Here is a 90,678-nt window from a genome sequence, read left to right as displayed (position 1 = left end):
TGAAGACCTACCCCTTTCCCTCGCAGAAGTACCTTGAACACTTGCGGGCAGCCGAGGAGTTGGAGGCTGCGGATCGACCACGTGCGTTGAAGGGGGAGCCAGGCTCGCTGTTCGAGATCAGGCTGCAGCCCAAGGCGCTGCGTAATCGTGCAATACCGAGTCCGATGTGGGTGCACATCCATACGAACCGGCCGGTACACGCCCGCCACTTGGCAATGCTGGATGACGCAGCCTTCGCCGCTTGCCACGTCAAGTCCAATGAACAGCGCGGGCATAATCGGCAGTGGCAAGACGCCCGCGCTGCGATCGGCCACGACAACGTCGTAATCCACCGGGGCAAGCTCACTCCCGGGTTCTGCAAGTCCTTGTTGACTGACCGGGCCTAGATGTCGAAATGGTCCGGCCTGCTCGCCGCATGTTGTGGTCTCCAACCAGCTTGGCAGACCGAGGCGCGATCTGGGAGGTGCCCTGGCAGGGCGGGCAGTGGCTTGGATCGCAGGTGTGGCTGGGTTCTCGCGGTGGCGAGCATCGAGCGCGGTCTCGTTGGGTTCTCCGGGTCCTGCCCGACGCCCTGCCGACATTCAACGACGAGACGATCGAAGCAATTCGCGTGCCGGACGGGCGCTCCGTTCCGCTTCCCACCTGCCGTTAACCGAACCCCGCTTTGACGACTTTCGGTGAGTCTCGACATTTTTGTTAAATTTCGGACACAGGAAGGTCCCCGATAGAGACGCTTGGCAAGAGCAAATGGGGCCTCAAGTTTGTGATCGTCCCACCGGAGCCGAGTTCGATGCTCACCCATTCCGGATCAGGGTGCTTGCTGAAGGCGCGCGCGCTCATGATCGCTGCGCGAGGTCGTATGATCGCGATAGCTGTGCCCCGGCACGCAACAATTCGCTAGCGGCAGGCGCTATGCCGTGCCGCCGGTATGCGGACAGTGCATCGGCTTGGCCTGCCTGCTTCGCACTTTCCCATTGCGATGGGAGCGCTGAATATCCGCGCTACACAGGACATTTGTTCAGTGTGATGACGTGACGGCTATTAGCGCGCATCGGCTTACCGAAGACGTCGTCCCCGAAGCGAAAGGGTTGGTGCAGAAGCAGCTTCATCGGAAATGGCATGCCGCTTGCTACTCGTGCTTAGAGCGCATTGAACCACGAAGAAAGCACTACCGCACCATGGCTGGCACGCGAAGCTCTAAACGATCGACAAATGCGGCGCTGGTCGTCCTCGCTGAAGACCGGGACATCGTCCGGATTGGAGATTCGTCCTCGGAAGCCGCTTTGCAGAGGGAGTCCGATGTGGACACGCCAGATGATGCTCGCGCATTTGCCGTGTACCGGTTCGCATCAGCATGTCGATGGCCAAGAGGCTCCTCAACGTTTCGCCAGAGCCCACGTCGGCCGGAAATAGGCAAGTCCAGCCAATACGCTGAACCAGTTCAGCCACGCCGGTCTGCGGCGTGGAGACTCACAATTGCGACTCATATGCTTATCCCGCTTCCCGCTCCTGGCATTTCCGGTTGCCAAGAGTTTCACCCCGGGCACGAGCAGTGGGTGAATCCATGCCGGCTCCGGCGCCGTAGTCGCGGCAAGACGGATCGAGCCACTCGAAGGTGCCCTCATCCCTCACATCGACACTGTTCGGGTGAGAAAGATCTGGAGCCGCACCGTACCCATGCATCGGGTGCCGCGTCCCCTCATCCCTCACGTCGATGCCGTTCGGGTGAGAAAGATCTGGAGCTGGACCGTTCCCATGAATCGGGAGCCGCGTCCCCGCATCATCTCGCGCCCGGCACAGGACCCCAGCGCGGTAGTGCGCCAGCCCAGTCCAGTGCGGCAGTTTTTTCTAAAGGAGCAAGTTGAAATGACCGGTCAAAAGAAGGTGCCCTTCGTCACGTTTCTCACGCGTGTTCGCGATGATTCAGTCCCGGGGCCAAATCCATACCGCTGGGAAGAAAGGACATCCGACGACTACTTTGCCGGCAAGCGCGTCCTCCTGTTCTCGCTGCCTGGCGCTTTCACCCCGACCTGCTCGACCTACCAACTGCCAAATTTCGAAGATCTCTATGACGAATTTAAGAAGGAGGGGATTGACGCGATCTACTGCCTCTCCGTCAACGATGCCTTTGTCATGAATGCATGGGGGAAGTCCTTGGAGCTGCAGAAAGTCGAGTTGATCCCGGATGGGTCAGGCGAGTTCACGCGCAAAATGGGCATGCTGGTTGCCAAGGACAATCTGGGCTTCGGTATGCGTTCGTGGCGCTACGCGGCTCTGGTCAATAATGGTGTGGTGGAGCAGTGGTTTGAGGAGGAAGGTTTCTCCGACAACTGCGAGACCGACCCCTATGGCGTCTCATCCCCGCAGAACGTCCTTCAAACATTGAGGGCCGTTGCATGATCTGGTGCAGGATCGACCATGTGCAGCGGCGTTTTTGGGCGAGACCGTGCACGAAAGGCGAAACTCTAAGGCGCATCGTTTGAGGTCGATGTGACGCGTTAGAAGCCTCGACCTGCGAGAGATCCAGTTAGCCACGGCCAAGAGCTTCGTTGAAAATGAACTGACCATGAAATCATCGTTTGGCTTACTTCAGAAACAGTCTCTTGCAGCATCGCCTCAACTCATCGAGTCGATTCGCTTGCTGCAACTGACGCATGCCGAACTGCATCAATTCGTGGACCAGGAGCTCGAGAAGAATCCGCTTCTGGAGCCTGCGCCAAACGACGAGGGGCCTGGCGAAGTTGAAGGACCGAGCTGGGCTGGGTCCCCGGACCTGCCCAGGCAAGGGAAATCCCAGTCGAACGCGACCAACACCGCGCCGGGTGATCGTCCTGCCTTCGAGGAGTTTGTTGCCTTAGCCGAAACGTTGCACGACCATGTCGCTCGTCAGATCTCCCTCACTGCCTTCACACCGCACGAGCGGCTGATTGCTAATCAGCTTGCCGGTCATCTGGATGACACTGGCTACCTTCAGGTAAGTGCTTCGGACCTGGCTGGGAACCTAAACGTCGGGCTGGCCGATGTGGAACGAGTTCTGGGTATCTTGCAGCACCTCGATCCACCGGGAATTTTCGCACGAACGCTCAGCGAATGTCTTGAGATACAGTTGCGCGAACGAAACCGGTTTGACCCGGCGATGGCGGTTTTGGTTGCCAACCTTGAAATGCTTGCGCGACGCGATTTTCAGACACTGAAGCTGCGTTGCGGCGTCGATGAAGAGGATCTTCTCGACATGCTGCAGGAAATCCGTGCGCTCGACCCCAAGCCCGGAAACACATTCCAATCGGGGACGCCGGAATGCGTCATACCGGACGTCTGGGTTATGCCTGCGCACGGAGGTGGATGGCAGATCGAACTTGATCCGAACACGCTGCCCAAGGTGCTGATCAACCAGAGCTATGTCGCGGAGGTTTCAAGCCGAGCCGCCAAAAAATCGAAAGACATGACATTTCTCAACGAATGCTTGCAAAACGCGAACTGGTTAATCCGCAGCCTCGATCAGCGCGCAAAGACGATCCTGAAGGTTGCAACTGAAATCGTGCGCCAGCAGGATGCCTTTCTGCAATATGGCGTCGACTACCTACGCCCCCTCAATCTCAGGACGGTCGCTGACGCGATCAACATGCACGAGTCGACTGTAAGCCGGGTGACGTCGAACAAGTACATGGTTACCCCACGCGGGGTGTTCGAACTCAAGTATTTCTTCACTGTCGCGATCGCCTCCTGCGAAGGCGGTGACGCGCACTCCGCCGAAGCTGTTCGCCATCGGATCAAAGCGATGGTCGCCGAAGAATCGTTTGATAGCGTGCTTTCGGACGATGACATCGCTGACCGGCTCAAGGAATGCGGCATCGATCTCGCTCGCCGCACCGTCACCAAATATCGCGAGGCGATGAATATCCCCTCCTCCATACAGCGGCGCCGGGAAAAGCGCTTGTGGCGCAACGGCGATCAAAGCCTCAAGGACTCGTGACGAAAAGCGGCCCTTGAATCAGTGTGACGCGTTCTTCACATTCGCCGTCCTCCGGTCCGAAGCAACTGTCGAAATCGCTACATTCCCGGCAATTGGGCGCAGTGCATAGCGAAAACCCCTCGGCTTCACAGAGTTTGCGGTAAAAGTACTTCTTCCATTTCATGTTTTGGGTATTGCCAGCCGCCAGCATCGGAAAATGGATGGCAAGCAGGCGGTTGAGCTCGGCCCGATTGAGAAGACCAAGGTCCTGCCACAGATGGTCGTCGCCCATGGCGCGCCGGGCGACAATCTTAGCGAAGCGGGCGCTCGCCGGGTCCCCCGGCCGGGCATGCGCCAGCAGCAGGCCGCGCAGAAGTTCTTCCTCCATGCCCGGCTCAGGATCGCTGACGTCTTCCAAGGCGAAAGTTGCCATAGCGGTGGCGGACAAACTGCGGGGCAAGACCTCGCGCAGCTCGGCAAGGGAAAGGCCTGTTGACTCCGTCGCTGTCGCTTCGCCATCCTCGACCTCCTTGAGCGCACACGAGAGAACGCAGGCAAGGACATGTTCGTCGAACCCCTTCTCCGGCTCAATGGTGGGGTATTGGCCTGCGCGGACACATGCATCGTTATGGGCGGACATGGTCCCGTCTCCGTCGCAGGGCAGAAAGGCAATCCCGCCGGCCGCATCTTCACCCCTGCAGGGTGTCGCTGGGGTCGCTATAATCGCTCTTCCGCTGCAAAGATGTCATGGTCCGTCGTCCCACTGATGCGGCTCTCCCGTTCCGAAGCTGGGAAGGCATTGTCGCGAGAAGCAATGCGACGCTTCCCGAGCGCGTAGACCGGATCGTCCGGATACGGTGCTCCAGTCGGCTGTCGCTGGCCGAACCGTTCTGCCTCAAGCACCGCCGGTGGGATCTGCTCCTCGATCCAATCGTAGACAACGGTCCGTTCGGCGATCCGCCACTCCCCTTGCCTCTTTTGAAACAGATCGCAGTAGCGCCCGCATAGAAGCATCTGGCGTACTTCTCCGTCTTGGTCCGGTCCGCGTTGCAGCGCGGTGAAATAGCTCTCGACTGCGGCCTCTGCCGCGCTGATGAATTCGATCAGGATGTTCGTGATCTGATGGATGTTGCGCGGTCCGGTCTTGAAGACATCGAGCGCAAACCGAATGAAGCCCTCGGCCGGGCCGCGATACGGCCCGTGGCTGTCATGGGCGTCGGGCCAGTACGCGCTGCGCAGCATCGCCTCATCGGCGCGGTCTGTCCCGCGGCAATACCGATAGAGGCAGTCGCGGATCGCCTCGCGGTCGAGCAGTTCGACGATTTTCGCTTGGCCCGTCGGGTCTGTCGCAAATTCGGCGGTTCTGACGTGCTCCGGGACCTCTGTCTTCGGTTTGGGGGTGGCCTCCGAAGCGATTCGCGCAGCGGGTGGATCGTCGATTTCCAGCGCAAGTTCGGGGCAGGATCGCACTCCATCCGACGCAAGCAGTTGCTCCCCGTCCGCAACCTCAATGTCACCGGCGAGGATGTAACCCGCCTCATCCAGCTTGAAGACTGCCGGCGCTCGCGCCGCGCATTGCGCATGACCCTGACATCTGGCTTGGTGAACGATGATGCGCAAGGCGACCTCCAACGTCTGTGCCCGGCTCAGGCCGGGCTAGGTTTAGGCCCAGTCCAGGATCAGATTTTCTATCCCGAACAGTTGGCCGCCATGGGTGATGGGTGCCGTTCCCTCCTTGATCCGAAAGGGCGGCAGGCGCGCCAGCCACTCCTCCAGGCCAATGACAATTTCCCGCCGGGCGAGATGTGAGCCAAGGCAACGGTGGGGACCATAGCCAAAGGAGGCGTGGCGGATGCCTTCTCGCGTCAGATCGACCGTGTTGGGGGCTTCGAATTCCGCCGGGTCACGATTTGCAATCATCGTGGCGCAGGAAACAAAGTCCCCCTTGCGGATCGGCGCGCCTTCGAAGTCGATATCTTTCCGTGCCACGCGGATCATATGGACGCTCGGAAAGGCGCGCAGCAGTTCTTCGGCTGCGCGCACGATCCGGTCCGGTTCTTTTCGGAGCAATTCCTGATCTTCCAGGTTTCGCGCGAGATAGGCCAAGTCAAAGCCTATGGCTGTAGCGACCGTGTCGAGCCCCGCCACCAAAACGAGCACGCCAATGCCACGGATCTCCTCGTCTGTCAGCCCGCGGCCCTCGACCTGCGCCTGCACAATGAAGCTCATGAAATCGTCGGCGGGCTTTTTGCGGCGCATCGCCGCCAGCTCGTCCACGAACGCCACAATCGTCCGAGCCGCCGCCGGCCGTCTCACATCATCGCCGTGGAGCAGATCTTTCGCCCAGGCAACAAACGTCTCAAGACGGTGCTCCGGCAGTCCGATGAAGCGAAGGAAGATGCTGACTCCGAAAGGGTAGGCGAAATCCTTCATCGCGTCGCAGCTTGTGCCCGACGAGGCGATCCTCGTGATAAGCGTTATCGCTCGCTCGCGGATGGCGGGCTCCAGTTCCGTTACACGCTTCGGCGAAAAGAGCGGATTGAGCAATGAGCGAAAGACTGCATGGGAAGGGGGATCGAGTTCGAGCGGGATCGTCGGCCAGTCTTCGCCCAGCGCAGATGCGAAGATGTTGCGATGACTGGAAAAGTTTTCGGTCTCCTGCAGCACCCGGCGCTGATCTGCGGCGCGAGTGATGACCCAAGCACCCTGCCCGGTACGCGTGTTCCAGGGCGAATAAAAGATTCGCGGTCCGGCATGCACGCAAGCGACGGCTGCGTGCGGGTCGCCGTTGGGCGTCGGTGACATGCCTGGCGACGCAAAAAGGTTGAAGTCGCCCACCATTTCCGGCGGGACATGATCTGGAATCGGGTTGGTCGCCATCTGGTTCTCCTGCGTTCAGGCGTTTACGCGCTCGACTGAGATCGCAAGGCTGTTCGTCACCGCTGAGCTCCGCAACGCACTGCCGACATCGCCTCCGATGACAATATCGAGCAAATTGCGTGCCGAATAAGCGCACCATTGGCGCTGCTCATATCTGCGTTGTAGCGGCCCTTCTGAGGCTACCCTTGGTAGGAATTTCGACATTCATGACCGTTCCAGACACGACAAGGTTTGCGGAATAGAAAGCTAACGAGGAGCCGAGTCAAAGAGGCTAAGTATCGAATGAGGTCACCTGCGAGAGAGGGTGTAGGCTCGGCGGTAGCGAAGCCGCTCGCGAGCGCGCCCTCCACAAGCGCTGTAGCGAGCGAGCGGCTTCGCGTCGTCATCGACACTTCGCCGGTAAGGTCGGGTTGCTGACCCAACTGATTCGAAGGACGATCGATGACCGACGACATGGTGAACCGGCGCGCTCGTGGAGAAGGCTCCGGATCGCGATCTCTTGCGCGAGATGGATTGGATTGCCGTCGAGCGGCTGAGCGAGCCGGAGACGGGCCGCGATCGGCCGCGCCTATGGCAAGAACAAGGTCCACGTCCGCCGGCGCCGAGGCCATCGGGGCGCCGCAAATAGCTCACTGCCGAGATCGGCAGCCCCACATACTTCTGCGTCAGGATCACATCGGCCTGGCGATGGCGATCGCCTTGTCGGGCATCTGCTGCTAGCCGGAGAAATCCTCGACCGCCCTGGTCGCACCGGCAACCCAGCGGTTGACTGCTGTGTTGGTGCTCTTGGCAAGAATCTTAGCCGCGCTTCGCCGGTAGCGCGAACAGGATGCGCTAAGCGTTCTTTGATGATGCGGGCTGCCGTGTTCAGCTTTGCATCCGTCTGGGACGCTAGCTTTTCGGGCTTGGCATTAGACGCGAAGGGCCTTGCCGGCGAAGGTTAATTCGAGGATGCATTTGTGGAGGCCGTCCTCTGGAAACTTGACGGAGGGACCAATCGACTTCATTTCGACCAATTCCTCCCGCCCGCTGCCGTACAGGGCTGGGATGTTGGACAATTGACCGACAATATGCCCTTCCGCGGGCAGCTGATGCATTTGCCTACATTGGGCTGCTTTACCGCGGAGTTCCGGTTGTGGCTCATCGCAACGGGAGCAATGATGGCGATCCTCGCCAGGCGCGATGGCGCCCTCGGGAATGGCGCCTCCGATCGAGGCGATCCGCGGCGGGCCGCAAAAGACAGCTGTGCCCTCAATGGCCGCCTCGGCAGGCAGGCTGGTGGTCAGCAGAATCTAGAGTAGCGGCGCGGACGCCGACCGAAACGGAAATCAATATGCATCCGCCTCGCCTCAAGCGGCGGTTGAACGGGGAATGCGCGGCAGGTTCTCGGCCAGTAGCCGCCAGTCGTGGCGCTCGGGTTCGCCTTCCTTGCGCGTCCCGAAGAACTGGATGATCATCTTGCCGTTGGCGCCATAGGCTTCGAGTGACGTGACGTGACCGTCCCTGGTCGGCTTGCGCACGGCCCAAACCTCACGGATGTGGTGGGCCCTGAGATGCAGGTGGAAAGTCTCGTCGAGCACATTGATGCAAGGCCCGATCTGCTTGACCGACTTGATAGGGCCGGAATGAATCTGGATGCAGCCACGATTGCCGACGAAGCACATGATCGGCATCTCGTCCTCGGCCGCACGATGGAACATGGCGCCAACGGCAGCATTGTCGAGCAGCCAGGCGTAATCCTGGCCGACCATGCGCACCGCCTGGCGGCGGCTGAGGTTCAGGGCCTTCAGCATGCCGAAGAACTGGTGCACGTCGGTCAGCCGACTCCAGTGCTCCCGTAGGTCATCGACCGTAGCGGCTTGGTCCGGAATCCTTGCGTCATTTTCGGCTGACCTCCCCTTAACCGACACGATCGGCTCCTGGGTCGAGGATTGGAGCTCGTCTGTCAGTTTTTGATAGGCATAGAGGTTGGAGAACGGTCTCAGATGCACCTTGTGCACTGCCTCGCCTGCGGCGTCGAAGAATTGCAGGCTGCGGTGGATCTCCCCGCCATCGCGGGTCTCGACGGCAAAGCCATGTGCCCACAGGTTCGGGAAGATGCGCAAATCAATGTCATTGCCGAGCACCATGGCGTGATGCTTGCCGGTGAACACCTTATCGTAGATGCCTATCTTCTCATGCACGGCACTGGCATTGCGGGTCAGCGCCATCACCTCGCCAACCGCCTCGAGACCGGTTAGCACATCCTTAACGCGGGGCTCGATGCGCACCGTGCCAAAACCGCAATGTGCCGCGAAAAGCTCCGCTTCCGAAATGCCCATTTGGGCGGCGAGATCGCGTTCGCGGATTTTGGGGCTGTCTTCGCGTGCCCGCCGGATTCTCTCCGGCGACGGTTTCTCGCGCTGGTGCATGTCTTCACCCCTGCTTGCGCATACTATCGGTCGGGCGTCTTCGCCCTCGCCATAAAGAGCTCAAAAGTCGTGCCAATTGCTCGAAGCGTCTCGGAAACCCGGCTTACGAGCCAGTTCAGAGGGAACTCGAGCCCACCCCCCTGTGGCGGTCTCGACAAATCCGACAATACGTGTCGGTTGCCCAACGCCTTCGCGGCAACAGCCGAACCAGAATCGTCGCCGCGTTGGCCATGTCGCACTGTCCGGAAACGATTTTTCCCATTGGCACGGTCTATGCACGGTGATCCGCGAAGTGTCACGCACCGAGGAGAAGCGAGCGATGATTACGCTCACCGACAAGGCCGTTGCCGCCGTCAAGACCGCTCTTTCCGCCGCTAGTGAGCCGGCAGAAGGCTTTCGCATCATGGTCGAGGCCGGCGGCTGCTCCGGCTTCAAATACTCGATGGGCCTGGAGAGCGTCCCGCGCGAGGGCGACGCGATCATCGAGACAGATGGGATCAAGGTGTTCGTAGACGCCGGCACCCAGCCGCATGTAGCCGGCATGGCCGTCGACTTCGTCACGCGTCTCGAAACCTCCGGCTTTGTCTTCGACAATCCGAATGCGAGCGGGAAGTGCTCCTGCGGCAAGTCCTGTAGTTGATTGCCGAAGAAGGAGAGAATGCGCCTGAGGTGAGCTGGTCGGTGCGATGGCGGCCCAATCTGCGGGGCACCTGCACCGCTTCTGGATCGTCTCCGCCAGCAACGGCATGCGCAAGGCTCGATGCAACCGGGTTGCGCCTCCCTTCCGCACCATTGAGGACCACAGCCCATGAAAGTTGTCTATCTCGACAACAACGCAACGACACGGGTCGATCCTGAAGTCTTTGAAGCGATGTTGCCGTTGCTTACGGATCAATTCGGCAACCCTTCGTCGGCGCACGGTTTTGGCGCCCTTGCCGGTGCCGCGCTGAGAAACGCGCGGCGCCAGCTGCAGGCGCTGATCGGCGCGGAGTTCGACGACGAGATCACCTTCACTTCGGGTGGAACGGAAAGCGACAATGCTGCCATTCTTTCGGCGCTCCAGGTGATGCTTGACCGAACAGAGATTGTGACTTCCGCCGTCGAACATCCGGCCGTTCTGACGCTCTGCGCGCATCTCGAGGAGACGCGCCGCGTCAAGGTGCACAGGATCCCGGTGGATTGCCAGGGCCGGCTTGACATTGACGCTTACCGGGCCGCGCTCAACCCGAACGTGGCAATCGTCTCGATCATGTGGGCCAATAACGAGACTGGTACGATCTTCCCCGTCGCCAAGCTCGCCGAATTGGCCAAGGAAGTCGGCGCCCTTTTCCACACTGATGCCGTGCAGGCAGTCGGCAAGCTCCCGATGGACCTGAAATCGACCGCTATCGACATGCTGTCGCTCTCCAGCCATAAATTTCATGGACCAAAAGGGGCCGGTGCACTTTTCGTCAAGCGCGCTGTGCGCTTTCACTCCCTGATCAAAGGGGGTCACCAAGAGAGCGACCGGCGTGCGGGCACCGAAAACACGCCCGGCATAGTCGGGCTCGGCATGGCAGCCGAACTCGCCTTGAAATTCATGGATGAGGAGACCCCACGGATAAAGTGGCTCCGCGACCGGCTGGAGAACGGGCTTGTCCAGCGTGTCCCAAACACCTTCGTCAACGGCGATCCCCTGGAGCGCTTGCCGAACACCGCAAGCATCGGCTTCGAGCGTATCGAAGGCCATGGAATCCTGCATCTCCTCGACCGCAAGGGCATCGTCTGTTCCTCGGGCTCCGCCTGCACCTCCGGCTGTGCCGAGCCGAGCCATGTCCTGAGCGCGATGAAAATGCCATATGGGGCGGTCCGCTTCTCCTTCGCGCGTGACAACGACCAAGAAGACGTGGACCGGGTGCTCGAGGTCTTGCCTTCAATAGTGGAGAAGCTGCGCGACGCTTCGACTTCTGAGCCGGATAGCCGGGGTGCCGAAGACCTTCATTGCGTTCCAGGTCTAAGCGGCAGAAGAACCGGCCACCATTCATGATCAGTCAGGTCTTTCTCGACGATACGACCCTGCGCGACGGCGAGCAGGCACCCGGCGTTGCCTTCACGGTGGCGGAAAAACTTGCGATCGCCGAGTCGCTTGCGGCAGCCGGCGTGCCTGAGATCGAGATCGGCACGCCGGTCATGGGCGCCGACGAGATCGACGCAATTCGCGCCGTCGCGCGGAGTCTCCCGGTGCGGCTCACGGCCTGGTGCCGGATGACCTCACAGGACCTCGATGCAGCGGTCGAGAGCGGCGTCCGCGCCGTCAATCTTTCGTTGCCCGCATCGGATATCCAACTTGCCGCCAAGATCGGCCTCGATCAGGCAAGAACGCTCCAGATTCCGCTGTGCCATGGGCTATAACGCCCAAAACCTTGCGGACATCAAGGCGCGCAATCCGGCCGCAGCCGGCCCGTCTTCTCATTGGTGCTGGCGGCAAGACCTCGGTCGGGGCCAAGCGCAAGGTCGAGGGCCAATGCAGAGATAGTCGAGCCCATCCCGCTCGCCCGGCGCTGCGGGCATTGGCGCCCGTGCGCCACGCCCGGCCTGGGCACCGGATGCCCAGTCCTGTCGACGAAGCGATTGCCTCGCTGGCTCAGCGCATTTCGTTTACCAACCGCGGATTTCGCGACTGCAAAACAGAGCGTATCTGATCCCACAGTCCGACAAGGGAGAATGCAATGAGTTGTTTCGCTGACAGACGCCCCATCGATTTCACCAATATCCTCACGCGACTGAAAGGCCTGTCGTCCGCGGAGGAGTTCTTCGCTGTCGTTGGCGTCTCGTATGATCCGAAGGTGCTCAATGTTTCACGGCTCCATATCATGAAGCGTATGGGCCAATATCTTGCAGAGGAAGATTTCTCCGGTCTGCCCGACCAGGTGATCGCCGCGCGCGTGCGCGCCATGCTGGAACGCGCTTACGAGGACTTCGCGGTTTCCTCGCCGCTCACGCACCGGGTTTTCAAGGTGCTTAAAGACCACGATCCGGACAAACCTCACACGCCAGGCCGCACATTCGTTCCGTTCGAATCCGTCCTGAAGCGGTTCGGCAGGGAATAAGCGCGACATTGTTGCGACGCGACAATGTCAAGAAGCCGACAATTCGGGCATCGCAACGGCGCCTTCAGAAATGACCAGCCGAATTTCAGGGAAAAGAGGCCGCAAAACACTTGGCACAAATGATGCAGCCAAGAACTCGCACCGCCGGCCCGCATCGGGATAACAGCGTAGAGAACGCCAATGCACATCGTCGTCAGCATCAAGCAGGTGCCGGACTCGGCTCAGATACGGGTCCACCCGGTGACGAACACCATCATGCGCCAGGGTGTGCCGACCATCATCAACCCTTACGACCTATTTGCCCTGGAAGAAGCACTCAGGCTACGCGACGCTTATGGTGGGGAGGTCACAGTGCTCACTATGGGTCCGCCCATGGCAGAGGACTGCCTGCGCAAGGCGCTCGGCTACGGCGCTGATCGCGCGGTGCTTTTGACCGACCGCTATTTTGCCGGTTCCGACACACTGGCGACCTCCTTTGCTCTTTCCCAGGCAATCGCGAAGATTGGCGAGACGTTCGGCCCGCCGGACGTGGTCTTCACGGGCAAACAGACGATCGACGGCGACACCGCCCAAGTCGGGCCCGGCATCGCCAAGCGTCTCGATCTCTTTCAACTCACCTATGTCGCGAAAATCGCCTCCATTGATCTTGCTGCGCGCGAGATCACGGTCGAGCGCCGTTGCGAGGGCGGCACCCAGAAGCTGAAGAGCAGGCTGCCTTGCCTCATCACCATGCTGGAAGGCACAAACGAGATGCGCCGGGGCTCGATCGAAGACGCCCTGTGTGCTGCGCGCAGCCGGATTGTGAAATGGAGTGCGGCCGAGGCCGGCATTGAAGACCTCACCAAATGCGGCTTGCGTGGCTCGCCGACCGTCGTCAAACGCGTTTTCGCCCCTACCCCGCGGTCGGAAAAGGCGGTGCAAATTGACACCGCCGAGAAGACGCTGCGCGATCTCGCCGACGAACTGATTGGTGCAATTTTCACCCGCCAGCCGGCACTGGAACCGGAACTCGCCTTCGAAGCCGCGTGACGGCAAGGAGCAGACCATATGTCGAGCGCGAACCCAGACACCCCTCGCCCGCCCGCCGGCCGTGCCGGGATGAAGAAGGAGCTGCCCGAGCGTTTCAGGGACTATCGGCACGTTTGGGTTTTCATTGAGCTCGAACGCGGCCAGGTCCATCCCGTATCCTTTGAACTGCTTGGTGAGGGCCGCAAGCTGGCGGACAAACTTGGCGTCCAGCTCGCGGGCGCTGTGCTCGGACCGCCTGGAGAAGCCACCCAGAACGCAGTCGCCGAGGCCTTCGCCTATGGCGCCGACCTTGTCTACTTCGTTGAGGCGCCGCTGCTCGCCGACTATCGCAATGAGCCTTTCACCAAGGCAATGACGGATCTGGTTGATACTTACAAACCCGAGATCCTGCTTCTCGGTGCGACCACGCTCGGCAGGGATCTCGCCGGTTCCGTCGCGACGACCTTGCTGACAGGGCTAACGGCCGACTGCACCGAACTCGACGTGGATGCCGACGGTTCACTCGCCGCGACCCGTCCGACTTTTGGGGGTTCCTTGCTATGCACGATCTACACGCTCAATTACAGGCCGCAGATGGCGACGGTGCGACCGAGGGTCATGCCCATGCCGCAGCGGGCAGACAGAGCGATGGGGCGTGTCATCGCGCACGAGCTGTCGCTAGCCGAGGATGAAATCGTCACGAAAGTGCTTGGGTTCCTTCCGGATAGCCAGTCCGGGACCGCCAATCTCGCCTATGCCGATGTGGTGGTTGCGGGAGGACTCGGTCTCGGCGGGGCGGAGAACCTGCAGCTTGTGAAGAGTCTCGCGCGAGCGATCGGCGCCGAATTTGGCTGTTCGCGGCCGCTGGTCCAAAAGGGCTGGATGCCGGCCGATCGACAGATCGGCCAAACTGGCAAGACAATCCGGCCGAAGCTTTACATAGCGGCCGGTATTTCCGGCGCCATCCAGCACCGCGTGGGAGTTGAGGGAGCCGATCTTATCGTGGCCATCAACACCGACCCGAACGCGCCGATTTTCGATTTCGCTCACCTCGGTATCGTCACCGATGCGGTTCGCTTTCTGCCCGCACTGATCGAGGCCTTCACCCGGCGGCTTTCGCCGCACAGTCGCGACAAGCTTGCGAGCTAAGGGAGTTGGAGATGATCAAGGAAGAGTTCGACGCCATTGTCATCGGCGCCGGCATGTCCGGGAACGCAGCTGCCTACACTATGGCAAGCGACGGCTTGAAGGTACTCCAGTTGGAGCGAGGTGAATATCCGGGCTCCAAGAACGTCCAAGGCGCCATCATGTACGCGAACATGCTGGAGAAGATCGTCCCGGATTTCCGGGATGATGCACCGCTCGAGCGGCATCTGGTTGAACAGCGGCTCTGGGTGATGGACGAGACCTCCCACACCGGGATTCACTATCGGTCGGACGACTTCAACGAGGTGAAGCCCAACCGCTATACGATCATTCGTGCCCAGTTCGATAAATGGTTTTCGCGCAGGGTGCGCGGGGCCGGCGCGACGGTTCTGTGCGAGACGACGGTGACGGAACTCGTCCGCGACGCCAAGGGCAAGGTGATCGGCGTCCGCACGGATCGGGCCGGCGGAGCGATCTACGCGGACGTAGTTGTTCTTGCAGAAGGTGTCTGCGGGTTGCTTGGCACGCGGGGCGGTCTGCGCAAGATGCTGAAGCCGGAAGCGGTGGCACTCGCAGTCAAGGAGATGCATTTCCTGCCCGAAGAGGTCATTGAGCAGCGGTTCGGGGTCAAAGGGAGTGAAGGCTGCGTGATCGAGGCAGTCGGCACGATATCCCACGGCATGGCCGGACTCGGGTTCCTCTACACCAACAAGGAATCGATCTCACTGGGCATCGGCTGCCTCGTCTCGGATTTCGCCGCGAAGATGGAGAGCCCATACGGCCTCCTCGACGCGCTGAAAAACCATCCTTCGATCCGGCCGTTGATCGCCGGTTCGGAGGTGAAAGAATACGCGGCGCATCTCATTCCCGAAGGTGGCTACAAGGCTATTCCGCAGCTCTTTGGCGACGGTTGGGTCGTTGTCGGCGATGCCGCGCAATTGAACAACGCCGTTCACCGCGAGGGCTCTAACCTCGCCATGACCTCGGGTCGCATCGCGGCTGAGGCTATCATCCAGCTGAAGAGACGCAACGATCCTATGACCAAACGGAACCTCGCGCTTTACAAGACGATGCTGGATAAATCCTTCGTGGTCAAAGACCTGCGGAAATACAAAGACATGCCAGCTTTACTCCACACTAACGCCTGTAATTTCTTCACGACCTATCCGCGGTTGATGTCACAAGCCGCGCAGAACTTCATGCGTGTCGACGGCACGCCAAAGATTGAAAAGGAAAAGGCTACCACGGCAGCCTTCATCAAGGCGCGCTCGCGGTTGGGGCTGGTCAGCGACGCGATCCGGCTGGCATTGGCGTGGCGGTGAGGCACTGAACACATGACCAACCCAGTGAGGATATTACGTGTCGAGGACAAGCTCTACCAGAACCGCTATCTGGTGGACTCCGGCCGTCCGCATATAAATGTGCGACCGCACGAGCAACCAAGCGCGAATCTGCTCGCGCTGACCCGCGTCTGTCCAGCGAAATGCTATGAGTTGAACGACAAAGGTCAAGTTGAAATCACGGCCGATGGCTGCATGGAGTGCGGCACCTGCCGCATTTTGTGCGAGACCAGTGGCGAGATCGAATGGAACTATCCGCGCGGTGGCTTCGGTGTCCTCTTCAAGTTCGGATAATCGGCGTTCGCACCGTTTGATGGGTGTGCAACTGTGTACTCCTGAGGTTACGACCGAGCGCCAACCTTTGCTTGCACCATCTCGCAAAGGGAAGAGCGGGTGAACACTGTGCTTCCAGAATTGAAAAGGAAAAGGCGCTTGGGAGGAGCACCCTGGACCACAACCGCTGAGGTGTTTTCATGGCTCACATACGGCCGGTTGATCGGGTCAACGGAGTAGGACCTCGAGACACCTTCCGCAAACCCGCCAGTGATGGGATGTTCGAAGCAGATGACTGGCTCAGGGGAATCTACGAGGTGTCGAAGGCGCTGACGGCTCCCGCCCGGCTGGACATTACGCTTGCCAATGTCGCGAACACTCTCCCGTCGTTTGTGCAAATGCGTCATGGAGCAATCTTTGTCCTGGACTCTGAAGGTGAGCCGGAGATCGCCGCGAGTGCTGGCAGCGGCCCATCAGGCACTCACCCCATCATACCAAAGGCGGCAATAGATCAAATCGTCGCTACGGGCACGCGGCTCGTCATCGCGGACCTCAGCACGTCCGAGTTGTTTCAGGCCGAGCTTCAAACACGTCCTGGTGTCAATTCCCTCCCAATGGCCTTTATCGGCGTCCCGGTTAAGGCTGAGGACAGGATCCTTGGGTCGTTGTCGATCGTAAGAGACAGCGCAAACGGGTCCCGCTACGATGAGGACATCTGCTTCCTGACGATGGTGGCCAACCTCGTCGGCCGCACTATTCGCCTCCATCGCGGCTTGACTAGGGATCGTGAGCGGCGCGTCGATGAGAGCTGGACAGCGGAGAATTCGTCCGATGAGGACCGGACCGACCCCGTCCCGCATGCGCCCGTCAAGATGGATGGGATCATCGGGGAGAGCCCCGCACTCAAGCAGGTGCTCGAAACCGTCTCCATTGTAGCAAGGACCAATTCCACCGTGCTTCTGAGGGGCGAGAGCGGCACCGGCAAGGAGTTTTTCGCGCAAGCCATACACAGGCTCTCGCGCCGGCGGAGGAAGTCTTTCGTCAAGTTGAACTGCGCCGCACTGTCGGAAAGCGTTCTGGAGTCGGAGCTGTTCGGACATGAAAAAGGCGCCTTCACAGGGGCAATTTCCCAGCGCGCCGGCCGTTTTGAACTGGCAAACGGGGGAACGCTGCTACTCGACGAAATCGGCGAGATTTCGCCTGCCTTCCAAGCCAAGCTGTTACGCGTCTTGCAGGAAGGCGAACTGGAGCGTGTTGGCGGTACCAAGACGCTGCAGGTCGACGTGCGACTTATATGCGCCACCAACAGGGATCTCGAGTCGGCTGTCGTAAACGGGGATTTCAGGGCCGACCTTTATTATCGCATCAATGTGGTGCCAATCATCCTGCCTCCGCTCCGAGAGCGACCGGGGGATATCCCTCGCCTTGCGAACGCCTTCCTCGAACGATTCAACAAGGAGAACCATCTCGAACTCGCCTTCGCGCCGTCGGCGCTCGAGTTTATCTCGCAATGCTACTTCCCTGGTAATGTCCGCGAATTGGAGAACTGCGTGCAAAGGACGGCCACGCTAGCGCGCTCAAGGACAATCGCTCCATCGGATTTTGCCTGCAACAATAACCAATGCCTATCTTGGCTCCTCTGGAAAAAAGCTGATCATTCGCTCAGCGGCAATACCGGCAACCAGCGCTTTCGAAGCAATATAATGCCCGCCGGATTGTCGATGCCGGCCGGGCGCTTCGGCGCCCCGCAGGATAATGTACGACCCCATACTGCCGACCCTGCAAACGATCCCGCTCTCCCTGCAATAGGCCCGCGCCTGACGGAACGCGATCGGCTGATCGGCGCGATGGAGAAGGTCGGCTGGGTTCAGGCCAAGGCCGCCCGCGTCCTCGGCGTCACGCCGCGACAGGTCGGATACGCTTTGCGCCGACACGGGATCGAGGTGAAGAAATTCTAGCGTTCTCATGACGTGGAGAACGAGAACACTGCGCCAGCTACGCGAAATGTGTCGGAGCCCGGGCCAAAGCTGCGCGAGCGTGTGATGCTGTCACACCCCCTTCATCACCCGCCCTTGCCGGCGTCTTGCCGATCGCAGAAAGGAGTCACCCACTCTCCTGAATCGGAACCATGCAGACCCAGGTGAGCAGTGGCGACTTCACCACGGACGAGTTCGCCGTCGCTGAGAGCGACATCCTCGTCGGAAGACCGTTCGGAAGGAAGGTTGAGGGCGATCACGGCCGAGCGGTCGACGCGGGATTTCTATCTTGAACTTATGTCCGGCCGGGTCGTCTTCCTCACCTTCTAACATAGCCCTGTTAGAAGTCCGACAAAGCTATGTCGGAGCAACTCCATGATATCCGACGCGCAAAGCCAATTCGTGAACTAGCGCCACCTTTTCAGTTGGCATTGCTCTTGCGCTTCGAACCGCGACGTTAACCCGTAACGGAGCCGTTCAATGGCCGCACCGGTGATTTCAGTTGAGAGCCTGACCGGCGCGAGGTTCTCCGACCAGTTGCTGGTGAGCGCGAAGTCGGGTGGCTGCGCATCTTCCTCCTGCGGGTCGTCGACAAGGCCGGACGATGTGGATCCGGCCATCTGGGACAAGATCAAGGATCACCCGTGCTTTTCAGAAGAGGCGCACCACTATTTCGCGCGCATGCACGTCGCCGTCGCGCCGGCCTGCAATGTCCAGTGCAACTACTGCAATCGCAAATATGACTGCGCCAACGAAAGCCGGCCCGGGGTTGTCTCGGAAAAGCTGACACCCGATCAGGCGGTACGCAAGGTGATCGCGGTCGCGAATGAAGTGCCGCAGCTTTCCGTGCTTGGCATCGCCGGACCGGGCGATGCCTGCTACGACTGGGAGAAGACGAAGGCGACTTTCGAACGCGTCGTCAGGGAAATCCCCGACCTCAGGCTTTGCGTCTCCACGAACGGGCTCGCGCTGCCGGACCATGTCGACGAGCTTGCCGACATGAATGTCGATCACGTGACGATCACGATCAACATGGTCGATCCGGAAATCGGCGCAAAAATCTATCCCTGGATTTTTTACGATCACCGCCGCTATTGCGGCATAGAAGCCGCCAGAATTCTGCACGAGCGGCAGATGCTGGGATTGGAGATGCTCAGCGCACGCGGCATCCTTACCAAAATCAATTCGGTGATGATCCCTGGAGTGAATGACCAGCACCTGATCGAGGTGAACAAGTGGGTCAAGCAGCGCGGCGCGTTCCTGCATAACGTCATGCCTCTGATCTCGGACCCGGCGCACGGCACCCACTACGGGTTGACCGGGCAGCGTGGCCCAAATGCAATGGAGATGAAGGCTCTTCAGGATCGTCTCGAAGGCGGCGCCAAGTTGATGCGCCACTGCCGGCAGTGCCGGGCAGATGCCGTCGGCCTGCTGGGTGAGGATCGTGGCCAGGAATTCACGCTCAGCCATATCCCCCGTGAGCTCACCTACGATGCCAGCAAGCGCGAAGCCTATCGGGAGTTGGTGGCGGACGAGCGCCGTGATCACCTGGCGGCCAGGAGCGAAGCGGTCGGAGTGGTGAAGACAGCGGGTTCCGGGAAGTCCCTTCTCATCGGTGTGGCGACTAAGGGCGGCGGCCGCGTCAACGAACACTTCGGCCATGCCAAGGAATTCCAGGTGTATGAAGCCTCGACGCGGGGGATCAAGTTTGTCGGGCACCGCAAGGTTGAGCAGTATTGCCTCGGGGGTTGGGGCGAGAAGGCCACTCTCGACGGGGTCATCGCTGCGCTGGAAGGCGTAGACATAGTGCTTTGCGTCAAAATTGGAGATTGCCCCAAGGATCAGCTCGCGGCCGCCGGTATCCGAGCAACCGACGCTTACGGCCATGACTACATCGAAACGGCAATCAGCTCGATTTACGCCGCCGAGTCCGGCGTCCAGGCACTCGCGGCGACGGCCTGAGCCCATCTCATTTACTCGAATCAGGAGTCAAAATGGCTTTCAAGATCATCGCATCCCAATGCACACAATGCGGCGCCTGCGAATTCGAATGCCCGTCGGGTGCGATCAAGTTCAAAGGCGAGAGCTACGTGGTCGAGCTGCAGAAGTGCACCGAATGCGAGGGAGCTTTCGACACGCAGCAATGTGCTTCGGTGTGTCCTGTGCCGAAGACCTGCGTTCCCGCCTGAGTCCACTGGGTACCCACACAAGTGGCTGCCCAGGGGAATGCCTGCGCGCCTCATCAATGACAGTAGCTCAGAGAACCAAGGAACCATGTGGCTCGCACGCGAACAGGAGGTGGAAATCCGCAGACCTCCCCAATTTCAGCCCGGAGAGCGGGTCCGTGCCACTCGCCACATTAAGAATGACGGCACCTATCCTGGCCGGGAGATCGGCGAAAATCTCGTGCGCAAGGGCGAAGAGGGTTATGTGCGCGACATTGGCACGTTTCTACAGCAGTTCTTCATCTACGCGGTCGAATGGATCGACCGTGGGACGGTCGTCGGCATGCGAGCGCGTGAATTGACGAGCCTCGACAAAGCCGACGCTCCCTGCAGTGTCGAAGAAAACGCCAATAAAGGAACGGCCGCATGAAAGTAATGATCCGCCGGACCGAGGCCGGGTTGTCGGCGTATGTCTCCAAAAAGGATCTCGAGGAGCCGATTATCAAGTTCGAGAACCAGGACCTGTGGGGCGGGGTCGTAACGCTCAGGAACGGCTGGCGGCTCCTCCTTCCCGATCTTCCGCCGCATACGCGTCTGCCGATCACCGTCGAGGCAAGGAAGCTTTCCGACGGGGACTGATGCCGCCCGTCAATGAGAGGCGTCAAGAGGAAACGAGCATGAACACGATCCCGACCTCGGGCCACCTAGTCGTCGTCCGGGACAGTTTTGCCCGAAAGCTGCTTGAGCTGGCCAGACGAGCGTTAGTCTCCGATCAGGTGATCCCGTATCTCGGTCCGGGTCTCCTCCGGCTCAGCTCCGCGGAGCCGCCTGTACCGTGTACCCCCGAAGCCGTTGCCAAGGCACTCAACACGCGGGCGCCAGCCCCTTCGAAGATCCGCACCAATATGTGGTCGGTCGCGCAGTTCATCGAACAGCGCCGGCATCGCCGCACACTTCAAGCTTGGATGACTGATATATTTGCGGGGCCGGCGGCGCCGAGCATCCTCCACGCCTGGCTCGCAAAACTCCCGCTCTCCCTCATCATCGACAGCTGGTACGAAGGCGCCATGCGCGCGGCGCTGGCAGAGGCCGGCCGAACCGACGTCGTCGAGATACAAGGCGTTACGCGGGCGAACGAAGTTGGCGACATTTGGACCAGAACTTACGACTTGTCGGGAAGGGAACTCGAGGCTGGAGCAGCGACAAAGACGGTTCTCTATGCGCCACATGGCAGTATTAGGCCGGCCGCAAATTTCCTCATCGCCGATTCCGACTATGTCGAAGCCCTGACTGAAATCGATATCCAGACCCCTATCCCTGACGTGGTCAAAGAACGACGCGTCGACCGGGGCTTTTTCTTCGTCGGCTGCCGCTTCAATGATCAGATGCTGCGCACTTACGCCAGGCAGATCATGAAGCGCTCAGAAGGCCCCCGTTACGCGATAATGGACGGGCAAACGCTGACCAGAAACGAAGCCCGTTTCCTTGCGGCAAGCGGAATCACGGTGATCGACATGCCAGCGAGCGAAGCCGTGGCGCAACTCGCCGGATCAGCATCTTGAGCCGATGGTGGCCAGGATCAACTTGGAGGGACGTCTTTGATGTGAGTCGACCGGCTCGCTTCCGAAGGCGCAAAATTCAGTCGGGGGCACTCGGTGGGCAGTGATGCTGTTGGCACGACCTCTCTCAAATCGTCCGCGCATGTAAAAGCGGCCGGGTGGGGCCGGGGCTTGAGCACGCTACTGCGCATTACGCGCATGAATTTGAGGCACCCGTGGCAGGTCGCGTTAGCTATCGGTTCGACGATGGTAGCCGTAATCCTGCAGTTGCTCATTCCCCAGCTTCTCGGCCGGGCTGTCGACCAGACCCAGGTAGCCATCGGGGGCGGTGTCACGGTGACGGCTGCAGAACAAGCCCTCTGGACTCCTGCTCTCCTGCTGCTCGGCGCGAGTACGCTACGCGGCCTCTTTACGATGGCGCAAAACTACTTTGCCGAAGCCGTCGGGCACCACGTCGCGTACGAACTGCGGCTTGCTTGTTACGACAAGGTCCAGCGCCTGAGCTTTTCCTTTCACGACCGGGTGCATTCAGGCGACCTGATCACCCTCGGCATCCTCGATCTCGACGGCGTGCGGATGTATTTTTCCACCGCCCTGGTTAGGTTCTTTCTGCTCACCATGCTGATCGGGATAGGCGCCTGCATGATGATCTCAACCGATCCGGTGCTCGGTTTGATCGCGCTGAGCTTCGTGCCTTTCGTAGCCTGGCGATCGTCGGTCACCCAGCTTAAGCTACGCGCCATCTGGCTCGACCTGCAGGAGCGGCTTTCCGTCCTGGGCCGCGTGATGGAGGAAAATCTCGCAGGCATCCGCGTTGTCCGGGCGTTTTCGGCACAGTCTTATGAGATGGCGAAGTTCGACATCGCCTCGACAAACGCGCTCGAACTCGCGCACGAGCAGGTTGACGTGTACGTGCCCAATACGTCGGCAATGACCCTGGCCTTCTTTGTCGCCATGGGGTTGGTCCTCTGGATCGGTTGCGACAAACTCATCGCCGGCCAGATCAGCGTTGGAACGCTCACGACGTTCCTGACGTTCATGACGATCCTGCAAATGCCCGTCCGCCAGATCGGCCTGATGGTCAACGGCTTCGCCCGCGCTTACACTTGCGGTTCGCGCCTCTTCAGTCTGCTCGACCAGGACATCACGATCGGGGATGCTTCCGGTGCAAGACCGCTCGAGATCGGTGAAGGCACTCTGCGCTTCGACAATGTCTCGTTTGCATATCCCGGCACCGGAAACCGCGTCATTCTAAAGAATATTACCTTCTGCGCCCGTAGGGGCGAGACGATCGCGATCGTGGGTCCGCCAGGTTCTGGCAAGTCGACAATGGCTCACCTGATCCCCCGCTTTTACGACGTCACTGGTGGCACCATCATGCTTGACGGGCAGGACATCCGCGGGGTCACCCTCGCATCGCTTCGCAAGGCGGTCGCGGTCGTACAGCAGGATGCATTCCTGTTCACAACCACGATCGAGAACAACATCGCTTATGGCGACCCCTGGGCGAAGGAACAGCCGATCGAGCGCGCTAGCGAATCCGCCCAGTTGCACAATTACATTCTCGGCCTCCCCGATGGCTACAAGACAGTCGTCGGCGAACGTGGCGCCTCTCTCTCTGGCGGCCAGCGTCAGCGTCTCACCATAGCTCGCACGATGATGTTGCGCCCATCAATCGTCGTTTTCGACGACTCAACGGCCGCGATCGACGCCGCCACAGAGCAGCGGATCCGCGCGGCGATACGGCGTTTCGCCAAGGATAGGGTCACGATCATCATCGCCCACCGGCTGAGTTCACTCAAGCACGCCGACCGGATTCTGTTTGTCGACAACGGCGAGATCGTGGAACGCGGCACCCATCAAGAGCTTTTGGCCAAGCGAGGACGCTATAAGGCCCTTTATGATCTTCAGTTGCGCCCGGGAGATGACATTGCGACCACGTTTGGAGGCGCGCCCTGATGGCCAAGCGGCACGCCAACGAACTCGAAATCGAACCGAATGATAGCGGTAGACGCCCTCCGCGCGCGGTCGTCGGGTCCCATCGCATCGAGGAGGAGATCTTTGGCCGGGCTTTCGACAAGAACATCATTCGCCGCATATGGGCCTTCGTTCGTCCCTACCGAGCCATGGCGGTCGTCTCGCTTGCCGCATTGCTGATTTTCACTGGCACGCAGCTTCTCATCCCGCTGATAATCCGCTACGCGATCGACCACGCCATAACTCCGGCAGGCGCTGATGCCTCCGCCCTGCTTGAGGCAGCCGTCGCATTTGCGCTTGCCATTCTGGTTAATTTCGGCGCCGCCTACGCGCAAGAAACCGTGGTAGGGAAAATGGCCGAGAACGTCCTCTTCGACATCCGCCGCGCCATGTTTGCCCATCTGCAGAAGGTATCGCTCTCCTTCATGGACAAGACCGAGGTAGGACGCCTGATGTCTCGCCTTCAGGGCGACGTCAACTCTATCCACGAATTCCTCGAAACCTCAATCTACTCCGTAGGGGATATTGCGCTTCTCTTCGGCATCATTTTCGTAATGCTGTGGGTCAACTTCAGCCTCGGCTTTCTGACGCTCTCGGTCCTGCCGGCCCTGTTGATTATCCGCATCGTCTGGCTGCCGCGTGCCCGCGAGGCCTTCATGGCTGCACACGAGACCAATTCAGTCGTCAACGGCGCGTTGGCCGAAGCCATTCACGGCGTGCGCACCGTCCAGTCCATGGACCGCCAGCACGTAAATTTTTTACTGTATGACGACAAGGCACATGCCGACCTCAGGACTCACCTGACCGCTGCCAGGTATGCACAGGTCATGGTGCCGATCGTTGATAGCCTCACGGGCGTGGCCATGGCCGTCGTCATTGTGGTCGGCGGCTCCATGATCATGAATGGCCGCATCGATGTGGGCGTATTGGTCGCCTACATATTCTATATCCAACGCTTCTTTGATCCAATTCGCTCACTTACCATGCAATATTCGGTCATGCAGCGCGCCATGGCCTCCGGCAAGCGCCTGACCGATGTCCTCGACGTCAGGATCGAAATCCAGGACAAACCGGATGCCAGGATCCTTGCGCCAGAAATGAACGGCTCGGTCGAGTTCAGGAGCGTCACGTTCGGGTACGATCCCAAACAGCCGGTGCTGAAAAACGTCTCCTTCCGGGTCAATCCCGGCGAGACGGTCGCCTTGGTCGGGCCGACCGGCTCTGGTAAATCGAGCGCGATGGCCCTCGTCCACCGCTTCTATGATGTTCAGCAAGGCCAAGTGCTGGTTGGCGGAGATGATGTGCGCGATCTCACCCAGGAATCGCTCGGCACTCAGATCGCTATGGTGCTGCAGGAGCCGTTTCTGTTCACCGGGACGGTTTTTGAGAATATCCGCTACCACAAGACGGAAGCTACGCGGGAGAAGGTGATCGAGGCCGCCAAGGTGGTCGGCGCCCACGACTTAATCATGAGACTTCCCGACAGGTATGAAACCCAACTCGGCGAACGCGGCGGCAACCTTTCTCTCGGCCAGCGCCAGCTTGTCAGTTTCGCCCGCGCTCTCGTCGCAGACGCCAAGATCCTTGTTCTTGACGAGGCCACCGCCAGCATCGACAGCTACACGGAAATGCTGATCCAGAAGGCTCTGAGAAAACTCCTGGAAGGCCGCACTGGCCTTGTCATCGCTCACCGGCTCGCCACAATCCGTGATGCCGACCGCATCATCGTACTTCAGAATGGCCAGGTTATTGAGACCGGCAACCATGAAAAACTGATGGCTATGGGCGGGCTCTATTCCAAACTCTACAATCTGAACTACTCGTCATTCGACGACATTCCCGAAGAGGAAGCCGATCCGACCGGACAAGCCGCCTCTCGTACCTGATGCTCCTTGCCAGCCGTATCTGACCGTCCAGGGGCACCGGCGAAAGCGCGGACAGCGATTGCGCTAAATCCCGGGCGGCCATGGGAACCTGATCATCACCGGCCAGACCGGAACCGGCAAGTCGTGGCTGGCCGGCGCCTTCGGCCGGCAAGCAGCAGGGCTCGATCGTTTCGGTGCTCTATGTGCACGTGCCGTCCTGTTCGAGGATTGCGCTCGCCCATCCCAGTGGACGCTTCCCACGCCTTCGACAAATTCACCCGCGCGCAACTGCTCGTCCTCGATGGCTTCGGAACCCACTCCCTTACTGAGCAACAGCGCTCGCATCTGTTCGAAATCGTCGAGGAACGATATCGCCGCACCGCCCATGTCCCGGTGGCCAGATGGCATTACCTCATCGCACACCCATCGTCGCCGACGCCATTTCTCGAACGGATTGTGCATAACGCACACCGCACACCGCATGGTGCTCCAGGGCGACAGAATGCGGAGAGCAAAAAGGCCGGCGCCCCTAAACCGGCCTCCGCATGGGGCCATTGTTGAGGAGCAGCGCGCCAAGCGAAGCAACGACGATTTTTCCATTCACTCATAGGTCAGTCGGAACCGCATTGTGAAGCCTATGCATCCGCAGTGCGGCGGGGAGCGCCAGCTGACAAGCCTGCGCTCGGCCGCCATCCTACGGCCGACACTGGCGATGTCGGCTCTCGCCGAGTAGCGAGTGCCTCAGCATTGCCGTCCATCAACTCGGCCGACAGCGGATCGTCCGCCACCGCGGAGCGCACCGCCTGATCGAATGCCGCGCGCCCGAACTTGCTCAGGCGGATGCCGAACGACTTCGGCGAGTGCCGGATGGCGTTCTACAAGTCGAGGAACTTGGCCTTCAGGTTGCGCCGGTACGTCGGCAGAAGCTGCGTGGGATGGCAGCTTTCCGGCTTGATGTAGACCTGGCGGAACCAGCCAGTGCGCATCCCAACGTGTAACATTAATAGCTGGCAGTCAGCATTGTAACGGGCGCTTCCGAGCAGCGATGATTCCTATTCCGGAGGCTTCGAGCGGATCAATTACCCCTAATTGCTCTACCTTCCAGCAAGCTCCATAAAAAGCTTGATCAGCTCTTGATTTCCTTCAGCAGGCGCATGACGAGATCCGCAGCACGCCGCTGCCGTAGGATCCGTTCCTCCCTCGTCTCCGCATCTTCGCCGAGTTCAAATTTCGCGACAGCGACCGGTCCATCTTTCGTATAGCCTTCTGTTTTGCCATCGTCGGTGAAACGCTTCTCAAGGATTTGGAGGGCAGTCGCCACAGCCTCTTTGTGCCTTCCTCCGAGCGCAGCTCTGAACGCCTTCACAGCGCCTTCCAGCCCGCCGTCAAAATGTTCAAGACAGTAGACCAAATCGTGCGCATCCTTGCGCTCGTGCCGCTGATCGAGTGCGTAGGACTTCAGGCAGGTGAAGCTGACGATATCGGCATGACGAATGGTCTCTGTCGCAACGCCATTCTCGCCCAACAACTCGGCACTGATGACCTTGGCCTCATAATGATCGAAGACCATCGAGGAATGCGGAATGTTGAGCGCGGAAATATTGCCCTCGGTGGGGAGCGGCTGAACCTTGCCGCCTTTCAGGGCGGGATCATCGGCCAGCAACTCGAGGATGATCGTGGCACCGGTTTCCGTGTTGGCTTGCCAGCGCCAGGACACTTTTTCGCCCTGGGCGTTTTCACCACGCTCAAACTTCAGTTTTTTGAAGTTCTCCTCAAGCGAATGATAGGCGCCGGTGTCGGCAAGCATCTGCAGCTCGACGACGATATCGACGTCGCCGGTGCCGGCATGGGCCGGAACTTCGGGTGGCTTGGCCTTTACAAGATAGCGCGGTGTGAGCCCGCCGACGAGATAGACCGAGTCCTTCCACGGCCCCAGGCCACGAAGAAGCGTCACGAGGACGCGTTCGCAGTTCTCCGTCACTTCGCTTTTGTAGCCACTTGCTTGGTCCGGTTTGCTCATCAGAAACCGATCCTTTCCTGGCGCAGATGCTCCGCCATCTCCTTGCCTCGTCCGCCACTGCGCAGCAGGTCGAGATAGACCTGAATGGGGCTGGCGAGCCAAAGGCCGTCGACTTGTTCTCGGAACAGAAACTCGCCCCGCGAACTGGTCTCGATAACAATGAGATTGGCGCCTTCATTGACGGGCCGGGCGTCAAGCTCCGCATACAACTCATCGAGCCCGTGGCCGGAGGCGAGGCGACACGTCAGACGCGAGACGGTGGTCAGAAACGGAGCGTAAAACTGAGCCGCACTTTGCTCAGTGATGGCATAGTCGATGACGAGCATTTCCGAGATTTCGGCGAGGTGACGGGCAATGGCGTCATTGTCGCTCGACGGAACGTAAAAGCGCCGATCGGCTGGCCGGCGCGGCGCGGCCAACACCTGCTTTTGCCACTCGTTCAACAGAGCGGCCGGCTCATCGAGACGCCGCTCCTTTGAGGGACCCTGGCCTTTCACGCCCACCCACTCAAAGCGCTCCAATTCCACCAGGGTTTCCGAGGCGGTCGCGGGTGAGACTCGTGCAAGTTTGGCAAGGTCCTTGACACTGAACCAGTCCAAATGGCGGATCAGGAGTGCGTGAAGCACCTGAGAGCGCTTGCCCTTGAACAGGCTGCCGACTGTCTTCTGCACCGTCTTGGAAGGCGGCTTTTCGATGTAGATGTAAGCGCCGCGCGCTGGGAGGAAGAGACTTCCACCAAGCTCATAGAACCCGCAATTCTCCTCCTTCAGGAGATCCTTGGCGCCAGGCGAAATCGATTCGGCGACAAGCAAAGGCACGATGTGACGTTCGCTGCTCCCCTGCCCCGCCACATTCCGATATCGACTGATCTGCCACAGCAGTTGCTGGGCATCCCGTGGGAAGACCGACTTCTTGACCTGGACGATCAGGCGATAGTTTTTGTCGCCGGCGCTGAACTCGACTTCGGCATCAATTCCCCTGTCCGGCCCTGTCGTCGCCAGGTGCGCGGCCGTCTGGCGGGCATCGACATGGGGCAGCGCGCGGAGGGCGTCAACTAGCCTCTCCATTGCTTCCTCTTCGAAGGCCTCATGCTCAAAAGTCTGCATTCTCACACATTCGCTGCGCAGTGGATATCGTGGTTTTACCGAATATTCGCCAAAAAGTCAATATTTGCTGTGCCGTGAATATCGACTTTGGCTCGAATGGTCATTGGCGTTTTAGCGACCCAAACATGTCACGGATGCTGCCGATCTCGCTCGGTCCGTCGAATCCTCGGCTACCGGATCAAGCGGCTCGGACTGTGGCGCCAGTACACTGGCAAGCAGATCAAACTAACTCCGGGCTGAAAATAGACGCCATCGGCCGCGGTCCCCTTCGATCAGCCGTCAGGCACGGCTGTGGAGATGCCGCCGATTCCCGGATACCTTGTTCCAAATTGCGCTTTTTTTCCTGCATCGATGCGATCATGACGAGGCGCGGAGCTTTCAATAACACCCGGAACTGAATATTCATGACTTCGGACGTCGAAACAGCTCCTCGTGCCGGCGGAACGTTCCTGTTCAAAGAGAGCGAAGGACCCAATGGCGGTCCCGGCAGGACGATCAGCTTCGCTGGCGTCGATATTCAGCCGCGGAGCTATGCGGAACTTGCAGCTGCGTCCTCCAATCTGCCTATCACGATCCAGCTCGATATGTACAACGGGGAGATCCTTCATACTGATTTCAACGGTGTCGATCCGGGCACGGTGGTCCACGTCAGCACCACTCTTGAGAGCCGTTTCACCTCGCGAGCGATCGGGCTTGTGAAAGGCGGATGGCTGCCTTCGGCACTGGCAACGATCAAGGCCGACTCCATAATTCTGGTCGACCGTAATGTCGTGACTGAGATCGTGAGCCGGTTTGAAAGTGGCGTGAAGAAGGGCCGCGAACCCGATTTCCTCGACCTGTTCGAAGACAGCCCCATCCGCATTAATCCGATGCTCTGCGCTCTCGAAGGCAACAGCCGTCGAATGCCCGATCCCCATGAGACGAAGGCGCAGATCGACGAGGCGGTCAATAAGCTGAGACGCGCTTTGCCCAAGGCCGAAATCGTCGTGGGAGCTAAGAGTCTGGAAGGTGTGCTAGGCCTGATCGAAAACACCCGCGCCAGCTTCAGCCGAAAAAATGCCATGTTACTTGAGCTTGCGCCAACACTCTGTGCGCCGACTAGTCGCAAAGACGTTGCGGCCCGTATCGCGAGCGTCATCGAGGCAGCAGACCGGTTCGATGTGTCACGCAAATCTTAACTCGTTCTCGCAATTGCAAACTCGATTGCGGTGCCGAACGGGTGCAGCCCTACTTTCACTCTGTTGAACTTGCAACCCGGCTACTCAGGCGAGGACGCATACAACGCCCTATCAGATCTTCGGTCGCTCGAGATTCTCATCCACCTTTTTGCGCTGTTTCCCGGCGAGATCGTGCAACTTTGCACGGCGGACCGCGACTTGGCGTTGCTGTGGTGCGGAATGCAGGCATCCGACTTCCAGACGGTCGGTCGCGGCGTCGCCTTTGATATTGCGCCGGTCGAGGCGTTGCTTCCGCGCGGTGCCTTGGAGGTTTGGCACAACGCTGTTGCCGGTTTGTCCTAATATTGAAACGGCAGAGCTGATCCTAGGAGTGCCAATGGCGGTTGCCGGGGCTTTGGCCCTGGGCATGTGGGTAGCCGCCGGTAATCCCCAATGTGCCTGGAGGCGACGGATCCGCGCTGCGAACCAAGACAGCGCTCCTATACTCGTCGCCCAGAGTTTCGCCATCGTTTCGCTTAGCGGCCTGAATTGCTCGTCGCGTTGCGCACGGGCCGAGCCACGAGCGGACTGTATCATCCTTGGCAATGAGGTCGCCCAGAGCGAGCCAAACATTGTTGTGCTTATCGCTTGCTGTTGGGCGCGTAGGTGGTCCTCTAGCAGCTTGTGCCGCGAAATGTATCCGGCGTTCACGCCCGGGATGGCGTGGTTCATCAGCAGGCGCGCGTCGAACTCCGACACGCCAGCAGGCGTCGCCAGCGTCCTGAATGTCTGCCGCAGGTCATTGCGCCACTTGCTTAGAACGTCCCGATCTTCCTTCTGCTCGGCCAGATGTCCGCTTTCGCTGTCTGCGGGGAAGAGCCAACTATTGGCTTCAAAGGGAAAGACGTAGCGGCCAAAGCGGATTGCCCGCGTCGCTCCGCATCGCGTGCATGATCACCGGCCAGCTTGCGCGCCACCGCGAAGCGTTTTGCGATCTCCCGGCCTCACCTCTTGACCATATCGTTGCCTTTGAAGCGCGTCATCAAACCGGACGTCGCATCGTAGAGCGCGCGCCGCTCGTCCACCTCACCGGCCTTCGATATCCGGCCTTGAACGTCAATCGAAGTGCCCGACATCCAGCGCCGCGAAGTCAGCCCGAAGGCCGCGACGTCGCGCGAGCGGCGGAAGTCGGGGATGGCCATGAAGCGCCGGCACGGCTCGCTGCGAGATGCAGCAAGAGACCTACCCCCATCAGCACGCCGGCTAGCAGCAGCCGGACAGTCAGCGGCTCACCCAAAAGGGCAATCGCCAGAAATGCCCCGATCAACGGCGCGAGCCAATAATAAGCGCCGGCTCGATGCGAATGATTGTTGCTCATCGAGCCGTCCCAAAAGACATAGAAGGCGGCAATCTACACCCCACCTTTCCAGCGCAACAGCCGCATGGCGTTGGCTGTCACCAGCACCGTCGCGCCTGTGTCGGCGAGAATGGCGGGCCACAGGCCGGTGATGCCGACTACGGTCGTCACCAGGAACACCGCCTTCAGCCCCAACGCCATGGTGATGTTCTGCTTGATGTTGGCCATGGTCGCCTGAGACAGTTTTATCATCGCCGCGACATCGCCGACGCGGCCATGCAGCACCGCCGCATCTGCCGTCTCCAGAGCGACATCGGTGCCGCCGCCCATGGCTATGCCGATGTCGGCCGCGGCGAGCGCCGGCGCATCGTTGATGCCGTCGCCGACCTTAGCGACCGTCAGCCCCTGCCCTTTCAACTCGCCGACAATGCGCTGCTTGTCTTCGGGCAGCAGTTCCGAGCGCACCTCGATACCGAGTTGCTTGCCGATTGCCGCCGCCGTGCGCTGGTTGTCGCCAGTCAGCATGACAGTCCTGATGCCAACATCGGTCAGCGCCTTGAGGCCGGCCTGCGCGTCCGGCCGAGGCTCGTCGCGCATGGCGATGAAACCGGCCAGCACATCATTGATCAGCAGCACCGACACCGACTTGCCCTGGTCGTTGAGTTCGGCGATGCGGGCCGCCTGCTCGGTCGGCAGCGCGACCTTCTCGCCTCCAGCGATCGGCGAGCCCAGGAAGACGTTCTTACCGCCAATGCGACCGACGACGCCCTTGCCGCCGAGCGCCTTGGCCTCCACCGCTGGCGGCACCGGCACGCGATCGGCCTTGGCCTTTCGCAGGATAGCCAGGGCCAGCGGATGGCTCGATCCGGTTTCGAGTGCAGCGGCCAGCGACAGCACCTCTTCGCTGATCCCGATGGCCACGACATCCGTCACCACGGGCTTGCCTTCAGTCAGCGTCCCGGTCTTGTCCCAAGCCACGGCGGTGATCTTGCCCAAGCCTTCCAGCACCGCGCCGCCTTTCATTAAAAGACCACGCCTGGCGCCGGCCGAGAGCGAGGCGGCGATTGCCGCCGGCACCGATATGACGAGGGCGCAGGGGCAGCCGATGAGCAGCAGCGCCAGGCCTTTGTAGATCCATTCGTTCCAGTCGTCGCCGAAGGCCAGCGGCGGGACGACGGCCACCAGAGCCCCCACTGCGACGACGGCGGGCGTATACCAGCGTGAGAAACGGTCGATGAAGCGTTCCGTCGGCGCCTTGCTTTCCTGGGCCTCCTCGACCAGCTTGACGATGCGGGCGATGGTGTTGTCGGACGCCGCAGCCGTGACGGTGATGCGCAACACGCCGTCGCCATTGATGGTGCCGGCGAACACGTCCGCGTCGACGCCCTTGCGCACCGGCACGCTTTCCCCCGACACCGGCGATTCATCGATGGCGCTTTCGCCCTCGATGATCTTGCCGTCGGCTGGAATGCGATCGCCCGGCCGCACCAGAATGACGGCGCCAACCCCAAGGGCTTCGGCCGGAACTTCGCGCGTGGCGCCATTCTCCTCCAGGAATGCCGTCTTGGGCACCAGCGTGGTCAGCGCCTCGATGCTGGAGCGCGCCTTGCCGGCGGCCACGCCTTCCAGCAACTCGCCGACGAGGAACAGGAAGACCACGGTGGCGGCTTCCTCGCCGGCACCGATGATGACGGCGCCGATCGCCGCGATGGTCATCAGCATTTCGATGGTGAGGGGAATGCCGGCGAGCGTGGCCATCACAGCTCGCCGTGCAATCGGCACCAGTCCGATCAGCATGGCGGCAATGAAAAGCCAGACGCCGGTGGCCGGCCAGATATAGTGAATCGCAAAAGCTGCGGCCAATGCGGCGCCGCTGGCGATGCTCAGCCGGCCTTTGGCGCTGTTCCACCAGGGCCCCGTGGCCGGCGTGTGGTCGTGGCCATGCAAGCCCTCCACGTCGTCGTGGTCATCTTTGGCTGTGCCGGCATGGTCGCGGCCAGCATGGTCGTGGCCAGCGTGGTCGTGGCCAGCGTGGTCATGGCCGCCTTTGGTGCCGTGCCCGGCCGGTTTGGCATTCTGTCCGGCTTCGCTCGTGAGCTGAGCCACAGAATAGCCGAGGCCCGTCACCTTCTTTTCGATCGCGGCGAGGTCGCTTTCGGCAGTGTGCCTGACGGTCATGGTGCCGGCAGTGACCGAGACGTTCACATCCTGGACGCCATGCATGCGCCGCAGCGCGCTATCGATTTTCGTCGCGCAGCCGGCACAATCCATGCCTTCAACGCGATAACGGGTTTGTGCGGCGGTTGCAGCCATCGTCTCACTCCTTGAACCATTCCAGCGGCACGCTACATTCTCTAGCGACTAGAGGAGCAAGCGAAAAATGATGCGCAGTGTCCCGATTGGCGAAGCGGCACGACAGAGCGGCGTGAAAGTGCCGACCATCCGCTACTATGAGCATATCGGCCTGCTGCCCGCGCCGAACCGCACCGAGGGCAATCGACGGCACTATGAGACGAGCGATTTGCGCCGGCTGGCGTTTATTCGCCATTCACGCGAGTTGGGGTTCGACATCGAAGCCATCCGCACCCTGCTGACGTTGCAGGATAATCCCAGCCAGCCCTGCGCCACGGCCGACACCATAGCCCAGGCGCGGCTGGCCGACGTCGTTCAGCGGATACGCAGCCTCACGGCATTGAAGGCCGAACTGGAACTCATGGTCGAAGGCTGCCGGCGCGGGAAGGTCGGCGAATGCCGGGTGATTGAGGTGCTGGCCGATCACAGCCAATGCGAACACGCCCGGCACTGACTGGACCCGATCTCGAACGATCTAATCATTCGTGAGCCGGCCTTTCCGCCACCATCCAGGTCATGAGGCGCGACTGCACGGCGAGGTGATGATTTTGACCACGGCTAAGCCACCGAGTTGAAGTGCGGCTTGCACTTCGGCAATTGTCCGGAATCGGTAGCAGCGGCCCTCTATTCCTTTGCATCGGCGCGTCACAAGGACGTGATTTGCTTTGCCCATGTAACAAACCAGATGGGCCAGACCGAAGGTGATTTTGAGAAAGGCGAAGCCGACGGCACCGCCGATGCGTTGGCCGTTATTGCTTCGGTCGCCCGAAGTGCCATGAAGATTGCCGAAACTTGAAGATGAAAACGCGCTGGCACCGCAACCGTTGCCCTGAAATTCTCAGCGAAATGCAGACGGACCCGTTTAAGTCGGACTTGGTGCGCTCAGGCTTTGCCCAGCGCGATTCTGAATTCATAGACCTTTTTGCTCAAAACTTCGCACGTGTCGCTGCGCGAGTAAGGTGGCAATAAACCTGTGCTGCGGTTTACCTGCGGTCATCCAGAATGTTCAGGGCGTAACGCGTGTGTCGCCGTTCGCCAGTTCTTATCATCGCGCCCTTGGAAACGAGGTCTTGCAGATCTCTTGTCGCCGTGGCGCGCGATGCTTGAGTGATGGCGATATAACTCTCGGCGCTGAGCCCTCCTTTGAACCCGTCGATGCCTTCGCGGAACATTCGGGCGATGACCTTTTCCTGCCGCTCGTTGAACTGGTTTCGGTAGCGTTCGTAAAACTTGGCTTTAGCTACGGAGAATTCGACGCGGACCAGCGTTACGCGTTGCGCTTCAAGGATCGTGTTGGCAAAGTAGAGCAGCCAATTTGTTACCGCGTTGCTCTTATTGCTGGCCTGCAGGTTGTCGTAGTAGGCCTTGCGGTGGCGTTCGATCGTGTATGCCAAAGCGATGAGACTTGGCTCACCCAGGCTTTGAGCAAGCGCCTTTTCGCAGAGGGCACGGCCTATGCGGCCGTTGCCATCCTCAAATGGGTGGATGCTCTCGAAATAAAGGTGCACGATACCGGCTCGCGTCAACGCCGGGAGCGGCGTCTTACCTTTAGGCGCGGTATCGTTGAACCAAGCGGCGAAAGCATCCATTTCGGCTTTTACCCGCGCTGAGGGAGGTGCCTCGAAATGCACTTCGGGCTTATCCAGCCGATTGGAAACAATCTGCATGACGTCGGCATGCTGGCGGTAATTGCCAATGGTCTCAATACGCCGTTCCCCCGACATCACCATCTTGTGCCAAGCGTAGAGAGTGCGATGCGAGAGGACATGGCCAAAATGTAAATACACGTCGGCCATCATTTCCGCGATGCCGCGCTCGGCAGGCGGAATGCGCCTGTTCTCGCTGCCCAGCCCAAGTTGCTGGCGCAGGGATGATTGCAGACTCTCGCGGTTGAGGTATTTCCCTTCAATCGCGGATGTCTTCAAGGCCTCTTCACTGATAAGATCGATGCGTATCTGGTCGCGATCGTCAGAACCGACGTGCCGAAAGACACCCAGGAACTCACCCGATCGCAGCAGGAATTCCCTTTCCAGCGGTTCCAATTCTTCCTTATCGTAGGTAAAATGCGGCCAGTCAGCCTGCTCCCAATTCCATACCATGAGTTATAGCGCACCTTTCTATAACTCATAGTGCCTTAAATAATGAGCTATAGCAAACTTCTCTATGCCCAGAAACCGGGGCTTTGCCCTGGTACGCACAGGTTCGCCCTCTCTTGCGAAACGAAATCGGGGCGATTTCTTAATCGGCAGGCCGGTCGCTCCAAGTAACTAGGGCCTCCACAAGCGTGCGCGCCCTCCACCCACACAGCAAGCACTATATCGGCATCATGCGCGGAACCGGGAAGGTGATGGTGCGCCGGAGAAAATTCAACTTCGAACACGGAACGCGCATTTCACGTCAGGTAACACGAGCCATGATTTCAGATTGGATCGTCCTTGCGGTGTATAGCGAAGCGTCTAAGGACAGATTCCCAAATGCAAGTTGGCAAAGTAGATAATTAGCACCGGCCTCTTCGAGCTGATCAAGAAGAGCTTGTCGCGCAGAAGATGCCGTTCCTACCACGCACAATTCGCTCTCGATTGCTGCATCCAAGCTCAGCGGCAGATTTGGCGGCGTCTGGAGCGCATTGAGGTCGTAGAGGAACCTGAAGCTCTTGAGCCATCGTTCGTAAGCGGGTGCCGCGAGCGCATATGCATCTGTTTCCGATCGCGCGATCACGACCATGCGGAGCATTCCAAGAAATGGCCCTCGCTCGTCCGCGTCGGCACTGCGCTCCCGGCAGGCTCGGAATGCATCAGTAATTCTGCGAACAGAAGAGGCAGGTCCCAGGCACGCGATGTTGGCGCCACTTGCAGCGGCCCAGCTGGCCGACTCGGGTCTATTGGTGGCGATCCATGTCGGTGGATGGGGGCGCTGATGAGATCTCAGCGTCAAAGGGACGTCATTCAGCTCAAAATGGCGGCCGCGATAGGACAGCGTGTCGCCCTTCATCGCCTTAATAAGGATTTCGCTGGCTTCCGCATAGTGACCTGGCGCCGCCTCCGCAGCAATCCCGAAGTAACCCAGTTCGACTGGAAGAGAGCCGCGCCCTATACCCAGTTCGACCCTGCCACCACTCAACTGGTCCAGCATGCAGATCTCCTCGAACGCACGCAGTGGATGATAAAGGGCAAGGAGCATTACCATCGGGCCGACGCGAAGGTGCCGGGTGCGCTGGACGACGCTGGATAAGAACAGATTCGGCGATGGGCCCCTCCCGTGCGGAGTGCAGTGGTGCTCTGCCAGATGATATGCATAGAAGCCAAGCTGATCGCACGCCTCTGCTAAACTCAGGCGATCGGCGTATTGCCGGGCAATCTCGCAGCCGTCCTCGTCCAGATGGTCGAATATGCCGATGGTCAGGCCCCGGGGGAAGGCATTCTTCACGAATTTTCTCCAACTCTTTGCAACGGTTCGTGGCTCGCAATGGTGCAAGCAAATTCAAATTATCGGCGCGCTTAATGGCCGGGGAACTATCGATTGGTTAAGGCAGGAGCAGCGGCCGCTGACGGCCGGCACAGTGGGATAGTTTCCTTCGCCGTTCCAGCTATGTCGCTGGCGGCCTCAAGAAATTCATCCATCTCATCTTTTGTGCCGATGCTAATGCGGATGTAATTTTCCAAACCTGCATCAGGAAAGAAGGCAACGAGTATCTTTTGCCTTTCCAAGGCTGCTTGCCACCATGCGCCTTCCTGCCCCGCTGGCACACGTGCTAGCAGGAAATTTGCGTGGGAAGGTATTACGGAAAATCCGAGTTTTGACAGCGCCATCGTCACTCGCTGTCTTTCATGCTTGATGTGCTTGTGGTTCTCGGCATAGGCGCCTCGGTGCCCAAGGACGCTGATACCAACCGCATGGCCGATCACATTCATGTTGAAGACGTTCTGAAGATTTCGCAGCCTGCCAATGACTTCAGGGTGACCAAGTCCGAAACCGACGCGAATGCCGGCGGTGGCATAGCTTTTCGAGAACGTTCTCAAGACCAGGAGATTCGGATAACAATTGATGAGATGCAGACCATTATCCGGTGCAAAATCGACGTAGGCCTCATCCAAGACAATCATGCGGTCTGATTGTGATACTAAACGTTCGATATCGGCCACCGGAACAAACGTTCCGGTCGGATTGTTCGGATTAGCCAGCAGAATGAATTTGGCATCTTTTGCAGGCGCCAAAAGCAATTGTTCTACGGGCAAGGAATGATCTTGGCCCCATTCGACTTCGACAAATTGAGCACCCTGCAAACTGGCAAGTTTGCGGTTGAACGAAAACCCGGGCGACATCATCGCCACGCTGTCTCCTGGAACCAGGAAAGCTCTGTAAATAAGCCCAAGCAGTTCAGACGATCCGTTTCCGGCGATCACCTGATCCTTGGAGACGCCGTAGGCTTCAGAAGCTGCTTGCCTCAAGCTGACGTTGTCGTCTTCTGGATATAGATACTGCCGTTCGAGAGCCGCCATTGCACTCTGCATTATGACTGTCGGCAGCGGAAACGGGTTCTCGTTCGTATTTAGCTTGACGCAACTCGCATCCGGCGCCGGTTTGTCGGATAGCAGAACATCTAACTGTCTCGCCACTTGCGAGAGAGAGGAAAGCACAGTTCCGAGTTTTGCATCCGACATGATTTTTTCTCCGTTTCAGTCCCAGTACATCCGGCACGGGCTGGTGATATCGAGACATGGCTTGGACCATCGATGATAGCGCTGCCTTCAAACCCAGGTGCGTCGTGAAGCCGACAGCTCCGCGGGGTCAGCCGGACTGTGCGATTGGATCGAAAGTTGGCACTGACGTGAGGTCCCCATCACCCGTTTCCAGGGGCACAAGCACGGTCCCCGCTACTCGCTTCGGTCGTTAGCTTCAAAGACGCTTGATCTCGATGCCGTATTTCCTCAACATGTAGCCAATCTGGCGGGGCGTCAGTCCAAGCAGGCGTGCCGCCTTTGCCTGCACCCAGCCACATCTTTCCATGGCCTCGATGACACGTTCAGCATCGGTCATTCTTGCACCATTTAACTGGACTGCCCCGGCAGGGCCAAGCGGCGGCTGACTTGTGATCTCAGGCGGGACTGCGACGGCGGCAGCAGCGGGCGGTATGGCCGCAACCGCTGGCAGCGGCACGATCGGCGGGGATTGCAGCGCGATTTTGCCAAATCTGCTCTTGTGCAGCGCCTCGGCGAAGCATTTGCCCTGGCAGCATGCAAAGTCGCCTCTCCCGATTGATGGTCCCGCCGCCAGAACTGCTGTCCGATACACGCAATTTTCGAGCTCGCGAATGTTGCCGGGAAAATCACAGTTTATCAGGACTTCAATCGCACTGGGATCGAAGGTCAGCATCCGGCCGTTCTCACCGTTGAAATTCTTGAGAAACTCAGCGGCGAGTAGCGGAATATCACTGCGCCTTTCGCGTAGCGCTGGCACCAGCAAGGGAACCACACTGATGCGGTAATAGAGGTCGGCACGGAACTCGTTTCTGGCAACCGCCTCTTCCAGGTTCTTGTTCGTGGCGGCAATGATGCGAACATCGACTTTAATGGTCTGGTTGCCGCCGACGCGCTCAAACTCCTGCTCCTGCAGCACGCGCAAGAGCTTTGCCTGGAAAGAGGCCGAAATCTCGCCGATCTCGTCCAGGAACAGCGTCCCCTTGTCGGCGAGCTCAAAGCGCCCCTTGCGTGAGTTGAACGCGCTGGTGAATGCACCCTTCTCATGACCGAACAATTCGGATTCCAGGACTGTCTCGGGCAGCGCCGCGCAATTGAGCTTGATGAAGGGCCGCTTGGCGCGCGGCGACAACTCGTGGATAGCCTTGGCGACCAGCTCCTTGCCGGTACCGGATTCGCCTCGCAACAGAACCGCAATCTTAGCCTTAGCTACGACCGCGACTTTCTCAAGCAGACCGCGCAACGCCAAACTGTCGCCAATCATCCCCTCAACGTGAATCTTGTTACGCTGCCGGGCCGGATGCTTCTGCTTTGGCAGCAAATCCTGCTGTGCCATCGGTTGCTCGGGGTCGCCGTCGAAAGAGCGATGCGACTTGACTGTCTGTCCTACCAGGTTGGCGATTAGGGGAAGCAGACAGAGGTTGTAATCGAGCCAAACTCTTGAGCCATTGTCCAGTACGTGGTCGATGGTCAGCGTGCCCACGACATTCGCATCGACGCGGATGGGAACGCCGACGAAGGACACTGGTATGTTTTCGGAGACCCCGAGCACCTCCATGTCGGCGGCGGTGAAAGCCGAATGAACCGCGATGTTCTCGGTGGCCAGGGGCGTGTCCGTGGCCACAATATGGTCGATTGCCTTCCGCGGCAGATACGTCCGGCAGCGCTCACCGCAGCTCTCGGTCCAGCCGGCGCCTACGGTGATTTCCAGTTCGCCATCACTATCGAAGAGAGAGATGATGCCGTGCCGCATCTGCAGAAACGATCGCAGGAGGTCTACGACCTTGGCCAGCGTGACTTCGAGCCCGGAGGGGGCGGTGAGTGCTTTCACTATTTCCCATATGCCAGCAAGCACGCTCGCGCGCGACGGCAGAATAGCGGATTCTGAGTCATCCCTTTTCGCGTCATGAAGCGACGAGCAGCATGGCGGCGTCTGCCCAGCATTTTCTTCAGGTTGGCCATTATTGTCCCGGTCTAGCATGTCATCCTCGATGTGGAGCCGCGAAAGCAACGCCGCCCCATCTGAACCTGCGACGCCCCCCGGGCGTTGAGGCCTCGTCAAGTGGCATCGAGGCCCGAGCCACCGATGGCCGGCACCAGCAAGAGTTTCTTCGCCCCGCGGGCCGCCGCATGATTGGCGCGCTTGCTCGCTCGTAGGAGCCGCTCATCGAAACGCCTGAGACGTCGATACGGATAGTCTGTGACCCGGCGTCACGGCAGCACGCCGACTTCCGCAGCCGGCATACTGGCTGCCATTGGATCGAAAGTGGGTCACGGTTTTGGGCGTCGGTCAGGCCGTGATGATCGGCAAGAACGAAAAACGCCGGAGGCAATGCTTGAGGCATGGCTTGGCTATCCTTACTGAAGTGGGGCGCGGTTCAGGCTCCTCCCGAGCGCAACCACACGTTGCTCTACAGAGCGGGAACGACGGGGGCTAGTCAATCGAGCTTTCCTTGCATTTGTGAAAGGAAAGTAGGACGACATGACAGAATCCCATCAATTCAGATAGTTGCTCGCAGATCGATGCGAACGGCAGAGATGTTTACCCCGGCGTCTCGGCGGGTGCGCGGCGCGCTGAGCATACCGAGCGCCTGTGCGTGCTTCCAGCGCCCCATCAGGTGGTGCGGAAGCGGTAGCGGCTCACTGAGTGGATCGCAGCAACCATTCATACCCTCGCTATTGATGCCGTTGACAATAGAACACGCTGCGGCGCATGCCATGGCGCAAAGTTGTCTTCGAGCGCGGCTTATGTTCGTGCTCCGAAGCATCTCCTGAATCACACCGTTGCGCCCCAGGACTGGCGGAATCACCGGTCTTCTCCACTGCCCCTTCGAGACGCACTCGGCTGCAACGGGAGCGCGGCGAAGCACGGTTGTGTAGGGAATCCTCCACACCGGTGCGCGGTCAGTCGCAAACAAGACAAAGAAAGGAGGGGCACATCGGGACCCCAGAGATACCGACCGGCGGCCGCTCTGCCGGGCAAAAGCAATGGTTGCAACGCGCCCTTGTTGTATCATCCGTGCTCTACCGACCTATTGCTTCAGACACGGACCATTGCCGGAGCCTTAGGTGCGGAATTTCGCCAAGAATGGAGGCAACCAGTGCGGAAACCCGCACAAGCCTCACTGAAGCTGCGTGACCGAGCGGCGGAATACGCATAATTGGGCGCGGGTTCCACTTGGCACAACGTTTGCGGCTGAGATGGCAGCAGCGTTTGACCGGAGCGCCGCGATGGGAGAAGCGCGGGAAGGGAGGAGCCCCACCCCGTCCGGTCAGGGAGAGAAAAGCTGTTGGTTCCACCAATCCGAAGCGCGGGTCCCACGCCCCGCAAGGCCTTCTACGCCCAGCTCTACGTGCAGGTGCTTACCGCCATCGCCCTCGGTGTCGCAGTGGGCTATTTCTGTCCGGGGACCGGAGAGGCTCTGAAGCCCCTCGGCGATGCTTTCATCAAGCTCGTGAAAATGATCATCGCACCAGTGATCTTTCTAACCGTCACGACCGGCATTGCCGGCATGAACGACCTCAAAAAGGTTGGCCGGGTCGCCGGCAAAGCGATGATCTATTTCGTCACCTTCTCGAGCCTCGCACTGGTTGTCGGTCTCATAGTCGCAAATGTCGTTCAGCCAGGTGCTGGCCTCAACATTGATCCGGCGTCGCTCGATGTTCAGGCCGTGAAGGGCTATGCCGCCAAGGTCCACGAGCAGTCCGTGGCCGGCTTTCTGATGAACATCATCCCGATAACGATCGTTGGTGCCTTCGCCGAAGGCGACATCCTGCAGGTCCTGTTCTTCTCGGTCCTGTTCGGCATCGCTCTGGCGATGGTCGGCGACACGGGCAAGCCTGTGCTTTCTTTGCTTCAGGCGCTCCTTGCGCCGGTGTTCAAGCTGGTCGGCATTCTGATGAGGGCCGCGCCCGTCGGCGCTTTCGGCGCCATGGCCTTCACCATCGGCAAATATGGCATCGGTTCGGTGGCCAACCTCGCGATGCTGGTCGCGACGTTCTATTTCACTGCCTTCTTCTTCGTATTCGGGATTCTCGGCGCGGTCTGCCGATACAACGGCTTCTCGATCTTTTCTCTCGTGCGCTACATCAAGGAAGAGCTGCTGCTGGTCCTGGCAACGTCCTCCTCGGAGGCCGCGCTGCCCTCGCTCATGGAAAAGATGGAGAAGGCCGGCGCCAAGCGTTCTGTCGTGGGTCTCGTTATCCCGACTGGATATTCCTTCAATCTGGACGGCACCAATATCTACATGACGCTTGCCGCCCTCTTCCTCGCCCAGGCGACGAACACGCACTTGTCGATTTCCGACCAGGTCCTCCTATTGCTTGTCGCGATGCTTTCCTCGAAGGGTGCCGCAGGTATAACAGGCGCCGGCTTTATCACCTTGGCCGCTACGCTCTCCGTAATCCCGAGCGTTCCCGTTGCTGGGATGGCTCTGATCCTTGGCGTGGACCGCTTCATGTCCGAATGCCGAGCGCTGACGAATGTAGTCGGCAACGCGGTGGCCTCGCTCGTTGTCGCCCGCTGGGAAGGCGAATTGGACGAAGCGCGCATGAAAGCTGCCTTCTGCGGGAGCTTGCCGAGAGATTAAACCGGCCATCCGCCCCAGCAAGATTGCTGTAGCGCGACTAATCCAGTCGCCGGGCTAACATCCGAACGAAACAATCGGCTCGCTGGCTCTAAACAGTGCTTCGCGGGCCACAGATCAGAAGCGCCAAATGCGGTGAGTACAAGAAATATGGACGCCTTATCGAAACGAACCGTAGATCGACACCCGCGCGGTTGCGCCTGGAGCGCCGTTCATTGGATAGGCAGTCGATCGTGCAGGATGCCGAAATTTTCACTTTGCCGCCCCGAACCGTCGCTGGGATGCGCCGGATGACAGAGAGACAGCCGATCAGAATTGGAGCGACGGCAAAGCGCCCCACAATTGTCGATCTCGCCCGCGAAGCCGGGGTGAGCGTGGCGACTGTCGATCGGGTCCTGAACGCTCGCCTGCCGGTGCGGGAGAAGACCGCGCGGCGGGTCCACGAGGCCGCCCACGCGATCGGCTATCATGCTGCGGGTCTCATCAAACAGCGCTTGCAACGGGATCTGCCGCGCTACCGGCTAGGCTTCATCTTGAGAAAACCGGCCCAGCATTTCTACCAGGAGTTCGCGCGCGAGGTCGAAGCGTCGGTGAGTTCGGCCCAGTCCTTCCACGGCATTCCGCTCATCGAATTCGCGCCATCACATTTGCCCGGGGACCTGACCACCCTCCTTAAGGATCTTGGTAGCCGATGCCACGCGATCGCCATGGTGGCGCCGGACCACCCGAAGATCACGGCAGCAGTCGAGGAGCTCAAGGCGAAAGGCATCCCGGTTTTCTCGCTCCTTTCTGACTTCGCCGCTGGCGTGCGCGAGGGTTACATCGGTCTCAACAACCGCAGGGTCGGGCGGACGGCAGCTTGGATGTTCTCCAAGGCCGCTAAACGGCCTGGCAAGGTGGCGGTGTTTGTCGGCAGCCACCGTTTCCAGGGTCACGAGCTACGGGAAAGCGGCTTTCGTTCTTTTTTCCGTGAGAACGAGCCAGCATTCGAGGTGCTCGATACGCTCGTGAACCTTGAGAAACGACAGATCACTTACGAGGCGCTGCTGGACCTTATGCAGCGGGAACCTGAGCTCGTCGGCTTCTACGTGGCCGGCGGTGGCATGGAGGGCGCTATCTCAGCGCTCCGGGAAGAGGGCAAAGGTCAGGATCTCGTGGCGATCGTGAATGAAATCACGCCGGAGTCACGGGAGGCCCTCGCTGATGACATCATCACGATGGCGGTCGCCACGCCACTGCGCCGACTTTGCCAGGAGCTGATGTTGCTGATGGATCGCGCCATCAAGACCGGCACGGCGGAGACGCCGGGGCAGACATTTCTGCCGTTTGACATCTATCTTCCGGAAAACATCTGAAATGATGTGATCTATCGCCATGGCCGACATTCCTTTCATAAATGCAAGAATCGCTCGATTGACTAGCCTGCTCCAATCAGGTTTGTGCATCGGCCTGCAGTGGGGCGCGCGGAGAAGCCAGACAAGACTGGCGCCGCATTTCTGGAAGGAAAGCTCCGCCCATGCGCCAGGTATCTCCCCGCTTTGCGCTCGAAGACATGGCGGCCCCATCGGTCGACGTCAGTGCAATTTTCGCAGTTGCGCGTGATCAGGGCCTGACCGATGTTCAAATCCGTGACCATCATTTCAGCAATCCTGTTACACACGCCATTTCGGCTGCGCAGGTCCGCTCTGCCGCTACCGAAGCCGGCGTCACGATAACCTCGATGAACGCCTTGCAGCGCTTCGACGACTGGACTCCCACCCGTCGGGCGGAGGCGAACAAGCTGGCCGACTACGCGGCGGCGTGCGGGGCTAAGACGGTCGTGCTGGTGCCGGTCAACCACGGCTCGCGGGCCAGCACTGGCGAGCGCCATGACAGTCTCCGCTTCGCTCTAAACGCGCTCAAGCCGATCCTCCAGTCGCGCGGTCTTGTCGGCCTGATCGAGCCGCTGGGCTTTCGAACCTGCTCGCTTCGATCAAAGAAGGAAGCGGCCGATGCCATTGCCGCGGTTGATGGCCAGTCCGTGTTCCGCCTGATGCACGATACTTTTCACCATACCCTGGCTGGGGAGACGTCCTTGTTTGGCGAGCTTACCGGACTGGTGCACATTTCAGGCGTGAACGACCCGACCTTCTGGATTTACCCGGATTGCTTTCTTGGAGGTTCCGACAATGGCAGTCAGATCCAGGCGCTGCTTGACGATGGCTACGCGGGACCCTTCTCGTTCGAGCTGGTCGAGGAAGTGCGCACGTTGGACGAGCTCGCGGGCGCGCTTGCCGCCAGCATTGATTTCGTCCAGCGCGTGCTGTCGACGCGAAAGCAGTTGGTCGCGGAGGTAGTAAATGGAATGGCGCCTAAAGCCTCCCGTGTTGTCACAGCGGAGCAGCCATGCGAGATGCCTCCTGCATCATTATCTCGCGCATCCAGATGCTTGCCGGATCGGTATTGTGGAGTGCCGGCCACTGGGCGGCTTCGGTGAAAGCGGGAAGCGGCAGCGGAAGTTCCACAATCTGAAGGGGGAAGGTTTTTTCGAAGTGCTTAACCAGCCGGAAGGGCATGGTCGCAATACGAGCTGTGCCGGACACCATGGGTGGGATCATGCTGAAGCCCTGCACGGCCACCTCGACACGTCTTTTAAGACCATGCTCAAGTAAGAACCATTCCTCGACGGACGGCATCAGCGAACGTCCGAACCTGACCGAGACGTGCCTCATCGACAGATATCTCTCGAATGTAAGCTGCCGTGGCAGCTGCCTGTTCGTGGGACAGCCGACGCATACGAGCCTCTCGCCGAACAAGGCCACGCTTGAATGCGCGCTCGACGTGAACAAATCCGGGAGAATTACAAAATCGACGTCGCCGCGCCGGAGAAGCTCATCGGGGCTATCGTTGATAGGCAGCAATTCGAAGCTGACGGCGGGGGCTTCCCGGGCAACACGCTCCACGACTTTCTCAAAAAAAACGAGCGTGGCGAAATCGGAAATAATGATCCTGAAGCGGCGATCGGATCGAGCCGGGTCAAACGGATCCGAAGAAATAATCGTACGTTGGATGTGCAGGAGAGCGTCGCGGACTGCGGGACCAAGTGCAGCCGCACGTGACGTCAGAATACGTTCGCGGCCGCTCATGCTGAACAGTTCATCGCCGAAAAAATCGCGCAGCCGGGCGACGGCCGCACTCATCGCCGGCTGACTGAGATTTATCCGGCGTGCCGCCGCCGAGAGATTGCGCTCGGCCAGCAATGCGTCCAGCACGACGAGAAGGTTGAGATCAAGCCCCTTGAAACGCATTTCTGCGGCTATCCATAGAGTGGATACCTTCCATCGAAACAAACGATTTTATCATTGTGCTGAAATCTCGCATGGACAAACACCTGACGCACCGATCACCCGCTGCCTCTATGCCGCGATGAGCGTCTTAAGGACAACCCGAAAGGAGAAAATCTTCCATGCGCTCTGCCGTGCAGTGGAGGTTATGCTGGGAAAATAACTTGCAAGTGGCCGACCATGTCGAGCTCTCCGATTTTTTCCGAAACATCTATGGACGAAACGGAGCCTTCGGCGCAAAGCCATTCGAAGGTGGCCGCAGTTGGGCCGGCGCAAGACCGGAACTCCGCTTTATTGCCAGCGACCCTCAGGGCGTAGCGGCACACATCGGTATTCTGCGCCGCTTCATCAGGGTTGGCGAGGTCGATGTCCTAGTGGCTGAGTTGGGCCTGTATGGCGTTCGTCAGGATCTTGAGAAGCTCGGAATCAGCTTTGCAATGCGCACGGTGTATCCAGTCCTGCAGCAGATGGGGGTTCCATTCGCTTTCGGCACGGTTCGGCACGCAATGCGCAACCATGTTGAGAGGTACTGCAGAGAGGGCCTAGCCACCATTGTGCCAAGCGTCCGCGTCCGTTCGAGCCGCGCAAATGTGCATCACGACCTGCCGTCCACGCGCCTGGAGGACGTGCTCGTCTTGGTTTCGCCGATTGGACGCTCGATGGACGAGTGGCCTTCCGGCACGCTGATCGACCGTAACGGTCCGGAGCTATGAAACTCCGGGACTACATATCTGTCCCGAGTGGCTAGCAAAATCGGCTCCCGGCGACGTTCTTCGCCATCGCAGCCTGCGCCGCAGACCAGCCGGACTCATCCGGCTGGTATGAGCATTAAGCTTTGTCAGTTGCACAAGTTTAATGGCTAGTTTCCCGGACGCGCGCTGCCCAGGAGTCAAGTCACCCCAACGTAAAAACAAGCTGAAATGGAAAGAAACAAATAATGTCTGATCAACTTACAACGGAAATCGTAGAGATAATCAGGAAGCGCGTCGAATCGGAGAACGCCGAGGGAACGACTGCAGCATCCGTCGGCGAAATAACCACTGCGACGGAAGTGACTGGGCTCGGCATCGATTCACTGGGATTGGCGGACGTGCTCTGGGATCTCGAACAGGCCTACGGCATCAAGATCGAGATGAACTCGGCCGAGGCGTGGTCTGATCTCCAAACTGTCGGCGACATGGTGGAAGCCATCCGCGGCTTGCTCAACAAGGCGGCTTGAATGGATCGGCGGGTCGTTATCACCGGACTGGGCGGGCTGTGCGGACTGGGCACCGATGTCGGCTCCATCTGGAGAGGCATGCGCGAGGGCCGATCGGCCATCGGTCCCATTGTCAATGCACAGCTTCACGGGCTGGAGGGCACGATCGGCGCCGAGATCAAGACGCTGCCTGAGCACGACGTTGACCCCAGGCAGCTGCTCGCCATGGGCCGTTTCAGCCTGCTTGCCGTGCTTGCAGCACGCGAAGCCATGCGACAGGCCGGACTTTCCTGCAATGAAGGCAATGCCCATCGCTTTGGCGCAACAGTGGGCGTCGCCTTCGGCGGCTACGATGCGACCGAAAAAGGCTACCGCGACGTCCTTTTGGGGGGAGCGTCCCGCGTTGATCTGTTCTCCGGAGTAAAGGCGATGCCGAGCGCGGCTGCGTGCCAAGTCAGCATGAGCCTCGGCCTTCGCGGGCCGGTCTTCGGCGTCACCACCGCCTGTGCATCGGGCAATCATGCGATCGCCTCGGCCGTAGACCAGATCAAGTACGGCCGGGCCGACGTGATGCTTGCGGGAGGCAGCGACGCGCCGTTCGTGTTTATGATGGTGAAGGCATGGGAAGCGATGCGCGTGCTCGCTCCGGATACTTGCCGGCCCTTCTCCGCCGACCGGAAGGGACTGGTGCTGGGCGAAGGTGCGGGCATGGCCGTACTGGAAAGCTATGAGCATGCTACCGCCCGGGGTGCAACGATTCTTGCCGAGGTCGCCGGCATCGGCCTGTCTGCCGATGCCTCCCACATCGCCGCGCCGGCAGTTCACGGGCCGGAGCGCGCGATGCGCGCCTGCCTTGCCGATGCGAAACTGAATCCCGAGGACGTCGAGTACCTGAACGCGCACGGCACCGGCACCAAGGCCAACGATCAAATCGAAACGGCGGCGATCAAGCGCGTCTTCGGTGAGCATGCTTATTCGATGTCCGTCTCTTCCACCAAATCCACCCACGCGCACTGTCAAGGTGCAGCGAGTGCGCTTGAGATGATCGCCTGTGTGATGGCGATTCAGGAGGGCGTCGTACCGCCGACCGCCAACTATCGCGAGCCAGACCCCGATTGCGATCTCGACGTCACGCCCAACGTGCCGCGCGAGCGTAAGGTGCGTGTGGCCATGAGCAACGCGTTTGCCATGGGCGGCGTGAATTCAGTTCTAGCCTTCAAACACGTATAGTAAGCCTCCGACATGTTTGCCGCAAAGCCCTTCCGGGCGCCGTCGCTTTGCTGGCAGTCTGAAGGCTCTCCCAGTGCACCACCAGTCAGCTCCAGGTGGTCAGGTCGGTCGAGCCGCGCCTGGTCTCGCAGCCGAGGCCGGCCGCGGCCAATTGCGCGAACTCGCCCAACGCGGTTTGGGCTGCATAGACGATTCTACCTCGCAGCAGGGGTCCTGGCGCGGATCAGGAGCGGCGAGGAAGCCACTCATTGGAGCCGAGACTTCTGGCTCGGCGACACTCAGAGGTGACCGAATTCACCGGCCTGAAGAATGAGGAGAAAAGATGTTTGAATTGACCGGCCGCAAGGCGCTCGTCACCGGCGCATCGGGGGGCATTGGCGAGGCGATCGCCCGTGTGCTGCATGCGCAGGGCGCCATTGTCGGCCTGCACGGCACCCGCGTCGAGAAACTGGAGACCTTGGCTGACGAACTCGGCGATCGGGTAAAACTTTTCCCGGCCAATCTGTCGAACCGCGACGAGGTCAAGGCGCTCGGCGAGAAGGCGGAGGTCGAGCTCGAAGGCGTTGATATCCTAGTCAACAATGCCGGCATTACCAAGGACGGTCTGTTCGTGCGCATGGCGGACGCCGATTGGGATAGCGTGCTTGAGGTCAATCTGACCGCCGGGTTCAGGCTGACCCGCGAACTCACCCATCCGATGATGCGGCGCCGGCATGGCCGCATCATCAACATCACCTCTGTGGTTGGCTTCACCGGCAATCCCGGTCAGACCAATTACTGCGCCTCCAAGGCTGGCATGACCGGCTTTTCCAAGTCGCTGGCGCAGGAGATCGCCACCCGCAACATCACCGTCAACTGCGTCGCCCCGGGTTTCATCGAATCGGCGATGACCGAAAAGCTCAATGACAAGCAGAAAGAGGCGATCATGGCAGCGATCCCGACGCGGCGCATGGGCACCAGCGCTGAAGTCGCGTCCGCCGTCGCCTACCTCGCCTCCGATGAAGCAGCCTACGTCACCGGCCAGACCATCCACGTCAATGGCGGCATGGCCATGATCTGAGCACGGGGTGACCGGAGCCCTACCTTGTCGTAGGCATCACGCGACAGGTCTCACCGCCGCGGTTTGCAGGGCAAGTGGTGCTGCAATGCGGATCAAACCTCCGCGGCGCTTGTCGTAAACGGTTCATCCCGCAGCCGGGCCACGGCTGCACTCATGGCCGGGCGAATGAGTTGATGCACGTGCCGCGGCAGCGCAAAGGGGGAATCAAAGCCAGGCCACAGGCCCTCCCAAGGTCGACATGAAAGATCCTTGCCCTCACCGATGCGCTCGGCACTCGCGTGCTTCGTCCTCCTGTCAGGAGGCCGCTTCGATACGGTGGGTTTCGCCCGCCCATCAAGGGCGTCGCCTTCGGCGATCCGAACGCCGACACGGGGTTCAATAGCAACACCATCATTGCCGATCTGAACGAGCGCGGCGCCAAGATCGTGATCCAGCACGATCCGAGGCGCGCCTTGCCGCCGCCTCTCGATCTGGAAGCGTCATCTGATCGAGAACTTCTTCTGCACCCAAGCGTATGCCAGCTGACAACTCCAACCAGAGCTTCGAAGCGACCATCGACCGCACCCGCGGCATAAACCCACGATGGCCCCAGCAAGCCTAGACCAAGGCCAGCCAAGCTGCGAATCCGGACGCGGTACCCGACCCAGAGACATGCACTTCGAGTTCCGCTCCTCGCCCCGGGAGTCTCACAGTCTGCAAGCGCAACACCTGCCAATCAGCTGACGATCTGTCGCCTCAGGCAACATGAGAGTGGGCGGTAGCGGCCGACACAAGTCCAGGAGCGCTGGGGGCCTCTCGTGGATTCGCAGGAGTAGCCAGCCGGGATGCTTCCTGCACCATTATCTCCCGCATCCAGATGCTGGCCGGATCGCTGTTGTGGTTGGCCAGCCATTGGACGGCTTCGGTGAAAACGGGAAGCGGCAGCGGAAGTTCGACGACCTTAAGGGGGAATGTTTTTTCGAAGTGCTTAACCAGCCGGAGGGGCACGGACGAAATACGAGCTGTGCCGGACACCATTGGCGGCACCATGCTGAAGCCCTGCACCTCGACTTCGACACGTCTTTTCAGGCCGTGCTCAAGCAAGAACAGTTCCTCCATGGAGGGCTTGCGCCAACGTCCGAACCTGACGCAGACGTGCCTCATCGACAGGTATCTCTCAAATGTAAGCTGCCGTGGCAGCTGCTTGTTGGCGGCACAGCCCACGCATACCAGCTTCTCATCGAAAAGCGCCACGCTTGGATGCGCGCCCGACATGAACATATCCGGAAGAATTACAAAGTCGATGTCGCCTCGCCGGAGGAGCTCATTTGGGTTGTCATCGAGAGGCAGCAATTCGAACGTGACGGCGGGGGCTTCCCGAGCGACACGCTCCACGACTTTTTCAAAAAACACCAGCGTGGCGAAATCGGAAATAATGATCCTGAAGCGGCGATCGGATCGATTTGGGTCAAACGGATCGGACGAAATAATCGAGGACTGGATGCGCAGGAGAGCGTCGCGGACTGCGGGGCCAAGTGCTACCGCACGTGACGTCAGAATACGTTCGCGACCGTTCATGCTGAACAGTTCATCGCCGAAAAAATCGCGCAGCCGGGCGACGGCCGCACTCATGGCCGGCTGACTCAGGTTTATGCGGTGTGCCGCCGCCGAGAGATTGCGCTCGGCCAGCAATGCGTCCAGCACAACGAGAAGATTGAGATCAAGTCCCTTGAAACGCATGGGCGCGGCTATCCATCGAGTGGATACCTTTCATCGAAACAAACGATTTTACCAGTTTTGCTGAACGTCGCATAGGGACCTTACAAGGATGTAAGCAAGCCCTAAAGGAACTTAATGCTTGCGTGGGTGCCGGACAGCATTTCTGGCGTACGCCTTCCGGTGTCGGCCGGATCGCATGTCCAGTGCGGCTAAAGTTCCTCGGTGATCTGCGAAAGCCATATCGCGTCTGCTCGACGCGACAAGCTCCCCGTCATTAGGCGCTTACCTCAGGAAAACACGAACGAATGAGGTCTTTCCATGCGCTCTGAAGTGCAGTGGAGGTTGTGTTGGGAAAACGAGTTGCAACTGCATGAGCATGTCGAGCTCTCAGACTTCTTGCACAAAACCTATGGAGGGACTGGCACCTTCTCCGCAAGGCGATTCGAAGGCGGCCGCAGTTGGGCCGGCGCGAGGCCAGAGTTCCGCGCAATTGGTAGGGACGCGCACGGTGTAGCGGCACATCTCGGTCTACTGCGCCGGTTCATCAAAGTTGGCGAGATCGACGTGCTGGTGGCCGAACTCGGATTGTACGGGGTGCGTCGGGATCTTGAGGGCCTCGGCATCAGCTTGTCGATGCGCAGTCTGTATCCAGCGCTGGAGCAGATGGGCGTTCCATTCGCTTTCGGCACGGTTCGGCACGAAATGCGAAATCATATTCAGAGGCTCTGCAATGCGGGGCTTGGGAAGATTGTGCCGGACGTTCGCATCCGCTCGACCCTGGCAGACATACATCCCGACCTGCCGCCCACACGCTTGGAGGACGATCTCGTCCTGGTCTCGCCGATCGGGCGGTCGATGGACGAGTGGCCGTCCGGCACCTTCATCGAGCGGAACGGTCCGGAGCTATGAAACATCTGGACTGTATATGTGAAGTGCCCAGTGACTGCGCTGACGGCACCGAAGAGCGCAGCGTCTATCTCACGTTTGACGACGGCCCCGATCCCGTTTGGACACCGGAGGTCCTCGACCTGCTGGCGCAACACCGGACACCGGCGACGTTCTTCGTGATCGGTGACGCGGCTGTAGACCGGCCGGAGCTTATCCGGCGAATGATTAGCGATGGGCATGAAGTGGCCAATCACACGATGACTCATCCGGACCTGTCCAGATGCGCACCCGGCGAAGTTGAACGTGAAATCGTTGAGGCGAACAGCGCCATCATGATGGCGTGCCCCCACGCTGCGGTGCGGTACTTTCGTGCGCCGTATGGGAGCTGGACCGAAGAAGTTCTCACAGCCTCGGCGAGCACTGGATTGGCACCCCTGCATTGGTCAGTAGACCCGCGAGACTGGTCTCGCCCCGGCGCCGACTCGATTGTCGATTCAGTTCTTGCCGGTCTCCGCCCGGGCGCGATTGTGCTCCTGCACGACGGGTGCGAGCGCTCTCAAAGCGATCCACGCGAGCAGACGGTTATGGCGCTGTCCCGCCTGATTCCAGCGCTGCACGACCGCGGATTCACAGTCCGACCCCTTCCTCAACATCATTGAACAAACGAGATCTTATGGACCCGCTTACCACAGCCAGTACCGTCGCCGTTTCGTGTTATGCGCTGCTCTCGACCGTTTATAAAGGTATGCAAGCGGTTTACGCGCAGTCGGGACACGTTGCATCAATCTCGGACGACTTGCTCGCCTCCGACCTTTGGCCGAGCGTGGATGTCATTATCCCCTGTTACAATGAGGAGCCGCGTACACTTTCGGCCTGTCTGGCTTCGGTTGCCAACCAGGAATACGCCGGAAAGCTGCACGTCTATGTGGTGGATGACGGTTCTGGAAATCGCAAGGCCCTCACGCCGGTGCATCACGCCTACGTAGACGACCCCAGATTCACGTTTATTCAGCTCCCCCACAATGTCGGCAAACGCAAGGCGCAGATCGCAGCGATCCGTGGCTCGTCTGGAGATTTCGTGCTCAGCGTCGACTCTGACACGACTCTCGAGCCCGACGTGATTGCGAAACTTACCGCAAGGATGCGGGATCCAGCGATCGGCGCCGCCATGGGCCAGCTGACGGCATCCAACCGGAGCGACACTTGGTTGACCCGGCTGATTGACATGGAGTACTGGCTCGCCTGCAACGAGGAGCGCGCTGCGCAGGCTCGCTTTGGTGCGGTCATGTGCTGTTGCGGCCCATGTGCAATGTACCGCCGCTCTTCTCTGATGTCGCTGCTAGATCAATACGAGACTCAGCTGTTTAGGGGCAAGCCTAGCGACTTCGGCGAGGACCGCCATCTTACCATCCTGATGCTGAAAGCAGGCTTTCGGACCGAGTACGTTCCGGACGCGATCGCGGCGACAGTCGTTCCGGATAAGCTGGGGCCCTATCTGCGCCAACAACTACGATGGGCACGAAGCACTTTCCGCGACACGCTGCTGGCACTGCGCCTGTTGCCGAGCCTCGATCGCTATCTCACGTTGGACGTAATTGGACAGAATCTCGGCCCATTGTTGCTCGCCGTCGCTGTACTAGCCGGGCTCGCAGAGCTCGCATTGACAGATACGGTGCCTTGGCCAACGGCAGTGATCATTGCCGGCATGACGACCATTCGATGCACCGTGATAGCTTTTCGTGCACGCCAATCTCGGTTTTTCGGCTTTTCTCTGCACACGTTCATCAACATCTTTCTCCTCCTTCCCTTGAAAGCTTATGCGTTGTGTACATTGAGCAACAGTGACTGGCTGTCGCGCAAAAATGCTACCCAGCCCCACGGGAGCAAGAAGCCGATCATCATCGCAAACCCGATCACCAGAGCAAATGGTACAGGCAGCCCGGGAATTGCCGGCTCGAATCGTACGGCGGATCGTTCGCGCGATTCTGCACAGCTGGTTAAGCCTGGGGTTCTTCACAGCTCCGACTGACCGAATAACTTTCGTTGCCAATACGTCGAGAGCTTAGGCATGCATCAACGATCGGAACGGGAACCAGCCGAATGCGATCGTAGGCTTTCGACCCTTTTTTGCACGGGAGCGACACGCGTTTCTCCGCTGTCATTTCCCAAAGGACCAGCACAGATACGGCTGCTCTGGACCAGAACCTCGAACGTAGGCAGCCGGCCGGCCGATTGGCCTGTTTCAGCCTGAGATAGACGCATGTCCAATGTAGCAGTCGACCTTAACGACGTAACCAAGTCATTTGGCAGCAAGCTCGTTGTGAACGGGTTGTCATTCGCCGTGGGTACGGGAGAGTGCTTCGGCCTGCTGGGGCCGAACGGTGCAGGCAAGAGCACGATTGCGCGCATGCTCCTCGGCATGACCCGGCCTGACTCGGGTAAGATCACAGTGCTCGGAGTGCCGGTGCCGGCTCGAAGTCGCTTGGCCCGCAAGGGCATAGGCGTCGTTCCGCAGTTCGACAACCTGGACCTGGAATTCACGGTCCGCGAGAACCTGGTGGTGTTCGGGCGGTACTTCGGCATGAGTACACGGGAGATTCAACGGGTCGTTCCATCTCTCCTCGAGTTTGCCCGCCTTGAGAGCAAGGCGGACGCACGCGTCGGCCAGCTATCAGGCGGCATGAAGCGGCGTCTAACGTTGGCACGCGCGCTGATCAACGACCCCCAGCTCCTTATAATGGACGAGCCGACTACCGGCCTCGACCCGCACGCCCGCCACCTGATCTGGGAGCGGCTGCGTTTTCTGCTGGCGAGCGGAAAGACGATTATTTTGACTACCCACTTCATGGAAGAGGCTGAGCGGCTATGCGATCGGCTGTGTGTACTGGAGCGGGGACGCAAGATTGCCGAGGGCAGCCCTCATGCTCTGATAGACGAACATATTGGATGCAATGTGATCGAGATCTTTGGCGGGAATCCGCAGGAGCTGACTTCGCTGATTAAGCCGTACGTTCAGCGCATTGAGGTAAGCGGCGAGACACTCTTTTGCTATGCGCCCGATCCAGAGCAGGTGCGTGTCCAGCTTCGCGGGCGCGCGGGTCTGCGGATTTTGGAGCGCCCACCAAGTCTGGAGGACGTCTTCTTGCGGCTAACCGGACGCGAGATGGAGAAGTGAATGATGCGTGAAGGTCTTGCGGCGGCACTGCCCGCCAACGCGTGGAACTGGATTGCGGTGTGGCGCCGCAACTATCTGGCGTGGAAGAAGGTCGCATTTGCGTCGCTTCTCGGTACTCTTGCCGATCCGATGATTTACCTTTTCGGGCTCGGTACTGGTCTTGGACTAATGGTAGGTCGGGTTGAAGGCGCCTCGTACATTGCCTTCTTGGCAGCCGGGATGGTCGCGACAGGCGCGATGACCGCATCGACCTTCGAAACAATATACGCGGTTTTCAGTCGCATGCGCGACCTGGGCACCTGGGAAGCAATCCTGCATACACAACTTACCCTGGGCGACATCGTTCTCGGTGAATTGGCATGGGCAGCCACCAAGGCCTTTCTGGCCGGCACGGCAATTACCATTGTTGCTGCCACCCTGGGCTATGCGGCGTGGACGTCCGTCCCCTATGTGCTGCCGGTCGTCGCTCTCACCGGCTTCGCCTTTGCCAGCCTGGCAATGGTCGTCATCGCGCTCGCGCCCAGCTACCACTATTTTATATTCTATCAGACGCTCGTCATCACACCCATGCTGTTCCTGTCTGGCGCGGTCTTTCCAGTCGGCCAGCTGCCAGGCGCCTTTCAGCGCCTGGCGGCCTTCTCGCCGCTGGCGAACTCTATCGACCTGATCCGTCCGGTAATGCTTGGCCACGCGGCAGACAACGTCGGGCTGCATATCGGCGCACTTTGTATGTATGCGGTATTGCCGTTTTTCCTCTCTGCTGCGCTGTTTCGTCGACGCCTGATGCGTTGACGCTGCTGACGACGGCCCGGGAAGGAGGCCTCGATGGATCGCGAACTGGTTACCATCAGAGCTGGAGCCAAGCTGCGTGGCACAGCAACACTAAAGCGAAGCCGCCACTTAGCCATTGCCGCAAGCATCCGCCGATGTCGGCCGCGAAAAGTCTAGGAGCGGTCCGGTTGCATGAGGGCGAATCGAGTCCCCGTTCAAGACATAGCAGCCGAGCTTGTTGTGCCCTGGTCTGCCCTAAACCCTCGCGACCACTACTAGCTGGAAACACATAGCAATGACACACCGCACGCCGACACCTCAGCCTTTTGTTATCCTTGCCATGCCAAGGACTGGCACACACTATCTGGAGGAATTGCTAAATGAGCATCCGACCGTACTAAGCAACGGTGAGTTGCTCAATGAGTATGATACCAATTGGCCCGGGAAGGACCGCCTGCTACGCACCGATCGTGAGCTCCTCGAACAAGCCTATTTGCGCTATCCCACGCCAGACTACAGGAACGTGACGCATATCGGCTGCAAGATCAATGAACCCCAATTTCACGATCGCCCAGCTTTTTTTGCTGAACTGACTCGTTGGCCAGCACTCAAGGTCATCCTCGTAACCCGAAACATATTGGAATCGCTACGGTCCTTTGCACAGGCAAGGCAAAGCGGCCAGTGGCTGAAATTCAGTTCGGACGCCGCTCGGCCGCCGCGCGTCAGATTGTCAATCGCTGACTGCGAGGCTTACTTCAAAGCCGCGGACGATTTCCACGCTCGCATCGAGCACTCCTTCACGCCGAGCCACCTGCTTGTAGTCGAATACGAGAGCCTCCTTCACGAACCCGCTGCTTGCCTGGGAAAGGTTTGGGATTTCCTGGGCGCTCCGGCCATTGAGCTATCTGATCGCGCCACCCTTCAGCGCCAGGAAACGCGAGCGCTAGACCAGACGGTGCAGAATTTTGATGAGTTGCAGCTCCACTTCGCGGATGGACCTTACGCCCGCTTCTTTGACGTCGGTGGTCTATGACTGGCGCCGTTCTCGGTTCACGCTCGAAGCCAAGCTTCTGTGCCATCTGATCGTGGTCGCGCAACTGCTGCTTCACCTAGGCTGGCTTCTCCTCTCCGGCATCAACGAGGACCGCTTCCCTCATACAGAGGTGAACCCGCAGTGGAAAAATGACGATGCCTAAAATCAGGTTTCACAAGCTTGCAGCCATTGTTGTGCTTATTGGTTTCGCGGCGTGGATGGTGACAGGCGAATTCTCGTCGGTCGGCAGCGTAGCGGCCAACAAGGCCAAGGCAGCCGAAGTCGAGCAGGGCAAGGCGCCGGACGCGAGCAAGCCGAAGACGGCGCAAGCCGAACCGAAGGCGCCGCTGCGCACGGTCGCGGTGGTGACGCCGCCGCGCAAGACCTATGCGCGCGCAATCCGCATTTCCGGGCTGACCGAGGCCGACAAACGCGCGGTGCTGGCAACCCGGGTCGCCGGCGTCATCGACAGGCTGCCGGTCAGCCAAGGCCAGCACGTCAAGACCGGTGACCTCGTGCTGATGCTTGCCGCCGAAGAAAAGATCTCGATGGTCGACAACGCCAAGCAGCTCGTGGCGCAGCGCACGGCCGAGCTCGATGCCGCCGAGCGGCTCACCAAGACCGGCAATCTGCCCAAGCTGCAGCTCGACACCGCCCGCTCCAATCTGACCCAGGCGCAATCTCAGCTGGATACCGCGCAGGCCGAACTCGATCGCAACGAGGTCAAGGCGCCGTTCGACGGCGTCATCGACCGGGTGCCGGTGGAACTCGGCAGCTCGGTCATGCAGGGCGGCGAGGTAGCGACCATCATCAAGCTCGATCCGGTGATCGCGCGCGGCGAGATCAGCGAGCGCGACCTCGGCTATCTCAAGATCGGTGACAAGGCCAATGTCCGGCTGGTCAGCGGCCAGACCGTGGAAGGCACCGTACGCTACATCAGCCGCGACGCGTCGTCGGCGACCCGCACCTTCCGTGTCGAGGTCGCGATCCCCAATGCCGATGGCTCCGTGCCGGCCGGCATGACGGCGGAAATCCAGCTCAGCGCGCTGCCGACCGACGCGGTGCTGCTGCCGCGTTCGGTGGTGACGCTCGGCGACAAGGGCGATCTCGGCATCCGCGCCGTCGGCAAGGACAACAAGGTCGCGTTCTTCCCGATCGACCTTGTCGACGACACGCCGACCGGCCTGGTGCTCGGCGGCATCCCGGCCGATGCGCGCATCATCGTCGCCGGCCAGGAACTGGTGAAGGAAGGCGAAGTGGTCAAGCCGGTCGAGGCCGACCAGGCGACCATTCAGAAGCTGCTGGGCGAGGCGACCGCCGGGACGCAGTAGCGCCGGGGCGCCGGCGCCGGGCTCTGCCTGGCGACGTCAGTCCTTTCGCCACTCCCCGACAAGCACAGCAGGCATAAGTCATGGATATCGTCAGACTCGCAATCAACAATGCCCGCCTGACCATCTCGGTCCTGGTTTTCCTGCTGATTGCAGGCTGGGTCGCCTATCAGTCGACGCCGAAGGAAGCCGAACCCGACGTTCCGATCCCGATGATGTATGTCAGCCTGATCTATCAAGGCATTTCGCCGGAGGATTCCGAGCGCCTTCTGCTGCGGCCGATGGAAAGCAAGCTGAAAAGCCTGAAGGGTCTCAAGGAAATGCGCTCGGCCGCCTTCCAGGGCGGCGGCTATGTGCTGGTCGAGTTCCAGCCGCAGACGAACCTGGCGACGGCGCTGCAGGATACGCGCTCCAAGGTGCAGGACGGCAAGGCCGACCTGCCGCAGGCGGCCGAGGAGCCCGTCGTCACCGAGGTCAACATTTCCGAATTCCCGGTGCTGGTCGTCACCTTGTCCGGCGAATTGCCCGAACGCGTGCTGGCCGCCGCGGCGCGCGAACTGCGAGACCGCATCGAGGAAGTGCCCGGCGTCCTCGAAGGCTCGCTGCAGGGCGCCCGCGACGATCTCGTCGAAGTCGTCATCGATCCGATGAAACTGTCTTCCTACGGGCTGCAGCTAGAGCAGCTGATCGGAGCGGTTGGCGATTCCAACAGTCTTGTCGCCGCCGGCAACATCGAGGGGTCGCAGGGCAAATACGCCGTCAAGGTGCCGTCATTGATCGAGACGCCGGAGGATGTCGCGGCGCTGCCGATCGTCGCCGGCCCCAACGCCGTGGTGCAGGCCAAGGACATCGCCACGATCCGCTCGACTTTCAAGGATGCCGAGACGGTGACGCGCCTCAACGGGAAGCCGGCCATCGCCATCGAGGTGAAGAAGCGCATCGGCGCCAATCTGATCGACACCCTCACCAAGGTGAGGGAGGTGTCCGATACCTTCGTCAAGACCATGCCCGAGGGGATGCACGTCACCTACACGCAGGACAAGTCGGTCTTCGTCAACCAGCTGCTCGGCGATCTGCAGAACCACGTGATGATCGCGGTGATCCTGGTGTTCATCGTCATCCTCTACGCACTGTCGGGCCGCGCCTCGCTGCTCATTGGCCTCGCCATTCCGTCCTCCTTCCTGATCGGCATCCTGCTGCTCGCCATGATGGGTTACACGATCAACATGATCGTGCTGTTCAGCCTCATTCTGGCGGTCGGCATGCTGGTCGACGACGCCATCATCGTCACCGAGTTCGCCGAACGGCGGATGAGCGAGGGCATGCCTAAGCAGGAAGCCTTCGCGCTTGCCGCCAAGCGCATGGCCGGTCCGGTCATCGCCGCGACGATGACGCGCATCGCCGCCTTTTCGCCGCTGCTGTTCTGGCCAGGCATCATCGGCGACTTCATGAAATACATGCCGATCACGCTGATCGTCACGCTCTCGGCCTCGATGCTCTATGCACTGGTCTTTGCACCGGCGCTGGGCGCCTTGTTCGCCAAGGCGCCGCCGCATCACGAGAGCGACAACCGCGACGGCTGGTATATGGCGGTGGTCAAGCAGGCGGTTCGCTTTCCCATCACCGTCATTCTGCTCACCGTCGGGCTTTTGTTCGGTGTCGGCTTTGCCTATTCGAAATACGGCGCCGGCGTCGAGTTCTTCCCGAATGTCGAGCCCGACTACGGCCTGCTCTATGTGCACGCCCGCGGCAATCTTTCGCTCGCCGAAATGGATGCCGCCACGAAGACCGCGGAAAACCGGCTGCTTGGCTGGCCGGGCGTGAAGTCGGTCTATACACGCGTCGGCAAGTCCGAGGGCGGCGGCCAGGATGTGCCTGAAGACGTCGTCGGCGTCATCAACTATGAGTTCATCGACTGGCGCGAGCGCAAATCCGCGAACGATATCCTGAACGATCTGCGCGGCGTCATGGCGGGCATTCCCGGCGTCGATGTCGAGGTCCGCGTTCCGGAAGCGGGCCCGCCGACCGGCAAGCCGATCCAGATCAGGCTTTCGGCCGTCGACCCCAAGGGATTGGACGAGAAGGCGCGTGCGGTGGCGGCGCGCATCGCCAAGGTGCCCGGCGTCATCGACATTTCCGACGGCTTGCCGCCGCCCGGCGTCGACTGGGCGCTCGAGGTCGACCGGGCCAAGGCTGCCCAGTACGGCATCAGCCCGACCTCGGTCGGCACCGTGGTGCAGCTTGTCACCAACGGTTTGAAGCTCTCAGAATACAGGCCTGCCGGCGCCGACAAGGCGGTCGACATCCGGCTGCGCTTGCCGGAGGACCGGCGCACGCTGTCGACGCTCGACGAGCTTAGGGTGCAAACCTCGCAAGGCTCGGTGCCGATCTCGAACTTCGTCGTGCGCAAGCCCGAACCGACGGTCGGCATCCTCAACCGCATCGACGGCGCGCGTACCGTGGTCGTCCAGGCCAACGTTGCCGCCGGCGCCCAGGTCGCGGCCGTGCAGCAGGAGGTCACCCGGGCCGTCACCGACATGAATCTCGGCAGCGGCATCCGCTGGAAGCTGGCCGGCTCGAACGAGGACAGCGCCGAAGCCAGCGCCTTCCTCAGCAAGGCCTTCGGGGCGGCGATCTTCCTGATCTTCCTGGTGCTGTTAGCGCAGTTCAACAAGTTCACCAGCGTCTGGCTGGTGCTGTCCTGCGTGGTCATGGCGACGATCGGCGTGTTCCTCGGGCTGCTGATAACAGGCGAGACGTTCGGCATCGTCATGTCAGGCATCGGCGTCATCGCGCTTGCCGGCGTGGTGGTGAACAACAACATCGTGCTGATCGACACCTATGACCGGCTGCGCGAAGAGGGTTGGGACAAGATGGACGCCGTGCTGCAGACCTGCCGCGAGCGTGCGCGCCCGGTGGTGCTGACGGCAGTGTCGGCCATCCTTGGCGTGCTGCCGATCGCCTTCGGCCTTGGGCTGGAAATCTTCCATCACGAGACGACGATCAACGCGCCGTCGACGCAGTGGTGGATTTCGCTGTCTTCGGCGATCGTCTTCGGCCTGTCCTTCGCCACCGTGCTGACGCTGGTGGTGACACCGTCGATGCTGATGGTGTTCACCCGGGCCAAGGTGAAGCCCGGCGCGCGGCGCGGCTTATTCAGCCGGCTGTTCCGGCGCGGCAAGGGCGAGATCTCGTCGGACACGCCGACAGCGGACACCGGCACCGAGCCGGCAATCGCCTTCCCGAAAGCCGCCGAATAGACAGGCTTGTCGTTTCGGCCGGCAAAGGCCGCCTGGAACTACCAGGCGGCCTTTTGCATTGTTTCCCCGGCAATGCGAGGGCATTGGCCTGAAGCAAATGCCGGGAATGTCTCATGCCGATCAGCACCATTATCATCATCATCTTGATCCTTGTCCTCATCGGCGCGGTGCCGCGCCTGGCCGCATTCGCGCTCCTGGGGCTACGGACCTTCAGGCATTGTCGGTGTGGTGCTGGTGGTGGTTCTGCTGTTGCTGCTGATGGGACGGCTCTAAGCTTAGACGTCCCCTTCGGCGGTGCGTTCAGGCGGCTTTGGAAACGCCGTTCACCGTTGCGATGCCGATATCTTTCAGAGCCTCGGCGACAGCCTGATCGAGCGGCGTATGCGGGATTTCGCCGATGATGCCTTCCAGCCGCGTCGAGACCAGCTGGTGCGGTTCGAAGCGCAGATAGGACGCGTAAACTATGAGCTCTCGGATAGCGCGTCGGACAAGAATTCTGGCGCTCCGATCTGCGATTCAGGGTTACTAAAGCCCGAGCTTCCTCTTCAGTTCCGCGTTCTCCTTGCGCAGGCGATCCGCGAGCAGGCTCTTCAGTCGCTTGTTTTCTTCCTCAAGCGCGACGAGGTCCTTCAGATCGTCACCAACCGGCGCAGGCGGCGAAGCTTTCTTCCATTGATAGTAGGTCTGTTCCGAGATGCCGGCCTGCTTTACGGCGCTCTTGTGGGTGTCGCCGCCACTGATAGACTTTTGGATCAGGGCGAGCATCTGGGCGCGCTCCTTTTCAGAGTAGGTCTTACGTCCGGCCCGGACGGTCGCTGCTGGTGCTTCCTTCGCCTCGGACGCCGCGCTAGGGGCATTCTTCCGAGCAGCCGGCCTGGGCTCAGCCTTCGCCTTCGGCGGCCGTTTGGCCTTCTTCTTTTCAAGCGTCTCCAATTTGGCTGCCGGTTGCGTTGCAGTTGTTACTGGTTCTGCGTCCAGGGGATTTGCCATGAGATGCTCCGCTCGCGGTTTGTGCATGTGTTCAGCATCAAGCGCTACGACGCTTGAGTCAACAAGGCGACGATTTGGCAACTCCATCTCCTCGAGTTCCCTTCTTGTTTCGGCCGTTGCTGCGGTGAGATCGACATCGCCCCAGATCGAACGACTCCGTTTTTGAGAACTGCGCTTCTGTCTGATCTCCACCGTGAATGCCCGGGGCTGCCGCCTCATAGGTAGTTCCTTGTTGAACACGAAATTGCGAAGGAAGTCGCGGCAGACGACGATTGAAGGTCCGGCCGCTTCTTCTGTGGTCGAGCTATATGCATCCGACCGCCCGAGCAAGCCCTGCTGGCGGCGCACACCCCCGAACAGACCGGGTGTGAGCCCCTAAGAGCAAGTGGCTATGCCATCTCTCGGGATCGACGAGGTGGTGGATTTCCCGCAGCATGCAAAAAACCATCTCCCGCATCTTCGATGGTACATCGATGGCAGGCATACGAACTGAAAGAAGCCGCTCAAGAGCGCGACCCAATCTGCACTGGCAGTGCTGCGGGTCGCGCCCTGGGACGGGGTGTAGCTCGACGGTGGAGAAGCCGCTCGCGAGCGCGCCCTCAACAGCGCGGTAGCGAGCGAGCGGCGTAGCGGGGGTTATCGATGTTTTTCGGTAGGGTTGGGTTGCTGACAACCTGATTCGAAGGAAGCACCGATGACCAACATGATGGACCTGCGCGGGCTCGTGAAGAAGATCCCGACGCCGATCAATGCGCGAGATGATCGGCTTTGCCGCCGAGCGGCTGATGGAGATGGAAGTGGGCGCGGCGGGATGACTTACAAATGAGAGACGCGAACCCCCAGCTCGGTGCCGAACTCCTGCGCGAACAGCTTCTGTACCATCAATTTTAGCATCCTAAAGGATGGAAGCGTCCGGCTGGAAACAAGCATCTTCTCGAGGGCGGCGTTACAATAGCTTCGGCAGCGTAGAAGGCTACCCGATCGATCTCTTTGAACTGAACCACAGCGGCTGAAAGGCAGTGTTGAATCGCCCCACTTGCGAGCTTGTTCGTGAGCTTGATCCGGTTGAGGCGCTCCTCTTCAACGGTCGCTATTACGTGTCCGTCTCGGACGAGCACCACAGCACCATCGTGCAGAAATGTATTCGCAAACTCGAACGGTTTTCATAGACTTTGTCTAAGAAACGCCAAATTGGCTCGGCGCAAGCCCGCTTCGACTTAGAACGGCTACGTTATGCTTCGCCCCCTGCGTTCCCAATCAGACATCGTCAAACTCGAAAGTTCGGATAGCCCGCCGGCCTCAGCATCAGATCCAACCTTCGCCTTGCGGATCCATCGAACTGCCGCGGCCGCCCAAGGCGGTCCAATGGCCAGTCCTGACAATGGTGATCCGGCAAGCACCTGCATGAGCGGGACACAGGAGCGATCTCGAATGACTTCTCCGCTCAATTGCCTACGCGAATTAGACCGGCACTCGCGTGAGTAGCCCGTGTCGGATGAGATCGATGCTGGCGGCAAATGCGCCTGCAGAGTCATTCAACGCGTGGACTTCCTCGACGAGCTCAAGAGAAAAGGGACCGGTATAGCCGCCATCAAGTAGCGCCCGGATCTGGCTGCAATTGTCGGAACCTCCCACGATGCGATCCGGATGAATCCAGAAGGTTGGATCGTTTATGCCTGAAACGTGCACCAGACCGGTCAGATCGCAGAAGAAGGACGTCTCGCCGGCGAGCGTGTGGTGGAATGTATCGTGCACAAGCCGGAAGACGGACTGGCCATCAACCGAGGCTATAGCGTTAGCCGCTTCGTTCTTCGATCGAAGCGAGGAGGTCTGGAAGCCAAGCGGTTCGATGAGCCCAATCAGACCCCGCGACTGAAGTATCGGCTTGAGCGCCTTTAAGGCGACGCGGAGATTGCCTGGGCGGTCGCCATTGGCGGACCACGAACCGTCGTTCACCGGCACCAGCATAAGCGCCTGGGCGCCACAGGCGGCCGCATAATCGGCGAGCTTGCTGGCCTCGGCCTTGCGGGCGGGAGTCCATTCGTTGAATCGCTGCAAGGCGTTGACTGAGATAATCGTGATGCCTGCTTCGGCAGCGGCAGACCGGACATCCGCCGGCGGATTGCCGCGCACAGCAGCCTTACTGCAGGGATTGTTCCGGATTTGCACGTCGGTCAGACCGAGATCGCGTGCGAGCGCGAAGAACGTCCCGACATCAAGCCCGGGCGTCGCCATGTGGTCGAGTGCAAACCGAAGTGTCGCCTGGCGCACGGAGTGGGTTTCCTTCATCAAGGCGGCCGCCATTATCGGGTGACTGGCTTCTGCCGTTTGTTGATTTACGACGCCGAACTGATCGGCATAGGAAGGCGAGCCAATCGAACTGACCCGCTCTTTATTCACACGATTGTCTCTCATTGTGAGCCGACTTTCACGCAACGGATACTACCGCGCCTCTTGAGAATATTGATCTGCCAGGCGAAATGACCGAAGATGGCTGAAGGCTATCCAGCTGCTTCCACACAGTAAGCGCCAGCCCGGAAAGATGCCGCGCCGATCCGGAGCCAAACTGATGTGGCAGGCTGCTTCTTCGTAGCGAGGCCGATGCCCAGCGCGATCATAGCGCCTCCCCGACCTTCCCTCAGGCTCTGGATCCATCCAGGACTCGCCGCCGTGCGGCCTTGAAACAAGCGCAACACGTCGGCGAGCTTGTTGAACGCAATCGGGGCGACCGCCGGCGAGACTGCGGGCGACAACATAGAGTCTCCGCGGACCGGGCGTTATGGCGAGCACGAAGGCCGCGGCAAGGTCTAGGGCGAGTTGGGTTAAATCTGGCATGGTGGTCGATACCGACGAAGTTTATGTTGCTATGGGGATGAGAGAGGCGACCTCACGGTCAGATGCCCGCTCGCTAGAAGAAAGGCCCGCAGCCACTCCGGCGCGGTCGGCCGCGCTCCGATTCTGGCTCATCTTGCGCTTGCCCTCGATCCTCGTGATCGGCATGCGCAGGCCCACAATTCCGCGGAGTTGCGCCTGCACGAAATCCGGCGGCGCGTCCGACACTGCCCAAGGCGAGACGCGCCCACCCTCGTGGTGGTCGGTCAGGCGATGCACGGCGGCCAGCAGCCTACCCGTATCCTCGAAGAACTCGACCGGGCCATAGGCGTGGACGGCGACGTAGTTCCAGGTCGGCACAACCTTCCCGGTTTCCTGTTTGGCCGCATACCACGCCGGGGTCACGTAAGCATCCGGTCCCATGAAGATGGCCAAGCCATCGCATCGCGGCGGAACACGGCACTGCGGATTGGCCTTCGCGAGGTGGCCGTAGATCACGCCGTGCTCGCCCTCGCTTTCATCTAGCAAGAGGGGCAGTGGTGAGGCGAAGAGTCCTTCGGCCGTGGCGGTGACGAAGTTCGCCAGCGGCGCTGCGCGGATGCTCGCTCGCAGGAAATCCATATCATCATCTCGGAAGGCCGGAGGGGTGTACATCGGGGGAACTCCGTGTGTGCGTTGCAGGTTAAATACTGGCAATCTGGCCCTCTGGAAACAGCCAGTTTGTTGCAATTGAAGCCGTCCAGTTGGTGAAGTGGCATCGCGGGACGCGGCGGCTGGCTGTTCCCGGGGCAGCACGCGAGACCGACGCTGCAGATCCATCGGATCGTCGCCGAGACAGCAAAAGCGCCAACACCGTCAAAGGGCCCGGCCGGCACACGCTGCGTCACAGCTTCGCCACCCCTGAAGACGGCGCCTACCTCGGCCTCACCCAGGTCCTGCTGGGGACGCAAGCTCGACACGCGGCGGTCTACGCAAGCTCGCGACCCGCAGATATGCCGCTTGCGGTCCGCTCGAGAAGTTGGCCTTTTCAAGGAGGCGGAGAGTTCGCCCGACGGGTGAGCGTTCGGCATCTCGATCGAGATCGCCGATATTTTCCGTGCTGCCGGCCTGCCTATCAGGTCGCGCATGCAGGCCAGTTCAGCCTCGGCAGTTGAAGTTGATCAAAGCACCAACCCGAAGGGGTGCGCAATGTTTGGAGCGTGGCTACGCTGGGTCGATTCGGTTTATGAAGTGGCGCATCTTCCGCTGGCCTGCCGAGTACGAAATGGCGAGAGGCTTTACCTCCTGTCGACCTTCGCAGCCCCAGGAGGCCCGGACCGCAAAGGAACGCACTGGTTGCGAGCGAACCGATCATACATCCGGACGGGCACGTTCCTCAACCGACCCGCATGTCGGAACTGGCAGCGGAGCCTTTAGCTGTGGTGATTTCCTGCTTGTAGACCTTACACCCTGGTGCCAGCTCTTTCAGACCGCTCACGAGCATCTTTGCCGCCTGCTCCAGCGCCTCTTCCGGCATCGCTGCCAAGCTTTCCAAAATAAACCACATGCGGCCGCCCACCGTCTCCAACCGGGTGCGCGTGCCCTGCCGCCAATTCCAGCGACGACATGTAGCTCCCAGATCGTCGCGCCAGATGACCTCCCCCTTGGAAGGGCTTTCGACGACCGCTTCCCCATTCAAAACAGTGTGGAAGGACTCCGTTCCTACGGCAATCGTCAGCCGCGGTTTGCCGACATATGCATCGAAATTTTCGCCGCCAATCGGTATTGCGAAACGCAGGCTCACTGCATTGTAGAGGTCGACGACAGGATTTATTGGTGGGATTCGGCCATCCTTCTCCACCCGCTTTTTCAATGCCTGCGCCGAGCATGGCGTCCGGTTTGGTTTCGCGCCGAACCGGACGTATGCCTCGGCCCAATTGGCCAAGTGCGCTTCTCCCCAGGCGGGTCCCCCCGCTCGGACGAAATCGCAAGCCTCTCCCAACACGTCCCGAGCCATGACGCCTCGCGCACTGTCCTGTGCATCAACAAGAATGCTGATTGCGCGAAAGTCAGGTGCGATCTCTGCTATTTCTTCGTCGATCAGCGGAAAATCCAACAACGCTTTCTCCTTTAAGCAGGCCGCGACCGCGCCTTGCTTCCACCGGATTTGAGAGTCTCCTCAAGAAATTCCCTTCCCCAGGTCCCAGGGTTCAGAGTCCTGCCCGGGACCCGGACTGGCCGACAGAGCCAGTCCTGGCAAGTCTTGCTGATCCAGTCTGCGATCAATGCCGGCGCGACTCTGGGGTCACGAGCCAGGTCCGCTCGCTGTCAGGGCGGGTATTGAGCATCTTGCCGGATCCTCGGCAAAACTCTTTACCCGTTGGACAGCGCCAGTAAGGAGCCGAACGCCATTCTCGATCTGCCGAATGGTCAGGGCGGAATAGCCCATCACCAGTCCAATCCGGTCAGCGCGGCCTTCATCTCGGATGTACAGCGATGAGATCAGATGGATGCCAACCCCGACCTGCCGCGCCTCTTCAACCAGGACGTCCTCCAGCGACCGGGAAAGATCCTTGAACCAGACGACGACATGCAGCCCTGCATCGGCCCCCTCGATGGCGATGCTGTCTGCGAACGCGCGTCGAAGGACGGCAAGCAGTGCCTCTCGCCGCTCGCCGTTAAGACGGCGGACGCGGCGCACATGGCTTTCATATGCACCGCTCTCGATGAGTGAGGCCAGCGCCTCCTGTTCCGCAACCGGAGAATGCCTGTCCAGAAGCTGCTTGGCCATCGCAAAGACGTCTTGCAACTCGGCCGGAACCACCAGGTAGCCGATGCGCAGCATCGGCGACAGTGTCTTGGAGATCGTGCCAACATAGATTACGGAACTGCGGTCTTCCAGCTTATGCAGCGGGGCCACCGGTCGAATGTCGTACCGGTACTCGCCGTCGTAATCGTCCTCGATAATATAGGCGTCATTGCGCCGAGCCCATTCGAGGAGCTGATACCGCCGCGAAATTGACAAGACGCCGCCGAGCGGGAATTGGTGCGACGGGGTGACATAGGCCAGCCGCGCTGGGATCTCCTGCAGCAGCTCGGTCTTCATGCCCTCGTTGTCGACGGCGACAGCGACGGGCGTGGCTCCTGTGCTGGCAAAGACTTGGCGCGCCATTCTATAGCAGGGATCCTCGATCACGAAGCTGTCGGAAGGATCGAGCAGCAGTCGCGCGCACATGTCGAGGCACTGCTGTGATCCGCTGACGACGAGGATCTGCTCGACCTGGCAGCTAAGGGTTCGGGCACGCCACAAATATCCCTGCAGCGCCTGGCGCAAGCGATGCGAGCCGCGTGGATCGTGGTAGGCCAGCCTTCCGGGGCTTTGTGACATCGCCACGTTCATCGCGCGCTTCCACGTCAGCGCCGGGAAATCAGATGGCGCGAGGTCGCCATAACGGAAATCGACCTTGAAGCGGTTGGGGAGGTAATCGCGCCCTGGCGGATTGGCGCGCAGTCGCTCGCCGTAAGAGGAAAGGTGGATCGGGCCAGTCCGTTTCGGGACCGCGCTGGTCGCTTTACTCCGGACTAGCGAAGATGAAACGCGAGGTCTTGCGCCTTGAATGACCTCGATGAAACCCTCGGCGACCAGCTGGTCATATGCCACGGTGACCGTGGTTCGCGACACACCGAGTTCATTTGCGAGGCCGCGGGACGACGGCAGCTGGCTGCCCGTTTCATAGATCCCGCCCAGGATCTGCTCGCGAAGAGCTTCGCAGATCTGGCGCGCGCCCGGGCCTTGCGAGCGAACCGTCGACGCGGCAGGAGAAGGCTGGACCATTTCTTTCATCGCCAACTGGACGTTCCCTCTGAGTTAGTGTGACGGCATTGTCCCCGAAATCAAGAGGGCTAAAGCCGATGACCAGCGCCGAAGATCAGCTTGAAGCCGAGGCAACATCAACGCCGTCCCGGAACGACGTCGGTCTCGCATTCGCCACCCGGGCCATCCATCATGGCTACGATCTGGCCGGCTTTTCCAATTCCGTTCAGACGCCGGTGTTTCTTACATCGACCTATGGATTTGAAAGCGTGGCAGCAAACGAAGCCGCCGCCGCGCTTGGCGGAAGGCTCTACGCACGCGAATACAACCCCACCACCGAGATCCTCGAAAAGCGGCTCGCCAATCTCGAAGGAGCCGAAGCTGGGCTGGTACTCGCCTCGGGGATGGCCGCCTTCGGGACGCTGATCCTTTCGCTGCTTTCGCAAGGTGACGAACTCATTGTCCACAAAACACTCTATTCGAATACGCTCGCCATGGTCGAACAGGGGCTGCCGCAGTTTGGCATCAAGGTCGTTGCCGTCGACCTGTCGAATCCGAGCAATCTCAATGGCGCCATCACTGACAGGACCCGGCTCGTGTTCTTCGAGACGCCAATCAACCCGCTGAGCCGTATCCTCGACATCGCCGGCATTGCCGAACACGCCCATTCTCGCGGCGTGAAGGTCGCCGTCGACAGCACCTTCGCCTCGCCCGCCCTTCAGCGTCCGCTGGAACTTGGAGCCGACATCGTGATCCATTCGCTGACCAAGTACATCAATGGCCACGGCGATGCTCTGGGCGGTGTGATACTCGGCGATGCGAAAACACTGCACCTGCTGCGCGAAACTGGCCTGCGCTATCTCACCGGGGCAGCGCTCTCGCCCCTGTCGGCGTTCCTGATTTTGCGCGGATTGAAGACACTCACGTTGCGTATGGCGCGTCACAGTGCCTCTGGGCTTGCGGTCGCTCAGGCGCTCGAGGCGCACCCGGCTGTGGCTTGGGTTAGCTATCCATTTCTCGGCTCTCATCCCGACCATGAGATCGCGCGCAGACAGATGTCGCAAGGCTCGGGCATGTTGGCTCTCGGCCTCCAAACGGGATTCGAGGGCGCGCGCCGTATGATGGACCGGCTCAAGCTGATCATCAGGGCGGTCAGCCTCGGTGACGCTGACAGTCTCATCTATCATCCGGCAAGCCTGACGCGCTCGCGCAAGTCAATCCGCACGGACGCGCATTTGCCTGACGGAGTCGGCGACGACCTCATGCGTCTGTCGGTAGGGCTCGAAGACGCCGCCGATTTGATCGCGGATCTAGAACAGGCACTGGACGGGATCTGATGCCCAACGCTTCACCCAATGTAACAACGGGAGCTTCAGCATGGCTTTCCTGAGCGGCCTTTCGGCCTTCCCAATAACGCCAAGCGACAGTGACGGCGTCGTCGATGTCCTGGCGCTTCGAAAGCTGATAGCGCGGCTTTGCGCAGCAAAGGTGGATTCCATCGGCCTGCTCGGTAGCACCGGCACCTACATGTATCTGTCGCGCGCGGAACGCCGCCGGGCGATTTGCGAGGCGCTGGACGAGACGCGTGGACGAGTCCCGCTCGTGGTGGGCGTGGGCGCTTTGCGCACCGATGAAGCGGTACACTATGCAAGTGATGCGAAGGCCCTCGGCGCAGCCGCGGGGTTGCTCGCGGCTGTTTCCTACACCCCGCTCACTGACGACGAAGTTTTCGAGCATTTTTCGACAGTGGCGCGCGAAAGCGGCCTACCGATCGTGATCTACGACAATCCTGGAAACACGCATTTTCGGTTCACGCCAGCGCTCATCGAGCGTCTGGGACAGCTGCCTGGGATTTTCGCAATTAAAAACTCAGCCGACCGGGGCGATGCTATCAAAGGCCAACTTGCGCACCAGAAAAAAATTGTGCCGAAAGGATTCTCGATCGGCTACAGCGGCGACTGGAACGCCACCGAGGCCCTGATCGCAGGCGCCGATACATGGTACAGCGTCCTCGGTGGCATCTTGCCCGACCCCTGCCTGAGAATGGTCAGAGCCGCTCAGCACGGCGACTACACAGAAGCACATCGGATCGACGCCACCCTGGCCCCGGTGTGGGAGCTTTTTAAGACGTTCTCGAGCCTTCGCGTCGTCTACGCAATCGCCGAGCTCCTCGAAATCTGTTCCGCCGAGCCCCCACGGCCAATCAAGCCGCTTTCCGCTGCCGCGAAGTGCCAACTCGCCGGCGTCCTGGACCGTCTAGGATCAGGTGTCGGATCGTAAGCCGCGCGACTTCATATCGCCGAGGGAAAAATGTACGCACCGACCCTTTCGATGGGATTAGCCGAGATGTTCTCCATAATCTGATCGGAAACAATGCGCGCGGCGTGCTGATCGCCGATGGGTCGACAGGTCTCGACGCCAATCGCATCCTGTTCGATTGGCAGAACGTCTTATCGGCGAGGGAGGTAGGCTGCGTTCCGGGCCGCCAACGCCTACATTTCTCCGGAAGAGTATTCGGGCCAGACGACTTCCACTCGAAGCACCAAAACCTTGATGTGCTACAGCATTCAATCGCTGCGAAGGATCTTTGCTTCAAGCGCGGCTGCCACAAAAGCCCTTCGAGCAGCTGGTGGATGGGCCTCACCACGCAATACCTGCAGACAAGCGTCCATCGCTACCCTCCGTTTCTCGGTCCGATGATGAAGGTCACGGATCAGGATAGCGGCCGCTTGGTTGACATCGAATACGATACGCTCAGAACTGTGGCGGCCAACCTGAACAACGACCGCCCTCTCAAATCTGTGCAAGCCGGTCATCTCTCCGCCCCCAAGGCGATATCCGTCAATAGGACCCCGCTCGTCTTCTTTGCCGAGCCGACCCGGTACCACTGCATCTATGAGCCGAGACAATGCCCGTTTGACCAACCCCGCGCTAGCCTCACACGCGCTTAGCCGCTCTGATCCGCTGCCGATCTGCAGGCGGGATCCGTCGATGTCGGAGGTTGTGCCGCCAACATGACGGCGCGATTCAAAAGGCGAATTGGGCGCTGCCCTCGCCATCGAAAATCTTGTCGATAGAGACCTAAAGAGTAGCTTGATCAGGGAAGGCTCTAGCGCGACACCTTCGTGCTCAGTACGCGCACGCTCGGTGCCTAGGGAGCGCGGACCTCCTGTGGCGCGGGTGATGCGTGACCGTGCACATCGTTGCCCAGCGGCTTGCGGTGGCCAGCCCTTGTTACTGTGCCGCACAGCGCTGGTGTCAGCCATCTTGTTCTAAATCACGCGGCAGACCTTATCATTCACCGCGCGGATGCCTCACATCCAAACAATCTAATTTACCGGTTCCTCATGATCCTGCATAGCGCAACATCAAAACCCACGGCTATGTTTTCCAGCCGTTTCTGCGGTTGCACCACGGTCACCTCGACAAGGATCTACTATGCGCATTTGCGGTATCAAGCTGACGCACGACGGGGGAATCGCTGTCGTGGAAGACGGCAGATTAGTCTTTTGCATCGAGCAGGAGAAGCTCGACAACAACCCACGATACCAACATATCGAGCGGCTTGAGACGGTCGTCGCCGTTTTGGCGGAAAACGGGCTTGCTCCGCGCGATATCGACCGGTTCGTCATTGACGGATGGGACGGTGAGATCCAGTCGGAATTCCAGGTTCTGAGTAAGGGCTCCCCTATCACTCTCAACGGCGCGCCATATGTGGAGCGGGACGCTGAAAATCCCCTGACAGCCTATCAAGGTTCCGGTCTCATGCTCGACAATGGGGTATTTTCTTATGAAAGCTACCCGCATGTTCTTGGGCACGTAGCTTCCGCATACTGCACCAGCTCATTCGCCAAAGCAGAGGAACCGGCATTTTGTCTGGTATGGGACGGCTGCATCTTTCCGCGGCTTTACTACGTCGAGCCAAGTGGAGTCCGATTTGTTGGGTGCCTGTTTCCGATGATAGGCCATGCCTATGCCGCCGCGGGCCAACATTTCGGTCCTTACAGGCAAGAACTGCGGACTGGCTGGAATCTCGGTATCGCCGGCAAGTTGATGGCCTATATCGCGCTCGGTGTGGTCCATGAACACATCATGAATGTGTTTCAGGAGCTTTACGACTATCATTTCGCCGGGGATACGGACCTTGCCTTTGGCTACAGGAACAACAGCCACAGTGAAGACGCGTTACTCACGGCTGTGCACGACTTCTTCGATGCAAGCGCGTCGCGGTTAATCGCCGAAACGCCCGAGGACATTCTTGCTTCCTTCCATGCCTTCGTAGAGCGTCTTCTCGTCCGGGGGATGACAAGCACGCTGCGTGGGTACTCGGTTCCCGAAACCCGAAACCTGTGCATAGCCGGCGGATGCGGGCTGAACATCAAATGGAACAGCGCCCTTCGGGCGAGCGGTTTGTTCGACGCAGTCTGGGTGCCGCCGTTTCCAAACGACAGCGGATCGGCGATCGGTGCCGCTTGCTGCGCGCTGGCCGCCGATAATGGTTTCGTACATCTCGACTGGTCAGTCTACAGCGGGCCAAATGTGAGCCATGGCAAGGTTCCGCCTGGTTGGCAATCTTCTGCTTGCAGCCTGAAAGAACTTGCCAGCGTGCTCGCCGACAACAAGCCTGTGGTGTTCCTTGCAGGCCGCGCAGAGCTTGGTCCACGTGCTCTGGGAGGCAGAAGCATCCTGGCGGCCGCAACTTCGCCGGAAATGAAGGACCATCTCAACAAAATCAAAGTTCGAGAGCACTTCCGGCCGGTAGCGCCAATATGCTTGGAGGATCGTGCACCTGACATGTTTGACCCCGGCACGCCGGATCCTTACATGCTGTTCGATCACCGAACCCGTTCGGAGTGGAAAGACAAAATCCCCGCGGTCGTCCATCTCGACGGGACAGCGCGACTTCAGACTGTTTCGAGAACTTCTGAACACCCAATTGCAGAACTTCTGATGGAATATGAGAAACTCACGGGCATTTCGCTGCTCTGCAACACGAGCGCAAATCTCAATGGACGTGGTTTTTTTCCGGATGCAGCTGCCGCCTGTGAGTGGGGATGCGTAGACCACGTTTGGTGCGATGGGTTGCTGTTGACCAAGACAGGTGCAAGTCAATTCGAGGGCTGAGCGATCTGCGCCACGTTCCCGTGGCGAACTGAGTTGCCGCGAGCCGAAGTGTGGAAAGCGTTCGCTGGCAAAGGAAGCCCGCCAGGGCGACAGAGCCAAGGGCCGCGTACGACTGCGGTCGGCAGGAGCGCGCGCTGGTGGGTTTGGCAGGGGGCTATAGGGGACCGACCACGCCTTCCATTAGAAAGGCTCCCAGCGCACTCAACAATGCCTCGGCGGTTTCCTTGTCGAGTTGCAGTTCGACCTCATCATCGTCATCCGTAATCAGCAGCAAGGTGCCTTTCAGCGGGTTGCGCGACGTGACCAGCACATCGTCATCCTGGAACTCGACTTCGCGGGCCATAACTCCGACCTCCGTTGCTCGAGTCAGAATGACGCACCAGCCGCAGTAAAGAAAGCATTGAGCGATCCTGAGGCGCGGCGAATTTCGTCGCATTACCTCGATGGTGAAGGCGATAAGCAGGCGGGCATTATTGAAGATGTGGTTGGCGTCCGCCTCTCCATCGCAACCAAACCATACTCGGTTCGTTGACCTACGCTGGTTGATCCCAGCCCACTCCAGACCCTGGCGCATCTTCATCGACATAAGGTCGAATGGTCTGCGGCGTGTTTGGGTCGAATGCCGACTTTCAACCTTCGAGTGTCCGAAAAATGTCCACATATTTCGGACCAGTATGGCTCTGGCTAACTTGCTACTAACAATCCAAGTAGCTGCCGAGCTCGATGTCGTCATCAAATTTTGGTGGCGCAAAACGCCCTCATGGACGTAGAGCGGTTACGACACAATCACCCATTGCTATCTAAGTTCGTGAATCGCTACGCTCGGTACGACGGCCTTGGCGATCTCACATAGGTGCTGGTGATGCGTAAGATAGATCACACCGGCACTTGCCATTTCGCCAAACAACCTGAAGACCTCCTCGGAACGGACATGGTCGAAGGTTTCCATGATGTCGTCTGCGATGAAGGGCACGGACGGCCGAAACTGCGCAAACTCGTAGTACCCAGCAAGCCTGAGCGCCAGATAGAGCTGAAAGCGCGCGCCCTTTGATAGCGCGTCGGCGACCTTGGATTGTCCATCGCGTTGCAACGCGATGAGCACTTCCCCACCCTTCACAGGTTGAGTTGTCAGGCCAGAATACTGGCCGCGCGTCATGAGGGCGAATGCGTCTGATGCGCGCTCCATCATCCCGGAGCGGTGACGCTCGCGGTAGAGACGCAGAGCATTTCCAGCCGACATTATTCCCAATTTCAGCTCGATATAGCGGACGGCCTTTTCCTCGATTTCGAGAAGGACGGTGCGCCGTTCGGCATCCATGCGGGCAACAGCGCTGTCGCCGCCAATGGCGTCCAGCTTGTCGGTCGCGCGCGTCTGCCGAATAAGCTGGTGCTGTATCGCCTCGTCAGAAGCGTGAAGCCTTTGTTCGGCCTCAGCCTTCTCGATTGCAAGACTGTCGAGATCGACAGCATCTAATATCGAACGCGCCTGCTCGAACCCTTCCACCGCGAGCTCGGACGAAACCTGTTCCTCAAGTTCGGCCACGGTTGTGCGCAGGCGATCCCTGTCGCGCAGCAGTTCGTCGCGTTGCACGACTTCGGATAGCGTGGCCACGCCAAAGACGCTCAGGACCTCGTTTTTGCGGCGCTCATGTGCCGAAATCTCGGCATCGAGGATCTCACGCCCATCCTGCAGGCGCTGCAGGTCATTGACGAGGCTTGCCTTGGCCTCGCACGTGCGCTCGGCGCGCTCCAGGCGCGAGGCAAGCCGAATAGCCAGCTGTTCCGGTTCGTCGTCGTCGGCCGTCTCGTCCGCTTCGGCTGCAACGGCGGAAACCTCGACCAGGAAATTGTCCCTGTCGGCTTCCATCTTGTCGATACGGAGTTGCATGGCGTCCCGGTCTTGAAGACATTTGGACAGTTCAGCCAATTGATCGAGGACGCCGCCGACGCCGGGCGCCGAGATGCCGTTCTCGAGCCAGGTGCCCCTTGAGCGCTTCGGCAACGCCGGCTAGCCATTCATCCTCACGCCGCTCTGCGACTTCGATGGCTCGGCGCCTGCCGGCCAGATCCTCTTGCCTTGTGCCAACGGTCTTGAGCGCCTCGGTGCGCTCAGCGTCCACTTTGAATTGCCTCTCAAGGAACAGCTCTGCCACCGCCATGACCGTTTCCAGGCTGTCACCAGGATCTGAACCGACGCCGACGCTCGCCAGCGCGCCGCTCAGCTCCAGGCGTATTCGGCCTTCCTCATCAACCGCGCGCTCGGTCTTCTTGCGGGAAAGCTCGATCTCCTCCCATGCCGCGAGCGCATCGACCCGGGCAGCAATGCGATCCTCGATCATTTCGATCAGCTGTTCGGGGGATGTTTCCTGGCGCGGTCCGAGCAGGTCTCTTGCCGCTGCGCGAATTTCCAAGAGCACAGCCTCCCGATCTGAGCCGTTGCGTGCAAGCTGGTCGCGCGCATGCGCGATGGTGGCCGCGGTTTCTGCGATGTTCCGGCTTGTGCTACGGATCTCAACGAGTTCCCGGGCGTTGGCCAGACGGCCTTCCGCGACGCGGTCGTCTTGAGCCAGTGCTGCCGCAAAATCATCCGCCGTATCGCCAGTCAGGTCATCGCGATGCCTTGCCCAGGACTCGTCCCGGGCACGCCGAATGACGTCCGCCGCATCATCGTCGGTGACATCGACCGAGGCACGAAGGGCTTCCAGCCGCGCCGAAAGCAAGTCGTGATTGCCTTGGTGCTCGGCAAGACGTTCGGAAAGGACACCCCTGCTCTTCCCGAGCTCTGCTGCCAGCGCCTTCCATGCGCCAAGCTGTCCAGCATTCGGAATGGCGATCCTGGCCAATGCCTGAGCATCGCCCGACCAGGGATGCAAGCGCGTGATCGCGGCCTCCCATCGAATTGTACCCGCATCCGCGGCCTCGTGTGCCGCCTTGGTCTCCTTCATGTACCCGCTGGCCTTCGCCGTAGACAAAGCCGAAACCAGCCTTGCCCTGGCAGGCTCTGGGACGGCCCGTTCTTCGCCGACCCGCTCGCGTGCCGCCTGAAGCGCATCAGCAGCAGCCGCGGCCTCCTCGCGCGCAACGCGCACGCTGGTAACGATCCCGGATCGCTGCTCGACCATGGTGCGCACAGCGCCTATGGTTGCAGCAGGCAAGAGCAGTTTGGCAGGGTGTGGCTCGGAGGACCTTCCAAGAGCGGCAAGGCAGGTCGCCACGGCATTGTGCAGGATTTGCAGCTCCGTCCTGCGACTTGGCAGGTCGAGGCCGGCCGAGACGTGGCGCACCTTGCGGTCGGCCAGGGCGCGAACCCGTTCGGAAATCGCAAGGATCACCGCGTCCACGTCGACCGAGGCGATTTTCGTCGTCACCCGTTCGAGCTCTTCCACACTCGAGGACAGCCGCGTTCTCAGACTGGCGTCGACCTCGATCATGTCGGCGACACTGCCGGTCCAGGTCCGTGACGGTGAAGCGATCTCAGGCAACTCGGCCAGTTGGGCTTGCTTGCGCCGGATATCGGCAAGCGCGCAGCAGCCTATGAAGCGGCCGGCGCCGACATGATCCTCATCCACTCGAAACAGAAGGCGCCGGACGAAGTTGAAAGCTTCGTGCGTGCCTGGAGCGGCAAGGCGCCAATCGTGATCGTGCCGACTGCGTATCCGGAGATGAACGAGGAACGTATCAAGGCGCTCGGCAGGATCGCGATCGTGATCTATGGCAACCACGCGATCCGCGCTTCGGTCACGGCGATGAAGGATGTCTTCGCGCGGATCCTCAAGGATCGCGGCATCCACAACGTCAACCGAGACATCGTTTCCGTCGAGGAGGTGTTCCGTTTGCAAAGGATGGATCAGGTCAAAGTCGACGAGGAACGCTTTCTGGAGTAACGGCCGACCGAACATTGTGTCTGACTCTGACCAGTGGATGAGCTACCGCGATGACGAAGCGAGAAATTTGCCGGCTGCGGGAAGTCGACCAAGCCGACATTGGCGCGATGAGGCCGCACGGCTGATCGCTGTCGAGGTGGAACGCATCCTGCGAGGTGGGAACGTGCCGATGACAAGAGAGAGACATTGGATGTGGCGGAAAGGCTGGCTGGCCACGTACTTGTGGCAGTTTTGTCGCTTCCTTAGGAACACCAGTGCGCAGGCGCGTCGCTGCTTGGTCAAGATAGACGGTGTTCCAATGAACGATGGCGCTGACGACGAGATTGAGACCGGAAGCGCGGAATGCCTTGGCTCTAGAATGTCCCATTGCACCTAGTCGGTGGATGCCGTTTCAACGACTGACCTTCGCGAACCACCTCCCTTTTGCAACGCTCAGGTTGGCCCTCAGACTGACAGCTCAACCCCGGATTGGGCAGTAGTGGGGCCCTTGTTCCACTGATAGGCACTTTGCAAAATTGCGCTGATAACTAAATCTTTTAACCCGCCAATGCTTATTTGCGAGGCTGAAGGCGTGAGGTGATCGATGGGTGAATCAAATATAATCGCGTTTCCGCTGCATCGTCGGCGGAAATTGGTTGAAGGTATCGCGCGGGTCCTGGAATCCAAGAACGGGGAGGACGCGAACGCGTTCTGGCGCAGCACCGTCAAGGCAATTCTCGTCCAACTCTCCGAATCAGGAATTGGACCGGGGCTCGCCGAACAGGAAATTGGAATGCTTCTCCGTTCTGTCTTACGCGACATAGCCACCCGGTCTGCGAAACTGGCACGATAGCATCGGCTCGCGAGGAAGGCTTGCCGTGTGAGAACCCCGGGGCCAGGAAAGACCCTCGACCTAATCCTGTTGCCCGGCACGGCGACGCGAGCGCAGCAAGCCCATGAGTAACTTCGAACATTCGTGGCGATCGGCTCAACGCGGACGAGTCCGTGCTGTTCGGGCAACCTGCCTGCGACCAAGAGCGAAATGGAGCGAAAACGGCCATTATCGCCAGCATCGGGTCGATGCCACTGAAAAGTCGATTCTGTTTTCTTGATGTTTGCCAGGAGAACGGACGATCATGGCTGGTCGCCGATGCCAAATCGGGGAAGCCCGGTTTCGTTTTCTGCTGCTCGGCAACAGGAACTCTTGAATCCACAGCTTTCACCAACTCCATTTTTACTGACGCGTCGCCCCGCGCTATAGACGCCGCGACATATACAGCGCCCCTCGCAGAGTGGGGCTGTGAGCGCGGGATTCTGTTACGAGATCCGATGACTCCGATCTAGCTTTACGAGGTGGGCTCATCGTCATCGCAACAGTCGTCGCACGGCCACACCGTCCGCGAACGGCACACCGAAAACTTTCCGCAACGGCTTGATTCTGCTTCGTGAGAGCCAACTTTCTTTGTTGCCCGACCTACACGCTGGTCGTTTTCTGATCACCTTGACTTCGGGTTCACGCCGCCTGCGGTTCGGCCAGATAGTCGTGAACAACTGTCCCGAGGCCGAGTGTCAGATCCGCGATGAAATGGGCGGCTGAAACGACCTCCAGAACCGGCAGTTCTGCAATCGGCGCGAGTGCATGCGACCGTAAGTCCAAGCCTGCGGGAGCACCCCATGCGCCCTTCAATGTCACGTCCTCCATCTTAAGGCGTACCAACTCGCAGACGCGCAGGCTGCCATCGACATGCGGAATAATCTTCAGGAGGAATGTCGGCTGACACAGCGAGGCCAGAACCTCGCTGTGGTCGAGCGCCCAATGTTTAAAGCCCATGGTGCCTGTTGCGATCCGGACCGGGCCGTAGTCGAGGGTGCCGACCAGTGTGTCTCCATAGACCTCTAACGCAGGATGTGCATATTTCTTCGGGAATCCCCACAACTCACGGCCACCCAAAATTGGCGGTCCGTCGTCCAAATACATGGCATGCGAATAGCCGCCGATCACGTCGTTAAACCTAACGGGAATGACCTGGCCGGACTCAATATAGCTCCCGAAACCCGCAGAGTCGGGCATGCGAATGAACTCAAACTTTACCAAGGGATCATCGAATTCGAGTGGCTGAGGGACTACGGCGCGTAGCCGGTCGGGGTCCGTCCGGTAGGTGATGATAAGGTACTCGCGGTCCACGAAGCGATATGGCCCCGTCGGGTAGGCGGGGCTTGTCAGCGGCATCGAATAGGCTTGGGCACGCACATCTTTGGATTTCAAGGCTTCTACCTCCCCGGTGAGCGCTGCATCCCGGATAAGGACGCTTACACTACTAAGATCTGCATGAACCTCGCAAGGAGCATGCCAAGGCGGTAATACTTTGATTGATTGATATTTTTTCAGGTTTGCTACAACGGCCGCTCAGCTATTAGGTCTGATATGTCCTCTTTTGTAAGCATCCTGCCATTGCGGCATCGGCGACACAGGTATCGCCTAGGGCTTGTGTATATGCGCGAGTTTACAGAGGCTTCGAAATAAGCACCGACCGGGTCGGGCACCTCTGGGCACCATTCCTATCCCCCTGCAGATTTATCCCGTTCCACGAGGGGCGCATCAATGCCAGTCGAGCGAATTACAAACGGTTCGACGCAAACAAGCATTCACCGGCGGAGTCACCAGCTAGGGAAAGAGTCTGCCCAGCGTTCCGCTTGATCCAAGGTCTAGCGACCGAGCAAATTCGTGTCCGCGCGCAGGTGCAAATGCTCCACCTGCGCCCTCTCGCCTTCACGCAGCTTCGCTTGAATTTAAGACGCTCGTGTGAGGGCCGGTAACCGCGCAGATAGAGTGCGCAGGTAGTCCTGAGCATAGACGCGAAGTTCGGGATATCTCCGTTGATCTCGAGTGCCTCGTCACAGAGCTTGGAGATAAATTTCGTCGTTGACAGACCCTGGCTCTCGGCAATTTCGTCGAGAAGTGTCCAAAAAGCGGCCTCGAGCCGGATGCTGGTCGAATGGCCGGCAACACGGACCGAACGGTTGGTCTGGCGGTATCCTTCGGGATCCTGTCTCGCGTAAACCTTGCACATCTGTGGCCTCCCGTTCCTGTGGACCGCCGTTGTTCCTGTCCGGCGGTTTTCATTTCGGCATTTTCTCCACAGAAGAGCTGCATCGTCTTGTCTCCATTGCGAGGGAATAGTCGGTTCAACGCGGCTTCAGAACTCGGGTTGCTCGTTTTCGAGTAGACGAACAAGCGTTGCTCGGTGCGACTGCACCGAGTTACGTCATTGGACGGGTATGCCAAGGGGGAAACGGAATTGGCAACTGCTCAGGCGCTGGCGAACCTTCGAATGTTGCGCATGCGTTGGAGCGCCGGCCGATTCGAGCACGATCAACGATCGCTGTGGCAAGGTCACGTCAATGTCCCGATGTGCCGTTCTGGCTGGCTGACGCCGACTCGTTCGCCTACCGCCAGACTACCCCGCTCAGGAGCGCGACGCCGGTAGCACTCCCATCTCCTTGAGCAACCGGCTAGCGCCGTCAATCTTGTCCATGGTCCAGAGCATGAAGCGACCGTCGACATGGATGCTGCGGCTGCGGTCCGCGTTGCGCTCCCAGTCAGAAATTACGCCCTCGAGCGTGCCGTCGAAGGCGAGACCCACGAACTCGCCGCGTCCGTTCAGCGTCGCCGAGCCGCTGTTGCCGTTGGTGATGTCGGCGGTGGACAGGAAGTTGACCGGTAACGTGCCCAGCGCCGGCGCGACATAGGGGCCATAATCCTTGGCTCGGATCGCTGCGATAGCCGCATCTGGAGCGTCGAACTCACCCTTGCCCGTTTCTTTGGCCAGAAGTCCCTCGGCCGTGGTAAAGGGCATCCAGATCTGCCCGTCGCGTGTTCGCCCCGCCACCTTGCCCCAGGTGATGCGCAGCGAGCCATTCGCGTCGGGATACATCGGCCGGCCGATTGCCTGGCGGTAGGCACGCTGGCCGTGCATAAAGATGGCGCGAGCCGCCTGGCTGCGTCCAGCGCGGTCCTTCGCAGCGTGCTTCGCAGCTATGTCGCCGGGATAGAGCGCGACCGCCAGCTTGATGAAAGGATCGTCCGACGCCTCGAAGGCAGCAGCGGGCTTGTCGAGCCAGCCGAGCCGCGTTGCCGTGTCTGCGAGTTTGGTGTCTGCATAAAGTCGGTCAAGGCCAATTTGGTCCAAAGTGGTTTCGAACGCAGTATCGCGGTCCTTTGCGTCCAGCCGGCGATATTCATCGAGCGCAGCCTCGAACAGCTTGCGATCGATGACGGGCAGATAACTGCGTTCGATCTGCGTCAGTTGATCCACGGTCTCGTTACGGTCACGATCTTGAAAGCCGCTTTCGCGATCTTCATCGGGCTTCTCGTGCTCCTTCGCCCAGCGATAGAGAGTGCGTGCCGATGAGAGGATTTGCGCGCGGTCCAGCAGCGCCTGGCGCAGCCTCGCCAGCGAAGCCCGGCTATTCTCGCTCACCATCGCGTCCAGTTCGCGGATTGCTGCGTCGAAGCGCGTCTGCCGTACGGGATACTTAGTGACCCAGGCGCGAAAAGCTTTCTCCTCGTTAGCCTTGCGCCCGTCGAGGCCGATCGCGTCGGCGCCGGCAAGATCGCCCGCCAGCTTCTTCTTGTAGTTTTCCACGCCTCGCAGGATGGAGGCGTAGCGGATCTGCGCTTCGCGATTGCCTGCCGTGGCTTGCTTGATCTGGGCCGCATAATCCGACAGCAAATGCTGCAACAGCGGTTCGTAGTGCGCGAAGTTGAACCGGACTTCATCCGCGGTGAGGAACCGATTGGTTGCTCCGGGAAAGCCGGCGACCATCACGAAATCGCCTTCTTGCACGCCTTTAGAGGCGATGCGCAGCCAGTTCTTCGGCCGGTAGGGCACGTTGTCGCGCGCATAAGGCCGGGAGGAACCATCAGGGGCGACATAGGCGCGATAAAAGCCAAAGTCGCCTGTGTGGCGCGGCCACATCCAATTGTCCGTTTCGCCGCCGAAGTTACCTATGCCGAGCCCGGGCGCATAGACGAGGCGCACGTCCTGAATTTCGAGCTTCTGCTGGAGATAGTAGGAGGCGCCGCCATAATAGGACCCTACGTCGCAGCGGCGATTGGGCTGTTCTTCACATGCGGCGATCAGCGCCTTGCGGTTCGTGTCGAGCCGCTCATAGCGGGCAAAGCCGTTCAGCTTGTCCGATACGCCCTTGAGCATGTCGGCGGTCACATCCGGCATATCCTCGATCACATAGATGCGGCTGCCGGGCACCGCGGGTAATTCCTCACCCAGGCTCTTCGCCAGAAAGCCGTTGGTGAGATAGTCTTGGCTCTCCTTGCTGTTGTACTGCATGGATCGGAACACGCAGTGATGATTGGTCGCGACCAGTCCTTGCGGGCTGACGAAGGAGGCGGAGCATCCGCCCAATGATACGATCGCGTTGAGCGGGGCAGCGTCCAGTCGGCTCAGCTGCGCGGGATCGATCTGGAGCCCATCCGCGCGCATGGCCGCGCCCACTTCCGCAGTCTGGGCCGGCATCCACATGCCTTCGTTCGCCGATGCAGCGGTGGCCGTCCAGAGCAAGGCGATGGCGCTTACCCGAGCAACCATTTCACATTCGCAGTTCATACTGGTGTCTCTCCCATTCTGTCTACTGTTCTCCGCCGACTGGATCGATGGGCTATCGGGCTGGCTGGCGTCCGCCAGCGCCTGCGCGGCTGCCACTGGGTGAAGACTGAGTGGACGGTCAACGCAAAAATCTGGATGACGCTCCCCTCACATTCTATCGGTTCCGTGCAACGTTTGCGGATCATCCGTTGCACTAATCGTGCCAAAGGAATAAAGCTTTCAATGACCTGAATGGTAAGCTGCCGTCCATGTCCGACCCCCGACATTTGGTTGTAGACTCGACACCCTCGTCCTCGCTAGCGACGAAGCCCGCTGCCGAACGGCCGTCGCTGGCCATTAATTGTGAGAGTGCGTGCTATCGTTTCTGTTAAGCATGCGGTGTTGCGCGAGGGCGAGGGCGCGAGGAATGCCCGGAGTTCCCCTGGCCGAAAATCCGCTCGGCGCTTAGCGACAATCGTGCGCATACCCGGCAGACTATGCCGGAGCAGTGGGTTCGAACCGAGCGGCGTCCCAAGCTCTTCACGCGGCGGGCTCGCTGCTGTTTCCGTGCTGTATCTGGGTCGTGTGCGTGACCGACTGCTACCGGTGAAAGCCTTTCCTGGCAGTTGCAAACGTCTGCGTCTGCGGCACCTAGCCGTAAACGCCGAAGACCAGGGATCTGATGCATTTCCTTGCTGGCGTTCGCCGATCGGGAAGTGGAGCGACCGATCTGCGAACATCTGAATTATTATCGCCGCTGGATAGGCGCCGGGCGGTTCAGGAACTGCTCAGCCCGTTCCACACTGCCTTTTATGCGATTTTTGAGGCACAAACCAGAACACTGCGGCGCAGGGGTATTGATTTCCAATCGCCACTTAGTCGGCTGGGCATGTTCCGAAATGAGCGCATTGGGGCCGATAGGGGACCGGCAGGTTTCGGTTCGATCGCGGTGCAATGCGATCGGACGGAGGACAGACGGAGGACCGATGTGCAATGATTATCGATTGACGGTGGATGTCGCTTCGATCGTGGAGGACTTTGCCGACCTGAAGATCAAGATCCGCTTCGGAGAAGGAGCGCCGAACCTCCAGGCGCGCGAGGACATCAAGATCACGGACGTGGCGCCGATCATCAGGACTATCGAGGGCGTCCGAGGCGAAGGCGACATGGTGCAACGGCGCTGGAGCTGGCCCGGACCGAACAAGCGGCCCGTCTATAATTTCCGTTCAGAGGGCCGGGAGTTCTCTTCTAACCGGTGCCTCATCGTCGCGGACGGCTTCTACGAGTTCACCGATCCGATAGATCCCAAGAAGAAGCGAAAAGACAAGTGGCTCTTCACAAAGAATGACGAGCCGATCTTCTGCATTGCTGGAATCTGGCGTGACACGCCGGAGGTCGGCGAAGCCTTCACCATGCTGACGATGGAGCCTGGGCCCGATATCGCGCCCTATCATGACAGGCAGATTGTTATCCTCGATCGCAGCGCGTGGGCGGACTGGCTCGACCATTCGGTGTCGGCGAAGTCGCTGATCAAGGCCCTTCCCCCCGGCACACTGCAGGTAGGGCAAGTGGGGTGACTTGAAACGAACGGCGCCCGAGTCGATCAGGGATGGGGCGGGGGGCGCACCACTTGCCGGGCTGGCTTGTCCTGACGCTCGCCTTGGTACGAGACCTGGCGCAGGAGATTGTCTTCCGTCCAGGTGAGATAGGTGACCTCGACCACCACTTCAGGCCTGACCCAATGCACCCGCGACAGTTCAAGCGGCGAGCCGAACCGGCTCTCGCGCGGCGGCGGAACGTCGAGGGGCATTCGAGCTGTCTGAAGCGGCCCAAGCCGGCGAGCCAATCGCTTGAGCTCTGCAACCGTGATGCCCGTGCCGGCGCGGCCCGCATATAACAGACGACCATCATCGGTGTAGTAGCCGAGAAGCAGCGAGCCGAGGTGCGACCGGCTTCCAGTCGGATCGGTCCAGCCGACGACGATGAATTCCTCTCTGTTGAGACACTTTGACTTGACCCATAGGCCGCGATTGCCGGATGCATAGGCGCTGTCGATCCGCTTTGAGATTGCGCCCTCGAGTGCAAGCCGGCAGGCGTGCTTGCGGAACGCAGGCCCGTTGCCGATCACGTGATCGCTGAAGCGCAGGCCAGGCATGTCGGTCGAAAACAGGCCTTCCAGTCGCGCCTTGCGGTCGATGAGCGGCAGCTTCGCAAAGCTTTCTCCGTTCAGGAACAGAAGATCGAAAGCAAAGAAGGCAAGATCGCCCGTGCGGCCCTCGTCCATAGCGGCCTGCAGGCGGCTGAAGGAGGTGACGCCGTCTGCCCGGACGGCGCACAGCTCCCCGTCGACATATGCCTCTTTCACCGGCAGCGCGCGGAGGGCCGCTATCGTCGCTTGATAGCGATGCGACCAATCGAGGCCGGTGCGGGTGAGCAAGCGGATGTCGCTGCCGTCGATTCGCGCGTGCATGCGGTATCCGTCGTACTTGATTTCGTGAAGCCAATCGGGGCCGTTGGGCGCTTCGTCGACCAGGCGCGTCAGCTGAGGCTCGATCCATTTCGGCGGATGCGTTTTATTCGGCTTTGTGGGATTCACCGTCTTCCGCGCCAATTGAGATAAAGCGTCGTCATGCGGGCCAGACTACCACATGATGACGGTATATTCGCTGCAGCTTCTATCGGAAATCGCGGGTCTTCACCTTGGTGCTGTCGATATGCTCGTAGGGATCTTATCCCGAGCCGGCGACCATGTCGATTAAGCTGCCTAAGCCACGGGACTTTCGATAAGAACGCCGAGTTCGCCCAGCATAGTATTCTGCCCTCCTTGCAACAAACAAAGGAGAGCAAAATGACCAGCACCATTAATTTCTAAAGCCGCCAGCTATTGCAACGATTTGGTGGTGGATCTTTCGAGACAATGTCGATGCCTCCACTCAGGTAACGCTTTCGCACATGCGATATGAAATTTGTGCATTGCAATATCTCCGGCGATCGATATGATCCTGTTGTCGGCCATCTACTCCTCCCAGATGCGATGCCGGCGCTGAATGCGGCGCACCTCCTCCCGCGCTGCATTTCAAATCGAGCCCACTGCCACCTCCTCCCGGCAGTGGGCTTTTTCTTTGTATGAGCGGCAATTTGGCCACTTGGCCAACGTGTTGGCTTCTAGGCGAGGCGAATGCTCCGGACTTCCAGGCCTTTCTTGCCCTGCCCGCATTCGATAAACACCTTCTGTCCCTCCACCAGCACGCTGAGCCCTGAGCGGGTCAGGGCGGTGGCATGAACGAAGACATCCTTCTCACCGTTAATGAAGCCGAAGCCTTTTTCGGGATTGTACCATTTGACCGCGCCCTGGCTCTTCAGCTGCGCACCCGTCTCCTCGGTGGACGCTCCAGCGCGGCGCGTATCTGCCGGCGTTTTCGCGATCTGATCGCTGATCTCCAGCACTTGCACGACCTGATGACCTCTTGGACTTTCTTCAACCGCGACCTTGAGACGTGTCCCCTCGGAAACAGCGCGGCTTCCGGCAGCCTCCAACACTCGGATGTGCAGATAAGCTTCCGTGCCGTCCGACAGTTTGACGAAGCCAAAACCCCTTGCTGGCATTGAACCACAATATCTCGGCGTCGGCAGGGTCTGCGGTCCCAATCGCGGGCCGCTGAAAGTAGCTTGGTTCGGAAGCCCGTTCCGAAAAGGAAACCGGCTCATCGTCATACCGATGCCTACGTGGCTCGCGTTGGTCTCTATACTTGCCCATGATCGTGTCGACTGACATGGCGCGTGCACTGCGCTAGCTGTTCAGGATAATCTCCATCGGGCGACGCGTTTGTGTCAAATGGCCTGCGACTGAAAAAAGATGGCAACAATGCCTATATTGGCGATGAACCCAAATTCAGGAGGTCAGAGACCATGACGACCGAACGCGCAGTGCTTGCCGGCGGCTGCTTCTGGGGTATGCAGGATCTGATCCGCCGCTACCCCGGCGTGATTTCCACCCGCGTCGGCTACACCGGCGGTGAGGTCCCTAGCGCTACTTATCGCAATCATGGCAGCCACGCTGAGGCGATCGAGATCGTGTTCGATCCAGACACGATCAGCTATCGCGATCTGCTGGGATTCTTCTTTCAGATCCATGATCCAACGACGCGCAACCGCCAGGGCAACGATGTCGGCGCGAGCTACCGCTCGGCGATCTTCTATAAAGACGACGAGCAAAAGCGCGTTGCGGAAGACACCATCGCCGATGTCGAAGCATCCGGGCTTTGGCCCGGTAAGTTCGTGACCGAGGTGGTGCCGGTCAGCGATTTCTGGGAGGCCGAGCCGGAGCATCAGGACTACCTCGAGCGCTATCCCAATGGCTACACCTGTCATTTCCCAAGACCAAACTGGAAGCTTCCGAAGCGAGAGGAAATTCGCCGCGCGGGGTAGGCCGCCGCACTTTACAACTCCTTCTCGGCCAAGTCGCGGAATTGGCCTTTACGTTCATAATAACTGCCGTGGTCGGTTTCCTCTTCTGACCCTTGAACCGTCTTTAACTCCGCGCGAATAGAAGCGCCTGGCGGAAAGCATAGGGAGGCACACACGTGGGCAAGCCCGACCCGAGAGACGAAGGCATAGACGCATTACTGCCTAAAGCTGCCCCGATCGGCCTGCCCTTATCCCCTATTGACCAAAAAGCGACGCTCTTGGCTGCAAGGTTGGGACGAATCCAAAGCGATTGATGAAGAGCAGCGGGAGGCATGGTCGTTTCTGCGATCCATCCTGCGAAGCCCAAATTAGCGCCCGGCACGGCGAACGTGCCGACTTCGCGCATGCCCTCGTAATTCCTTGCTGGTTGGCGGCGCGGCCTTTCCGTTCATAATAACTGCCGTGCTCGGTTTCCAAGGTCGATAGACTGGCACAGCGGCGCACCTCCGCCAGATCGTCAAGGACCTCGATAAGAAGGGTGTCGGGTTCAAGGTGCAGGACGATGCCTCGCTTGATACGACCACCCGGACGGGGAAGCTCGTGTTTAGCATCCTTTGGATTGCCGAGTTTGAGACGGCTCTCAGGAAGGAACGGCAGATGGAAGGGATCGCCAAGGCCAAAGCCAAGGCGGAAGCCAAGGGCGAGCCGTGGAAGACCGGCAGGCCCGTGGTGCTGGACCATGATCTGATCAGGCCGAGCGGCTGTCCGTTAGGCAGGTTGCCAAGGTGGCCGGATGTTCACCTTCGGCGGTCCAGAAGGTTCTCGCTGCGCCGGCGTGAGGGCCATTACCCACACCACTAGGACCACGGCGGGGGTTCATTAGCGAGCGCTGATAGGTGCGCCAGTCGCCGTGTCGTCCTCGCCACCGATGCGGCAGCGCAACGGCTGGCCTGAGCGTCGGCATGCCGGCGAGCAAGGCGCAGGCGCTCGGCCTCATCGACATACGTGCTGTATTGCGCTGGATCGTCGAGAGACACCTACAGCATCCGCGCCGGGGTAACTCGTCTGGCGCCGCCAGCGGCGAATGGCGGCCCGCCTCAGCGCGGGCGCGACCGCTGAGTGTCCGAAAATTGTAGCATACTTCGGACTCATACCTTGCCTTTGTCCGAAACTTGTAGCATATTTCGGACATGCCCTTAGTTGAGCCCGATACCGATCTTCGCTCACGCCTGCTTGCCCGTATTGAGTCCAAACCCGATGAGGTCTGGACCCCCGGCGACTTCGCCGATCTCGGCACGCGCGCCGCCGTGGACAAAACCCTGCAGCGCCTGGCAGCCGCCGGGGAGCTGCGCCGGATCGACCGAGGCCTCTATGACCGGCCGCGCACGAACAACCTGACTGGCCGCGCCACCGTGCCGGGTTATCGCGCTGTGATCCGCGCCGTCACGCGCCGCGATCGGGCGCGCGCCGTCATCGATGGTATGACGGCCGCCAACGACCTCGGCCTGACGACCGCCGTCCCCGCCCGAATAGAAGTGCTGGTCGACGCGCGGTTGAAGCCAATCAAGCTCGGCACGCAGGAAATCCACTTCAAATACGCTGCCCCTAGCCGCCTCTATTGGGCGGATCGGCCGGGGATGCGGGTCGTCCAGGCCCTGCATTGGATGCAGGACATGCTGACCCAGAAGGGCGAACGGAAGCGTATCCAGGCGACGTTGCGCCGCCTTTTTGCCGACCCCAAGCACGGCGAGGCCATTCGCGAGGATCTGCGCGCCGGTCTCTCCGCCGTGCCGATCTGGATGCAGGAGTTCCTCCGCGAAATTCTGAGGGCGGACCCGCAGGAAGCGAAGCCATGAGTACCGATGCTTACCGCCAGATCATCGCGGCATCCCCACGTGACCGGATCGACCTGTTCCTCGCCACGGCCAATCGGATCGGAGCTCCGGAAGGCAATGTCGAAAAGGATTTCTGGGTCTGCTGGACTCTCAATTCGCTCTACCACGAACGGCCTGAGGGGGAGCCACGGCTGCTTTTCAAGGGCGGGACGTCGCTATCAAAAGGCTATGGCCTCATCCAGCGTTTTTCCGAGGACATCGACGTTACCGTGTTCCGCGACGATCTCGACGAGGCTGCCTCCATCGAAGAGCTTGAGGGACTGTCGATCGGGTAGGAGGGAGCCTTGC

The 90,678-nt window shown here is 60.0% G+C and carries 77 protein-coding genes and 8 pseudogenes; 52 read left to right on the top strand and 33 right to left on the bottom strand.

The features are described from left to right. From NMG80_RS37795 to rpoN, 3 genes are all read left to right on the top strand, one after another. Positions 1-386, top strand: a 386-nt coding sequence (locus NMG80_RS37795; RefSeq protein WP_495664008.1) for a T3SS effector XopP-like protein, incomplete at its 5' end; no start/stop codon positions are given. 1,480 nt (positions 387-1,866) lie between these two features. Then, positions 1,867-2,400, top strand: coding sequence for a peroxiredoxin (locus tag NMG80_RS09480; protein ID WP_077379110.1), 534 nt, complete (start codon positions 1,867-1,869; stop codon positions 2,398-2,400). Between the two features lie 166 nt (positions 2,401-2,566). Next, entirely contained in the window at positions 2,567-3,973 is a 1,407-nt protein-coding gene (gene rpoN / locus NMG80_RS09475; protein WP_077378941.1) for an RNA polymerase factor sigma-54, read from the top strand. Here the strand turns inward: rpoN and NMG80_RS09470 are convergent. The 4 genes and pseudogenes from NMG80_RS09470 to NMG80_RS09455 all read right to left on the bottom strand — a co-directional run bounded on the left by NMG80_RS09470 (position 3,960) and on the right by NMG80_RS09455 (position 6,832). Further along, positions 3,960-4,592: a nitrogen fixation protein NifQ gene (locus NMG80_RS09470; protein ID WP_254017844.1), complete on the bottom strand. Its 633-nt coding sequence runs from the start codon at positions 4,590-4,592 to the stop codon at positions 3,960-3,962. The two genes, rpoN and NMG80_RS09470, sit on opposite strands and share 14 nt — an antisense overlap. Positions 4,593-4,669: 77 nt before the next feature. Continuing rightward, entirely contained in the window at positions 4,670-5,275 is a 606-nt protein-coding gene (locus tag NMG80_RS09465) for a nuclear transport factor 2 family protein (RefSeq protein WP_254017914.1), read from the bottom strand. A gap of 174 nt (positions 5,276-5,449) precedes the next feature. Then, a pseudogene (locus NMG80_RS09460) lies at positions 5,450-5,572 on the bottom strand (ferredoxin); the annotation flags it as partial. 42 nt (positions 5,573-5,614) lie between these two features. Then, positions 5,615-6,832 (bottom strand): cytochrome P450, encoded by a 1,218-nt coding sequence (locus tag NMG80_RS09455; protein WP_077378936.1) that lies wholly within the window; start codon positions 6,830-6,832, stop codon positions 5,615-5,617. Between the two features lie 1,058 nt (positions 6,833-7,890). Here NMG80_RS09455 and NMG80_RS09450 point away from each other — a divergent pair. Further along, positions 7,891-8,133 carry a hypothetical protein gene (locus NMG80_RS09450; protein WP_165848765.1) on the top strand — a complete coding sequence of 81 codons (243 nt, stop codon included), beginning with the start codon at positions 7,891-7,893 and terminating at the stop codon, positions 8,131-8,133. A gap of 48 nt (positions 8,134-8,181) precedes the next feature. Here NMG80_RS09450 and NMG80_RS09445 read toward each other — a convergent pair whose 3' ends face one another. Continuing rightward, positions 8,182-9,243 (bottom strand): hemin-degrading factor, encoded by a 1,062-nt coding sequence (locus NMG80_RS09445; protein WP_254017843.1) that lies wholly within the window; start codon positions 9,241-9,243, stop codon positions 8,182-8,184. A gap of 319 nt (positions 9,244-9,562) precedes the next feature. Between NMG80_RS09445 and NMG80_RS09440 the strand changes: the two genes are divergently transcribed. The 17 genes and pseudogenes from NMG80_RS09440 to NMG80_RS09360 all read left to right on the top strand — a co-directional run bounded on the left by NMG80_RS09440 (position 9,563) and on the right by NMG80_RS09360 (position 26,202). After that, the gene (locus tag NMG80_RS09440) at positions 9,563-9,883 is read left to right on the top strand and encodes a HesB/IscA family protein (protein ID WP_123150887.1); all 321 of its coding nucleotides are present in this window, start codon (positions 9,563-9,565) and stop codon (positions 9,881-9,883) included. A gap of 168 nt (positions 9,884-10,051) precedes the next feature. Continuing rightward, the gene (nifS, locus tag NMG80_RS09435) at positions 10,052-11,269 is read left to right on the top strand and encodes a cysteine desulfurase NifS (RefSeq protein WP_123150873.1); all 1,218 of its coding nucleotides are present in this window, start codon (positions 10,052-10,054) and stop codon (positions 11,267-11,269) included. Beyond that, a pseudogene (locus NMG80_RS09430) lies at positions 11,266-11,613 on the top strand (hydroxymethylglutaryl-CoA lyase-like TIM-barrel protein); the annotation flags it as partial. The gene nifS and the pseudogene NMG80_RS09430, both read left to right, overlap by 4 nt. 338 nt (positions 11,614-11,951) lie before the next feature. Beyond that, positions 11,952-12,332, top strand: coding sequence for a nitrogenase stabilizing/protective protein NifW (gene nifW, locus NMG80_RS09425; protein WP_254017842.1), 381 nt, complete (start codon positions 11,952-11,954; stop codon positions 12,330-12,332). A gap of 180 nt (positions 12,333-12,512) precedes the next feature. After that, positions 12,513-13,361: an electron transfer flavoprotein subunit beta/FixA family protein gene (locus NMG80_RS09420; protein ID WP_123150875.1), complete on the top strand. Its 849-nt coding sequence runs from the start codon at positions 12,513-12,515 to the stop codon at positions 13,359-13,361. A gap of 18 nt (positions 13,362-13,379) precedes the next feature. Further along, positions 13,380-14,489 carry an electron transfer flavoprotein subunit alpha/FixB family protein gene (locus tag NMG80_RS09415; protein WP_254017841.1) on the top strand — a complete coding sequence of 370 codons (1,110 nt, stop codon included), beginning with the start codon at positions 13,380-13,382 and terminating at the stop codon, positions 14,487-14,489. A gap of 11 nt (positions 14,490-14,500) precedes the next feature. Then, complete coding sequence (locus NMG80_RS09410) at positions 14,501-15,808, top strand: FAD-dependent oxidoreductase (protein ID WP_254017840.1); 1,308 nt, start codon at positions 14,501-14,503, stop codon at positions 15,806-15,808. A 12-nt stretch (positions 15,809-15,820) separates the two neighbouring features. After that, positions 15,821-16,120 (top strand): ferredoxin family protein, encoded by a 300-nt coding sequence (locus NMG80_RS09405; protein ID WP_254017839.1) that lies wholly within the window; start codon positions 15,821-15,823, stop codon positions 16,118-16,120. Between the two features lie 179 nt (positions 16,121-16,299). Beyond that, the gene (gene nifA / locus NMG80_RS09400) at positions 16,300-18,057 is read left to right on the top strand and encodes a nif-specific transcriptional activator NifA (protein WP_436798575.1); all 1,758 of its coding nucleotides are present in this window, start codon (positions 16,300-16,302) and stop codon (positions 18,055-18,057) included. A 498-nt stretch (positions 18,058-18,555) separates the two neighbouring features. After that, positions 18,556-20,037, top strand: a complete 1,482-nt coding sequence (gene nifB, locus NMG80_RS09395; RefSeq protein ID WP_254017837.1) for a nitrogenase cofactor biosynthesis protein NifB — start codon at positions 18,556-18,558, stop codon at positions 20,035-20,037. Positions 20,038-20,069: 32 nt separating this feature from the next. After that, complete coding sequence (locus NMG80_RS09390) at positions 20,070-20,264, top strand: 4Fe-4S dicluster domain-containing protein (RefSeq protein WP_008878193.1); 195 nt, start codon at positions 20,070-20,072, stop codon at positions 20,262-20,264. Between the two features lie 85 nt (positions 20,265-20,349). Further along, a complete protein-coding gene (locus tag NMG80_RS09385) occupies positions 20,350-20,670 on the top strand; it encodes a nitrogen fixation protein NifZ (RefSeq protein ID WP_254017836.1) in 321 nt (106 codons plus the stop codon). Further along, positions 20,667-20,879 carry a putative nitrogen fixation protein NifT gene (nifT, locus tag NMG80_RS09380; protein ID WP_254017835.1) on the top strand — a complete coding sequence of 71 codons (213 nt, stop codon included), beginning with the start codon at positions 20,667-20,669 and terminating at the stop codon, positions 20,877-20,879. The genes NMG80_RS09385 and nifT overlap by 4 nt, the downstream gene beginning before the upstream one ends. Positions 20,880-20,917: 38 nt before the next feature. Then, positions 20,918-21,802 (top strand): SIR2 family NAD-dependent protein deacylase, encoded by an 885-nt coding sequence (locus NMG80_RS09375; protein ID WP_254017834.1) that lies wholly within the window; start codon positions 20,918-20,920, stop codon positions 21,800-21,802. A 93-nt stretch (positions 21,803-21,895) separates the two neighbouring features. After that, entirely contained in the window at positions 21,896-23,758 is a 1,863-nt protein-coding gene (locus NMG80_RS09370; RefSeq protein ID WP_436798574.1) for an ABC transporter ATP-binding protein, read from the top strand. Then, positions 23,758-25,662, top strand: a complete 1,905-nt coding sequence (locus tag NMG80_RS09365) for an ABC transporter ATP-binding protein (RefSeq protein ID WP_254017833.1) — start codon at positions 23,758-23,760, stop codon at positions 25,660-25,662. The genes NMG80_RS09370 and NMG80_RS09365 overlap by 1 nt, the downstream gene beginning before the upstream one ends. A 180-nt stretch (positions 25,663-25,842) precedes the next feature. Next, complete coding sequence (locus tag NMG80_RS09360) at positions 25,843-26,202, top strand: ATP-binding protein (protein WP_301943262.1); 360 nt, start codon at positions 25,843-25,845, stop codon at positions 26,200-26,202. Between the two features lie 170 nt (positions 26,203-26,372). On the opposite strand, the pseudogene NMG80_RS09355 reads toward NMG80_RS09360, so the two are convergent. The 3 genes and pseudogenes from NMG80_RS09355 to NMG80_RS09345 form a co-directional block, all read right to left on the bottom strand. Continuing rightward, positions 26,373-26,627, bottom strand: a pseudogene (locus NMG80_RS09355) (IS110 family transposase); the annotation flags it as partial. Positions 26,628-26,767: 140 nt separating this feature from the next. Next, the gene (locus tag NMG80_RS09350; protein WP_254017832.1) at positions 26,768-27,661 is read right to left on the bottom strand and encodes an antitoxin; all 894 of its coding nucleotides are present in this window, start codon (positions 27,659-27,661) and stop codon (positions 26,768-26,770) included. After that, positions 27,661-28,767: a hypothetical protein gene (locus NMG80_RS09345; RefSeq protein ID WP_254017831.1), complete on the bottom strand. Its 1,107-nt coding sequence runs from the start codon at positions 28,765-28,767 to the stop codon at positions 27,661-27,663. The genes NMG80_RS09350 and NMG80_RS09345 overlap by 1 nt, the downstream gene beginning before the upstream one ends. Before the next feature lie 404 nt (positions 28,768-29,171). Between NMG80_RS09345 and NMG80_RS09340 the strand changes: the two genes are divergently transcribed. After that, positions 29,172-29,945, top strand: a complete 774-nt coding sequence (locus NMG80_RS09340) for a hypothetical protein (protein ID WP_254017830.1) — start codon at positions 29,172-29,174, stop codon at positions 29,943-29,945. Positions 29,946-30,056: 111 nt separating this feature from the next. Here the strand turns inward: NMG80_RS09340 and NMG80_RS09335 are convergent, their stop codons facing one another. From NMG80_RS09335 to NMG80_RS09325, 3 genes and pseudogenes are all read right to left on the bottom strand, one after another. Then, a complete protein-coding gene (locus NMG80_RS09335; RefSeq protein WP_254017829.1) occupies positions 30,057-30,683 on the bottom strand; it encodes a hypothetical protein in 627 nt (208 codons plus the stop codon). Positions 30,684-30,816: 133 nt separating this feature from the next. Further along, positions 30,817-31,144: pseudogene (locus NMG80_RS37790) on the bottom strand (transposase); the annotation flags it as partial. Positions 31,145-31,335: 191 nt separating this feature from the next. Further along, complete coding sequence (locus tag NMG80_RS09325) at positions 31,336-33,594, bottom strand: heavy metal translocating P-type ATPase (protein ID WP_254017828.1); 2,259 nt, start codon at positions 33,592-33,594, stop codon at positions 31,336-31,338. A 70-nt stretch (positions 33,595-33,664) separates the two neighbouring features. On the opposite strand from NMG80_RS09325, the gene NMG80_RS09320 reads away from it, so the two are divergent. After that, the gene (locus NMG80_RS09320) at positions 33,665-34,087 is read left to right on the top strand and encodes a MerR family transcriptional regulator (protein WP_254017912.1); all 423 of its coding nucleotides are present in this window, start codon (positions 33,665-33,667) and stop codon (positions 34,085-34,087) included. A gap of 129 nt (positions 34,088-34,216) precedes the next feature. Then, on the top strand, positions 34,217-34,429 hold the full coding sequence (locus NMG80_RS09315; RefSeq protein WP_367185938.1) for a hypothetical protein: 213 nt from the start codon (positions 34,217-34,219) through the stop codon (positions 34,427-34,429). A gap of 187 nt (positions 34,430-34,616) precedes the next feature. On the opposite strand, the gene NMG80_RS09310 is transcribed toward NMG80_RS09315, so the two are convergent. From NMG80_RS09310 to nifA (NMG80_RS09295), 4 genes are all read right to left on the bottom strand, one after another. Beyond that, positions 34,617-35,732 (bottom strand): Fic family protein, encoded by a 1,116-nt coding sequence (locus tag NMG80_RS09310; RefSeq protein WP_254017827.1) that lies wholly within the window; start codon positions 35,730-35,732, stop codon positions 34,617-34,619. Between the two features lie 298 nt (positions 35,733-36,030). Then, complete coding sequence (locus tag NMG80_RS09305; RefSeq protein WP_077378876.1) at positions 36,031-37,059, bottom strand: LLM class flavin-dependent oxidoreductase; 1,029 nt, start codon at positions 37,057-37,059, stop codon at positions 36,031-36,033. A gap of 86 nt (positions 37,060-37,145) precedes the next feature. Further along, a complete protein-coding gene (gene hisC / locus NMG80_RS09300) occupies positions 37,146-38,294 on the bottom strand; it encodes a histidinol-phosphate transaminase (RefSeq protein WP_254017826.1) in 1,149 nt (382 codons plus the stop codon). A gap of 235 nt (positions 38,295-38,529) precedes the next feature. Then, positions 38,530-40,311 carry a nif-specific transcriptional activator NifA gene (gene nifA, locus NMG80_RS09295; RefSeq protein WP_254017825.1) on the bottom strand — a complete coding sequence of 594 codons (1,782 nt, stop codon included), beginning with the start codon at positions 40,309-40,311 and terminating at the stop codon, positions 38,530-38,532. A gap of 1,309 nt (positions 40,312-41,620) precedes the next feature. Between nifA (NMG80_RS09295) and NMG80_RS09290 the strand changes: the two genes are divergently transcribed. The 3 genes and pseudogenes from NMG80_RS09290 to NMG80_RS09280 all read left to right on the top strand — a co-directional run. Continuing rightward, positions 41,621-42,919: a dicarboxylate/amino acid:cation symporter gene (locus tag NMG80_RS09290; RefSeq protein ID WP_254017824.1), complete on the top strand. Its 1,299-nt coding sequence runs from the start codon at positions 41,621-41,623 to the stop codon at positions 42,917-42,919. A gap of 287 nt (positions 42,920-43,206) precedes the next feature. Continuing rightward, entirely contained in the window at positions 43,207-44,271 is a 1,065-nt protein-coding gene (locus NMG80_RS09285; RefSeq protein WP_008878216.1) for a LacI family DNA-binding transcriptional regulator, read from the top strand. Positions 44,272-44,432: 161 nt separating this feature from the next. Beyond that, a pseudogene (locus tag NMG80_RS09280) lies at positions 44,433-45,209 on the top strand (TIM barrel protein); the annotation flags it as partial. A gap of 76 nt (positions 45,210-45,285) precedes the next feature. Here NMG80_RS09280 and NMG80_RS09275 read toward each other — a convergent pair. Beyond that, positions 45,286-46,203 (bottom strand): LysR family transcriptional regulator, encoded by a 918-nt coding sequence (locus tag NMG80_RS09275; RefSeq protein ID WP_040594270.1) that lies wholly within the window; start codon positions 46,201-46,203, stop codon positions 45,286-45,288. Between the two features lie 158 nt (positions 46,204-46,361). Between NMG80_RS09275 and NMG80_RS09270 the strand changes: the two genes are divergently transcribed. The 4 genes from NMG80_RS09270 to fabG all read left to right on the top strand — a co-directional run bounded on the left by NMG80_RS09270 (position 46,362) and on the right by fabG (position 49,727). Further along, positions 46,362-46,952 (top strand): NodA family N-acyltransferase, encoded by a 591-nt coding sequence (locus tag NMG80_RS09270; protein WP_008878221.1) that lies wholly within the window; start codon positions 46,362-46,364, stop codon positions 46,950-46,952. Positions 46,953-47,176: 224 nt separating this feature from the next. Continuing rightward, positions 47,177-47,458: an acyl carrier protein gene (locus NMG80_RS09265; RefSeq protein ID WP_008878222.1), complete on the top strand. Its 282-nt coding sequence runs from the start codon at positions 47,177-47,179 to the stop codon at positions 47,456-47,458. Then, positions 47,459-48,667: a beta-ketoacyl-[acyl-carrier-protein] synthase family protein gene (locus NMG80_RS09260; RefSeq protein ID WP_077378864.1), complete on the top strand. Its 1,209-nt coding sequence runs from the start codon at positions 47,459-47,461 to the stop codon at positions 48,665-48,667. A 322-nt stretch (positions 48,668-48,989) separates the two neighbouring features. Further along, positions 48,990-49,727 carry a 3-oxoacyl-[acyl-carrier-protein] reductase gene (fabG, locus tag NMG80_RS09255; RefSeq protein ID WP_254017823.1) on the top strand — a complete coding sequence of 246 codons (738 nt, stop codon included), beginning with the start codon at positions 48,990-48,992 and terminating at the stop codon, positions 49,725-49,727. A gap of 92 nt (positions 49,728-49,819) precedes the next feature. Here fabG and NMG80_RS09250 read toward each other — a convergent pair whose 3' ends face one another. Continuing rightward, positions 49,820-50,164 (bottom strand): hypothetical protein, encoded by a 345-nt coding sequence (locus tag NMG80_RS09250; protein ID WP_008878225.1) that lies wholly within the window; start codon positions 50,162-50,164, stop codon positions 49,820-49,822. A gap of 298 nt (positions 50,165-50,462) precedes the next feature. Continuing rightward, on the bottom strand, positions 50,463-51,446 hold the full coding sequence (locus tag NMG80_RS09245) for a LysR family transcriptional regulator (protein WP_254017822.1): 984 nt from the start codon (positions 51,444-51,446) through the stop codon (positions 50,463-50,465). Between the two features lie 297 nt (positions 51,447-51,743). On the opposite strand from NMG80_RS09245, the gene NMG80_RS09240 reads away from it, so the two are divergent. From NMG80_RS09240 to NMG80_RS09195, 10 genes and pseudogenes are all read left to right on the top strand, one after another. After that, positions 51,744-52,334 carry a NodA family N-acyltransferase gene (locus NMG80_RS09240; protein ID WP_008878227.1) on the top strand — a complete coding sequence of 197 codons (591 nt, stop codon included), beginning with the start codon at positions 51,744-51,746 and terminating at the stop codon, positions 52,332-52,334. Beyond that, positions 52,331-52,972 carry a chitooligosaccharide deacetylase NodB gene (nodB, locus tag NMG80_RS09235; protein ID WP_254017821.1) on the top strand — a complete coding sequence of 214 codons (642 nt, stop codon included), beginning with the start codon at positions 52,331-52,333 and terminating at the stop codon, positions 52,970-52,972. Before NMG80_RS09240 ends, nodB begins: the two co-directional genes overlap by 4 nt. Positions 52,973-52,986: 14 nt before the next feature. Then, entirely contained in the window at positions 52,987-54,342 is a 1,356-nt protein-coding gene (nodC, locus tag NMG80_RS09230; protein WP_008878230.1) for a chitooligosaccharide synthase NodC, read from the top strand. Positions 54,343-54,573: 231 nt separating this feature from the next. Then, complete coding sequence (gene nodI, locus NMG80_RS09225; RefSeq protein ID WP_008878232.1) at positions 54,574-55,488, top strand: nodulation factor ABC transporter ATP-binding protein NodI; 915 nt, start codon at positions 54,574-54,576, stop codon at positions 55,486-55,488. Positions 55,489-55,491: 3 nt separating this feature from the next. Further along, positions 55,492-56,280 (top strand): ABC transporter permease, encoded by a 789-nt coding sequence (locus NMG80_RS09220; protein ID WP_008878233.1) that lies wholly within the window; start codon positions 55,492-55,494, stop codon positions 56,278-56,280. 274 nt (positions 56,281-56,554) lie between these two features. Continuing rightward, positions 56,555-57,292: a sulfotransferase gene (locus NMG80_RS09215; RefSeq protein WP_123151120.1), complete on the top strand. Its 738-nt coding sequence runs from the start codon at positions 56,555-56,557 to the stop codon at positions 57,290-57,292. Further along, complete coding sequence (locus NMG80_RS09210) at positions 57,273-57,455, top strand: hypothetical protein (protein WP_436798573.1); 183 nt, start codon at positions 57,273-57,275, stop codon at positions 57,453-57,455. The genes NMG80_RS09215 and NMG80_RS09210 overlap by 20 nt, the downstream gene beginning before the upstream one ends. Continuing rightward, positions 57,448-58,623: an efflux RND transporter periplasmic adaptor subunit gene (locus NMG80_RS09205; RefSeq protein ID WP_254017819.1), complete on the top strand. Its 1,176-nt coding sequence runs from the start codon at positions 57,448-57,450 to the stop codon at positions 58,621-58,623. The genes NMG80_RS09210 and NMG80_RS09205 overlap by 8 nt, the downstream gene beginning before the upstream one ends. Positions 58,624-58,703: 80 nt before the next feature. Further along, positions 58,704-61,880, top strand: a complete 3,177-nt coding sequence (locus tag NMG80_RS09200; RefSeq protein ID WP_254017818.1) for an efflux RND transporter permease subunit — start codon at positions 58,704-58,706, stop codon at positions 61,878-61,880. A 113-nt stretch (positions 61,881-61,993) separates the two neighbouring features. Beyond that, positions 61,994-62,153 (top strand): annotated as a pseudogene (locus NMG80_RS09195) (DUF3309 family protein). Between the two features lie 252 nt (positions 62,154-62,405). Here the strand turns inward: NMG80_RS09195 and NMG80_RS09185 are convergent. Beyond that, positions 62,406-63,089: a transposase gene (locus NMG80_RS09185; RefSeq protein WP_436798572.1), complete on the bottom strand. Its 684-nt coding sequence runs from the start codon at positions 63,087-63,089 to the stop codon at positions 62,406-62,408. Positions 63,090-63,564: 475 nt separating this feature from the next. Between NMG80_RS09185 and NMG80_RS37030 the strand changes: the two genes are divergently transcribed. Next, positions 63,565-63,696: a hypothetical protein gene (locus tag NMG80_RS37030; protein WP_280113299.1), complete on the top strand. Its 132-nt coding sequence runs from the start codon at positions 63,565-63,567 to the stop codon at positions 63,694-63,696. A gap of 61 nt (positions 63,697-63,757) precedes the next feature. Here the strand turns inward: NMG80_RS37030 and NMG80_RS37785 are convergent, their stop codons facing one another. The 5 genes from NMG80_RS37785 to pdxR form a co-directional block, all read right to left on the bottom strand. Next, a complete protein-coding gene (locus tag NMG80_RS37785; protein ID WP_425293537.1) occupies positions 63,758-63,988 on the bottom strand; it encodes a hypothetical protein in 231 nt (76 codons plus the stop codon). 343 nt (positions 63,989-64,331) lie between these two features. Further along, the gene (locus tag NMG80_RS09175) at positions 64,332-65,174 is read right to left on the bottom strand and encodes a TIM barrel protein (protein WP_254017911.1); all 843 of its coding nucleotides are present in this window, start codon (positions 65,172-65,174) and stop codon (positions 64,332-64,334) included. Positions 65,175-65,726: 552 nt separating this feature from the next. Then, positions 65,727-66,356, bottom strand: a complete 630-nt coding sequence (locus NMG80_RS09170; protein WP_008871987.1) for an FMN-binding negative transcriptional regulator — start codon at positions 66,354-66,356, stop codon at positions 65,727-65,729. Between the two features lie 721 nt (positions 66,357-67,077). Further along, entirely contained in the window at positions 67,078-67,800 is a 723-nt protein-coding gene (locus tag NMG80_RS09165; protein ID WP_254017816.1) for a B3/B4 domain-containing protein, read from the bottom strand. Positions 67,801-67,986: 186 nt separating this feature from the next. Then, the gene (pdxR, locus tag NMG80_RS09160) at positions 67,987-69,525 is read right to left on the bottom strand and encodes a MocR-like pyridoxine biosynthesis transcription factor PdxR (protein WP_254017910.1); all 1,539 of its coding nucleotides are present in this window, start codon (positions 69,523-69,525) and stop codon (positions 67,987-67,989) included. Between the two features lie 68 nt (positions 69,526-69,593). Between pdxR and NMG80_RS09155 the strand changes: the two genes are divergently transcribed. Beyond that, on the top strand, positions 69,594-70,832 hold the full coding sequence (locus NMG80_RS09155) for a trans-sulfuration enzyme family protein (protein WP_254017815.1): 1,239 nt from the start codon (positions 69,594-69,596) through the stop codon (positions 70,830-70,832). A gap of 40 nt (positions 70,833-70,872) precedes the next feature. Then, on the top strand, positions 70,873-71,775 hold the full coding sequence (locus tag NMG80_RS09150) for a dihydrodipicolinate synthase family protein (protein ID WP_254017814.1): 903 nt from the start codon (positions 70,873-70,875) through the stop codon (positions 71,773-71,775). Positions 71,776-72,062: 287 nt separating this feature from the next. Here NMG80_RS09150 and NMG80_RS09145 read toward each other — a convergent pair whose 3' ends face one another. Beyond that, on the bottom strand, positions 72,063-72,311 hold the full coding sequence (locus tag NMG80_RS09145; RefSeq protein WP_077379103.1) for a DUF982 domain-containing protein: 249 nt from the start codon (positions 72,309-72,311) through the stop codon (positions 72,063-72,065). A 622-nt stretch (positions 72,312-72,933) separates the two neighbouring features. On the opposite strand from NMG80_RS09145, the gene nodU reads away from it, so the two are divergent. Further along, positions 72,934-74,619, top strand: a complete 1,686-nt coding sequence (gene nodU, locus NMG80_RS09140; RefSeq protein ID WP_008871996.1) for a nodulation protein NodU — start codon at positions 72,934-72,936, stop codon at positions 74,617-74,619. 154 nt (positions 74,620-74,773) lie between these two features. On the opposite strand, the gene NMG80_RS09135 is transcribed toward nodU, so the two are convergent. The 3 genes from NMG80_RS09135 to NMG80_RS09125 all read right to left on the bottom strand — a co-directional run bounded on the left by NMG80_RS09135 (position 74,774) and on the right by NMG80_RS09125 (position 78,188). Further along, on the bottom strand, positions 74,774-75,199 hold the full coding sequence (locus tag NMG80_RS09135; RefSeq protein ID WP_254017813.1) for a hypothetical protein: 426 nt from the start codon (positions 75,197-75,199) through the stop codon (positions 74,774-74,776). Between the two features lie 216 nt (positions 75,200-75,415). Beyond that, positions 75,416-76,507 carry an ATP-binding protein gene (locus tag NMG80_RS09130; RefSeq protein ID WP_254017812.1) on the bottom strand — a complete coding sequence of 364 codons (1,092 nt, stop codon included), beginning with the start codon at positions 76,505-76,507 and terminating at the stop codon, positions 75,416-75,418. Positions 76,508-76,538: 31 nt separating this feature from the next. Continuing rightward, complete coding sequence (locus NMG80_RS09125) at positions 76,539-78,188, bottom strand: hypothetical protein (protein WP_254017811.1); 1,650 nt, start codon at positions 78,186-78,188, stop codon at positions 76,539-76,541. Between NMG80_RS09125 and NMG80_RS09120 the strand changes: the two genes are divergently transcribed. Then, the gene (locus tag NMG80_RS09120; protein WP_083918308.1) at positions 78,174-78,503 is read left to right on the top strand and encodes an isocitrate lyase/phosphoenolpyruvate mutase family protein; all 330 of its coding nucleotides are present in this window, start codon (positions 78,174-78,176) and stop codon (positions 78,501-78,503) included. The genes NMG80_RS09125 and NMG80_RS09120 overlap by 15 nt on opposite strands. Before the next feature lie 583 nt (positions 78,504-79,086). Beyond that, positions 79,087-79,335 carry a DUF6074 family protein gene (locus NMG80_RS09110; RefSeq protein WP_254017810.1) on the top strand — a complete coding sequence of 83 codons (249 nt, stop codon included), beginning with the start codon at positions 79,087-79,089 and terminating at the stop codon, positions 79,333-79,335. A 660-nt stretch (positions 79,336-79,995) separates the two neighbouring features. On the opposite strand, the gene NMG80_RS09105 is transcribed toward NMG80_RS09110, so the two are convergent. From NMG80_RS09105 to NMG80_RS09095, 3 genes and pseudogenes are all read right to left on the bottom strand, one after another. Continuing rightward, a complete protein-coding gene (locus tag NMG80_RS09105; protein WP_077378813.1) occupies positions 79,996-80,748 on the bottom strand; it encodes an acetoacetate decarboxylase in 753 nt (250 codons plus the stop codon). Between the two features lie 541 nt (positions 80,749-81,289). After that, positions 81,290-81,553: pseudogene (locus NMG80_RS09100) on the bottom strand (ribbon-helix-helix domain-containing protein); the annotation flags it as partial. A 396-nt stretch (positions 81,554-81,949) separates the two neighbouring features. After that, positions 81,950-84,205, bottom strand: a complete 2,256-nt coding sequence (locus NMG80_RS09095; protein WP_254017809.1) for a S46 family peptidase — start codon at positions 84,203-84,205, stop codon at positions 81,950-81,952. A gap of 869 nt (positions 84,206-85,074) precedes the next feature. Between NMG80_RS09095 and NMG80_RS09090 the strand changes: the two genes are divergently transcribed. After that, positions 85,075-85,665, top strand: a complete 591-nt coding sequence (locus NMG80_RS09090; protein ID WP_254017909.1) for an SOS response-associated peptidase — start codon at positions 85,075-85,077, stop codon at positions 85,663-85,665. Positions 85,666-85,691: 26 nt separating this feature from the next. Here NMG80_RS09090 and ligD read toward each other — a convergent pair whose 3' ends face one another. Next, the gene (gene ligD, locus NMG80_RS09085) at positions 85,692-86,684 is read right to left on the bottom strand and encodes a non-homologous end-joining DNA ligase (RefSeq protein WP_254017808.1); all 993 of its coding nucleotides are present in this window, start codon (positions 86,682-86,684) and stop codon (positions 85,692-85,694) included. A gap of 569 nt (positions 86,685-87,253) precedes the next feature. After that, a complete protein-coding gene (locus NMG80_RS37025) occupies positions 87,254-87,736 on the bottom strand; it encodes a cold-shock protein (protein ID WP_301943240.1) in 483 nt (160 codons plus the stop codon). A 261-nt stretch (positions 87,737-87,997) separates the two neighbouring features. Here NMG80_RS37025 and msrA point away from each other — a divergent pair, with 261 nt between their 5' ends. From msrA to NMG80_RS09060, 4 genes and pseudogenes are all read left to right on the top strand, one after another. Beyond that, complete coding sequence (gene msrA / locus NMG80_RS09075; protein WP_123151132.1) at positions 87,998-88,516, top strand: peptide-methionine (S)-S-oxide reductase MsrA; 519 nt, start codon at positions 87,998-88,000, stop codon at positions 88,514-88,516. A gap of 531 nt (positions 88,517-89,047) precedes the next feature. Beyond that, a complete protein-coding gene (locus tag NMG80_RS09070) occupies positions 89,048-89,356 on the top strand; it encodes a recombinase family protein (RefSeq protein WP_244603063.1) in 309 nt (102 codons plus the stop codon). 329 nt (positions 89,357-89,685) lie between these two features. Further along, positions 89,686-90,351 (top strand): DUF6088 family protein, encoded by a 666-nt coding sequence (locus NMG80_RS09065; protein ID WP_254017807.1) that lies wholly within the window; start codon positions 89,686-89,688, stop codon positions 90,349-90,351. After that, positions 90,348-90,656: pseudogene (locus NMG80_RS09060) on the top strand (nucleotidyl transferase AbiEii/AbiGii toxin family protein); the annotation flags it as partial. The gene NMG80_RS09065 and the pseudogene NMG80_RS09060, both read left to right, overlap by 4 nt. Between the last annotated feature and the right edge of the window lie 22 nt (positions 90,657-90,678).

Origin of the sequence: Mesorhizobium escarrei, from assembly GCF_935825525.1 — a bacterium.
In the GTDB taxonomy this organism is placed as follows: Bacteria; Pseudomonadota; Alphaproteobacteria; order Rhizobiales; family Rhizobiaceae; genus Mesorhizobium; species Mesorhizobium escarrei.
Note: the sequence above shows the minus strand (reverse complement) of the source record. Positions and strands in the feature narration are given on the sequence as shown.

What these genes read in the sequence shown, in the direction of transcription:
- msrA (WP_123151132.1), top strand. Translation starts at nt 87,998, where the DNA reads ATGACGACCGAACGCGCAGTGCTTGCCGGCGGCTGCTTCTGGGGTATG.
- pdxR (WP_254017910.1), bottom strand. Translation starts at nt 69,525, where the DNA reads ATGAAAGAAATGGTCCAGCCTTCTCCTGCCGCGTCGACGGTTCGCTCG.
- NMG80_RS09325 (WP_254017828.1), bottom strand. Translation starts at nt 33,594, where the DNA reads ATGGCTGCAACCGCCGCACAAACCCGTTATCGCGTTGAAGGCATGGAT.
- nifA (WP_254017825.1), bottom strand. Translation starts at nt 40,311, where the DNA reads ATGCTAGACCGGGACAATAATGGCCAACCTGAAGAAAATGCTGGGCAG.
- NMG80_RS09270 (WP_008878221.1), top strand. Translation starts at nt 46,362, where the DNA reads ATGCGCTCTGCCGTGCAGTGGAGGTTATGCTGGGAAAATAACTTGCAA.
- NMG80_RS09360 (WP_301943262.1), top strand. Translation starts at nt 25,843, where the DNA reads ATGTGCACGTGCCGTCCTGTTCGAGGATTGCGCTCGCCCATCCCAGTG.
- NMG80_RS09390 (WP_008878193.1), top strand. Translation starts at nt 20,070, where the DNA reads ATGGCTTTCAAGATCATCGCATCCCAATGCACACAATGCGGCGCCTGC.
- rpoN (WP_077378941.1), top strand. Translation starts at nt 2,567, where the DNA reads ATGAAATCATCGTTTGGCTTACTTCAGAAACAGTCTCTTGCAGCATCG.
- NMG80_RS09185 (WP_436798572.1), bottom strand. Translation starts at nt 63,089, where the DNA reads ATGAGGCGGCAGCCCCGGGCATTCACGGTGGAGATCAGACAGAAGCGC.
- NMG80_RS09340 (WP_254017830.1), top strand. Translation starts at nt 29,172, where the DNA reads ATGACTTCGGACGTCGAAACAGCTCCTCGTGCCGGCGGAACGTTCCTG.
- NMG80_RS09090 (WP_254017909.1), top strand. Translation starts at nt 85,075, where the DNA reads ATGTGCAATGATTATCGATTGACGGTGGATGTCGCTTCGATCGTGGAG.
- NMG80_RS09150 (WP_254017814.1), top strand. Translation starts at nt 70,873, where the DNA reads ATGGCTTTCCTGAGCGGCCTTTCGGCCTTCCCAATAACGCCAAGCGAC.
- NMG80_RS09385 (WP_254017836.1), top strand. Translation starts at nt 20,350, where the DNA reads ATGTGGCTCGCACGCGAACAGGAGGTGGAAATCCGCAGACCTCCCCAA.
- nifT (WP_254017835.1), top strand. Translation starts at nt 20,667, where the DNA reads ATGAAAGTAATGATCCGCCGGACCGAGGCCGGGTTGTCGGCGTATGTC.
- nodC (WP_008878230.1), top strand. Translation starts at nt 52,987, where the DNA reads ATGGACCCGCTTACCACAGCCAGTACCGTCGCCGTTTCGTGTTATGCG.
- nifS (WP_123150873.1), top strand. Translation starts at nt 10,052, where the DNA reads ATGAAAGTTGTCTATCTCGACAACAACGCAACGACACGGGTCGATCCT.
- NMG80_RS09265 (WP_008878222.1), top strand. Translation starts at nt 47,177, where the DNA reads ATGTCTGATCAACTTACAACGGAAATCGTAGAGATAATCAGGAAGCGC.
- NMG80_RS09145 (WP_077379103.1), bottom strand. Translation starts at nt 72,311, where the DNA reads ATGACCGGCTTGCACAGATTTGAGAGGGCGGTCGTTGTTCAGGTTGGC.
- fabG (WP_254017823.1), top strand. Translation starts at nt 48,990, where the DNA reads ATGTTTGAATTGACCGGCCGCAAGGCGCTCGTCACCGGCGCATCGGGG.
- NMG80_RS09345 (WP_254017831.1), bottom strand. Translation starts at nt 28,767, where the DNA reads ATGCAGACTTTTGAGCATGAGGCCTTCGAAGAGGAAGCAATGGAGAGG.
- NMG80_RS09220 (WP_008878233.1), top strand. Translation starts at nt 55,492, where the DNA reads ATGCGTGAAGGTCTTGCGGCGGCACTGCCCGCCAACGCGTGGAACTGG.
- NMG80_RS09155 (WP_254017815.1), top strand. Translation starts at nt 69,594, where the DNA reads ATGACCAGCGCCGAAGATCAGCTTGAAGCCGAGGCAACATCAACGCCG.
- NMG80_RS09455 (WP_077378936.1), bottom strand. Translation starts at nt 6,832, where the DNA reads ATGGCGACCAACCCGATTCCAGATCATGTCCCGCCGGAAATGGTGGGC.
- NMG80_RS09470 (WP_254017844.1), bottom strand. Translation starts at nt 4,592, where the DNA reads ATGTCCGCCCATAACGATGCATGTGTCCGCGCAGGCCAATACCCCACC.
- NMG80_RS09480 (WP_077379110.1), top strand. Translation starts at nt 1,867, where the DNA reads ATGACCGGTCAAAAGAAGGTGCCCTTCGTCACGTTTCTCACGCGTGTT.
- NMG80_RS09320 (WP_254017912.1), top strand. Translation starts at nt 33,665, where the DNA reads ATGCGCAGTGTCCCGATTGGCGAAGCGGCACGACAGAGCGGCGTGAAA.
- NMG80_RS09445 (WP_254017843.1), bottom strand. Translation starts at nt 9,243, where the DNA reads ATGCACCAGCGCGAGAAACCGTCGCCGGAGAGAATCCGGCGGGCACGC.
- NMG80_RS09310 (WP_254017827.1), bottom strand. Translation starts at nt 35,732, where the DNA reads ATGGTATGGAATTGGGAGCAGGCTGACTGGCCGCATTTTACCTACGAT.
- nodB (WP_254017821.1), top strand. Translation starts at nt 52,331, where the DNA reads ATGAAACATCTGGACTGTATATGTGAAGTGCCCAGTGACTGCGCTGAC.
- NMG80_RS09135 (WP_254017813.1), bottom strand. Translation starts at nt 75,199, where the DNA reads ATGAAGATGCGCCAGGGTCTGGAGTGGGCTGGGATCAACCAGCGTAGG.
- NMG80_RS09275 (WP_040594270.1), bottom strand. Translation starts at nt 46,203, where the DNA reads ATGCGTTTCAAGGGGCTTGATCTCAACCTTCTCGTCGTGCTGGACGCA.
- nodI (WP_008878232.1), top strand. Translation starts at nt 54,574, where the DNA reads ATGTCCAATGTAGCAGTCGACCTTAACGACGTAACCAAGTCATTTGGC.
- NMG80_RS09110 (WP_254017810.1), top strand. Translation starts at nt 79,087, where the DNA reads ATGGGTGAATCAAATATAATCGCGTTTCCGCTGCATCGTCGGCGGAAA.
- NMG80_RS09375 (WP_254017834.1), top strand. Translation starts at nt 20,918, where the DNA reads ATGAACACGATCCCGACCTCGGGCCACCTAGTCGTCGTCCGGGACAGT.
- NMG80_RS09065 (WP_254017807.1), top strand. Translation starts at nt 89,686, where the DNA reads ATGCCCTTAGTTGAGCCCGATACCGATCTTCGCTCACGCCTGCTTGCC.
- NMG80_RS09350 (WP_254017832.1), bottom strand. Translation starts at nt 27,661, where the DNA reads ATGAGCAAACCGGACCAAGCAAGTGGCTACAAAAGCGAAGTGACGGAG.
- NMG80_RS09200 (WP_254017818.1), top strand. Translation starts at nt 58,704, where the DNA reads ATGGATATCGTCAGACTCGCAATCAACAATGCCCGCCTGACCATCTCG.
- hisC (WP_254017826.1), bottom strand. Translation starts at nt 38,294, where the DNA reads ATGTCGGATGCAAAACTCGGAACTGTGCTTTCCTCTCTCTCGCAAGTG.
- nodU (WP_008871996.1), top strand. Translation starts at nt 72,934, where the DNA reads ATGCGCATTTGCGGTATCAAGCTGACGCACGACGGGGGAATCGCTGTC.
- NMG80_RS37030 (WP_280113299.1), top strand. Translation starts at nt 63,565, where the DNA reads ATGACCAACATGATGGACCTGCGCGGGCTCGTGAAGAAGATCCCGACG.
- NMG80_RS09440 (WP_123150887.1), top strand. Translation starts at nt 9,563, where the DNA reads ATGATTACGCTCACCGACAAGGCCGTTGCCGCCGTCAAGACCGCTCTT.
- NMG80_RS09285 (WP_008878216.1), top strand. Translation starts at nt 43,207, where the DNA reads ATGACAGAGAGACAGCCGATCAGAATTGGAGCGACGGCAAAGCGCCCC.
- nifB (WP_254017837.1), top strand. Translation starts at nt 18,556, where the DNA reads ATGGCCGCACCGGTGATTTCAGTTGAGAGCCTGACCGGCGCGAGGTTC.
- NMG80_RS09245 (WP_254017822.1), bottom strand. Translation starts at nt 51,446, where the DNA reads ATGCGTTTCAAGGGACTTGATCTCAATCTTCTCGTTGTGCTGGACGCA.
- NMG80_RS09120 (WP_083918308.1), top strand. Translation starts at nt 78,174, where the DNA reads ATGATCCTCATCCACTCGAAACAGAAGGCGCCGGACGAAGTTGAAAGC.
- NMG80_RS09405 (WP_254017839.1), top strand. Translation starts at nt 15,821, where the DNA reads ATGACCAACCCAGTGAGGATATTACGTGTCGAGGACAAGCTCTACCAG.
- NMG80_RS09130 (WP_254017812.1), bottom strand. Translation starts at nt 76,507, where the DNA reads ATGCAACTCCGTATCGACAAGATGGAAGCCGACAGGGACAATTTCCTG.
- NMG80_RS09205 (WP_254017819.1), top strand. Translation starts at nt 57,448, where the DNA reads ATGCCTAAAATCAGGTTTCACAAGCTTGCAGCCATTGTTGTGCTTATT.
- NMG80_RS09170 (WP_008871987.1), bottom strand. Translation starts at nt 66,356, where the DNA reads ATGTACACCCCTCCGGCCTTCCGAGATGATGATATGGATTTCCTGCGA.
- NMG80_RS09260 (WP_077378864.1), top strand. Translation starts at nt 47,459, where the DNA reads ATGGATCGGCGGGTCGTTATCACCGGACTGGGCGGGCTGTGCGGACTG.
- NMG80_RS09420 (WP_123150875.1), top strand. Translation starts at nt 12,513, where the DNA reads ATGCACATCGTCGTCAGCATCAAGCAGGTGCCGGACTCGGCTCAGATA.
- NMG80_RS09175 (WP_254017911.1), bottom strand. Translation starts at nt 65,174, where the DNA reads ATGGCGGCCGCCTTGATGAAGGAAACCCACTCCGTGCGCCAGGCGACA.
- NMG80_RS09365 (WP_254017833.1), top strand. Translation starts at nt 23,758, where the DNA reads ATGGCCAAGCGGCACGCCAACGAACTCGAAATCGAACCGAATGATAGC.
- NMG80_RS09410 (WP_254017840.1), top strand. Translation starts at nt 14,501, where the DNA reads ATGATCAAGGAAGAGTTCGACGCCATTGTCATCGGCGCCGGCATGTCC.
- nifW (WP_254017842.1), top strand. Translation starts at nt 11,952, where the DNA reads ATGAGTTGTTTCGCTGACAGACGCCCCATCGATTTCACCAATATCCTC.
- NMG80_RS09415 (WP_254017841.1), top strand. Translation starts at nt 13,380, where the DNA reads ATGTCGAGCGCGAACCCAGACACCCCTCGCCCGCCCGCCGGCCGTGCC.
- NMG80_RS09240 (WP_008878227.1), top strand. Translation starts at nt 51,744, where the DNA reads ATGCGCTCTGAAGTGCAGTGGAGGTTGTGTTGGGAAAACGAGTTGCAA.
- nifA (WP_436798575.1), top strand. Translation starts at nt 16,300, where the DNA reads ATGGCTCACATACGGCCGGTTGATCGGGTCAACGGAGTAGGACCTCGA.
- NMG80_RS09215 (WP_123151120.1), top strand. Translation starts at nt 56,555, where the DNA reads ATGACACACCGCACGCCGACACCTCAGCCTTTTGTTATCCTTGCCATG.